Origin of the sequence: Mesorhizobium sp. B264B1B, from assembly GCF_020165765.1 — a bacterium.
Taxonomy (GTDB): Bacteria; Pseudomonadota; Alphaproteobacteria; order Rhizobiales; family Rhizobiaceae; genus Mesorhizobium.
Genome location: NZ_JAIUIS010000001.1, coordinates 620,711 through 734,827 on the forward strand (window position 1 = coordinate 620,711; position 114,117 = coordinate 734,827).

Annotated in this window: 106 protein-coding genes and 1 pseudogene (2 of these 107 only partly in view); 64 read left to right on the top strand and 43 right to left on the bottom strand. The window is 63.3% G+C overall.

All coding sequences use genetic code 11. The features are described 5' to 3' along the window. The 3 genes from LB547_RS03020 to LB547_RS03030 all read left to right on the top strand — a co-directional run. Positions 1-305: the 3' portion of a carbohydrate ABC transporter permease gene (locus tag LB547_RS03020; RefSeq protein WP_140501552.1), read on the top strand. The gene continues 544 nt to the left of window position 1, outside the view; 305 of the gene's 849 nt are visible here — the last part of the coding sequence; its start codon lies off the left edge, out of view; the stop codon is at positions 303-305. A gap of 3 nt (positions 306-308) precedes the next feature. After that, positions 309-1,376 carry an ABC transporter ATP-binding protein gene (locus tag LB547_RS03025; protein ID WP_140761859.1) on the top strand — a complete coding sequence of 356 codons (1,068 nt, stop codon included), beginning with the start codon at positions 309-311 and terminating at the stop codon, positions 1,374-1,376. A gap of 572 nt (positions 1,377-1,948) precedes the next feature. Further along, positions 1,949-3,088: a hypothetical protein gene (locus LB547_RS03030; protein ID WP_140761854.1), complete on the top strand. Its 1,140-nt coding sequence runs from the start codon at positions 1,949-1,951 to the stop codon at positions 3,086-3,088. Between the two features lie 289 nt (positions 3,089-3,377). Here the strand turns inward: LB547_RS03030 and rpmG are convergent, their stop codons facing one another. The 8 genes from rpmG to LB547_RS03070 form a co-directional block, all read right to left on the bottom strand. Continuing rightward, the gene (gene rpmG, locus LB547_RS03035; protein WP_006201775.1) at positions 3,378-3,545 is read right to left on the bottom strand and encodes a 50S ribosomal protein L33; all 168 of its coding nucleotides are present in this window, start codon (positions 3,543-3,545) and stop codon (positions 3,378-3,380) included. 152 nt (positions 3,546-3,697) lie between these two features. Then, positions 3,698-4,156 (bottom strand): hypothetical protein, encoded by a 459-nt coding sequence (locus LB547_RS03040; RefSeq protein ID WP_140501560.1) that lies wholly within the window; start codon positions 4,154-4,156, stop codon positions 3,698-3,700. Positions 4,157-4,305: 149 nt separating this feature from the next. Continuing rightward, the gene (locus LB547_RS03045) at positions 4,306-5,481 is read right to left on the bottom strand and encodes an MFS transporter (protein WP_140501562.1); all 1,176 of its coding nucleotides are present in this window, start codon (positions 5,479-5,481) and stop codon (positions 4,306-4,308) included. Positions 5,482-5,504: 23 nt separating this feature from the next. After that, entirely contained in the window at positions 5,505-6,245 is a 741-nt protein-coding gene (locus LB547_RS03050) for an NUDIX hydrolase (protein ID WP_140761849.1), read from the bottom strand. 73 nt (positions 6,246-6,318) lie between these two features. Then, positions 6,319-6,765 (bottom strand): DUF983 domain-containing protein, encoded by a 447-nt coding sequence (locus LB547_RS03055; protein ID WP_140501566.1) that lies wholly within the window; start codon positions 6,763-6,765, stop codon positions 6,319-6,321. After that, positions 6,765-9,083: a ribonuclease R gene (gene rnr / locus LB547_RS03060; RefSeq protein WP_140761846.1), complete on the bottom strand. Its 2,319-nt coding sequence runs from the start codon at positions 9,081-9,083 to the stop codon at positions 6,765-6,767. The genes LB547_RS03055 and rnr overlap by 1 nt, the downstream gene beginning before the upstream one ends. A 6-nt stretch (positions 9,084-9,089) precedes the next feature. Beyond that, positions 9,090-11,711, bottom strand: coding sequence for a type I DNA topoisomerase (gene topA, locus LB547_RS03065; protein ID WP_140518283.1), 2,622 nt, complete (start codon positions 11,709-11,711; stop codon positions 9,090-9,092). Positions 11,712-12,057: 346 nt separating this feature from the next. After that, positions 12,058-12,435 (bottom strand): hypothetical protein, encoded by a 378-nt coding sequence (locus LB547_RS03070; RefSeq protein ID WP_140525400.1) that lies wholly within the window; start codon positions 12,433-12,435, stop codon positions 12,058-12,060. Positions 12,436-12,592: 157 nt separating this feature from the next. On the opposite strand from LB547_RS03070, the gene LB547_RS03075 reads away from it, so the two are divergent. The 4 genes from LB547_RS03075 to LB547_RS03090 all read left to right on the top strand — a co-directional run bounded on the left by LB547_RS03075 (position 12,593) and on the right by LB547_RS03090 (position 17,699). Beyond that, positions 12,593-13,339, top strand: coding sequence for a cytochrome c biogenesis CcdA family protein (locus LB547_RS03075; protein ID WP_140498969.1), 747 nt, complete (start codon positions 12,593-12,595; stop codon positions 13,337-13,339). Positions 13,340-13,496: 157 nt separating this feature from the next. Beyond that, positions 13,497-14,855, top strand: coding sequence for a bifunctional UDP-N-acetylglucosamine diphosphorylase/glucosamine-1-phosphate N-acetyltransferase GlmU (gene glmU / locus LB547_RS03080; protein ID WP_140557818.1), 1,359 nt, complete (start codon positions 13,497-13,499; stop codon positions 14,853-14,855). A gap of 174 nt (positions 14,856-15,029) precedes the next feature. Further along, on the top strand, positions 15,030-16,853 hold the full coding sequence (glmS, locus tag LB547_RS03085; RefSeq protein WP_140761843.1) for a glutamine--fructose-6-phosphate transaminase (isomerizing): 1,824 nt from the start codon (positions 15,030-15,032) through the stop codon (positions 16,851-16,853). A gap of 93 nt (positions 16,854-16,946) precedes the next feature. Next, on the top strand, positions 16,947-17,699 hold the full coding sequence (locus LB547_RS03090; protein WP_140557815.1) for a DUF502 domain-containing protein: 753 nt from the start codon (positions 16,947-16,949) through the stop codon (positions 17,697-17,699). Here the strand turns inward: LB547_RS03090 and recG are convergent. After that, positions 17,651-19,759: an ATP-dependent DNA helicase RecG gene (recG, locus tag LB547_RS03095; RefSeq protein ID WP_140633912.1), complete on the bottom strand. Its 2,109-nt coding sequence runs from the start codon at positions 19,757-19,759 to the stop codon at positions 17,651-17,653. The two genes, LB547_RS03090 and recG, sit on opposite strands and share 49 nt — an antisense overlap. A 92-nt stretch (positions 19,760-19,851) precedes the next feature. Between recG and LB547_RS03100 the strand changes: the two genes are divergently transcribed. The 3 genes from LB547_RS03100 to LB547_RS03110 all read left to right on the top strand — a co-directional run bounded on the left by LB547_RS03100 (position 19,852) and on the right by LB547_RS03110 (position 25,158). Beyond that, on the top strand, positions 19,852-20,139 hold the full coding sequence (locus LB547_RS03100) for a succinate dehydrogenase assembly factor 2 (protein WP_140498959.1): 288 nt from the start codon (positions 19,852-19,854) through the stop codon (positions 20,137-20,139). 11 nt (positions 20,140-20,150) lie between these two features. Further along, the gene (gene mfd / locus LB547_RS03105) at positions 20,151-23,648 is read left to right on the top strand and encodes a transcription-repair coupling factor (protein WP_140525395.1); all 3,498 of its coding nucleotides are present in this window, start codon (positions 20,151-20,153) and stop codon (positions 23,646-23,648) included. A 136-nt stretch (positions 23,649-23,784) separates the two neighbouring features. Beyond that, positions 23,785-25,158: a class II 3-deoxy-7-phosphoheptulonate synthase gene (locus LB547_RS03110; RefSeq protein WP_140515265.1), complete on the top strand. Its 1,374-nt coding sequence runs from the start codon at positions 23,785-23,787 to the stop codon at positions 25,156-25,158. Positions 25,159-25,202: 44 nt separating this feature from the next. Here LB547_RS03110 and LB547_RS03115 read toward each other — a convergent pair whose 3' ends face one another. Further along, positions 25,203-26,273, bottom strand: coding sequence for a GGDEF domain-containing protein (locus tag LB547_RS03115; protein WP_140761840.1), 1,071 nt, complete (start codon positions 26,271-26,273; stop codon positions 25,203-25,205). Between the two features lie 326 nt (positions 26,274-26,599). Here LB547_RS03115 and LB547_RS03120 point away from each other — a divergent pair, with 326 nt between their 5' ends. Both LB547_RS03120 and LB547_RS03125 read left to right on the top strand, forming a co-directional pair. Further along, entirely contained in the window at positions 26,600-27,019 is a 420-nt protein-coding gene (locus LB547_RS03120; RefSeq protein ID WP_140560904.1) for a GFA family protein, read from the top strand. A gap of 77 nt (positions 27,020-27,096) precedes the next feature. Beyond that, on the top strand, positions 27,097-27,456 hold the full coding sequence (locus LB547_RS03125) for a diacylglycerol kinase (protein ID WP_140557810.1): 360 nt from the start codon (positions 27,097-27,099) through the stop codon (positions 27,454-27,456). 22 nt (positions 27,457-27,478) lie between these two features. Here LB547_RS03125 and LB547_RS03130 read toward each other — a convergent pair whose 3' ends face one another. Together LB547_RS03130 and LB547_RS03135 are read right to left on the bottom strand one after the other, a co-directional pair. Continuing rightward, positions 27,479-28,066, bottom strand: coding sequence for a DedA family protein (locus LB547_RS03130; protein WP_140498949.1), 588 nt, complete (start codon positions 28,064-28,066; stop codon positions 27,479-27,481). Next, positions 28,063-28,623 carry a DUF1003 domain-containing protein gene (locus LB547_RS03135; RefSeq protein WP_140498947.1) on the bottom strand — a complete coding sequence of 187 codons (561 nt, stop codon included), beginning with the start codon at positions 28,621-28,623 and terminating at the stop codon, positions 28,063-28,065. Before LB547_RS03135 ends, LB547_RS03130 begins: the two co-directional genes overlap by 4 nt. A gap of 87 nt (positions 28,624-28,710) precedes the next feature. Here LB547_RS03135 and LB547_RS03140 point away from each other — a divergent pair, with 87 nt between their 5' ends. The 3 genes from LB547_RS03140 to LB547_RS03150 all read left to right on the top strand — a co-directional run bounded on the left by LB547_RS03140 (position 28,711) and on the right by LB547_RS03150 (position 31,629). Beyond that, entirely contained in the window at positions 28,711-29,427 is a 717-nt protein-coding gene (locus LB547_RS03140) for a DNA-3-methyladenine glycosylase I (RefSeq protein ID WP_140761837.1), read from the top strand. Positions 29,428-29,489: 62 nt separating this feature from the next. Continuing rightward, positions 29,490-31,166 carry an NAD+ synthase gene (locus LB547_RS03145; protein ID WP_140761834.1) on the top strand — a complete coding sequence of 559 codons (1,677 nt, stop codon included), beginning with the start codon at positions 29,490-29,492 and terminating at the stop codon, positions 31,164-31,166. A 49-nt stretch (positions 31,167-31,215) separates the two neighbouring features. Further along, complete coding sequence (locus LB547_RS03150; RefSeq protein WP_140557807.1) at positions 31,216-31,629, top strand: GNAT family N-acetyltransferase; 414 nt, start codon at positions 31,216-31,218, stop codon at positions 31,627-31,629. Positions 31,630-31,832: 203 nt separating this feature from the next. Here LB547_RS03150 and LB547_RS03155 read toward each other — a convergent pair whose 3' ends face one another. Then, complete coding sequence (locus LB547_RS03155) at positions 31,833-32,108, bottom strand: hypothetical protein (protein WP_181170939.1); 276 nt, start codon at positions 32,106-32,108, stop codon at positions 31,833-31,835. Here LB547_RS03155 and LB547_RS03160 point away from each other — a divergent pair. Together LB547_RS03160 and gltX are read left to right on the top strand one after the other, a co-directional pair. Then, positions 32,005-33,810, top strand: coding sequence for an ABC transporter ATP-binding protein (locus LB547_RS03160; protein WP_140557805.1), 1,806 nt, complete (start codon positions 32,005-32,007; stop codon positions 33,808-33,810). The genes LB547_RS03155 and LB547_RS03160 overlap by 104 nt on opposite strands. A gap of 199 nt (positions 33,811-34,009) precedes the next feature. Next, the gene (gene gltX, locus LB547_RS03165) at positions 34,010-35,383 is read left to right on the top strand and encodes a glutamate--tRNA ligase (protein WP_140761831.1); all 1,374 of its coding nucleotides are present in this window, start codon (positions 34,010-34,012) and stop codon (positions 35,381-35,383) included. Here the strand turns inward: gltX and LB547_RS03170 are convergent. The 3 genes from LB547_RS03170 to LB547_RS03180 all read right to left on the bottom strand — a co-directional run bounded on the left by LB547_RS03170 (position 35,301) and on the right by LB547_RS03180 (position 39,841). Continuing rightward, complete coding sequence (locus tag LB547_RS03170) at positions 35,301-36,497, bottom strand: DUF2865 domain-containing protein (protein WP_140761923.1); 1,197 nt, start codon at positions 36,495-36,497, stop codon at positions 35,301-35,303. The two genes, gltX and LB547_RS03170, sit on opposite strands and share 83 nt — an antisense overlap. Before the next feature lie 78 nt (positions 36,498-36,575). Next, positions 36,576-38,900 carry an NADP-dependent malic enzyme gene (locus tag LB547_RS03175; RefSeq protein WP_140498933.1) on the bottom strand — a complete coding sequence of 775 codons (2,325 nt, stop codon included), beginning with the start codon at positions 38,898-38,900 and terminating at the stop codon, positions 36,576-36,578. Positions 38,901-39,061: 161 nt separating this feature from the next. Further along, positions 39,062-39,841 (bottom strand): SDR family oxidoreductase, encoded by a 780-nt coding sequence (locus LB547_RS03180; protein ID WP_140557802.1) that lies wholly within the window; start codon positions 39,839-39,841, stop codon positions 39,062-39,064. Positions 39,842-39,991: 150 nt separating this feature from the next. On the opposite strand from LB547_RS03180, the gene LB547_RS03185 reads away from it, so the two are divergent. Next, positions 39,992-40,774 (top strand): UDP-2,3-diacylglucosamine diphosphatase, encoded by a 783-nt coding sequence (locus LB547_RS03185; protein ID WP_181167324.1) that lies wholly within the window; start codon positions 39,992-39,994, stop codon positions 40,772-40,774. 129 nt (positions 40,775-40,903) lie between these two features. Beyond that, positions 40,904-42,118 carry an MFS transporter gene (locus tag LB547_RS03190; protein ID WP_140515275.1) on the top strand — a complete coding sequence of 405 codons (1,215 nt, stop codon included), beginning with the start codon at positions 40,904-40,906 and terminating at the stop codon, positions 42,116-42,118. On the opposite strand, the gene dgcA is transcribed toward LB547_RS03190, so the two are convergent. Continuing rightward, the gene (gene dgcA, locus LB547_RS03195) at positions 42,089-43,072 is read right to left on the bottom strand and encodes an N-acetyl-D-Glu racemase DgcA (RefSeq protein ID WP_140515276.1); all 984 of its coding nucleotides are present in this window, start codon (positions 43,070-43,072) and stop codon (positions 42,089-42,091) included. The genes LB547_RS03190 and dgcA overlap by 30 nt on opposite strands. 77 nt (positions 43,073-43,149) lie before the next feature. Here dgcA and LB547_RS03200 point away from each other — a divergent pair, with 77 nt between their 5' ends. From LB547_RS03200 to LB547_RS03215, 4 genes are all read left to right on the top strand, one after another. Beyond that, on the top strand, positions 43,150-44,337 hold the full coding sequence (locus tag LB547_RS03200; RefSeq protein WP_140498924.1) for an ABC transporter permease: 1,188 nt from the start codon (positions 43,150-43,152) through the stop codon (positions 44,335-44,337). Position 44,338: 1 nt separating this feature from the next. Next, the gene (locus LB547_RS03205) at positions 44,339-45,157 is read left to right on the top strand and encodes an ABC transporter ATP-binding protein (protein ID WP_140498922.1); all 819 of its coding nucleotides are present in this window, start codon (positions 44,339-44,341) and stop codon (positions 45,155-45,157) included. Between the two features lie 14 nt (positions 45,158-45,171). Continuing rightward, positions 45,172-46,545, top strand: a complete 1,374-nt coding sequence (locus tag LB547_RS03210) for an MCE family protein (protein ID WP_140564477.1) — start codon at positions 45,172-45,174, stop codon at positions 46,543-46,545. A gap of 94 nt (positions 46,546-46,639) precedes the next feature. Further along, positions 46,640-47,239 carry an ABC-type transport auxiliary lipoprotein family protein gene (locus tag LB547_RS03215; protein WP_224618578.1) on the top strand — a complete coding sequence of 200 codons (600 nt, stop codon included), beginning with the start codon at positions 46,640-46,642 and terminating at the stop codon, positions 47,237-47,239. A gap of 32 nt (positions 47,240-47,271) precedes the next feature. Here LB547_RS03215 and LB547_RS03220 read toward each other — a convergent pair whose 3' ends face one another. Both LB547_RS03220 and LB547_RS03225 read right to left on the bottom strand, forming a co-directional pair. Next, entirely contained in the window at positions 47,272-47,886 is a 615-nt protein-coding gene (locus LB547_RS03220; RefSeq protein ID WP_140761828.1) for an exonuclease domain-containing protein, read from the bottom strand. Positions 47,887-47,983: 97 nt separating this feature from the next. Continuing rightward, a complete protein-coding gene (locus tag LB547_RS03225) occupies positions 47,984-54,136 on the bottom strand; it encodes a kinesin (RefSeq protein WP_140761825.1) in 6,153 nt (2,050 codons plus the stop codon). 272 nt (positions 54,137-54,408) lie between these two features. On the opposite strand from LB547_RS03225, the gene LB547_RS03230 reads away from it, so the two are divergent. From LB547_RS03230 to LB547_RS03240, 3 genes are all read left to right on the top strand, one after another. After that, on the top strand, positions 54,409-54,777 hold the full coding sequence (locus LB547_RS03230; protein WP_140498914.1) for an Hpt domain-containing protein: 369 nt from the start codon (positions 54,409-54,411) through the stop codon (positions 54,775-54,777). A gap of 98 nt (positions 54,778-54,875) precedes the next feature. Then, a complete protein-coding gene (locus LB547_RS03235; RefSeq protein WP_137931040.1) occupies positions 54,876-55,196 on the top strand; it encodes a 2Fe-2S iron-sulfur cluster-binding protein in 321 nt (106 codons plus the stop codon). A gap of 333 nt (positions 55,197-55,529) precedes the next feature. Beyond that, entirely contained in the window at positions 55,530-56,564 is a 1,035-nt protein-coding gene (locus LB547_RS03240; RefSeq protein WP_140498912.1) for an NAD(P)/FAD-dependent oxidoreductase, read from the top strand. Positions 56,565-56,575: 11 nt separating this feature from the next. Here the strand turns inward: LB547_RS03240 and LB547_RS03245 are convergent, their stop codons facing one another. Together LB547_RS03245 and LB547_RS03250 are read right to left on the bottom strand one after the other, a co-directional pair. After that, positions 56,576-58,051, bottom strand: a complete 1,476-nt coding sequence (locus LB547_RS03245; RefSeq protein ID WP_140557794.1) for an MDR family MFS transporter — start codon at positions 58,049-58,051, stop codon at positions 56,576-56,578. A gap of 240 nt (positions 58,052-58,291) precedes the next feature. Continuing rightward, positions 58,292-58,909 (bottom strand): DUF922 domain-containing Zn-dependent protease, encoded by a 618-nt coding sequence (locus LB547_RS03250; RefSeq protein WP_181165355.1) that lies wholly within the window; start codon positions 58,907-58,909, stop codon positions 58,292-58,294. A 135-nt stretch (positions 58,910-59,044) separates the two neighbouring features. Between LB547_RS03250 and folP the strand changes: the two genes are divergently transcribed. From folP to folK, 3 genes are read left to right on the top strand one after another with little or no spacing between them, the layout of a single operon-like run. Next, a complete protein-coding gene (gene folP, locus LB547_RS03255; protein ID WP_140557791.1) occupies positions 59,045-59,899 on the top strand; it encodes a dihydropteroate synthase in 855 nt (284 codons plus the stop codon). A 3-nt stretch (positions 59,900-59,902) separates the two neighbouring features. Continuing rightward, positions 59,903-60,262 carry a dihydroneopterin aldolase gene (gene folB / locus LB547_RS03260; protein ID WP_140498905.1) on the top strand — a complete coding sequence of 120 codons (360 nt, stop codon included), beginning with the start codon at positions 59,903-59,905 and terminating at the stop codon, positions 60,260-60,262. Continuing rightward, entirely contained in the window at positions 60,246-60,773 is a 528-nt protein-coding gene (gene folK / locus LB547_RS03265; RefSeq protein ID WP_140656374.1) for a 2-amino-4-hydroxy-6-hydroxymethyldihydropteridine diphosphokinase, read from the top strand. Before folB ends, folK begins: the two co-directional genes overlap by 17 nt. Here folK and LB547_RS03270 read toward each other — a convergent pair. Together LB547_RS03270 and LB547_RS03275 are read right to left on the bottom strand one after the other, a co-directional pair. Next, a complete protein-coding gene (locus LB547_RS03270) occupies positions 60,765-61,310 on the bottom strand; it encodes a DUF924 family protein (protein WP_140584347.1) in 546 nt (181 codons plus the stop codon). The two genes, folK and LB547_RS03270, sit on opposite strands and share 9 nt — an antisense overlap. A gap of 12 nt (positions 61,311-61,322) precedes the next feature. Continuing rightward, positions 61,323-63,158 carry a monovalent cation:proton antiporter-2 (CPA2) family protein gene (locus LB547_RS03275; protein WP_140515288.1) on the bottom strand — a complete coding sequence of 612 codons (1,836 nt, stop codon included), beginning with the start codon at positions 63,156-63,158 and terminating at the stop codon, positions 61,323-61,325. A 263-nt stretch (positions 63,159-63,421) separates the two neighbouring features. Here LB547_RS03275 and LB547_RS03280 point away from each other — a divergent pair, with 263 nt between their 5' ends. Continuing rightward, positions 63,422-63,688 carry a hypothetical protein gene (locus LB547_RS03280; RefSeq protein ID WP_140547541.1) on the top strand — a complete coding sequence of 89 codons (267 nt, stop codon included), beginning with the start codon at positions 63,422-63,424 and terminating at the stop codon, positions 63,686-63,688. Positions 63,689-63,774: 86 nt separating this feature from the next. Here the strand turns inward: LB547_RS03280 and LB547_RS03285 are convergent, their stop codons facing one another. From LB547_RS03285 to LB547_RS03300, 4 genes are all read right to left on the bottom strand, one after another. Continuing rightward, positions 63,775-64,326: a hypothetical protein gene (locus LB547_RS03285; RefSeq protein ID WP_140761822.1), complete on the bottom strand. Its 552-nt coding sequence runs from the start codon at positions 64,324-64,326 to the stop codon at positions 63,775-63,777. A 90-nt stretch (positions 64,327-64,416) separates the two neighbouring features. Further along, complete coding sequence (locus LB547_RS03290; protein ID WP_140498894.1) at positions 64,417-65,538, bottom strand: YcjF family protein; 1,122 nt, start codon at positions 65,536-65,538, stop codon at positions 64,417-64,419. Continuing rightward, positions 65,535-67,013 (bottom strand): YcjX family protein, encoded by a 1,479-nt coding sequence (locus LB547_RS03295; protein ID WP_140564480.1) that lies wholly within the window; start codon positions 67,011-67,013, stop codon positions 65,535-65,537. Before LB547_RS03295 ends, LB547_RS03290 begins: the two co-directional genes overlap by 4 nt. 62 nt (positions 67,014-67,075) lie before the next feature. Continuing rightward, positions 67,076-67,579, bottom strand: a complete 504-nt coding sequence (locus tag LB547_RS03300; protein ID WP_140498890.1) for a SixA phosphatase family protein — start codon at positions 67,577-67,579, stop codon at positions 67,076-67,078. Positions 67,580-67,850: 271 nt separating this feature from the next. Between LB547_RS03300 and dksA the strand changes: the two genes are divergently transcribed. Next, on the top strand, positions 67,851-68,267 hold the full coding sequence (dksA, locus tag LB547_RS03305) for an RNA polymerase-binding protein DksA (RefSeq protein ID WP_140498888.1): 417 nt from the start codon (positions 67,851-67,853) through the stop codon (positions 68,265-68,267). A gap of 133 nt (positions 68,268-68,400) precedes the next feature. On the opposite strand, the gene LB547_RS03310 is transcribed toward dksA, so the two are convergent. Next, on the bottom strand, positions 68,401-69,135 hold the full coding sequence (locus tag LB547_RS03310) for a flagellar biosynthetic protein FliO (protein WP_181175268.1): 735 nt from the start codon (positions 69,133-69,135) through the stop codon (positions 68,401-68,403). A gap of 244 nt (positions 69,136-69,379) precedes the next feature. On the opposite strand from LB547_RS03310, the gene cckA reads away from it, so the two are divergent. Beyond that, positions 69,380-71,956, top strand: a complete 2,577-nt coding sequence (gene cckA, locus LB547_RS03315; RefSeq protein ID WP_140515292.1) for a cell cycle histidine kinase CckA — start codon at positions 69,380-69,382, stop codon at positions 71,954-71,956. Positions 71,957-72,011: 55 nt separating this feature from the next. Here cckA and LB547_RS03320 read toward each other — a convergent pair whose 3' ends face one another. Continuing rightward, positions 72,012-72,638 (bottom strand): TetR/AcrR family transcriptional regulator, encoded by a 627-nt coding sequence (locus LB547_RS03320; RefSeq protein WP_140761819.1) that lies wholly within the window; start codon positions 72,636-72,638, stop codon positions 72,012-72,014. 50 nt (positions 72,639-72,688) lie between these two features. Between LB547_RS03320 and LB547_RS03325 the strand changes: the two genes are divergently transcribed. The 3 genes and pseudogenes from LB547_RS03325 to LB547_RS03335 all read left to right on the top strand — a co-directional run bounded on the left by LB547_RS03325 (position 72,689) and on the right by LB547_RS03335 (position 74,707). Next, complete coding sequence (locus LB547_RS03325; RefSeq protein ID WP_140560916.1) at positions 72,689-73,531, top strand: oxidoreductase; 843 nt, start codon at positions 72,689-72,691, stop codon at positions 73,529-73,531. Between the two features lie 84 nt (positions 73,532-73,615). After that, positions 73,616-73,825 (top strand): annotated as a pseudogene (locus tag LB547_RS03330) (transposase); the annotation flags it as partial. Between the two features lie 159 nt (positions 73,826-73,984). Beyond that, a complete protein-coding gene (locus LB547_RS03335; RefSeq protein ID WP_140761816.1) occupies positions 73,985-74,707 on the top strand; it encodes a DeoD-type purine-nucleoside phosphorylase in 723 nt (240 codons plus the stop codon). A gap of 71 nt (positions 74,708-74,778) precedes the next feature. Here LB547_RS03335 and LB547_RS03340 read toward each other — a convergent pair whose 3' ends face one another. Next, positions 74,779-75,084, bottom strand: a complete 306-nt coding sequence (locus tag LB547_RS03340; RefSeq protein ID WP_140498878.1) for a ribbon-helix-helix domain-containing protein — start codon at positions 75,082-75,084, stop codon at positions 74,779-74,781. Positions 75,085-75,330: 246 nt separating this feature from the next. Here LB547_RS03340 and LB547_RS03345 point away from each other — a divergent pair, with 246 nt between their 5' ends. The 3 genes from LB547_RS03345 to LB547_RS03355 all read left to right on the top strand — a co-directional run bounded on the left by LB547_RS03345 (position 75,331) and on the right by LB547_RS03355 (position 77,949). After that, positions 75,331-75,726 carry a VOC family protein gene (locus LB547_RS03345; RefSeq protein WP_140761813.1) on the top strand — a complete coding sequence of 132 codons (396 nt, stop codon included), beginning with the start codon at positions 75,331-75,333 and terminating at the stop codon, positions 75,724-75,726. A gap of 72 nt (positions 75,727-75,798) precedes the next feature. Beyond that, entirely contained in the window at positions 75,799-76,329 is a 531-nt protein-coding gene (locus tag LB547_RS03350) for a gluconate 2-dehydrogenase subunit 3 family protein (RefSeq protein ID WP_140515296.1), read from the top strand. Between the two features lie 48 nt (positions 76,330-76,377). Continuing rightward, complete coding sequence (locus LB547_RS03355; RefSeq protein WP_140515297.1) at positions 76,378-77,949, top strand: GMC family oxidoreductase; 1,572 nt, start codon at positions 76,378-76,380, stop codon at positions 77,947-77,949. A 66-nt stretch (positions 77,950-78,015) separates the two neighbouring features. Here LB547_RS03355 and LB547_RS03360 read toward each other — a convergent pair whose 3' ends face one another. Continuing rightward, entirely contained in the window at positions 78,016-78,414 is a 399-nt protein-coding gene (locus LB547_RS03360) for a hypothetical protein (protein WP_140761810.1), read from the bottom strand. A 313-nt stretch (positions 78,415-78,727) separates the two neighbouring features. Between LB547_RS03360 and urtA the strand changes: the two genes are divergently transcribed. The 6 genes from urtA (at position 78,728) to LB547_RS03390 (ending at position 84,912) form a co-directional block, all read left to right on the top strand. Beyond that, complete coding sequence (gene urtA / locus LB547_RS03365) at positions 78,728-80,038, top strand: urea ABC transporter substrate-binding protein (RefSeq protein WP_140761807.1); 1,311 nt, start codon at positions 78,728-78,730, stop codon at positions 80,036-80,038. A gap of 106 nt (positions 80,039-80,144) precedes the next feature. Continuing rightward, entirely contained in the window at positions 80,145-81,761 is a 1,617-nt protein-coding gene (urtB, locus tag LB547_RS03370; protein ID WP_140761804.1) for an urea ABC transporter permease subunit UrtB, read from the top strand. Then, positions 81,758-82,987 (top strand): urea ABC transporter permease subunit UrtC, encoded by a 1,230-nt coding sequence (gene urtC, locus LB547_RS03375; protein WP_140761801.1) that lies wholly within the window; start codon positions 81,758-81,760, stop codon positions 82,985-82,987. Before urtB ends, urtC begins: the two co-directional genes overlap by 4 nt. A gap of 6 nt (positions 82,988-82,993) precedes the next feature. Then, entirely contained in the window at positions 82,994-83,740 is a 747-nt protein-coding gene (gene urtD, locus LB547_RS03380) for an urea ABC transporter ATP-binding protein UrtD (RefSeq protein WP_140498864.1), read from the top strand. Between the two features lie 69 nt (positions 83,741-83,809). Further along, positions 83,810-84,505: an urea ABC transporter ATP-binding subunit UrtE gene (gene urtE, locus LB547_RS03385; RefSeq protein ID WP_140557767.1), complete on the top strand. Its 696-nt coding sequence runs from the start codon at positions 83,810-83,812 to the stop codon at positions 84,503-84,505. A 230-nt stretch (positions 84,506-84,735) separates the two neighbouring features. Continuing rightward, a complete protein-coding gene (locus LB547_RS03390) occupies positions 84,736-84,912 on the top strand; it encodes a hypothetical protein (protein WP_140498860.1) in 177 nt (58 codons plus the stop codon). A gap of 51 nt (positions 84,913-84,963) precedes the next feature. Here the strand turns inward: LB547_RS03390 and LB547_RS03395 are convergent, their stop codons facing one another. The 8 genes from LB547_RS03395 to LB547_RS03435 all read right to left on the bottom strand — a co-directional run bounded on the left by LB547_RS03395 (position 84,964) and on the right by LB547_RS03435 (position 93,439). Beyond that, positions 84,964-86,115, bottom strand: coding sequence for a GGDEF domain-containing protein (locus tag LB547_RS03395; protein ID WP_140557766.1), 1,152 nt, complete (start codon positions 86,113-86,115; stop codon positions 84,964-84,966). Between the two features lie 508 nt (positions 86,116-86,623). After that, positions 86,624-87,436, bottom strand: a complete 813-nt coding sequence (locus tag LB547_RS03405) for a DUF72 domain-containing protein (protein ID WP_140515303.1) — start codon at positions 87,434-87,436, stop codon at positions 86,624-86,626. 42 nt (positions 87,437-87,478) lie between these two features. After that, complete coding sequence (locus LB547_RS03410; protein ID WP_140515304.1) at positions 87,479-87,949, bottom strand: GNAT family N-acetyltransferase; 471 nt, start codon at positions 87,947-87,949, stop codon at positions 87,479-87,481. A 28-nt stretch (positions 87,950-87,977) separates the two neighbouring features. Beyond that, complete coding sequence (gene uvrA, locus LB547_RS03415; protein WP_140515305.1) at positions 87,978-90,899, bottom strand: excinuclease ABC subunit UvrA; 2,922 nt, start codon at positions 90,897-90,899, stop codon at positions 87,978-87,980. A 709-nt stretch (positions 90,900-91,608) separates the two neighbouring features. Further along, entirely contained in the window at positions 91,609-91,890 is a 282-nt protein-coding gene (locus tag LB547_RS03420; RefSeq protein WP_140564719.1) for a hypothetical protein, read from the bottom strand. A gap of 97 nt (positions 91,891-91,987) precedes the next feature. Further along, positions 91,988-92,593 (bottom strand): ATP-dependent Clp protease proteolytic subunit, encoded by a 606-nt coding sequence (locus LB547_RS03425; protein WP_224656155.1) that lies wholly within the window; start codon positions 92,591-92,593, stop codon positions 91,988-91,990. Between the two features lie 31 nt (positions 92,594-92,624). Beyond that, positions 92,625-93,128, bottom strand: a complete 504-nt coding sequence (locus LB547_RS03430) for an SRPBCC family protein (RefSeq protein WP_140761798.1) — start codon at positions 93,126-93,128, stop codon at positions 92,625-92,627. After that, entirely contained in the window at positions 93,125-93,439 is a 315-nt protein-coding gene (locus LB547_RS03435; protein WP_140656346.1) for an ArsR/SmtB family transcription factor, read from the bottom strand. The genes LB547_RS03430 and LB547_RS03435 overlap by 4 nt, the downstream gene beginning before the upstream one ends. A gap of 236 nt (positions 93,440-93,675) precedes the next feature. Here LB547_RS03435 and LB547_RS03440 point away from each other — a divergent pair, with 236 nt between their 5' ends. Genes LB547_RS03440 through LB547_RS03450 form a run of 3 tightly spaced genes read left to right on the top strand, consistent with a single transcriptional unit; the run spans position 93,676 to position 95,090 of the window. Then, the gene (locus LB547_RS03440; RefSeq protein WP_140498840.1) at positions 93,676-94,188 is read left to right on the top strand and encodes a single-stranded DNA-binding protein; all 513 of its coding nucleotides are present in this window, start codon (positions 93,676-93,678) and stop codon (positions 94,186-94,188) included. 40 nt (positions 94,189-94,228) lie between these two features. Beyond that, on the top strand, positions 94,229-94,642 hold the full coding sequence (locus tag LB547_RS03445) for a DUF2306 domain-containing protein (RefSeq protein ID WP_140633176.1): 414 nt from the start codon (positions 94,229-94,231) through the stop codon (positions 94,640-94,642). A 22-nt stretch (positions 94,643-94,664) separates the two neighbouring features. Continuing rightward, positions 94,665-95,090 (top strand): OsmC family protein, encoded by a 426-nt coding sequence (locus LB547_RS03450; protein ID WP_140633179.1) that lies wholly within the window; start codon positions 94,665-94,667, stop codon positions 95,088-95,090. Between the two features lie 5 nt (positions 95,091-95,095). Here LB547_RS03450 and LB547_RS03455 read toward each other — a convergent pair whose 3' ends face one another. Together LB547_RS03455 and LB547_RS03460 are read right to left on the bottom strand one after the other, a co-directional pair. Further along, complete coding sequence (locus LB547_RS03455) at positions 95,096-95,725, bottom strand: MarC family protein (RefSeq protein WP_140498833.1); 630 nt, start codon at positions 95,723-95,725, stop codon at positions 95,096-95,098. A gap of 170 nt (positions 95,726-95,895) precedes the next feature. After that, complete coding sequence (locus LB547_RS03460) at positions 95,896-96,432, bottom strand: hypothetical protein (protein ID WP_140761794.1); 537 nt, start codon at positions 96,430-96,432, stop codon at positions 95,896-95,898. An 87-nt stretch (positions 96,433-96,519) separates the two neighbouring features. Between LB547_RS03460 and LB547_RS03465 the strand changes: the two genes are divergently transcribed. Both LB547_RS03465 and gyrA read left to right on the top strand, forming a co-directional pair. Continuing rightward, a complete protein-coding gene (locus LB547_RS03465; RefSeq protein ID WP_140761920.1) occupies positions 96,520-97,350 on the top strand; it encodes a helix-turn-helix transcriptional regulator in 831 nt (276 codons plus the stop codon). A 182-nt stretch (positions 97,351-97,532) separates the two neighbouring features. Further along, complete coding sequence (gene gyrA, locus LB547_RS03470; protein ID WP_140557758.1) at positions 97,533-100,331, top strand: DNA gyrase subunit A; 2,799 nt, start codon at positions 97,533-97,535, stop codon at positions 100,329-100,331. 67 nt (positions 100,332-100,398) lie between these two features. On the opposite strand, the gene LB547_RS03475 is transcribed toward gyrA, so the two are convergent. After that, positions 100,399-100,551, bottom strand: a complete 153-nt coding sequence (locus LB547_RS03475; RefSeq protein WP_140498827.1) for a hypothetical protein — start codon at positions 100,549-100,551, stop codon at positions 100,399-100,401. A gap of 194 nt (positions 100,552-100,745) precedes the next feature. Between LB547_RS03475 and coaD the strand changes: the two genes are divergently transcribed. From coaD to tgt, 7 genes are all read left to right on the top strand, one after another. After that, positions 100,746-101,246, top strand: a complete 501-nt coding sequence (gene coaD / locus LB547_RS03480; RefSeq protein ID WP_140498825.1) for a pantetheine-phosphate adenylyltransferase — start codon at positions 100,746-100,748, stop codon at positions 101,244-101,246. Between the two features lie 110 nt (positions 101,247-101,356). After that, positions 101,357-101,851, top strand: coding sequence for a peptidylprolyl isomerase (locus tag LB547_RS03485; RefSeq protein ID WP_224518951.1), 495 nt, complete (start codon positions 101,357-101,359; stop codon positions 101,849-101,851). A 27-nt stretch (positions 101,852-101,878) separates the two neighbouring features. Continuing rightward, positions 101,879-102,391 carry a peptidylprolyl isomerase gene (locus LB547_RS03490; protein ID WP_140498821.1) on the top strand — a complete coding sequence of 171 codons (513 nt, stop codon included), beginning with the start codon at positions 101,879-101,881 and terminating at the stop codon, positions 102,389-102,391. Between the two features lie 12 nt (positions 102,392-102,403). After that, positions 102,404-102,853 carry a DMT family transporter gene (locus LB547_RS03495; RefSeq protein WP_140761790.1) on the top strand — a complete coding sequence of 150 codons (450 nt, stop codon included), beginning with the start codon at positions 102,404-102,406 and terminating at the stop codon, positions 102,851-102,853. Further along, entirely contained in the window at positions 102,853-103,941 is a 1,089-nt protein-coding gene (queA, locus tag LB547_RS03500; protein ID WP_140557756.1) for a tRNA preQ1(34) S-adenosylmethionine ribosyltransferase-isomerase QueA, read from the top strand. Before LB547_RS03495 ends, queA begins: the two co-directional genes overlap by 1 nt. Further along, complete coding sequence (locus LB547_RS03505; protein WP_140525349.1) at positions 103,931-104,200, top strand: hypothetical protein; 270 nt, start codon at positions 103,931-103,933, stop codon at positions 104,198-104,200. Before queA ends, LB547_RS03505 begins: the two co-directional genes overlap by 11 nt. Then, positions 104,193-105,323, top strand: coding sequence for a tRNA guanosine(34) transglycosylase Tgt (tgt, locus tag LB547_RS03510; RefSeq protein WP_140525348.1), 1,131 nt, complete (start codon positions 104,193-104,195; stop codon positions 105,321-105,323). The genes LB547_RS03505 and tgt overlap by 8 nt, the downstream gene beginning before the upstream one ends. Before the next feature lie 4 nt (positions 105,324-105,327). On the opposite strand, the gene LB547_RS03515 is transcribed toward tgt, so the two are convergent. Further along, a complete protein-coding gene (locus LB547_RS03515; RefSeq protein ID WP_140498811.1) occupies positions 105,328-105,747 on the bottom strand; it encodes a DUF4864 domain-containing protein in 420 nt (139 codons plus the stop codon). A gap of 264 nt (positions 105,748-106,011) precedes the next feature. Here LB547_RS03515 and LB547_RS03520 point away from each other — a divergent pair, with 264 nt between their 5' ends. The 8 genes from LB547_RS03520 to glpD all read left to right on the top strand — a co-directional run. Beyond that, the gene (locus LB547_RS03520; protein ID WP_010909609.1) at positions 106,012-106,248 is read left to right on the top strand and encodes an Lrp/AsnC family transcriptional regulator; all 237 of its coding nucleotides are present in this window, start codon (positions 106,012-106,014) and stop codon (positions 106,246-106,248) included. Positions 106,249-106,418: 170 nt separating this feature from the next. Continuing rightward, the gene (locus tag LB547_RS03525; protein ID WP_181165357.1) at positions 106,419-107,831 is read left to right on the top strand and encodes a circularly permuted type 2 ATP-grasp protein; all 1,413 of its coding nucleotides are present in this window, start codon (positions 106,419-106,421) and stop codon (positions 107,829-107,831) included. A gap of 132 nt (positions 107,832-107,963) precedes the next feature. Further along, on the top strand, positions 107,964-108,905 hold the full coding sequence (locus LB547_RS03530) for an alpha-E domain-containing protein (protein WP_140525347.1): 942 nt from the start codon (positions 107,964-107,966) through the stop codon (positions 108,903-108,905). Between the two features lie 7 nt (positions 108,906-108,912). Continuing rightward, a complete protein-coding gene (locus LB547_RS03535) occupies positions 108,913-109,707 on the top strand; it encodes a transglutaminase family protein (protein ID WP_140560927.1) in 795 nt (264 codons plus the stop codon). A 135-nt stretch (positions 109,708-109,842) separates the two neighbouring features. Beyond that, the gene (locus LB547_RS03540) at positions 109,843-110,574 is read left to right on the top strand and encodes a peptidase (RefSeq protein ID WP_140761787.1); all 732 of its coding nucleotides are present in this window, start codon (positions 109,843-109,845) and stop codon (positions 110,572-110,574) included. A gap of 98 nt (positions 110,575-110,672) precedes the next feature. After that, positions 110,673-112,082: a pyridoxal phosphate-dependent decarboxylase family protein gene (locus LB547_RS03545; protein ID WP_140761784.1), complete on the top strand. Its 1,410-nt coding sequence runs from the start codon at positions 110,673-110,675 to the stop codon at positions 112,080-112,082. 128 nt (positions 112,083-112,210) lie between these two features. Next, complete coding sequence (locus LB547_RS03550; RefSeq protein WP_140498800.1) at positions 112,211-112,978, top strand: DeoR/GlpR family DNA-binding transcription regulator; 768 nt, start codon at positions 112,211-112,213, stop codon at positions 112,976-112,978. Between the two features lie 124 nt (positions 112,979-113,102). Next, positions 113,103-114,117 carry the 5' portion of a glycerol-3-phosphate dehydrogenase gene (glpD, locus tag LB547_RS03555; protein ID WP_140557749.1) on the top strand. It continues 512 nt past the right edge of the window, so the window shows 1,015 of its 1,527 coding nt (coding positions 1-1,015); it begins with the start codon at positions 113,103-113,105; the stop codon falls past the right edge of the window.

The window sequence follows — 114,117 nt, forward strand, 5'->3', positions numbered from 1 at the left end:
GCTGCACACGCGCGCAGGCGATGCGCCGGGTGATCGTGCCGCTGACGCTACCCGGCATGGGCGCCACGCTCGGCTTTGTCTTCACCGCTGCCTGGAGCGAACTCCTGTTCGCGCTGATGCTGATCTCCAGCGATGACAAGAAGACCTTCGCCGTCGGCCTGCTCACCTTCATCGGCAAGTTCGCCGTCGACTGGGGGCAGATGATGGCGGCGTCGATCCTGGCGCTGATCCCGGTCTGCATCTTCTTCGGCTTCCTGCAACGCTATCTCGTCACCGGCCTCACCGCCGGCGCCGTGAAGGGATAATCGATGGCTTCCGTTACGCTGGAAAAAGTCCGCAAAGACTATGGCGCCGTGCGTGTGCTGCACGCGGTCGACCTCGACATCGCCGACGGCGAGTTCGTCGTCCTCGTCGGTCCGTCCGGCTGCGGGAAATCGACGCTTCTGCGCATGATCGCCGGTCTGGAGGAGGTTTCCGATGGCGAGATCCGTATCGGCGAGCGGCTGGTCAACGACGTCGCGCCGAAGGACCGCGACATCGCCATGGTATTCCAGTCCTACGCGCTCTATCCGCATATGGACGTGTCGAAGAACATGGGCTTCAGCCTGATGCTGAGGAAGGCAGAAAAGCAGGCGATCGACGCGCGGGTCGACGGTGCCGCCAGGCGGCTTGGGCTGGACAATTTTCTGCAACGCCTGCCGCGGCAGCTTTCCGGCGGCCAGCGCCAGCGCGTCGCCATGGGCCGGGCCATCGTGCGCGATCCCAAGGTCTTTCTTTTCGACGAGCCGCTTTCGAACCTCGACGCCAAGCTGCGCGTGCACATGCGCGCCGAGATCAAGGCGCTTCACCAGCAACTGAAGACCACATCGGTCTATGTCACGCATGACCAGATCGAAGCCATGACCATGGCCGATCGCATCGTCGTGATGCATGACGGCGTCGTCCAGCAGGTCGGCGCGCCGCTCGACCTCTATGACCGGCCGGCCAACATGTTCGTCGCCGGATTCATTGGCTCGCCCGGCATGAATTTCCTGCCGGCGAGTGTTGAGAAGGGCGGCAAGGCGGATGCCGTGCTGTCCGATGGCCAGAAACTGCGATTGCCGGATGGCCTGCCGCTCAGGGAAGGCGATGCTTTTACCGTCGGCTTGCGGCCGGAGCATATAAGGCTGGCGGATGACGGCCCGCTGCAAGGCGAAGTGGTGGTGGTCGAGCCGCTCGGCCTCTCGACGCAGTTCTACGTCAAGCTGGCCGGCCAGCAGCTTTGCGTGTTCGCCATGGGCCGCGCCGGCGTGAAGCCTAGCGAGACGGTGCGGCTATCGGCCGATCCGGCGGCGCTGCATGTTTTCGACCCGAAAAGCGGCGACCGGGTAGGGTAGGGGCGCCGCCGCCGAGCGGCCACTCTGTTGCCCGCTGGGCATATTCTAACCATACGGCCTTTTGGCGAGTCGAAACTTGCCTGACCCGGGCCAACCGCTTTGCGGAGCCACATTAATAGAAACCTCCTCCTGCCGCCATCATGTGGCGTCCTTTCATCAATCAGTTTGGTTCTTGAATCGCCGCAACGCGGCGGGGGGAGATTTATAATGCCTGCGAATAACAACTCCGCCGACGCTCGTATCACTGAACCATGCCGCGAGAATGACCAGCCTAGGCCGGTGAACCGGTATGTCAGAAGACGGCTTCCGTCTGCCATCACGCTCGGAGACCGGAGAATTGCTTTCATACGCAGCGAAATCACGGAACAGATTCAGTCGCGAATTGACGCCTAGCGGACAGCGAGGGCAGCAGTATCAAGCCACGCTCTATCCCAGGGCGGCCGGCAAAGCAGCCTAAATCTCTTTGAACTCCACCGTCCGCGGCGGGATATGAGCTAGGCTCAGCCGTTTGGTATTCTTGATTTCTGGCCAACTGCCGCCCTACTTTGGGCCATCATCAGGGACCTAGACGAATGATCTCGGTTTGCGGATACATCGGGGCGGTGATCGGTTGGAAGGCGCTCGAAAATGCCGGCGACATCCTAGATAAGATCGGCGAGACGCTGTTTGGCGGACGTTATAAAGCGATCTACGAGGACGTCGCATCCAAGCTGCGCGCTCATACAGGCGCGGTTCCAGCAAACCACGATTTGGAGCACGCCATTCGACTCAGTGAACTCACCTCTTCACTCGTGATGGTGCGCATGTATGTCGATACGCAAGAGGCCGACCAGTTGCGGCTTGGCGGACGGCCGCCGGAGCGTCGCGCGAGGATTCAGTTCGCTAGTGCCGCGCGCCGCTATCTGCATAAGCAGATCGGATTGGGCGGGCCATTCAAGCTAGAATCCAACAAGGACGTTGTCGATGAAATAGAGACAAACTTGGACGGCGCGCTATCGGCTCGCGACTTTGCAGCGGTCCAGGCGAGTCTGGATGCAGCGTGCAAGCGCGTTCTGCGCGATCTCATCGCTGGAACGGAGCAGGGAAAGGACCAACTGGCCGTTCCTGCCGATTTCGCGTCATTTTTTCGTGGAAAGGCGACGGATGATGAGCCGGGCTGGGCTCTTATTTTCCTTGCCTTCATGCGGGAGGCATTGAAGCAAAATCACAAAGCGGAGGTCGCCTTCATCGCGTCTCGCCTTGGGTATTTGCGCAATTCGCTACCGAAACTCGAAGCCAAATTTGACCAATTTTTGCAGATAGCGAATTCGATAAAGAACGACACATCTGATATTAAAGATGATATATCTAAAATCCTAGCGATAGTTCAGAGACGTGAGTCTTATGTAATCGGAGGAATTAATTTTGAATTCCCCATTAAAATTGAAATAGCGATAAATGATCGTGGAGAGCTTATCATTTTCCACAATCGGCCATTTAACAATGATTTATCTAAACTAGAATTAAATATGGAAGAAAGTCGACTCTCTCTAATAATGATTAAAGGATTCTCTTGTAATATACCAATACGATCTGAGTTATCTGTGTTTATGAGAAAGTCTACTCAGGCTCTAATGGTGCTTGTTAACGAGGAAGGTGGAAATCTAGTCGAGGGTGACTATGTGCCATTGCATGTCATGAAAAGGTACTTGGAACCATTTTCTTCTGGCTAGGGCAAAGCTGCATAGAGACAAATTCTCTGGATCCTTGCTGAGGCGCCGTGGCTTTTGTCGTAGAGATTTATGCGGTGACGACGCGCACGCCTTTCGCGGTTTATGGGAGCCGCTCGACAAGGCCCCTGCCTCGCGCGGGCTTTGTGACTATAGCAGCCCTATCGGTAGCGCGATCCATTACGTTGGCCGTTATGCTGGGTTTGACTACCATCCAATGAAATCAATGCTTTAGGAACAAAAAAACGCCGCCCGATGGGCGGCGTTTCGGCATTCTCTTGGAAAAACCAGATTACTTGATCTTGGTTTCCTTGAACTCGACGTGCTTCTTGGCGACCGGGTCGTATTTGCGGAACGACAGCTTGTCCGTCTTGGTGCGGCTGTTTTTGCTGGTCACGTAGAAGAAACCGGTGTCGGCGGTCGACAGAAGCTTGATCTTGATGTTTGCGGCTTTGGCCATGGTATCAGTCCGTTTGTTCGTGGGGTTTTGGCCGCTGGAGCACGGGCAAACACCCGGACGCGGGAAACTTGCCGCGACACATAAAGAACGCGCCCGGAAAGTCAAGCCCGACACGCCTTGCGGCCGTCACGGACGCCAATGCCTGTCGGCATTCATACGTGTTCCGCCTCCAGAACGATGGTTTTCTTCCAATCTCCCGTGGTGTTCCACCAGCGATTCGGATTGGCGCGGTCGTCCAACCCCTTGGAACGGCTGGCAAGGACCGGCTGAATGCGGATCACCGGCTCCTGGTAGCTGTGCGCTTGGAAGATCGCTTCGACGACGCGCGCCGCCAATTCCTGGTCATCGGGCAATTCGAACGAAACCTCGACCGTGCCGGGGCGCCGCCGCAATTCGGTCTCGGCGCCGGCGGCTGCGCCGTCAAGTGGCCGGTAGCGCTCGATGCCATGCGCCGACTGGTAGGCGTTGCGGTCATATTTACCCATGGCCAGCGGCGCCAGCGCCACCACGGCGTCCATGATGCGGTCGACATCCGCGGCCGGCGCCTGGAAAGTGACAAGCAGGAGCAGCGTCATCCGCAATGATGTGGTTTCAAAGCCGCTGTCGATCATCGGAGTCTCCTCAACTTCAGGTGTTTTGAGGTCTCCGTATAAACCGTGGCTGCTGACACGGTTCTGTCAGCAGCCAGTCATCCGGGGGTAGCCAGTTATGGGCCAGCCGGTAGTGGGCGATCGTGAATCCGGTTTGCGCCGGTGGCGGCTTACAAGATCTTGCGGACCAACCTGACGCTGGCAAGAACCATGTAGGCGGCGAAGAACAGGCCGAGCGACCAGCCGAAGCCAGAGGGACCGAACGCATCCATGCCGATGCCTATCGCCTGCGGGCCGAGCACCATGCCGACGCCGTAGCACAGCACGAAGGCGGCATTGGCGGAAGCCAGTTCATGGCCGGAAAGCTGCGAGCCGAGATGGGCGAGGCCGATCGTGTACATGGCCGCGACCACGCCGCCCCAGACGAACAGAAGGCCCGCCATCAGGTGCCAGTTGCCGGCCAGATGCGGCATGAAGATCGTACCGGCGAGTCCGACAGTGGCGCAGGCCAGAAGCAGATAGCGGCGGTCCGAGACGCGATCGCTGATCATGCCGATCGGGATCTGCAAAAGCACGTTGCCGAGGCCGATCATGGTGAGCAGCAAGGCGGCGTCGGCTTCGGAATAGCCGATGCGGTTGCCATAGACCGGAAACAGGGCGAAACCGCCCGTTTCGACGGCTCCAAACACCAGTACGGCGGCGGTGGCGGTCGGCACCAGCCAGATATAACGCAGGAAATTGCTGGTCTCGCCGTCGGATACGATCGTCGGGCTCTCGTTACGCGCCGCCAGCACCGGGATCGCGGCCAGCGCCACCAATGCGATGATGACTCCGAAAGGCCTGAAGCCGGAACTGCCGAGATGGGCGAACAGCCACGGCCCCGCGGCAAAGCCGAGCGACAGCACGGTGGCGTAGATGCCGAGCACAAGACCTCGCCGATGCGGCGGCGCCGAGGTGCTGATCCAGAATTCCGACAGGATGAACAGCACCGTCAGCGCGATGTGCAGCACGACGCGCAGCGGAAACCACATCCAGAAATCGGGTGCGAAGTGGAAGCCGACGAAGGCCAGCGCACCGGCGGCAATCATGGCGATCATCGTCCAGGCGACGCCGAAGCGCATGGCGAGCGGCGTGGCCAACGGGGCGCCGGCGATCGAGGCCAGGCCGGCGACGGCTGTGTTGAGGCCGATCATCGAGGCCGAATGCCCACGCGTTTCCAGGATGACGCTGAGCAGCGGCATGCCCAGGCCGATGGCAATGCCGACGACGCTGATCGACGAGATCGCCGCCACCATCGGCAGCCAGTGTACGCGCTCGTCGCCCTTTGGTTGGGTATCGACCGTCATGTTATGTCTGAATACTCGATGTTCTACAGAATTTCGCGGGTGAAGCGGTTGCGGACAAGCCGGTAGAAGGGCACGGGACCGCCCGGATGCAACAGCGGATCATGGGCGAGGCGGCTTTCCAGCTCGTCCAGGATCATCCGGGTGATGTCGGGAATGTCGGCTTCCCTGGCCTTGGCAAGCGGCAGCCAGACCAGTTCCTCGAGTTCGTTGGTCGGACCGCCGCCCGGCAGTTCGACGGCGACGTCGCCTCGCCATGCGCAGAAGAAGCGGGTGTCGAAGCGGCGCACCCGGTTGGGCGGCGTGATGGCGCGCGCAATGAAGCGCAGCATGTCCAGGGCAGGTTGCACCCCATGTTCGGCAAAGCCTTGCCAATCAGACCTTGTCGTGGCGAAGGCGCCTTCGCGACCAATCAGCAGCCCGGCTTCCTCATAGGTCTCGCGGATGGCCGACAAGGCGATGGCGCGGGCACGCGCCTCGCTCGTGCGGCCGGGACCGGCGATGAGCTTTGCTTCCTGCTCGGGATGCAGCGCGGTGGCGGTGGGGATGCGGCTGTCCGCCGGGTCGGTACGGCCGCCGGGAAAAACGAACTTGCCTGGCATGAAGGCGTGACCGGCATGACGGCGACCCATCAGGACCCGCAAGTCGTTGGCCTTGCCGTCGAGCAGGATCAGGGTCGCGGCATCACGTGGACGAATCGCCCGGCCGCCATGCGTGGCCAGACCCTTGTCGATCCTGTCGACGTCCGCCTTGGTCATTCCTTCCATGCGCAGGACCTAGCGGAAACGTCTTGCATGCGAAAGTAGCCTTGACGGTTGGCATGTTGCGCCAGCCAGCACCTCAGGCACCGGGATGGGGTTCAGCCACGTCGTGTTCGCCAGCAAAACCGTGCATATAGAATGCCCATTGCAATCCGATGACGGCACCTTTCACCGGCTGCAGCAGTGCAACCGACAGCAGGATCGTCAAGGGTACCCAGATGGCGATGTGCTGCCAGGTGGAAAGGGTCGACGTCGCCTCCACGCCCATGAAGGCGCCGAGCACGATGTGGCCGACGATGACGATGACCAGATAGGCGGGCAGGTCGTCGGCGCGGTGATGGTGTATCTCCTCGCCGCAGACGCTGCATGTCTCGACGGTCTTGGTGAAGCCGCGAAACAGCTTGCCTTCGCCGCAATGCGGGCAGCGGCCGAGCATGCCGCGCTTCATCGCCGTCCACAGCGGACGCGCGACCCGGCCCGAGTGATGTTCACCGCCGAAAACCTGTTCTTCCGTGACTCTTGCCATCATCGTCTCCTGCCACGCGAGCCTGGGCGCGATTGTGACGCACGGGCGCGGCCTTTTGCCTTGTGAAACGACCTGACGGAGCCAGGCAGGGGCTTCGGGTCGGTCAACATCTCAAAGCGCATCGCGCCGGCCATCGGCGCCACTTCGACGAGACGGACCTCGACACGGTCCGCCAGCTGATAACCCTTGCCCGAGCGTTCTCCGTAGAGCGAGCGGGCCGTTTCGTCATATATATAGTAATCGCCGCCCAGAGTTGACACGGGGATGAAACCATCCGCGCCATACTGCGGCAATTGGACAAATAGTCCCGATTTGGTGACGCCGGAAATGCGGGCGTCGAAACGGTCGTCGATGCGCTCGGCGAGATAAGCGGCGATCAGCCGGTCGACCGTGTCGCGTTCGGCCGCCATTGCACGGCGTTCTGTGCCGGAAATCAGCACCGAAACATCCTCGAGCCGCGCTTCCTCCTCCTGCGTCAGGCCCCCTGGGCCGAGGCCGAGTGCGGCGATAAGCCCGCGGTGCACGATGAGGTCGGCGTAACGGCGGATCGGCGAGGTGAAATGCGCGTAACGGTTCAGGTTGAGGCCGAAATGGCCGATGTTCTTGGGTGAATATTCGGCCTGGCTCTGCGAGCGCAGCACCACCTCGTTGACCAGACCTTCATTGTCGGCGCCGCGCACGCGCTCGAGAATGCCGTTGAACTGGGCGGGCCGCATCTGCGCACCGCGCGCCAGCGACAGGCCCAGGGTTTGCAGAAATTCGCGCAGCGATTCCTGCTTGGCCAGCGAGGGCGCGTCGTGGGTGCGGTACACCAGCGCCTGCTTCTTCGCCTCGAGTGTCTCGGCGGCGGCGACATTGGCCTGGATCATGAATTCTTCGATGAGCTTGTGGGCATCGAGCCGTTCCGGCACGACGACGCGATCGACCGTGCCGTCGGGCTTCAGCAGGATCTTGCGCTCGGGCAGGTCGAGTTCGAGCGGCTGGCGGCCATCGCGTCCGCGCTTGAGGATCGCATAGGCATCCCATAGCGGCTTCAGCACCGCGTCGAGGATCGGCCCGGTCTTGTCGTCCGGCACGCCGTCGATCGCCGCCTGCGCCTGCGGGTAGGCGAGCTTGGCCGTCGACTTCATCATGACGCGATGGAAGGAATGCCTGACCTTGCGCCCGTCCGCCGAGAAGGTCATGCGCACGGCCAGTGCCGGGCGATCCTGGCCTTCGCGCAGCGAGCAGAGATCGTTGGAGATGCGCTCGGGCAGCATCGGCACGACGCGATCCGGGAAATAGACCGAGTTGCCGCGCTTCAGCGCTTCACGGTCGAGTGGAGTGCCGTAGCGGACGTAAGCAGCCACGTCGGCGATGGCGACCGTGATGACCACGCCGCCGGGGTTCTTCTCATCGAGATCGGGCGTAGCGAACACCGCGTCGTCGTGGTCCTTGGCGTCGGCCGGGTCGATGGTGACCAGCGGCAGTTCGCGCCAGTCCTCGCGGTTGGCCATCGTCGCAGGCTTGACGGCTTCGGCTTCGGCGATGACGTCGGCCGGGAAGACATGCGGAATGTCATGTGCGTGGATGGCGATCATCGAGACCGCCTTTTCGCTGGTCAGCGAGCCCAGCACGTTGAGCACTTTTGCTCTCGGCAAGCCATAGCGCGAGGCCCGGGCGGGCTCGACCTCGACGAGATCGCCGTTCTTGGCTCCGTTCTGGAATTCCTTGTCGACGATCAGTTCGGGTTGCCGGCGCTCCACCGGCTCGATGCGGAAGCTGCCGTCCTGAAGCACCCGAAAGACGCCGAGAACGGCATCCGTGCGCTTCTCGAATATCTTCATCACCCGCCCTGTGTAGGCCGGGCCGCCCAAGGCGACATTCGTGTCGTCGGCGGGAAAGGTCTTGGCCAGCACGCGATCGCCAATGCCAGGCGCCGGTCCGCCGCCACTGCGCGACAGGCGGATGGAAACGATGGGGGGCGGTCCATTGGCGGTGTGTTCGGTGGGACGCGCCAGCAGCACGCCGTCGGCGTCGCGGTCGAAAATGTCGAGCACTGTGACATGGGGCAGGGCGCCAACGCGGGCCAGGCGCTTACGCTCCTTGGTCAGGACGCCTTCGTCCTGCAGGTCGCGCAGGAGATCCTTCAGCCAAATGCGGTCCGGGCCGCGCAGCGCGAACGCCTTGGCGATGTCGCGTTTTCCAGCGCGATCCGGATTTTCGGCGATGTAGCGCAGGATTTCGTCACGCGAGGGCCTGTAATCGCCCTTGACCTTGGCCGTTGTGTCGGCGGTGCGCGGGTCGCCGTGGGTTGTTGCGGAGATCCTGCGCGCCACGCCGTTCTATCCCTTTTTCCTGGCGGCAGGCTTCTTGGCCGCCGTCTTCTTGGTAGCGGGCGCCTTGGCCGCCGCCGCTTTGCGGAAAGGCTTCTTGCCGCCGCCGCCTTTGGCTTCCTTCTCGGCGATCAGCGCCAGCGCATCCTCCATCGTCACCGATTGCGGATCCTTGCCCTTGGGCAGCGTGGCATTGACCTTGCCGAAATTGACGTAAGGCCCGTACTTGCCGTCGCGCACGACGATCTTGCCGCCGCCGTCGGGATGATCGCCAAGCTCCTTGAGGGCTGCCGCAGTGCCGCCATTGCGGCCGCCCTTGCCCTTCAACTGCTTCTCGGCGATCACCGAAACGGCGCGGTTGAGGCCGATCGAGAACACATCCTCGATGCTGTCGAGATTGGCGTAGGTGCCGTCATGCAGCACGAAAGGCCCGTAGCGGCCAAGCCCGGCCGAGATCATCTTGCCGGTTTCCGGATGCTTGCCGACATCGCGCGGCAGGGAAAGCAGGGCAAGCGCCTTCTCATGGTCGATCGAATCGGGCGTCCAGCCCTTGGGCAAGCTGGAACGCTTGGCTTCCTTGCCGTCGCCACGCTGGATGTAGGGGCCAAAGCGGCCGCTGCGCAGCGTGATCTCCTCAGCCGTGTAGGGATCCTTGCCGAGCACCTTGGTGCCGTCCTCGCCGCCGCCATTCTCGCCATTGGGATTGGCCGCGTCGCCGAGCTGGCGGGTGAAGGAGCATTCGGGATAGTTCGAGCAGCCGACGAAGGCGCCGAACTTGCCGAGCTTGAGCGACAAATTGCCGGTGCCGCATTTGGGGCAGATGCGCGGATTGGAGCCGTCCTCCCGGGCAGGGAAAACCAGCGGCGCCAGTTCCTCGTTCAGCGCATCGAGCACATCGGTGACGCGTAGTTCCTTGATGTCGGCCACGGCGCCGGAAAAATCCTTCCAGAAATCGCGCAGAACGTCCTTCCAGGCGAGCTTGCCGTCGGAGATCTCGTCGAGCTTTTCCTCGAGCGATGCGGTAAAGTCATATTCGACATAACGCTCGAAGAAGCTTTCCAGGAAGGCCGACAGCAGCCGGCCCTTTGCCTGCGGCACAAGCCGGCGCTTGTCGATGGTGACGTAGTCGCGGTCCTCGAGCGTCTTCAGGATCGCCGTGTAGGTCGACGGCCGGCCGATGCCGAGCTCCTCCAGCTTCTTGATCAGCGAAGCTTCGGAATAACGCGGCGGCGGTTCGGTCGTGTGCTGGGTGGCGTTGATCGCCTGGCGGGCAAGCTGCTCGCCGGCGCGGATTTCGGGCAGGCGGCGGTTTTCCTCGTCCTCGGAATCATCGTCCTTCTGATCGGTATAGGCGGCGATGAAACCGTCGAAGCGCACGACCGAACCGACGGCGCGCAACTCGGCCGTGCGAGCACCGTTGACCGCCTCGATCTCGACCGTGGTGCGTTCGATCTCCGCCGGCTGCATCTGGCTGGCGATGGCGCGCTTCCAGATCAATTCATAGAGCCGCATCTGGTCGGCATCGAGATATTGCCTGACCGATGCCGGCGTGCGCATGAAGTCGGTCGGGCGGATCGCTTCGTGCGCTTCCTGGGCGTTCTTGGCCTTGGTCGTGTACAGGCGCGGCTTTTCCGGCAGGTATTTCGGGCCGAATTCCTTGGCGATGGCATCGCGTGCGGCCGAGATCGCCTCGGGCGCCATCTGCACGCCGTCGGTTCGCATATAGGTGATCAGGCCGGTGGTTTCGCCGCCGATCTCCATTCCTTCATAGAGGCGCTGCGCCACCTGCATCGTGCGGTTGGCCGAAAAGCCGAGGCCCGACGAGGCGGCCTGCTGCAATGTCGAGGTGGTGAAGGGCGGGCCCGGATTGCGCTTGGTGGGTTTTGCTTCGACGGACAGCGCCTTGAAGGCCGCGCCCTCGAGCATGGCCTTGATGTCGTCGGCCTGCGCCTTGTTGGCGATGTCGAGCTTCTGCAACTTCTTGCGCTCGAAAGCGGTCAGGCGCGCCTCGAAGTTCTCGTTGCGCGGCGTGCCGAGGATGGCAGCGATCTGCCAGTATTCCTCGCGGATGAAGCGTTCGATCTCGGATTCGCGATCGCAGACCAGCCGCAAGGCGACCGACTGCACGCGGCCGGCGGAACGGGCTCCGGGGAGCTTGCGCCACAGTACCGGCGAAAGAGTGAAGCCGACGAGATAGTCGAGCGCCCGGCGGGCGAGATAGGCGTCGACCAGCGGCGCATCGATCTGGCGCGGATTGGCCATCGCCTCGAGCACCGAGCTCTTGGTGATGGCGTTGAAGACGACGCGGCTGACCGGCTTGTCCTTCAGCGCGCGCTTCTGCCGCAAGACTTCCAGAACGTGCCAGGAAATGGCCTCGCCCTCGCGGTCCGGGTCGGTGGCGAGGATCAGGCCGTCGGCGTCCTTGACCGCCTTGGCGATGTCGGCGAGGCGCTTGCCGGATGCCGTGTCGACCGCCCAGGACATGGCGAAATCCTCGTCCGGTCGCACCGAGCCATCCTTGGCCGGCAAATCACGGACATGGCCGAACGAGGCCAGAACCTTGTAGTTCTTGCCGAGGTATTTGTTAATTGTCTTCGCCTTGGCCGGCGATTCGACGACGACGACGTCCATGAGGGCTCATATCAGCTGTGATGCGGCAGAAGAATTCCGCTGCGCGCGACGAAATCTCGGTTCTGTTCGTCGCTCACATGGCCGCGCTTTTGCATCCGGTCAAGGGGAAGCGGCCAAATTGCAAGAGTGCCGGCAGCAATACACTCTAAGAGTGTAAGGAGAAGATCACATTGTTGAGGGGTAACTAAGACAAATGGCTGGAGCGGTGAGGAGCGGCTCAAATTGGCGCCGATGAGGTCGCCGGCGACCCTGTGGACCGAGTCAAATGCCGCGCCAGCGCGTCTGATGCGGACTGCCAGGCGTTGAAGGCACGCCCGGCAGCAACGTCGAAGTTAAGGTGGCAGCCTTAGTCGGCCTTTACGATATGCCAGACGCCGCCGACGCCATCACCCGACACATCGCCGGCCTTCTTGTCCTTGATGAATGTGTAGACGGGCTTGCCGTCATAGGCCCACATCTTGGTGCCGTCGGTGCGGTCGACGACGGTCCATTCATCGTCCGCCTTGGCGCCGGCCTCGGCCTTCAGCGGCGGCCAGTTTGTGGCGCATTTGTCATAGCAGTTGGTCTTGCCCTTCTCGTCCTTGTCATAGGTATAGAGCGTCATGCCGTTGGCATCGGTGTAGATCTTGGTGCCGCCGACCTCGGCCTCCTTCCAGGCCTCTGCTGCGAAAGACGCGGCGGTGCTGAGCAAAAGCGCGGCCAACCCTAGTGTCACGGTTTTCATCGAAATCTCCCTGCTGATCCGAGGATGCGCGGCAATCGCGGCCTCGCTCGATCAACGCGCAGGTACCGACGTTTATTCCCGGGCATGCCAACACAATGGTGATTGGCAGAGGGGCCCGGGCGTCGCTATATCGGCGCCGTAAAGTCGGAGTTCTGGAATGGCACTCGATATAGGCTATGTCAGCGCGGTCGGGGCAGGGGCGATCTCGTTCCTGTCGCCTTGCGTGCTACCGCTGGTGCCGCCCTATCTCTGCTACATGGCCGGCGTGTCGGTCGACGATTTTCGCGGCAATGCCGGGGCAGCCGCCAAAGCCGGCGCCCGTACCGCGCTGCTTTATTCCTCGATTGCCTTCGTGCTCGGCTTCTCGACCGTGTTCGTCGCGCTGGGCGCCGGCGCCTCGAGCATCGGCCGCCTCCTGCGCGTCTGGCAGGAGCCGCTGGCAATGGGCGCCGGCGTGCTGATCATCCTGATGGGGCTGAATTTCCTCGGCATCCTGCGCATTCCGCTTTTGTCGCGCGAGGCGCGTTTCCAGTCGCAGGGCAAACCGGCAAGCGCGGTCGCGGCCTATGTCATGGGACTGGCCTTCGCCTTCGGCTGGACGCCGTGCATCGGCCCGGTGCTGGGGCCGATCCTGACGCTGGCCGGCGGCCGCGAGACAGTGGGCGAAGGCGCATTGCTGCTCGCCGCCTATTCGCTCGGCCTCGGTATCCCATTCCTGATCGCGGCACTGTTTTCCGGCGCCTTCATGCGTTTCCTCGGCAAATTCCGCGTCCATCTCGGCCGCGTCGAGAAGGCGATCGGCGCATTGCTGGTCGTCGCCGGCGTGTTTTTCCTCACCGGCGGGGTGCAGGCCGTGTCGTATTGGCTGCTGGAGAATTTTCCGCTGCTGGGCCGGCTGGGATAAGGCTGTCGGTATCGGGTGCGCACAAGATTGAACCTGTGACCCGCTGATTAAGAGTCGGCTGCTCACCATCTCACCGGAATTTAACCGCATTGGTGCAGCATGGCGCCCACTGCTAGCATGATTTGATTCCCAACGCTTTTCCTATGGTTGTCCTTCCATGAACCAGAGAACATGCCTATCCGTCATCCTCGCCGCCGGCGAAGGCACGCGCATGAAGAGCGCGCTGCCCAAGGTGCTGCACCAGATCGCCGGGCTGCCGATGGTCGCGCATGTGGTCAAGGCGGCCGAGGCAGCGGGCGCCGGCGACCTTGCGCTGGTGATCGGCCACGGCGCCGAGGAGATGCGCAAGGCGGCGCAGAAATTCGCGCCGGAGGTAGAGGCTTTCGTGCAGGAAAAGCGCCTCGGCACTGCGCATGCGGTGCTTGCCGCGCGCGCTGCTATATCAAAAGGTTACGACGATATCCTCGTCATGTTCGGCGATACGCCGCTGATCGATCCGGACGCCCTCACGGCCGCGCGCCTGAAGCTGGCGCAAGGTGCTGCCGTCGTGGTCATCGGCTTCCGCACGGCGAACCCCACCGGCTATGGCCGCCTGATCGAAAAAGGTGGCAAGCTCGTCGCCATCCGCGAGGAAAAGGACTGCTCCGACGAGGAGAAGAAGATCACCTTCTGCAATGGCGGGCTGATGGCGATTGCCGGCAGCCAGGCGATGAAACTGCTCGACGCCGTCGGCAACAGGAACGCCAAGGGCGAATACTATCTCACCGATATCGTCGAGCTTGCCAGCAACCAGGGCCTCGATGTCGTCGCCACCGAAGCCAGCTTCGAGAATGCGCTCGGCATCAACAACCGCGCCGAGCTGGCGCAGGCCGAAGGCATCTGGCAGGCACGCCGCCGGCAGGAAGCGATGCTTTCGGGCGTGACGCTGATCGCACCAGAAACGGTGTATTTCTCGCACGACACCGAGATCGGCGCCGATACTATTGTCGAGCCGAACGTCTGGTTCGGGCCCGGTGTGAAGATTGCAGGCGGCGCCAGGATTCACGCCTTCAGCCATATCGAAGGCGCCATCGTCGCCGCTCATTGCGATGTCGGCCCCTTCGCGCGGCTGCGGCCGGGCGCCGATCTCAAACAGAAAGCCAAGGTCGGCAATTTCTGCGAGGTCAAGCAGGCCGTCATCGAGGAGGGCGCCAAGGTCAACCATTTGACCTATATCGGCGACGCGCGGGTGGGCGCCGGGGCCAACATCGGCGCCGGCACGATCACCTGCAATTATGACGGCTATCTGAAGCACTTCACCGATATCGGCGAGGGCGCCTTTGTCGGATCGAATTCCTCGCTTGTCGCGCCGGTCACCATTGGCAAGGGCGGCTATATCGCCTCGGGCAGCGTCATCACCGAAAGCGTGCCCGACGATGCGCTGGCCTTCGGGCGTGCCCGCCAGAAGACGATCCCCGGCAAAGGCAAGGAATTGCGCGAGCGCTTCGCGTCGGCCGCGGTTGCCAAAAAGAGGTAAAACCGGTCTTCAAAAACTGAACGATTGCAGTAACTGGATTGCAAGTGCGCTGTGTCATGATGCATGCGTACGAGACTGTTCCCATTACACGGAACGAAACGCAAAGTAACTTTCGCGAGAGCCCGGCAATCCGTAGATAGCGCCGGGTTCTGCCGGGGATTGGGGACTGTCTGCATGTGCGGTATCGTTGGAATTGTCGGCCATTCGCAGGTTGCGCCGCTCATCGTCGATGCGCTGAAGCGGCTTGAATATCGAGGCTACGATTCGGCCGGCGTCGCCACCATAGAGAAGGGGGCGCTTGGCCGCCGCCGCGCCGAAGGCAAGCTGGTCAATCTCGAACGCCGGCTGAAGGACGAGCCGCTCGACGGCACGATCGGCATCGGTCACACCCGCTGGGCCACGCATGGCGTGCCGAACGAGACCAACGCGCACCCGCATTTCTCCAATGGCGTCGCCATCGTCCACAACGGCATCATCGAGAATTTCGCCGAGCTGCGCGACGAACTGATCCGCGACGGCTATTCCTTCTCGTCGCAGACCGACACCGAGGTCGTCGCGCATCTGGTGGCGCGGGAAGTCGCGAAAGGCTTGAAGCCGGTCGATGCCGCGCATGAGGCGCTCAAGCGGCTGGAAGGCGCCTTTGCGCTGGCGATCATGTTCACGGGCGACGAGGACCTCATCGTTGGCGCTCGCAACGGCCCACCGCTGGCGGTCGGCCATGGCGACGGCGAGATGTTCCTGGGCTCCGACGCCATCGCGCTTGCCCCGTTCACCAATTCGATCACCTATCTGGAAGACGGCGACTGGGCGGTGGTGCGCCGCAGCGGTGTCGCCATCTTCGACATTGACGGCGAAAAGGTCGACCGCAAGCGCCAGCAGTCGCTCTCGACCAGCTTCATGGTCGACAAGGGCAATCGCCGCCACTTCATGGAGAAGGAAATCCATGAGCAGCCGGAGGTGATCTCGCACACGCTGGCGCATTATGTCGATTTTGTTTCCGGCGTCTCCAAGCCGCTCGACCTGCCGTTCGACTTTGCTACGATCAACCGGCTGGCGATTTCGGCCTGCGGTACCGCCTATCTCGCCGGACTGATCAGCAAATACTGGTTCGAGCGCTACGCTCGGCTCCCGGTCGACATCGATGTCGCCTCCGAATTTCGCTACCGCGAAATGCCGCTGTCGAAGAACGACGCCGCCTTCTTCATCTCGCAATCGGGCGAGACCGCCGACACGCTGGCCTCGCTGCGCTATTGCCGCAAGGCCGGCATGAAGATCGGCGCCGTCGTCAACGTGCGGGAATCGACCATGGCGCGCGAATCCGACGTCATCTTGCCGACGCTGGCCGGGCCGGAGATCGGTGTCGCCTCGACCAAGGCCTTCACCTGCCAGTTGTCGGTGCTGGCCTCGCTCGCCGTCCGGGCGGGCGTGGCGCGCGGCACGATTTCGCGGGACGAGGAAAAGTCGCTGGTGCGGGCGCTTTCCGAGGCGCCGCGCTATGCCAACCAGGTGCTCAAACTCGAAGAGCAGATCGAACGGATCGCGCGGGACCTGTCGCGCTACAAGGACGTGCTCTATCTCGGACGCGACACCAATTTCCCGCTCGCCATGGAAGGCGCGCTGAAGCTCAAGGAGATCTCCTACATCCACGCCGAGGGCTATGCCGCGGGCGAGTTGAAGCACGGGCCGATCGCGCTTATCGACGAGAACATGCCGGTCATCGTCATCGCGCCGCATGACCGCATCTTCGAGAAGACTGTGTCCAACATGCAGGAGGTGGCGGCGCGCGGCGGCAAGATCATCCTGATCACCGACGCCAAGGGCGCCGCGCAGGCGAGCGTGAAGACGATGGAGACGATCATCCTTCCGGACGTGCCGGAAATCATCTCGCCGATCATCTACGCGCTGCCGATCCAGATGCTGGCCTATTTCGCCGCCGTTTTCATGGGCACCGACGTCGACCAGCCGCGCAATCTGGCGAAATCGGTGACGGTGGAGTAGGCGTTTTTTAAACAGGTGCTTTAAAAACTTCGCAGTTCCAAAGCGCCTTCCGGTTCACTAATGTTTGCGCTGCAACTCGCGCCCCGGTGAACCATGTCAGATGCTCTCAAGACCTCCGGCATGACCCGGCTGAGGAACTATTTCCTCACAGGCTTCGTCGTCTGCGCGCCGCTGGCGATCACCGCCTATATCGCGTGGTCCTTCATCGGTTGGGTGGATTCCTGGGTCAAACCCTATATTCCGGCACGCTACAGTCCCGATACCTATCTGCCGTTCCCGGTTCCGGGGTTCGGGCTGATCGTGGCGCTTGTCCTGATCACGCTGATCGGGTTCATGACCGCCAATATCGTCGGCCGCGCCATCGTCAATTTCGGCGAGCGCCTGCTTGGCCGCATGCCGCTGGTGCGGGGCATCTATCGCTCGCTGAAGCAGATTTTCGAAACCGTGCTGTCGAACAAAGGTGACATGTTCCGCCAGGTCGGCTTGGTCGAATATCCGCGCAAGGGGGTGTGGTCGCTGGTGTTCGTGGCCAGCGAGAAGGAAACCGAGATCAACCAGAAGCTTGACCAGGAAGGCGATCCGCTGACCGCTGTCTTCATGCCTTGTACGCCCAATCCGACGACGGGCTTCCTGATGTATGTGCCGAAGTCGGACATCGTGCTGCTCGACATGACGATCGAGGATGGCGCCAAGCTGATCGTCTCGGCCGGGCTGGTGGCGCCGGAGGTGAAAACGAAGCTGGTGATGCTGAATGGCGAGCCGATCACGGGCACCCTGGCCAATCCGCCGCTCGGGCCTTATCCCGCCCGCAGGAGCCGCACCGCCTCGTCGCGGCCGAACAAGTAGAGCAGCAGGCGCAGCGCTTCGCCGCGCTCGGTCTGCAGGTCCGGATCACGCGACAGGATCAGTCTTGCGTCATCGCGGGCCGCTTCGAGCAGGTCCGCATGCGCCTCGATGCGCGCGACCTGGAAGCCCGGCGTGCCGGACTGACGGGTGCCAAGCAATTCGCCTTCGCCGCGCAGCTTCAGGTCCTCCTCGGCGATCACGAAGCCATCCTCGGTCTCGCGCATCACCGACAGGCGCCGCTTGGCCGTTTCGCCGAGCGGATCCTTGTAGAGCAATACACAGGACGAAGGCTTGTCGCCGCGCCCGACGCGGCCGCGCAACTGGTGCAGCTGGGCGAGGCCGAAACGTTCGGCGTGTTCGACGACCATGATGGTCGCGTCCGGCACGTCGACGCCGACCTCGATGACGGTTGTGGCAATCAGGATACGTGTCTCGCCCTGCTTGAAGGCGCGCATCGCTTCGTCCTTCTCGGCGCCCTTCATGCGGCCGTGGACGAGGCCGATCCGGTCGCCGAACAGCGGCTTCAGGGAAGCAAAGCGGTCCTCGGCCGACATCAGCTTTATCTCTTCGGATTCTTCCACAAGCGGGCATATCCAGTAGATTTTCTGGCCGCCGGCCACCGCTTCCACCATGCGATCGACGAGTTCGTCCAGCCGCTCAAGCGGCAGCGTGACGGTGCGGATCGGCTGCCGGCCGGCCGGCTTTTCCGTCAGCTTGGAGACGTCCATGTCGCCGAAGGCGGTCAGCACCAGCGTGCGCGGAATGGGGGTTGCTGTCATCACCAGCATGTCTGGCGCGTCGCCCTTGGCGGTGATGGCAAGCCGCTGGTGAACGCCGAAGCGATGCTGCTCGTCCACGACGGCAAGGACGAGGTCGTGGAACGCCACCGTTTCCTGGAACAGCGCGTGGGTGCCGATGACGATGTCGATCTCGCCGCCGGCCAGTCCCGCCAGCGTTTCGGTGCGTTCGCGGCCCTTTTCGCGACCGGTGAGGATGGCCGTGCGCATGCCTGCCCGTTCCGCCAAAGGGGCGATCGTCGCCACGTGCTGGCGCGCCAGGATCTCTGTCGGCGCCATTAGGGCAGCCTGGCCGCCAGCCTCGACGGCACGCGCCATGGCCAGGAGCGCAACGACCGTCTTGCCGGAGCCGACGTCGCCTTGCAGGAGGCGCAGCATGCGCTCGGGGTCGGCGAGGTCTGCATTGATTTCGGCGAGCGCGAATTCCTGGGACGCGGTCAATGTGTAGGGCAGGGCCGCGCGCAGCTTGTCGACGATCCGGCTGTCGCCGGTGAGCGGCCGGCCGGACAGCCTGCGGACCCTCGACCGGACCAGGGCGAGCGACACCTGGCCCGCCAGCAACTCGTCATAGGCGAGGCGCCGCCATGCGGCGCCTTCGATGGCGACATCGATCGGGTCCGCGGGATGATGGATGCGGGCCAGCGCGTCACCGAAAGACGGGAAACTCTGGCGGCGCATGAAAGCGCCATCCTGCCACTCAGGCAGTTCCGGCAGACGGCCGAGCGCCTGGCCGATGGCGCGGCGCAGCACCTTGGCGGACAGCCCCGCCGTGAGCGGATAGACCGGCTCGACCAGCGGCAGGTTTTCGGCGTCGCCGGCCAAGGCGATATGATCCGGGTGGACCATGGTCGGGCGCCCGTTGAACCATTCCATGCGTCCGGAGACCACGACATGCTCGCCCACAGGCATCGATTTTTCCAGATAGGCAGCATGGGCGTGGAAGAAGGTCAGCGCCACTTCGCCGGTATCGTCATGGGCGTAGACCCGGTAAGGCACCGACCTGTTGCCGCGCGGCGGCGGCTGGTGGCGGTCGATGCGCAGGTCGAGCGTGACGATGGCGCCTTCGGCCGAGCCGGCAATGCCCGGCCGGTTGCGGCGGTCGATGACGGTATGCGGCAGCACGAACAGAAGATCGCCGGCGCGCGCCGCTCGGTCGCCGAGATCGGCCGCGACGACTTTTTCGATCAGCGCGCCGACCTTCGGCCCGACACCGGCGAGCGACGTGATCGGGACGAAAAGCGGGTCAAGGATGGAAGGACGCATGATGTCAGCTTATGTCGCGACGGCTGCAGCGCAAGGCTGACAGCCCCTTCTATCCACGCTATATGCGCCGCAGCAAGCGAGGATGCGGCACAATGACGGGAACGAAACGATCAAGCGAGGGGCTCGACGCCCGCCGCCGCAAGCTCTTGTTTCGCTCCTGGCACCGCGGCATGCGCGAGATGGACCTTATCCTCGGCACCTTCGCCGATGCTGAGATCGGCGCCTTGACCGGCGATGAAATCGACCAATATGAAAAGCTCCTCGATATTCCCGACACCGAGTTCCTGCCCTTGATCACCGGCGAACGTCCTGTTCCCGCCGAAATTGATTGTGCGGTCCTGCAAAAAATCATGGCTTCACGCCGGACAATGACCTTTTGAAGAACGCTTCCATGAGCCTCATTCCCACCATCGGCTTGCCGAAAGGCCGTGCCGGCCAGTTCATCGTCGACGGCGTCGCCGACGGCTATGAAGCCTTCGCGCTGGTGCAGGCGGCGCGCGAGATCGCGCCCGACAAGCCGGTGCTGTTCGTGGCGCGCGACGGGCAGCGCCTGCCGGCAATCACAGAGGCGCTGGCCTTTGCCGCTCCCGGCCTGCCCGTGCTGGAACTGCCCGCCTGGGACTGCCTGCCCTATGACCGCGTCTCGCCCGGCTCGGATGCGGCCGCCCGGCGGCTCGACGCGCTCGCCGCCATGATCGCGCTGGCGAGGAAGCCGCATCGCGCCGTCATTCTCACCACCGCCAATGCGCTGCTCCAGCGCATTCCGCCCGCGGATCTCATCGAGGCGCAGACCTTCCACGCCAAACCTGGCAACCAGGTCGATATGAACGCGCTGGTGTCGCGGCTGGAGACATCGGGCTTCGACCGGGTGCCGACGGTGCGCGGCATCGGCGAGTTCGCCGTGCGCGGCGGCATCCTCGACCTTTTCGCACCCGGCTGGGCCGAGGCGCTGAGGCTGGATTTCTTCGGCGATACGCTGGAATCGATCCGCGTCTTCGACGTGGCCACGCAGCGCACCACCGGGCAGCGCAAGTCCATGGCGCTCCAGGCGATGAGCGAGGTGGCGCTGACGCCGGAGACGATCAGCCGCTTCCGCCGCGCCTATATCGAAGCGTTCGGCGCGCCGTCGCGGGACGATGGGCTTTACGCCGCGGTCAGCGAAGGCCGGCGCTTCGCGGGCATGGAACATTGGCTGCCGTTCTTCTACGAGCGGTTGGAGACCGTGTTCGACTATCTGCCGGACACGCCTGTCGTTTTCGACCATCTGGCGCATGAAGCGCTTGCCGAACGCCACACGCTGATCCTCGATCACTACGAGGCGCGCAAAAAGCAGGCCGAAGGTGCGCTGAAGGACGCGGTGCCCTACAAGCCGGTGGCGCCGGACCTGCTTTACCTCTCGCCGGAAAATCTCGTCGCTTCTCTCGGACCGCGCGAAGCGATCGACTTCACCGCCTTCGACGCACCGGATGCGGGAGCGAGAAAGGTCTTCCACGCCGGCTCGCGCCATGGCCGCAGCTTCGCGGAAGAGCGCGCCGACCCCAACGTCAATGTCTTCGACGTGGCGGTAAAGCACATCGCCGACGAACGCGCGGCACGCCGCCGCGTCATTGTCGCCGGCTGGACCGAGGGCTCGCTCGACCGGCTCGGCCAAATTCTCGCCGAACATCGTCTGGGCAATCTTGCGCCGGTGGCGACCTTGGCGGAGGCGGAGAAACTCGAGCCGGGGCAGGCGGCGTTGGCCGTGCTGCCGCTGGAATCCGGTTTCGAGACCGAAAGACTGGTCGTCGTCGCCGAACAGGACATTTTGGGCGACCGGCTGATCCGGCGCTCCAAGCGCAAGAAGCGCGCGTCCGACTTCATTGCCGAAGCCTCGGCCCTGTCGGCTGGCGACATCGTCGTCCATGCCGACCACGGCATTGGCCGCTTCATCGGCCTGCGCACAATCGAAGCCGTCGGGGCGCCGCATGATTGCCTGGAAATCCACTATGCCGGCGACGACCGGCTGTTCCTGCCGGTGGAAAACATCGAGCTCCTGTCGCGCTACGGCTCCGATACAGCCGAGGCGACACTCGACAAACTCGGCGGCGGCGCCTGGCAATCGCGCAAGGCGCGGCTGAAGAAACGCCTGCTCGACATGGCCGGGCAGTTGATCCGCATCGCCGCCGAACGGCAGATGCGCGCTGCACCCCCGCTGGTGCCGGCGGAAGGCCTCTATGGCGAGTTCGCCGCGCGCTTCCCCTATGAGGAGACCGATGACCAGCAGACGGCGATCGATTCCGTCAGGGACGATCTGGCGGCCGGCAAGCCGATGGACCGGCTGATCTGCGGCGATGTAGGTTTCGGCAAGACCGAAGTGGCGCTGCGCGCCGCCTTCATCGCGGCGATGGAAGGATTTCAGGTGGCGGTCGTCGTGCCGACAACCCTGTTGTCCCGCCAGCATTTCAAGACCTTCTCGCAGCGCTTTTCCGGCCTGCCGATCCGCGTCGCCCAGGCATCGCGGCTGGTCGGCGCAAAGGATCTGGCAGAGACCAAGAAGGGCATTGCCGAAGGGACGGTGGATATCGTGGTCGGCACCCACGCGCTGCTCGGCAGCGCGATCTCGTTCAAGAATCTCGGCCTACTGATCATCGATGAAGAGCAGCATTTTGGCGTCAAGCACAAGGAACGGCTGAAGGACCTGAAGACCGACGTCCACGTGCTGACGCTGTCGGCGACGCCTATCCCGCGCACGCTGCAACTGGCATTGACCGGCGTGCGCGAACTGTCGCTGATCGCCACGCCGCCGGTCGACCGCATGGCGGTGCGCACCTTCATCTCGCCCTTCGATCCGCTGGTCATTCGCGAGACGTTGTTGCGCGAGCGTTATCGCGGCGGCCATTCCTTCTATGTCGTGCCGCGCATCAGCGATCTGGCGGAAATCCATGATTTCCTGAACCAATCCGTGCCGGAACTGAAGGTGGCGGTGGCCCATGGCCAGATGCCGCCGGGCGAACTCGACGACATCATGAACGCCTTCTACGACGGCCAGTACGACGTTCTCTTGTCGACCACCATCGTCGAATCCGGCCTCGACATCCCGACCGCCAACACGCTGATCGTCCATCGCGCCGACATGTTCGGCCTGTCGCAGCTCTATCAGTTGCGCGGCCGTGTCGGGCGCTCGAAGGTGCGCGCCTACGCACTGTTCACACTGCCGGCCAACCGCAAGCTGACCGACACCGCCGAACGTCGGCTGAAAGTGCTGCAGTCGCTCGACACGCTGGGCGCCGGCTTCCAGCTCGCCAGCCACGACCTCGACATCAGAGGCGCAGGCAATCTGCTCGGCGAAGAGCAGTCCGGCCACATCAAGGAAGTCGGCTTCGAGCTCTACCAGCAGATGCTGGAGGAGGCGGTCGCGGAGGTGAAGGATTCCGGCGAGGTGCTGGATGGCGGCTGGTCGCCGCAGATCGCCGTCGGCACGGCGGTGATGATCCCGGAGAGCTATGTGCCGGACCTGCAGCTCAGGCTGGCGCTCTATCGGCGCCTCGGCGACCTCGAGAGCACCGAGGAAATCGATGCTTTCGGCGCCGAGCTGATCGACCGTTTCGGCCCGCTGCCGGAGGAGGTGAAGCATCTGCTCAAGATCGTCTTCATCAAAGCCCTCTGCCGCAAGGCCAATGTCGAGAAGCTCGATGCCGGGCCGAAGGGCGTGGTCATCCATTTCCGCAAGCGCGAGTTTTCCAACCCGGTCGGACTGGTCAAATTTATCGGCGAGCAAGGCTCGCTGGCAAAGATCCGGCCGGACCAAAGTGTCGTCTTCACCCGCGACTGGCCAACGGCGGAAAAGCGTTTGGCGGGCTCGGCTGTCGTCATGACGCAACTGGCGCGGCTGGTAGAGAAGGCGGCGTAGCCAGCCCGGCCCATTCGCCAGCGCTGAAATTCCGGTCTAGAATAGGAAATCGGCTTCGTGTATGGAGCCGCCACCCCACATGGGGGCTGGAAATGGCGGGCGAGGGTGCTTGCCGGAAAGAGCGTTGGGTGCAGCGATGACGAAATGGTCGCCGAATTCGTGGAGGGCAAAGCCGATCAAGCAGGTCCCTGCTTATCCGGACCTTGCCGCGCTGAAGAACACGGAGGCCCAGCTCGCCACCTTTCCGCCGCTGGTTTTTGCTGGTGAAGCGCGCAAGCTGAAGAAGCAACTGGCCAGCGTCGCTGCCGGCGAGGCATTTCTGCTCCAGGGCGGCGATTGCGCCGAAAGCTTTGCCGAACATGGCGCGGACAACATCCGTGACTTCTTCCGCGTCTTCCTGCAAATGTCGGTGGTGCTGACCTTCGCCGGTGCGCAGCCGGTGGTGAAGATCGGCCGCGTTGCGGGCCAGTTCGCCAAGCCACGCTCGTCCGACAACGAGACCAAGGGCGAGGTGACGCTGCCGAGCTATCGCGGCGACATCATCAATGGCATCGAATTCGACCTCAAGTCGCGCATTCCCGATCCTGCCCGCCAGGAAATGGCGTACCGTCAGTCGGCGGCAACGCTCAATCTTTTGCGCGCCTTCGCGCAGGGCGGCTACGCCAGCCTCGAGAATGTGCATCGCTGGATGCTCGGCTTCGTCTCCGACAGCCCTCAGGCCGAAAAATACGAGTCGCTCGCCAACCGCATCACCGAGACGATGGATTTCATGCGCGCGGTCGGCATCACCTCCGAAACCAATTTCGCGCTGCGCGAGACTGATTTCTATACCAGCCACGAGGCGCTGCTGCTCGGCTATGAGGAAGCGCTGACGCGTGTCGATTCGACCTCCGGCGACTGGTACGCGACGTCTGGCCACATGATCTGGATCGGCGACCGTACCCGCCAGCCCGACCATGCGCATGTCGAATATTGCCGCGGCATCAAGAACCCGCTCGGCCTGAAATGCGGCCCGTCGCTGACGCCGGACGGCTTGCTGGAACTGATCGACCTGCTCAACCCCGAGAACGAGCCAGGCAGGCTGACGCTGATCGCGCGCTTCGGTTCCGACAAGGTCGCCGAGCATCTGCCGAAGCTGGTGCGGGCGGTGCAGAAGGAAGGCCGTAGCGTCGTCTGGTCGTCAGACCCGATGCATGGCAATACGATCGAAGCGGCCGGCTACAAGACGCGGCCGTTCGACCGCATCCTGAAGGAGGTGCAGACGTTCTTCGAGGTGCACCGCGCCGAAGGCACGCATCCGGGCGGCATCCATGTCGAGATGACCGGCAAGAACGTGACTGAATGCACCGGCGGCGCCCGCGCCATCACCGCCGAGGAATTGCAGGACCGCTATCACACCCATTGCGACCCGCGCCTCAATGCCGACCAGGCCATCGAACTGGCGTTCCTGGTGTCGGACCTGCTCAAGAAAAGCCACCCGGTGCAACACAAGCAGGTCGCCAACGGCTGACCCGTCCAAAGCAGTTCACAGGAAAAGCGCTTCCTGCCGAAAAATCAGTCTTGCTTGTAGAGCAGCCAGCTCTTGCCGGCGCGGCCCGCCATTGCCGAATGCCTGGTCACGCGGTTACGGCCGCTGACCTTTGAGCGGTAAAGCGCCCGGTCTGCCTTGCTGTAGAGGTCTTCAGGGCCCTCGGCTTCGGATGCCATGCAGATTCCCATCGAGACGGTGACGGTGCCGTAATTTATGCCGGTCTGGCTGCTGGTGAAAGGCGACTGCTCGATCAGCGCGCGAATGCGTTCGGCGATTTCGTAGGTGGCGTCCTCGCTTGCGCCCTCGACGATCAGCGCGAATTCCTCGCCGCCGGTGCGGGCGACGAACATGTCGGCGCGAATGCTGGTCTGGAATATATCGGCGATGATCTGGAGGATCTTGTCGCCGACGGGATGGCCGTACCTGTCGTTGATGTCCTTGAACCGATCGATGTCGGCGAGGATCAATGCATTGAACAGGATGCCTTTGTTGCTGTTGTAGATCCTGGTGATTTCCTTGTCGAAGGCGCGACGGTTCCAGATTTGCGTCAGGGGGTCGGTGTCGGCCAGGCGCTTGTATTCCTCGAGCTTCGACTTGACGCTTTCCAGTTCCGCGGTCTTGTCGCTGAGCGTCGAGGCAACTTGCCGGCCATGATCGATCGTCGAATGGGTGGCGACCGCCATGGCGTTGACGATCTTCTGCAGAACATCCGGCGACAGCAGGCTGTTTCTGCCGAGTCCGCTCGACGTTTCGTTGAGGATCCTGCCGTATTTCTCGATGTGGCTGCGCTCGCTCCTCAGCAGCGAAGCGATGTCCTCGAGTTCGTTGGCGATGACTTCCCTGGCATGCTCGACGATGCCGGAGCCATGGTTCTGGGCAAAGAAGGCGCGTCCGATCTGGTCGATGTCGTCCTGTGTCGGTCGGCCGCTCAGCGACACGACGGCAAGGCTGAGCTCGCGATTGGATCCGCTCAAGGCCTCGTAGAAGATCTCGTAGTTGCGTGGCAGGCCGAGCACGCCGAGCTGGCGCATTGTGGCCAGGACAGTGCTCGCAATATCGGTGCTTCGTTCGCTCTGGGCGGCTGCCGGCTGCATGTTCTGTTCACTCTTCCCCGGGAACACGCTGCGGCATTCGCAGGCATCCAATGTCGCCGACCTGGGGAACGCTGGCCATTCCAGTCCATCTTGCGAAGAAGGCGCGTCCCCACTCACGACTTTCGCTTGCGAGGATCATAGATGCAGCAGCGCTAAAGTTTCCTTAATCCGCTGAATCCGGCCTGTTTTTCGCTGATTCCGGCTTTACACGCCTTCATCCGTGAACAAACAATTCCCGAGCGCGCCAAATGCATGTCGCATTTTCTTGCGCGCAGCCACCGAAAAGCTGGGATCCTGTCAGCAGCGATTTCTTTTGGGATGGTGCGATGAGTGAAAATCATACGGGATCGTGTCTCTGCGGAGCGGTTCGCTTCAGGACACGAGGGCCGTTGCGCGGCGTCATCTATTGCCATTGCTCGCAATGTCGCAAGCAGAGTGGACATTTCTATGCCGCAACCAATGTCCCGGACGCCAATATCGATATCGACGGCGCCGACAACATCACCTGGTATGAGGCGTCCGCCTTCGCCGGGCGCGGTTTTTGCAAGACATGCGGATCGCTGCTTTTCTGGAAACCGCGGGACGACGCCTATGTTTCGGTTCTGGCGGGATCGTTCGATGAACCGACAGGCCTCAAGGGCCAATGCCACATATTCGTGGGTGACAAGGGCGATTATTATTCGATCGACGACGCGCTGCCTCAATTCGAGAAGTCGACCCCATCGGTGAAGGTCGCCGACGAATGAATTTTGGGCGAGCCAGCTTATTCCATTGATCGGGCCATTGCTTTATCCCGTGCCGGTGATTCGCAAAGGGGTTTGGCATGCAGCGGCTGATCGACGCTTATTTCAACTCGCTGCGGGCGTTCCGCAAGCTGGCTGCAACTGAAAAAGCTTTCCAGCAGGAGCTGGCGCTGCTCGCCCTTGCCCTTCCGATCGGCTGGTTCGTTTCGGTGTCGTGGCGCGGCTACGCGCTGCTGATCGGCGCGGTGCTGCTCCTGATCATGGTCGAGGTGCTGAACACCGGCATCGAAGCGGCCTGCGATGCCTTTAGCCGCGAATTCAATGTCGACATCCAGCTGGCCAAGGACTGCGGTTCGCTGGCGGTACTGATCTCCGTGGCGATCGTCGCCGGCGTCTGGGGCATCGCGATCATCGAGCGTATCGTCGGGCTGCCGATCTGAGCTTTCGACCGCCGGCCGGCGGTCAGTTTTCCCTGGCGCGTTCCTTTCGGGCGAAATGGCGGGCGATGAGCCAGGCGAGTACGGCCACGGCCAGGCCGATAGCCAGGCCCACCAATATCCGCTCATGGCGAAGCAGCGCCTGGCCGATGAAATGCTCGGCGCCCAACCCGAAGACATAGCCGATGGTGCTGAACAGCACCGCCCAGACCGCCGAGGAAATGGCGTTCAAGACGATGAAGCGGGGTGCTGCGATGTTCGACAGGCCGGCCGCGATGCCACCGACCAGGCGCATGCCATAGACGTAGCGGTTCGACAGCACGAAGATGTTGGGATGGGTGTTGAGCAGACGATAGGCGCGGCGGAAGCCGGGCCGCTTGCGCAACCCGACGACATAGCGATGGTCCGCGAAACTTCTCCCCAGGATGAAGAAGCAGGTGTCGCCGGCGAAGGCCCCAAGCGCTGCCACGACGACAGTCTGCCAGAGGACGAAGATATGCTGATGGGCGAAGAAGCCGCCGAGTATGGCGGCACTCTCGCCCTCGGCGACACAGCCCAGAAAAACGGCGATCAGCCCGTATTGTTCGATGAAATGATGGATCGCGTCGCTCATGACGGCGATTGCTGCGACAGCCTCTCGTCGATCCGCTTGACCAGTTCGGTCAGCCGCACGATCTCGTCGCGCATGCCGATGATCTGGCCGTGGCGCATTTCGTCCAGCTTTTCATGCAGCGCCATGATCTCGATCTCGGCCTTCAGATTGACCTCGTAGTCGTGGGCGGCATCGATGCGGTCGCGCTCGGTCTGGCGGTTCTGCGCCATCATGATCACCGGCGCCTGCAGCGCCGCGACCATGGACAGGACGAGATTGAGGAAGATGAACGGGTAGGGATCGAAGGCGTCGCGCGCCAGAAGCCAGGCATTGGCTGATGTCCAGACGATCAGGAAGGCAATGAAGCCAAGGATGAACGACCAGGAACCGCCGATGCGGGCGATGCTATCGGCAAGGCGGTCGCCAAAGGTCTGGTGGAAGGCGACGGCCTTGTTGGTGTCCCTCGAGATCGTGGTGCGCTCGAGCGTCGACTGCAGCACCCGGTTCTCCAGGGCACTGAGACCGTCCGGCTTTCGTCTCAGCCAGCGGTTCGCCAGATCGTCGATCGTCTTGTTCATGGCCGTCTCCAAGGGCTTGGCTGGCGATAGAGGTAGAGGCTGCCGGCCCGCGCGGGAAGTGCTAGATTGAGGGAACCGGAGGGACTTATGGTCGACTTCAAGAAAATTCGCGCTCGCGCCGCAAAGCGCAAGGGTGGCGAGGAGGAACTGGTCTCGCTGCTCGGGCCGATTCCCGACAACGCCGCCGTGGCCGACATCGGCGATGACCGTATCCTGTCGACGATGGCCGAGCGCGTCTTCGCCGCCGGTTTCGTCTGGCGCGTCATCGAGCAGAAATGGCCCGGATTCGAAGAGGCGTTCCTGCGCTTCGAGCCGAAGCGGTTGCTGTTCCAGCCTGACGATTTCTGGCATGAACTGGCATCCGACCAGCGCATCGTGCGCAATCCGCAGAAGATCAAATCCGTTCTCGACAACGCTGCCTTCGTCGAGCGCGTGTCAAAAGAGCATGGCGGCTTCGGCACATTTCTCGCCGAGTGGCCCGCCGACGACCAGGTCGGGCTGATGGCCTATCTCGGCAAGCATGGGAGCCGGCTCGGCGGCAATACCGGCCAGTATTTCCTGCGCTGGCTGGGCTGGGACGCCTTCGTCATTTCGGCCGACATGGCGGCCGCCCTTCGCGATGCCGGGCTCGATATCGCCGAAAGCCCGACGTCGAAGAAGGATCTCGACAAGATTCAGGCCCAGGTCAACCGTTGGGTTGCGGATACCGGCCTGCCGCGCCGGCACATTTCGCGCATCCTGGCGATGTCGATCGGGGAGAACCATTCGCCGCAGGCGCTGCGCGACTATATGGGCAACGACTGATGTCGAAATTGGCCCAAGCAAACGCCATTGCGGGGCGAATTTTGCCGCGCTAAGTCAGCAGCATGACCAAGAAGCCCGACATACTGCGCATCGCCGTTGCCCAGCTCAATCCGACAGTCGGCGACGTCGCCGGCAATCTCGCCAAGGCCCGCGAGGCGAGGGCGGATGCCGCGCGTCAAGGCGCCGATCTCGTGCTCTACACCGAGCTTTTCCTCGCCGGCTATCCGCCTGAGGATCTGGTGCTGAAGCCCGCCTTCCTGAAGGCCTGCGAGCGGGCCGCGCAGGAGATTGCCGCCGACACCGCCGATGGCGGTCCCGGCGTCATCATCGGCACGCCGCTGAAGCGCAAAACCGGCACCCACAACTCGATCGTCTTCGCCGATGGCGGCAAGATCATCGCCGAGCGCTATAAGCTCGATCTGCCGAATTATGGCGAGTTCGACGAGAAGCGCGTCTTCCAGGCCGGACCGGAGATCCAGGGGCCCGTCAATTTCCGCGGCGTGCGTCTGGGAATCCCGATCTGCGAGGACATCTGGGGCGACATCGGCGTCTGCGAGACGCTGGCCGAGAGCGGCGCGGAAATCCTGCTGGTGCCGAACGGCTCGCCCTATTACCGCGCCAAGATCGATGTGCGCCACCAGGTCGTCATCCGCCAGGTTATCGAATGCGGGCTGCCGATGATCTATGCAAACCAGCTCGGCGGCCAGGACGAGCTGATCTTCGACGGCGCGTCGTTTGCCATAGGTGCCGACAAGCGGCTTGCTTTCCAGATGAGCCAGTTCGAGGAGGCTGTCGACATCACCACCTGGAGGAGACAGGGCGAAAACTGGGTCTGTTCGGAAGGACCGATGTCGAAGATCCCCGAACGGGAGGAGGCCGACTACCGCGCCTGCATGCTGGGCTTGCGCGACTACGTCAACAAGAACGGTTTCAAGAACGTCGTGCTCGGCCTGTCGGGCGGCATCGATTCGGCCATCTGCGCGGCCCTTGCCGTCGATGCGCTGGGCGAGGAGCGGCTGCGCGCGGTAATGATGCCTTACCGCTATACGTCGAAGGATTCGCTCAAGGATGCTGAAGACTGTGCCCGCGCACTCGGCTGCCGCTATGACATCGTGCCGATCTTCGAGCCGGTCGAAGGTTTCCTTCATGCGCTGACGCAGCTTTTCGAAGGCACCAAGGAAGGCATCACCGAGGAGAACTTGCAGAGCCGCGCGCGCGGCACCATCCTGATGGCGATTTCCAACAAATTCGGCTCGATGGTGGTTACGACAGGCAACAAGAGCGAGATGTCGGTCGGCTATGCAACGCTCTATGGCGACATGAATGGGGGCTTCAATCCGATCAAGGACCTGTACAAGATGCAGGTCTATGCACTGTCGCGCTGGCGCAACAGCCACGTGCCGCCGGGCGCGCTCGGACCGTCGGGCGAGGTGATCCCGAAGAACATCATCGACAAGGCGCCGTCGGCGGAACTGCGCGAGAACCAGATCGATCAGGATTCGCTGCCGCCCTATCCGGTGCTGGACGACATCCTCGAATGCCTGGTCGAGAACGAGATGGGCGTCGACGACATCGTCGCGCGCGGCCATGACCGGGCGACGGTGACGCGCATCGAGCACCTGCTCTACGTCGCCGAATACAAACGCCGGCAGGCGGCGCCCGGCGTGAAGATCACCAGGAAGAATTTCGGCCGCGACCGCCGTTATCCCATCACCAACCGGTTTAGGGACCGCGGCTAGACACCGTTTCCGGCCGAAATTCGCGTCATGCCGCAGGCGAGGGGTAGCGATGCCTGACTGTGAGATCAGCTTCGATCTGTCACGGATCGACTTCAGGGCGACATCCGACCTGTTGATGGCAAGCTATTGGGGCGGCGGGCGCAGCGACGAAACGCACCGCTGCGCCTTTGCCAATTCGCTCTGCGCCGCGGCTTATATCGACGGCAGCCAGGTGGGATTCGGCAGGGCGATCACCGACCGCACGGTGTTTGCCTATCTGGCCGATATCATCGTCTGGCCGCAGCATCGCGGGCAGGGCATCGGCTCGCGGCTGGTACGGGCGCTGATCGATCATCCCGAGCTCGGTAGCGTTTCGCACTGGAGCCTGTCGACCAACGACGCGCATGGGGTTTATGAAAGACTGGGATTCAAGGCATCGACGGATGGCCGGTACATGCGCCTCGATCGTAAGCCGATCCCCTGAAAAAGCGCCATTGCCGTTGTTGCAAATTTATCCCAGTGCTTGGGCCAGATGCCGTTTTTGGTGACCGCCAGCCTTGGCGATGCGATGCGGCATCTCTATAAGGGCCTCTCCGCGATTCCCTTTAGGGAGGACCGAATGCCAGGATTTGACATCGTTATGCGAGGCCGCGAAGCCTAGGTCCCGACCGGCGCGCCGCAGGGTTTTCACCCTCGGAACGAAGCCGGATCGAGAACAGGCCTTTGCCGATGCCGGTCGCCGCCTTCGGGCAAGCGGCCATTCATAACCGAACCTCCGCATTCCTGGGCATTGAGCCCCTTGCGCGGTTTTTTCATTTTCGACCTTACCGGGATCGGGCTTTTGCGCCCGAATGACATCATGGCTCGTTTTCGAATCGATTTGCGCGCGAGCGCCTTTCGCAGCGTTCTTGGCTTTACTTTCACCCACTGGCGGCGCCAGCCCTGGCGGCTTTCGCTGATCATGGCTGGTTTCCTGCTGTCGACGCTGGCCGATGTGCTGACGCCGCTCTATTCCGGCCGGCTGGTCGATGCCGTCGCCAGCAGCGCCGGCGCCGACGAGATCGCCTGGAATGCCGCGATGACCGCGTTTTCCATGCTGATGGCGTTGGCGCTGGCAGGTGTCGTCCTGCGCAATCTGGCCTTCATGGGTATCGTCGAACTGACGCTGAAGATGATGGCCGACATCGCCGCCGACGCCTTCCATCGTGTCCAGCGCTTTTCCACCGACTGGCACGCCAACAGCTTCGCCGGATCGACCGTGCGCAAGGTGACGCGCGGCATGTGGGCGTTGGACCTGCTCAACGACACGATCCTGATCGCGCTGCTGCCGTCGGTCGTCATGCTGGTCGGCTCGACGCTGCTGCTGGGCTGGTTCTGGCCGCTGATGGGAGCGGTTGTCGCCGCCGGCTCGGTGCTGTTCATCGCCGTCACGGCGATGCTGTCGCTTGGTTATGTCGCGCCGGCGGCCAGGCTCGCCAACACCTGGGACACGCGCCTTGGCGGCTCGCTGGCCGACGCGGTGAGCTGCAACGCCGTGGTCAAGGGGTTTGGCGCCGAGGAGCGCGAGGAGAACCGGCTTGCGAAGGTCGTCGCCAAATGGCGTGCCCGCACGCGGCGGACCTGGGTGCGCGGCACCATCAACGGCACCACGCAAGGGGTGCTGCTGCTGGTGATGAGAGCGGCGGTCATCGGCCTGGCGCTGATGCTGTGGTCGTGGGGGCAGGCAACGGCCGGCGACGTCGCCTTCGTGCTGACTTCTTTCTTCGTCCTGCAAGGCTATCTCAGGGATATCGGCACGCATATCCGCAACCTGCAGCGCTCGATCAACGACATGGAGGAACTGGTCGATTTCCAGTCCGAACCGCTCGGCATCGAGGATCGGCCCGGCGCCGGACCGATCCGCATCACGCAAGGGGGCATCGCCTTCGACGACGTCACCTTCCATTATGGCAGTCACCGTTCGCCGCTCTATCGCGATTTCTCGGTCGATATCGCGCCGGGCGAGCGGGTCGGGCTGGTCGGCCATTCCGGGTCGGGCAAGACGACTTTCGTCAAGCTGATCCAGAGGCTCTATGACGTGAACGCCGGCCGGATCCTGATCGACGACCAGGACATTTCGGAGGTGGCGCAGGCGTCGCTGCGCGCGCAGATCGCCATCGTGCAGCAGGAGCCGATCCTGTTCCACCGCTCTCTGGCCGAAAACATCGCCTATGCCCGACCCGGCGCCACGCAGGCCGAGATCGAGCACGCGGCAAAGCTGGCGAGCGCGCACGACTTCATCGTCAACCTGCCGAAGGGCTACGGCACGCTCGTCGGCGAGCGCGGCGTGAAGCTGTCGGGCGGCGAGCGCCAGCGCGTGGCGATCGCACGCGCGTTCCTCGCCGATGCGCGCATCCTGATCCTGGACGAGGCGACGTCGAGCCTCGATTCAGAATCGGAGGTGCTGATCCAGCAGGCGATGGAGCGGCTGATGGTCGGCCGCACCACGCTGGTCATCGCGCACCGGCTTTCGACGGTGCGGGCGCTCGACAGGCTGTTGGTCTTCGATCGCGGCAAGATCGCCGAGGAAGGCTCGCATGACGCGCTGATCCGGCTGCCGGGCGGCATCTACCGCCGCCTGTTCGAGCGCCAGGCGCTCGAATTGACCAAGGGACTTGTCACCTGATCGGGGATGGCCTCCGGCTCTGGCCCGGAGGCCATCCCATCAGGCGCCGGCGGCCTGACGGGCGGGCGGCGCGGGACATGCGATTGCTGGCGGAGCCGCGTCCGCCAAGTCTTTTCATTGCTTGCGCCATGTTCTATGTCTGCGGCACGGCACGGGGGCGCGTCTTGTCAATCACAAAAGCATCCGGTACGCCCCGCTCATGACAGTTACCGTTCGTTTCGCCCCTTCGCCGACAGGCCGCATCCATATCGGCAATGCGCGCACCGCCCTGTTCAACTGGCTGTTCGCCATGAACCATAAGGGGCGCTTCATCCAGCGCTTCGACGACACCGATGTCGCGCGCTCGAAGCAGGAATTTTCCGACGCCATCCTTTACGACCTGCATTGGCTTGGCATCTTTCCCGACACCACCGAATACCAGTCGCGTCGCTTCGAGATCTATGACGCGGCGGTCGAGCGGCTGAAGGCGTCGGGCGTTCTCTATGCCTGCTATGAAACGCCGGAGGAGCTCGACCTCAGGCGCAAGGTGCGCCGTACGCGCGGCCTGCCGCCGGTCTATGGCCGCGAGGCGCTGACGCTGACGTCGGAACAGATCGCCGAATATCAGGCCGATGGCCGCCGACCACACTGGCGCTTCCTGCTGCCCAATTTCACCGGCGATCCGCAGCAGCCGGAGCGCGCCGAAATCCATTGGAATGACCTGGTGCGCGGGCAGGAAACCGTCGATCTAGCCTCGCTGTCGGACCCGGTGCTGGTGCGCGAGGACGGCACCTATCTCTATACGCTGCCATCCGTCGTCGACGATATCGAGATGGGCGTCAGCCATGTCATTCGCGGCGACGACCACGTCACCAACACCGGCGTGCAGATCGCGCTGTTCCGGGCGCTGGGCGCCGAGCCGCCGGAATTCGGCCACCACAATCTGCTAACCACGGTGTCGGGCGAGGGGCTGTCGAAGCGCACCGGCGCACTCTCCATCGAAAGCCTGCGCGAGGACGGCATCGAGCCGATGGCGGTCGCATCGCTGGCCGTGCTCGTCGGCACGTCGGAGAATGTCGCCGCCGCGCACGACCTGGCCGAACTCGCCAGCCGTTTCGACCCGGCTGCGACCTCGAAGTCGGCGGCAAAGTTCGATCCGGACGAGCTTTTCGTGCTCAACCGGACGCTGCTGCACCAAATGCCCTTCTCCGAAGCGCAGAATCGGCTGGTGGTGCTCGGCATATCGGGCGAGCAGGCGGAACCGTTCTGGCTGGCTGTGCGCGGCAATCTCGACAGGCTGGCCGATGCTGTCGGCTGGTGGCGCATCCTGCGCGAAGGGCCGCAGGAGAAGCCGGAATTTTCCGACGCCGATCGAGATTTTCTTCACCAGGCCATCGATCTGCTGCCCGAGGAGCCTTGGAACGGGACCGTCTGGAAGGACTGGACAGCCAGGATCAGGGAAGCGACCGGCCGCAAGGGCAAGGCGCTGTTCATGCCGCTGAGGCTCGCCCTTACCGGACTGACTTCGGGACCGGAGCTTGCAGATCTATTGCCGCTGATGGGTCGGGAAGGAACGTTGGCCCGACGACCCTGACCTTCCGCTGTTCCGGCGGCAACACCGAGACCGGCGATGTGACCGGTTTGACCGCAAGCCGCTTGATGGTGTCGCGGTCCAGCCCGCCGGCGGCGTTTGCCAGCGTCTCGGGATCGGCACCTGGATCGGGTTTGGAGGCAGGCACCGGAATGAACGGGGCGCCCTCCGTTCGCGGCCGCGACTGTTGCTGGCTTGGCGGATTGCCGCCGATGATCTGGAAGTTCTGCGCGGCGTTGCAGCCGCAGGCCGGCGGCCGCGACACATTGGGTTGCTTGTAAAGATAGGCCGTCGGCAGCTCGCTGTAGGGCCGGCCGGTGACAGACGATGTCATGTCGGCCGAATCGTCGCCCATGCCGCGCGAATAGAAGACCTGGATCTCGGTGCCGGGACAGCTCGATTCGCAGTTCTTCTGGTCGCGCTCGAAATCGCCGACCGAGGCGGCATTGGACATCGGGAAGAAGTAGCCGTCGCAGGTGCGCACGCAGGTGGTACGGAACTCGCCGCCGACGCCCGGAAAGTCCGGTATGCCGGACCGGCCTGGCACGCGGCGGACATTGCGCTCTTCACCGGGATCGTCAGACTGGTCGAGCGTATCGAGCCGGCGTGTGTTGCCGCCGAACAGCTGGTCGAACAGATTGCTGTTGCCTTGTTCCCGTTTCGCTTCGCGCGGAGGTTCGCGGCGCGGCGCCACCGCGTCCCCGCGGCAGCCATTGGTGTCGAGCGCGGCCAGGATGCGTGCGCGATCACGCCGTGAACCGCCGCCGGCGAGGCGGGCGCGCTTGGCCTGCAAGCTATCGAGATTGGCGTTCATGCGCTCGATGGTGGCGTTGAACCCGGCGCATTGGCTGACATTGCGGCTGAACAGGGAGAAGCCGCAGCCGGCGCTGCTGGACTGGCCGCGCGCCTTTGAAATCTGCTCGCGTTGCCGGTCGATCGCGGCATCATATTTCCGGATCAGGGCCGGACCGCCACTGCCGCGCGAAGTCGCGGCAAGATCGGCCTCGAGCTGGCGGCAGATACGCGAGGCAGCCTGCGGCTCGGAAACGGCGGCGCCCGAAAGCAGCAGGCCAAGCAGCACGGCAAGATGCGCCTGCTTCCACCCTTCGCCCATCATCCGCCCGAAACCCGCCTGATTGTTCCGCCGCACGCTACGTGCTCGTGGTTAAACCGCAGTTTACCCCCGAATCGGCGTTCAGCCCAGATCGACGACAGCCTGCGCCTTGTGGGCGGCCTCGACCACCGCAAGCGCTGTCATGTTGACGACGCCGCGCGAGGTCACCGAGGGCGTCAGGATATGCGCCGGCTTGTCAGTGCCGAGCAGGATCGGGCCGACATGCAGGGCATCCATCATGGTCCTGAGCGCTGTCAGCGTGATGTTGGCGGAATCGAGGTTGGGGAACACCAGGAGATTGGCTTCGCCCTTCAGACGCGAATGCGGATAGACGCGCTGGCGCAGATGTTCCGACAGCGCGGAATCGGCATGCATCTCGCCGTCGCATTGCAGCTCGGGCGCGATGCGCGCCAGGATCGCCGCCGCCTGCCGCATCTTGAGCGCACTCGGCGAATCGCGCGAGCCGAAATCCGAATGCGACAGCAGCGCCGCCTTGGGCTCGATGCCGAAGCGCTGGATTTCCTCGGCCGCCAGCACGGTCATTTCGGCGATCTCGTCGGCGGTGGGGTCGACGGAAACGTGGGTGTCGGTCAGGAAGATGATGCCGCGTTGCGAGATCAGCATGGACAGCGTCGACAGATCCCGGTCCTTGATGCCGGTTCGTGGCCCGATGATCAGCGTGACGTTGCGCAGGTGCCGCTCGAAACGCCCTTCGAGGCCGCAGACCATGGCGTCGGCGTCGCCGCGCTTCAATGCGAGGGCCGCGATCACCGTGTTGTCGGTGCGCACCATGGTGCGCGCGGCCTCCGTCGTCACGCCGCGCCGGCCGGCCAGCTCGATCAGGAGGTCGACGTAATGGCGGTAGCGCGGATCGTCCTCCGGGTTGATCAGGCCGAAGTCGACGCCGGGCTTGATGCGCAGTCCGTAGCGCTTCAATCGCACCTCGATGACGTGCGGACGGCCGATCAGGATCGGCTCGGCGATGCCTTCCTCCAAAACCACCTGCGCGGCGCGCAGCACGCGCTCGTCCTCGCCGTCGGCATAGATGACGCGCTTGGCGCTCGACGCCTTGGCCGACGAGAACACCGGCTTCATCACCAGGCCGGAGCGGAAGACGAAGCGGTTGAGCTTGTCGATATAGGCGGAGAAGTCGCTGATCGGCCTTGTCGCGACACCGGTGTCGCAGGCCGCCTTGGCGACGGCCGGGGCGATGCGCAGGATGAGGCGCGGATCGAAGGGCGAGGGGATCAGGAATTCGGGTCCGAACACCGGCGTCTCGCCGGAATAGGCGCGCGCGGCGACATCCGAAGGTTCTTCGCGGGCAAGGGCGGCGATGGCCCGCACCGCGGCCATCTTCATCTCCTCATTGATGGCGCTGGCGCCACAGTCCAGCGCGCCGCGGAAGATGTAAGGAAAACACAGTACGTTGTTGACCTGATTTGGAAAATCGGACCGGCCCGTGCAGATCATCGCGTCGGGGCGCGCCGCCCGCGCCACTTCCGGCATGATTTCCGGATTGGGATTGGCCAGCGCCAGGATCAATGGCTTCGGCGCCATGTGCTGGAGCAATTCCGGCTTCAGCACGCCGGCGGCCGAAAGCCCGAGGAACACGTCTGCGCCCGATATGACGTCGGCCAGCGTGCGCGCCTCCGTGTCCTTCACATAAGGGTCTTTCCAGCGGTCCATCTCATCCGTGCGCCCCTTATAGGCGACGCCGAAACGGTCGGTGACCCAGATGTTCTCGACCTTGGCGCCGAGCGAGACCAGCAGGTTGAGGCAAGCCAATGCCGCCGCACCCGCGCCCGAAGTGACGATCTTGATGTCGGCAATGGTTTTGCCGGCGAATTCCAGGCCGTTGAGCACTGCGGCGGCGACGATGATGGCGGTGCCGTGCTGGTCGTCATGGAAAACCGGTATGCCCATCCGGGCCTTCAGTCGCTCTTCGACCTCGAAGCATTCCGGCGCCTTGATGTCCTCGAGGTTGATGCCGCCGAATGTCGGTTCCAGCGCCGCCACCGTTTCGACCATGCGCTCGATCTCGGGCGCGTCGATCTCGATGTCGAAGACGTCGATGCCGGCGAATTTCTTGAACAGGACCGCCTTGCCTTCCATGACCGGCTTGGAAGCGAGCGGGCCGATATTGCCCAGGCCGAGCACGGCCGAGCCGTTGGAAACGACGCCGACCAGATTGGCGCGCGCCGTGTAGTCGGCCGCGGTCGCCGGATCGTCGCGGATTTCGAGGCAAGGGGCCGCCACGCCGGGCGAATAGGCGAGCGCCAGGTCGCGCTGGTTGCCAAGCGGCTTGGTGGCCTGGATTTCGAGCTTGCCCGGCGTCGGGTGCTTGTGGAAGTAGAGCGCGGCTTCGTCGAGGTCCGAACGTGCCGTTTTCTTGCTCTCGCCGTTCATTCCGGGCCTCCCTGCGATCCTGCGTGCCGCCTTCTTAGCATGCGGCCGAGATTTTTCGCGACGCCAAATGACGCAATCGCCATTCACATCGACGAAGCCGGGATAAGCGATCTATTTCAAGGGTTTGAGCGGAATTTCTTCGGCGCCGGCGCTACCGGGTCTCAGAAGGCGCTGACATAGAGGCCGCCGTCCACCGGTATGTTCTGGCCGGTCAGGTAGCCGGCATGGACCGAGCACAGGAAGGCACAGATCTGGCCGAACTCCTCCGGCGTGCCGAGCCGCTTGGCCGGCACGTCGGCACTGATGCGCGCCTTGCGGGCGGCTGCCGCGGTCGGGTCTTCAACGCTGCCGGCCTCGTGCGGACCGCGCAGCCGGTCGGTATCCAGCTTGCCGGGCAGCAGGCTGTTGATGGTCACGTTGCGGTCGATCACCGTGCGCGCCACGCCGGCAAGAAAGGAGGTCAGGCCGGCGCGCGCGCCGGACGACAGATCAAGGCCGGGGATGGGGACATAGACCGATAGCGAAGTGATGTTGACGATGCGGCCAAAACCGCGCACGGCCATGCCGTCGATCACCGCCTGCACCAGCTCGATCGGCGTCACCATGTTCTGGGTCACGCCTTCGAGCATCTTGGCACGATCGAGCTCGCGGAAATCGCGCAGCGGCGGGCCGCCATTATTGTTGACCAGTATGTCGGGTTCGGGGCAAGCGGCGAGAAGCGCCTTCTGCACCTCGGGCTTCGATACATCGCCGACGACTTCCGTGACGGTCACGCCGTAACGCTCGCGCAGCTCCGCAGCGGTTTTGGCCACCAGCTCGGCGTTGCGCCCGTTGACGACGACGTCGCAACCAGCCTCGGCCAGCGCCATGGCGCAGCCTTTTCCGAGCCCCTTGCTCGAAGCGCAGACGATGGCCTTCTTTCCGCGGATGCCGAGATCCATGACGATTTCTCCTGTGATTCGCCGGCAGGCTAGCTCTTGGGCTGGACCAATCGCAACCGTCATACGGTTGTTGCATGAATCGGGGCATAGGCTCGCGAAAGCAACGGTGAATTCGCGATGTCCGGCCAAGAGCCCCGCACGTTCCGCAGCATGTTCATCTCCGACGTCCATCTCGGGTCGAAGGCGGCAAAGGCCGATTTCCTGATCGATTTCCTTAGACATCACGATGCCGACATCATTTATCTCGTCGGCGATATCGTCGATGGCTGGCGCCTGAGGCGCAGTTGGCACTGGCCGCAGAGCCACAATGACGTCGTGCAGAAATTGCTGCGCAAGGCGCGAAAGGGCGCCACCATCACCTACATCGCCGGCAACCACGACGAATTCGCCCGCCAGTTCCAGGGCGTGCATTTCGGCGGCATCGTCGTCGCCGACCGCGCCATTCACGAAACCGCCGACGGCAGGCGGCTGCTCGTTATTCATGGCGACCAGTTCGACACGGTCGTGCACAATCAGCGCTGGCTCGCCTATCTCGGCGACCACGCCTACGACGCCGCCATGCAGGTCAACCGTGTGATCACCCGGCTGCGCCAGCTGCTCGGCCTGCCTTACTGGTCGTTTTCGTCCTGGGCCAAGGTCAAGGTCAAGAAGGCGGTGAACTTCATCGGCTCGTTCCAGATGGTGCTCAGCGACGAGGCGCGGCGCTCGCATGTCGACGGCGTCATATGCGGCCATATCCATCATGCCGCGATCGAAAGCTATGGCGACGTCCAGTACATCAACACCGGCGACTGGGTGGAAAGCTGCACGGCGGTGGTCGAACATTTCGACGGCCGGATGGAAATCCTGACCTGGGCGCATGTCTTGCCCGACGCGCCGGACGAACCCTTCATCCCGATGCTGATCGAGGACCGGGTGGTGCAGGCCGCCTGACTGCGGGTGCCAGGCACAGATTCCGGTGTTAATCGATTAGGCCAATCGGTTTCGTCCGGTTTTTCCTCATGTTAAGGGTCAATCCACACTGCTCGCCGTTCGTGGACGGCAGCGTTATTGGATCGATTCATGCCGCTGCCGCCGCTTTCACCCGAACAGCTCGTCAAGCCTCGCCATTTCGAACTGCGCATGAGCCTGATCTTCGCGACATTGTTCGTGTCGCAGGGCACGCATCTGCCTTACTTCCCGCTGTGGCTGCAGGCGAAAGGTTTTCACGCCGAGCAGATCGCCGTCATCCTGGCGGCTCCGATGTTCCTGCGCGTCGTGACGACGCCGCTGCTCACCGCGCTCGCGGACCGGGCGAGGGACCGCGCCGACGTCTATATCGCGCTCGTCGCGGCATCGATGATCATTTCCGCCGGCTATTTTCTGCCGGCCTCCTACGCCGTCGTGCTTGCGGTGTCGCTGGCGCTGACGATCGTATGGACACCGCATTCGCCGATGGCCGATTCGCTCGCGCTTTCGGGCGTGCGCCGCTTCGGCTCCAACTACACCAGCATGCGCAAGTGGGGTTCGATCTCCTATCTCTGCGCCAACGTGGCCGGTGGTTTCATCCTGACCGCGGCAGGGGCGCAAGCCGTCCCGGCGATCATTTTCGCGGCACTGGGTGCCGCGCTCGTTGCCGCGCTGCTTGCGCCGCGCCTTGGGCGGCCGCGCCTTGCCTCACCGCTTTCGGCCGCGGAGATCCAGCATTCGGCGCCGAGCCTCTTCAATGCCTATTTCGTCTATTTCACCCTCGGGGTCGGCATCCTCACCGCCAGCCACGCCTTCCTTTACGGCTTCGTGTCGATCTACTGGAAGTCGATCGGCATCGGCGACACCGTCGTCGGGCTTCTGTGGGCGTGGGGCGTGGTGGCCGAAGTCTGCATGTTCGTGTTTTTCAACCGCATATTCGCCTCCGTGTCGGTCGTCAGGGTGATGGTGATTGCCGGCATCGGCGCGGTCGTGCGCTGGATCGCCTTTCCGCTGATCTGGCCGCTTGGCCTCGGCGTCGCCGGGTTTTTCGGCGTCCAGACCCTGCATTCGGTGTCGGTGGCCATGGTGCTGATCGGCCTGCAGAAAATGATCGGCGAAACGGTCTCGGAAGAGCGCACCGGTGCCGCACAGGGCATCGCCTATTTCTTCAACGGCTTCTTCATGGCCGCCGTGACGCTCGCCTCCGGCCCGCTCTACGACCGTTTCGGGGTCGACGGCTTCCTGGCCATGATCCCGATCGCGATCATCGGCCTGGTGCTGGTCGGACTCGCGGCGCGCTCAGCCCCAAAGCGCCGGATCGGGCGGTGAAACCAAGGATCCCTCATAGGCGAGGCCGGGCACACGATCCCGCGCAAGCAGCAGCGGTCCGTCGAGGTCTACGAAATCGGCGTCCTGGGCGAGCAGCACCGCCGGCGCCATCGCCAGCGACGTGCCGACCATGCAGCCGACCATGACGCCGAAACCCAGTTCGCGGGCGCGGTCGCGCAGCACGAGCGCCGCCGTCAGCCCGCCCGACTTGTCGAGCTTGATGTTGACGGCATCGTAGAGACCGGCGAGCGCGGCCAGATCCCCCGCCTCATGCACGCTCTCGTCCGCGCAGATCGGCACCGGATGCGCGATGTGGCGCAGGATGCCGTCATGGCCCGCCGGCAGCGGCTGTTCGATAAGCGCGATGCCTTGCTCGGCGGCAAAGGCGAGGTTCGCGGCGATGGTGTCATCGTTCCAGCCCTCGTTGGCGTCGAGGATGATGCGGCTGTCGGGCGCGGCCTGCCGGACGGCGCGGATGCGCGCGATGTCGTTGTCGCCGCCGATCTTGACCTTGAGCAGCGGCCGCGCCGCATTGGCACGGGCCTGCGCCGCCATCGCCTCGGGTTCGCCCAGCGACAGCGTGTAGGCCGTCTCGAGCTGATGCAAAGGAGCCGGCCAGACTACGTCCGCCACCGCCTTGCCGCTGATCTTGGCTTCCAGGTCCCACAAGGCGCAATCGATGGCGTTGCGCGCCGCGCCTGCCGGCATGGCGCCGAGCAGGGCTGTCCGGTCCATGCCAGCAGAGATTTGCCCGCGCATGGCCTCTATCGCGGCGCGAACCCCGTCCATGGTCTCGCCATAGCGTTTGTACGGCACGCATTCGCCACGGCCCGTGTAATCGCCTTCGCTGATCGTGCAGGTGATCACTTCGGCTTCGGTCTTCGAACCACGCGAAATGGTGAAGGTGCCGGCGATTGGAAAACGCTCGGCCTCGACCGAAATGACACGCGCCATAATTTTCTGCTCCGGCTGTGCGAGAAGGGTCGTCGGCAAATCGACAAGGCCGGACCCGTCAGGCTAAACAGGACGCCATGTTGACCATCGGCAAGCGCGACGCAAGCGGCAAGACCGCCTCGGAGGCTGACCACGAACCGCGCGTGTCGGTCGGTGAGGAAGCAGGCGTTCTCGGCTGCGCCTTCTCGGGAATCTGGACGACGCGCACCGTGGCCGCGATCGACGCAGAGATGCGCAAAATCGAGAAACGGAGCGGTTTCAATACCTTGGCGCTCGATCTTTCGCATATCGAGAAGATCGATACCGCCGGCGCCTGGCTGATCGACCGCCTGGTCAGCGCTTTCGAGAAGAAGGGCGTCGAGGTCAGGTTGCAGGGCCAGAGCGACGTTGCCTCGATCCTGCTCGGCGCGGTCGGCGATGCGGTGCGGCGCGAGCCCGAATCGGGGCCGGTCGGGCCGCCCAACATCGTCATTCGCACGCTGGAGGCGGTCGGCCGCCGCGTCTACGAAATGCGCGACGATTTTCTCGCCTCGATGAACATACTGGGCGCCACGATCCGTGGCGCGCAGATGAAGCTCGGCCGCGGCCATGCCGTCAATCCGGCGGCGATCTTCAACCAGATCGACCGCATGGGCGTCGGAGCCATTCCGGTGGTGGTGCTGATGTCGGCGATCGTCGGCGCCATCGTTGCCCAGCAGGGCGCCTACCAGCTCAGCTATTTCGGCGCCGACATCTTCGTCGTCGACCTCGTCGGCGTGTTGATCCTGCGCGAACTCGGCGTGCTGATGACGGCAATCATGATCGCCGGCCGCTCGGGCAGCGCCATCACCGCCGAAATCGGCTCGATGAAGATGCGCGAGGAAGTGGATGCGCTGAAGGTCATCGGGCTTAACCCCATCGGCGTGCTGGTCTTTCCGCGCCTGGTGGCGCTGGTGATCGCCCTGCCTTGCCTGACCATCATCGCCAATTTTGCCGCACTCGGCGGCGGTATCCTCGCGGCTTGGCTCTATTCCGACATCGCACCCGCCGCCTTCATCGATCGGCTGCGCGTTGCCATCGACCTCAGCACCATTTTCGCCGGCCTGATCAAGGCGCCGTTCATGGCCATGATCATCGGCACCATCGCCTCGGTCGAGGGCATGAAGGTCGGCGGCAGCGCCGAATCGCTTGGTCAGCACGTGACCGCCTCGGTGGTGAAATCGATCTTCGTCGTCATCATCCTCGACGGGCTTTTCGCCATGTTCTATGCAGCGATCGAGTTCTGAAATGGCGATGGGAAACGGCATCGAGACCAGGGCCAAGGAGGGCGCGGATGACAGCGAGGTCGTGCTTTCGGCGCATGACATCACCGTTTCCTTCGGCGACAACCTGATCCTCGACAAACTGTCGCTCGATATCTGGCGCGGCGAGATCCTCGGTTTCGTCGGCGCTTCGGGCGCCGGCAAATCAGTTCTGCTGCGCACCATCCTTGGTTTGACGCGCAAGCAGTCCGGCACGATCAAGCTGTTCGGCGTGGATATCGAAAAGGCCGACGATGCCGAACGGCTGCGCATCGACATGCGCCTTGGGGTGCTGTTCCAGCACGGCGCGCTGTTCTCGGCGCTGACGGTGCTGGAAAACGTCCAGGTGCCGATGCGCGAATATCTCGACCTGCCGCGCAAGTTGATGGACGAACTGGCGATGCTCAAGGTCGAACTGGTCGGGCTGCCGCCGGACGCGGCGCAGAAATTCCCGTCCGAGCTGTCGGGCGGCATGATCAAGCGCGCGGCACTGGCTCGCGCGCTGGCGCTCGATCCCGACATCGTCTTCCTCGACGAGCCGACCTCGGGCCTCGATCCGATCAGCGCGGCGGAATTCGACGAGCTGGTGGTCAAGCTGCGCGATACGATGGACCTGACCGTCTACATGGTGACCCACGATCTCGACACGCTTTTCACCGCCTGCGACCGCGTCGCCGTGCTCGGCAAGAAGAAAGTGCTGGTCGAAGGCACCATAGACGACATGCTGAAGAGTGAAGAACCGTGGGTAAAATCGTATTTCCGCGGAAAACGAGCCCGGCAACTTGATCTTGCCGCGCGCGCATAGCCATAAGTGAAGCAATGGAAACCAGAGCCAACTACGTTATTGTCGGCATCTTCACGCTGGTGGCGATCCTGGCGGCGTTCGGCTTCGTCTATTGGACGGCGGCGATCGGCGACAAAGGCGAGACCACGTTGTTGCGCGTGCGCATCCCTGGCTCGGCTTCCGGACTTGGCCGCGGCAGCTTCGTGCTGTTCAACGGCGTCAAGGTCGGCGACGTCAGGCGCGTCTATATCGATGTCGACAATCCGACGGTCGCAATCGCCGACACCGAGATCGACCGCATGACGCCGATCACCAAATCGACGCAGGCCGATATCGGCCTGGCCGGCCTGACCGGACAGGCCAATATCGAACTCAAAGGGGCCGACCCCAAGGAAGTAAAACTTCTCGACCAGGCCGAAAAGGAAGGCAAGGTCGCCGAGATCGTGGCCAACCCGTCGGCGGTGACCAATCTTTTGCAGACGGCGCAGAACATCTTCACGCGCGCCGACACGGTGCTGACGCAGCTGGAGGGGTTCACCAAGGATGTGCGCGGGCCGCTGACGCAGACCGTGCAGAATGTGCAGACGTTCTCCGACGCGCTGGCCAGGAATTCCGATGGCGTCGACAAGTTCCTGTCCGCGGTCAGCGCGCTGTCCGATGAGCTGAAGGGCGTCTCGGGCAAGCTCGACGGCACGCTGAAGGCGGCCGAAGGGCTGCTCAATGCCGTCGACAAGGACAAGATCAAGAGCATCGTCGCCAATGTCGATACGGTGACCGGCAACCTCAAGGAAACGTCCAAACAGCTCGATGGCGTGATCAGGAATGTCGATACGGCCGTGGGATCGGTCAATGATTTCGCCAAGCAGACACAAGGTACGCTGGCCAAGGTCGACGGCGTGCTCGACGGCATCGATCCGGCGCAAGTGCGCACGGCGCTGGCGAACATCCAGAAGGCAAGCGAAAGCGCCGACAAGGCCGCCTCGGACATCGCCGAGGTGACCGGCAAATTCGCGAACCGGGCGGACGACATAGACGAGACGATCAAGGATGCAAGGCAGCTCGCGCAACGGCTCAACGACGCCTCGGTGCGCGTCGACGGCATCCTGGCCAAAGTCGACAAGCTGCTCGGTTCGGGGCAGGCGGACGGCGTGATGGCGGACGCCAGGGACACGCTGAGGTCGTTCAAGCAGGTTGCCGATACGCTGAATTCGCGGCTTGGCGTCATCACCGACAATATAGCCCGGTTCTCCGGCCAGGGCCTTTCGAATGTCGAGGCGCTGGTTCAGGACAGCCGCCGTTCAATCAGCCGCATCGAGGAGGCGGTTACCGACCTCAGCCGCAATCCGCAGCGCATCCTGTCGGGCGGCGAGGGCGAGGTTCGGCAGTACGATGGCAGGGCGCGGCGTTGACTTCGGTCTCGGCTCGCCGCAGAAACAGTGTCTGCATCCGCGGGTTGTTGTTACAATCCAGGGATAGTGAGGCCGGGGACAGCAGGGATCGCGCGTGAAGTCGACGATTGTGTTCAGATCGGGCGTGGCCTTGCTTGCCTTGACCCTTGCCGGTTGTGCCGCGCTGCCGGGCGGCGGGCCTGCGCCGCTTGACACGTTCGAACTGTCGGCGCCGTCGGTCGAGGCGCATGGCCACAGCCGCCGCCAGATCCTGATCGCCCAGCCATCCGCGCTCAAGGCGCTGGACAGCCAGAACATCGTCATAAAACCGTCCCCGCGCTCGATCCAGTACCTCAAGGGCGCGCAATGGGCGGACCGGCTGCCGCTGATCGTGCAGGCTCGGCTGGCCGAGACGTTCCAGCGCTCGGGCAGCTTCGCCGGCGTGGGCAAGCCGGGCGAGGGACTGGCGATCGACTACCAGGTCATCGTCGAGATTCGTTCGTTCGAAGTCCGTGTCGACGGCGGCGATCATGCCGAAGTCGACCTGTTCGTGCGCATCCTCAACGACCGCAACGGCGAGGTGCGTGCGTCCAAGAGCTTTACGGCGACCGCGCCCGTCTCGGGCAGCGGCAACCAAGGCTATGTCGGCGCGCTCGATGCTGCTTTCGGCGACGCGGCCAAACAGATCGTGCGCTGGACCGATTCGGCGGTCTGAGCGGCGATCCCGGGCGGGCGCCAGCCACCAGGCTACAAGCGGTCGAAGGCGTCCGGCCGCAGCTTTCCGGCCTTCATCAGGTGCTGCAGGGTGTAGGTTACGGACAGCGCGTCATCGAGCGCATCGTGTCCCTGCAATGGCGGGTGTTGAACGCCATAATAATCGGCAAGCTTGTTGCTCGGCGTCCTTGCCAGGTCCTCGATCGGCATCCCGGCCGAGATCAGCAGCTTTACGGTATGGTCAAAACGGGCGGCCGGGATGGAGGCGGGGATGCCTGCGATATAGCAGCTGATGGCTATCATGTTCAGTTCGTCCTTGCCCCAGGACCAAAATCGCGCCCCATTGGAGAAACGATCGACGTCAACAAGGGCTTCTCCTAGCGCGACCCCCTCGATCTCCAGCTTTTCTTCTGTGATGCCAGTCAGTTCGGTGAAGAAAGGGTCGAGCGCGTATCTCCTGCCAAACCGGTCGATCGGTCTGACATAGGCCTTGTGCGTGCCCAGGACGGGAAAGTCGTCTTCGAGCCCAAGCCTGACCGCGCCGATCTGCGCGATGACCGGGTCGGGATCGTGGGCCGCGCACCAGAATCTGCGTTGCGAGCCCTCAAGGCAAAGAAACTCGCAGTCGAATATGATCGCCGTCTTCACAAGTCAGAGATCCAGTCCCGGATGCGACGTCCACCCTTCCAAGCAAAAAGGCGGGAGACAAGTCTCCCGCCTTTTTTCATTGGCTGTCTGCCGCTGCCTAGTGCAGGCGGCCGCTGGCGTGGGCCAGCATGGTGTAGACCTTGCCTGTATCCGATGTCAGGTAGGTCTGTGCCATGATGTTGTCGCGGTCGTTGCGCGACACGTCCTTCAGCAGCTTCTCGAAATCATCGCAATAGCGGTCGACGGCAGCGCGGAACTCTGCCTCCGTCTGGTACTTGCGACGGATCTCGTCGAACGTCTGCTGGCCCTTCAGCGTATAGAGCCGCCGCGTGAACACGTCACGCTCGCCGCGCCGGTACCGGTTCCACAGTTCGATCGACGCATCGTGATCGATGGCCCGTGCGATGTCGACGGACAGCGAGTTCAGTGATTCCACGACATGAAGCGGCGAGCGCTGGGCAGGGGCGGCGCGCGGCGCGTCGGCGGGTGTTGCCGGCTTGGCTTCGTCCTCGCGTGACGCCCCGCTCAGGAGATCGCGCACCCAGCCGCCCTGTTGCGTGCGGGCGCCGGCGTCGGGACGCTGGCGCGGCGCCGTGTCGGCGGGGCGCTCCAGGTCAAGCGTGCCGCGTAGCGCCGTGCCGCCCGACGGCGCCTGCGGCGCGCGAAGTTCCGGCTGTGGCGCGGGAGCGCGGCGCGGCGGCTCTGCCGCGCGGGACGCTGCCGGGGCTTGCGGCGCCGGGCGCAGATTGCGCGATTCCAAGGGCTCTCCACCACTGCGGCCGGACTTCGCAACGATGTCCGAAAGCTCCTTCAGGGCGTTGATCTGCTCGGAAACCGCGCGGCGGATGGCCGATGTCGATTCCTTGGCCTCTTCCGGCATCTCGATGACGCCTTTCTTGAGCTCGGCGCGGGTGAGGTCGAGCTCGCTCTTGATGGCGCCGGCGGTGCGGCGCATCTCCTCGGTCGCGTCGGAGAAGCGCTTGGTTGCCGAATCGACGACGTCGGTGATGGCGTTGCGGATCTTGTCGGCCGATTCCAGCGTCCTGCCTTCCGCATTTTGCAGCGTCTGGCCGACCAGATTCTCGAACGAGCGCATGACCCTTTCGAGATCCTCCGACTTCTTGACCAGGCCGACAGCGAGATCCTCGAGTGAAGACTGCCTTTCTAGCGTGTGTTCGAGGTTGCTCTGGGCCGAGCTCAGGAGGTCCGAAGCACCGGCGAGCAGGCGGCTGTGTTCATCGAACTTGGTGGCGATCGACGCGACCTCGCGCAAGGTCGACGACGACAGTTCCGTCAGCCTTGTCGTGTTCGAATCGACCAGCCTTGCCGAGCTGGCGAAGGTCTGCGCCGCTTTCTCGGTGGTTGCCGCGAAGCTTTGCGTGCTGCCGGTCAGGCGTTCGTCGACCTGGCCGAGATTGGCCGCGGCCTGTTCGATCAGCTGACCGAGCTGCGCGCTCGACGTGGTCATTCGGCCGATCAGGTCGGCGACACTGTCGGATAGCGACGAGCGGGCACCTTCGACCGCCGAAAGGGTCTCGGCGGTGCGGCTGGCGAGCGCGTTGACGAGGGCTGCGTTTTCGCTGCGCAGCTTCTCGGCGGCACGTTCGGTGACCTCTTCCATGCTCTTTTGCAGTTCCGAGCCGCCCTGGGCGAAACGCTCGACCAGCGGCCGCGCGGTCTCGTCGAGGATCTTCGACATCTCCGCCGACCGTGCCGCGAGCATGGTGTTGAGCTCGCGGGTGTTGGCGCCGATCGTCTTGGCGGCGTCGTTGGTGCTCTGGCCGATATGCTGGCCGACCGCGGTGAAGGTCTCCGCGATGACATTGGCGCGCGACACGAGTTGCGCTTCGGCGCTCGACACCTGCTCGTTGAGCTTCTGGCCCATCGTCTCGGCGGTATGGGCTAGCCGGTTCTCGACGCTGGCTATCTGCTCTTCGACGCGGGCAGCAGCCGTTGCCGCGGTCGATGCGAGCCGCTCGTCGGCGCCGGCGAGCGCCTGCTCGATTTCACGGGCATGCGCGGCCAGTTCCTGGCCGGTCTGGCGCGCACGGTCGGCGACCCTCTGCTCCGTGCTGGTGAAGGCGCCAACGATGCTCTGCGCATGTTCGCCGATGGTCGAGGTGCTGGCGGCGATGCGGGAAACCAGTCGGTTGTCCGCATCATCGAAGATGCGGGCGATTTCGGAGGCGCGGCCTGACAGCGCTTCCGAACCTTCGGCGATGCGCGAGACCAGGTGCTGGTCGGCGGCGTCGAAGATGCGGCCGAGATCCGCTGCACGCGCGGCAAGAGCTTCGGCCGATTCGCCGATGCGCATGCCGAGCCGCTGATCGGCGCCTTCGAAATTGCGCAGGATATCGCCGGCGCGGGCGGCCAGCGACTGTGCCGTTTCGACGGCCCGGGCAACCAGCTTCTGGTCGGCCGCGTCGAAGGTGCCGGCAATCTCGCTCACCCGAGCCGCCAACTGGTCGGCGGTCTCCTGGGCGCGGGCGGCCAGCTTCTGGTCGGCCGCGTCGAACGTGCCGGCGATTTCGCTTGCACGGGCGGCAAGCTGATCGGCGGTTTCATGGGCTCGCGCCAGCAAGGAACTGGACGCATCGTCCGCGCGGGCAAGCAAGGCGCTCGACGTGTCTTCCGCACGGGCGTGGAGACGGCGATCCGCCTCCTCGAAGGTGCGGGCGATGTCTTCGGCTCGAGCCAGCAGGGCGGCCGAGGTCTGCTCGGCGCGCTCGGCGATCTTGCGATCCGCATCGGAGAAGGCCTGGCCCGCCTGCTCATGCAGGACGCTGGTGACTTCCAGGACCTTCTCGCGCAAGGCGCCGGCCACGAAGACGGCGCTCTTCTCGAGCACGTTGCGCACATTGTCGACGCCTGTCGACAGCGCACGCTCCATGGTGCCCGCACGCTCCTCGATGATGCCGGTCTGGCGACTGAACGCCTGCTCGATCTTGTCCACGTCGGCGGCGATCGCAGCGGAGATGTCGGTGCTCCTGGCCGCGATCTGGTCGATGTGACCCGACAGTGAACGATCGATATCCTTGCGGGTCTCGGCGAGCCTGCCGAGATCGTCTTCCAGCGCGCGGCTCAGCACGTCGCGGCCTTCGGCCAGCTTGCCGACATGTCCGGCGATGATGCCGTCGAGATCGCCACGGCTCTCCGACAGCCTCTGCAAATCGGCCTCCAGCGCGCGCTTGAGGATGTCGCGGCCTTCGGCCAGCTTCTCGACCTGGCCGGCGACAAGGCCGTCGATGCTCGAGCGGCTTTCGGCCAGCTTGGCGAGATCGTCCTCGAGTGCCTTCGACAGCACCGAACGCTCCTGGACAAGCCGCTCGGAGTGGCTATTGACCAGTCCGTTGACGTTTTCCAGATCGTCTTCGAGTGCCTTCGACAGCGCCGAACGATCCTGGACAAGCCTTTCGGAGTGGCTGTTGACGAGAGTGTTGACGTTTTCGAGGTCGGCTTCGAGCGCCCGGGCGAATTGTCCCCGATCTTCGACCAGTTTCTGGGACTGGTCGGCGACGGTGTTCTTGATCGTATTGAGATCGGCTTCCAGCGCACGGCGCAGGATGTCGCGGCCTTCGGCCAGCTTCTCGACCTGGCCGGCCACCAGCCCGTCGATGCTCGAGCGGCTCTCGGCCAGCTTGGCGAGGTCCTCCTCAAGCGCTTTCGACAAGGTCGAACGGTCCTGGACCAGCTTGTTCATGTGGTCGGCAATGACGCTGTTCACGTTCTGCAAGTCCGCCTCGAGAACCCGCGACAGCTGCCCGCGGTCCTCGGCCAGCCTCTCGGACTGGCTCGATATGACGCCCTTGATCGCGTTGAGGTCGGATTCCAGCGCCCGCCTGAGAATATCGCGGCCTTCGGCCAGTTTCTCGACCTGACCGGCGACCAGGCCGTCGATGCTCGAGCGGCTCTCGGCGAGCTTGGCAAGGTCGGCTTCAAGGGTCTGCGACAGCAGGCTGCGATCCTCGGCCAGGCGGCCCGAATGGTCCTCGATCAGCCCGCGTATGCTGGACAGATCGTCCTCCAGCGAACGGCCGAGCTGCGAGCGGTCTTCCGCCAGTTTCGCCGAATGCGCCTCGATGAGGTCCTTGATGCCGGCGATGTCGTTCTCCAGCGCCCTGGCGAGTACCGCGCGGCCCTCGGCGATCTTCTCGACCTGACCGGCGACAAGGCCATCAATATCGGCGCGCGTGTCCACGAGCTTGCCGAGGTCGGTTTCGAGCGCGCGCGAGAGAATGTTGCGGCCCTCGGCCAGCTTGCCAACATGTCCAGCAACCATTTCGTCAATGATTGTACGGGCTTGCACCAGCTTTCCGGAGTCTTCGTTGAGAGCCTGGGAGAGCCGGTTGCGGCCTTCTTCCAGCCTTTCGAGGTGGCTGCCGAGCGAAGCGTCGATGGCAGCGCGCGATTCGTTGACCTTGCGCAGATCTTCTTCGAGAGCGCGCGCGATCAGGCTGCGGCCTTCGGCCAGCTTCTGCACCTGGTCGGTTACCGCAGCATCGATGCCGGCACGGCTCTCGGCGAACTTGGCCAGATCGGCCTGCATCGCGGCCGCCATGCGCTCGCGGCTCTCGGAAAGGCTGCGGCTGTGATTTTCGACCGCTTCCTCTATGCCCACGCGGGCATCGGCAAGCCGCTGGATATCGGCATCGAACGAGCGCGAGACGACGTGGCGCGCCGCTTCCATGCGTCCGGCGAAATCGCTGGCGCGCGCTTCGAGCATGGACGAGGTCGACGTGACGATATCGGCCATGTCGGCGCCGATCTGGGTCTTGCCCTGGTCGATCATCGCCGTCAGCGTGTCCTTGCTCTCGGCGAAGGTGTGGGCGATTTCGCGCGCGCGTTCGACCAGCGTTTCGTTGATCTGCCGGGCACGGGCTTCGAGTGCTGCGTTGAGCTTCTGCGTGCCGGTGTCGAGAGCCTCGGCGCGGGTCTGGAACTCGCTGATCAGCGCCTGGCCGCGCTCGGCGAGCGTGCGCTCGATGCCGTTGAGGCTGGCCTCGAATTCCGAATTGAGTGTGCGCGCGGCGCCACCAAGCAGCGACACCATGCCGTTGGTGCGATCGTCGAGCAGGTCGGTCAACGACCGGGTCAGGCCGTCTGTCGTGTCCGTCAGCTTGGCGATGCGCGTGTCGAGCAGGCTGGCGAAAGCCTCGCCGGAAGTCGAAAGCTTGTCGGTTATGGTGTCGAGCCGTCCTTCCACCGAATCGAAGATCGACAGCGAACTTTCGTTGATGCGGTCGATAAGCGTGTCGCCGGAATTGGTGATGGTCATCGACAGTTTGGTCGATGCATTGAGAATGCTGTCGCGGATGAGGTCGCTGGCAGCGCCGATTTCGTCCTTGAGGGTGTCGTGCGCGCCGGCGATCGAAGCGCGAACCCGCTCCGCATGGCTGACGACCGCCTCGCGCTCGCTGCCGAGCCCGTCGACGAGCGAGCGGATGCGGGTTTCGTTTTCCGAATAGGAGCGCTCGATCTGGTTGACCTCGCTGTGGACCAGCGTTTCCAGTTCGACGGCGCGGGCCAGCGTGCGTTCGATGCCTTCGCCCATGGCGGCCACCTCGCGGCGGACGGCCTGGCCGATCATCATGACGCGATCCTGGGCCATGTTTTCCGGCTCGGTAAGGCGGAAGGCCACTTCCGTCATCGACTGGGCGGCGATGCGCATGTCCTGCGCGCGGCGAATCATGGCGGCGAAGGCCCAGAACAGGATGACCGGCACGATGGCCGCGACAGCAAGGCCGATCAGTTCGGGACGGGCGAAGAACTGGTCGAGCGTGCGGATCCTCCAGATGCTCGGCCCGAAGAGGAGGTTGGCCAATCCGCCCGCGCCGGCGATCCAGGCCAGCGAAACGAAGGCGATAACCCAGTAGATCGTGTTCGAGGCGCGCCGGTTGAGGCTGTGCAGAAGCGTCTTGTAATCCTTCTGACGATCGTCATTGGCCGGCGAGAAGCCGGCGGGCTGACCGCCATTGCGTGTTTCGACGGGGCGCAGTTCGGCGGGTCTGGTCTTTGGCGCGGGATTCGCGGCCTGGGCTTGGTTGACGACGGGTGCCTGCGTCTGATTGCGTCCCTCGCGCGCCAATTCGTCGGCGGCCTGGGATATCTGCGCTTCCAGATCTTCCATCGAGGCCGCTATATCGAGGTCGCCGCTGCCGGTGTCGCCGCTGAGGTCGAGATCGAGTGCCTTCTCGAGTTCCCTGGCCACATCGTTGTCCAGAGATCTGGTCGTCGTTGTTTTCTTCGCCATGCCTTCGCTACCCTGTACTAGCTGCCGCGGGCTTATGATTTTGGTTGTCGCACCCACGCGCAGGAGGCTGAAAATGGACCCCTCGTATCGTAATGACACAGGGGGGTAAAGAAAACATGCATTCCGCGGGATACGTAAAACTTTAAATATAAGGTTAACGGAAGCGTGATTCCGGCGCCGCTTTCGCAACATTTTTTCCGGCCATCCATTAACCCGTTGTCCATTGGATTCGCCTAGTTTTTCAGGCGGCCGAAGAAGCGGAGTTCGAGTTCATGCGTGGCGAAAGCGGCATTGCCTTCTCAATGCCCGGGGGCGATGTATCGGGAACGAGGCGGTCCCGACCGATCGATTTGGCACACCTTGCGCGGCAGACGATGGGCGACCGCGGCCTCGAACAGGAGGTGCTGGCGCTCTTTGTACAACAGGCGCTGTCGGTGCGCGACAGGATAGTCGATGCGGACATCAAGGACCGGCTGCTCCTGGCGCACGGCCTGAAGGGTTCGGCGCGTGGTGTCGGGGCCTTTGCCATTGCCGATTGCGCCACCGAGATAGAACGGCAGCCGGAAGACAGCCAGACGCTTACGCGGCTCGGCAAACTGATCGACGAAGTGCGCGATTTCATCGCCGCCATCAACCGCTAGACCCGTTTGCGGAAAAACGTCACCGAGCGGCGCTTTCTCGCCGCAGTTGACTTGTGTGCCCGAGTGATTATCTCGGCGGAAACTCCCTCAGGTGACAAATGACCAAACTGACCTTCATTGCCCATGACGGCACACATTTCGACGTGGATGCCGAGAACGGCTCGACGGTCATGGAAAACGCCATCCGCAATGCCGTGCCGGGTATCGAAGCGGAGTGCGGCGGCGCCTGCGCCTGTGCAACCTGCCACGTCTATGTCGACGAGGCCTGGACGGCGGAAGTCGGCGAGCCGGAAGCAATGGAAGAGGACATGCTGGACTTTGCCTACGACGTCCAGCCGAATTCGCGGCTATCGTGCCAGATCAAGGTGCGCGACGCGCTCGACGGACTGGTGGTGCGGGTGCCCGAGCGCCAAGGCTAAAAGCCGATTTTTGCCCGAGGCAATGAATCCGGGCAGGGGGTTCCTTGGGGGCCGGCTGTTGACGTCGCCTTGAATGGAAAACCCGCCTGTGCGGCGGGCCTCCGGCGCAACTCAGCACCATAACCAAATATCTACCATAGTTGCGGGCACCCCGTCAAGAAAAAATTCCTATCGTGAGAAGCTGCCCTGCCATGAAAAGGTGGCGGGGCAGCCGGACTGGCAGTCGTCCATCCCTTGCAACCCGAGTTCGCAGCTCTGATTTTTGCGGCTGCCGCTTGGCAGCAAGCCGGAGGTCATGCAGTCTCACGCCAATCCAGCAGCGAGGCGCGCACCATGACCGGCATCACCAGGACAGACGTACTCATTGTCGGGGCAGGGCCGGTCGGCCTGTTCGCCGTGTTCGAGCTCGGCCTGTTCGACATGAAGTGCCACCTGATCGACATCCTCGACCGGCCCGGCGGCCAATGCGCGGAACTCTATCCGGAAAAGCCGATCTATGACATTCCCGGCTGGCCGTCGATCTCGGCGCAAGGGCTGGTCGACAAGCTGCTCGAGCAGATCGCGCCGTTCAAGCCTGATTTCACCTACAATCGCATGGTCTCCAGCCTGGAGAGGTTGGAGGACGGCGGCTTTCGCGTCACCACCGACGAGAACGAGGTGTTCGAGGCCAAGGTGGTGGTGATCGCCGCCGGCGGCGGCTCGTTCCAGCCGAAACGCCCGCCCATCCCGGGCATCGAACCCTATGAGGGCAAGAGCGTCTTCTATTCGGTGCGCCGGATGGAAGACTTTCGCGGCCACGACCTCGTTATCGTTGGCGGCGGCGATTCGGCGCTGGACTGGACGCTCAATTTGCAGCCGGTGGCAAAAAGCGTGACCCTGGTCCACCGGCGCCCGGAGTTCCGCGCCGCCCCCGACAGCGTCAACAAGATGTACGCCATGCAGGAAATGAAGCAGCTGGATTTCCAGGTCGGGCAAGTGACCGGCTTGACCGGCGCCGACGGCCAACTGTCGTCCGCCCTGATCAGGGGGCCGGAGGGCGACATCGAAATTCCCTGCACGCGGATGCTGCCCTTCTTCGGCCTGACCATGAAGCTCGGACCGATCGCGGAATGGGGGATCAACCTTCACGAGAACCTGATTCCGGTCGACACCGAGAAGTTCCAGACGTCGGTCCCGGGCATCTTCGCGGTCGGCGACATCAATTGGTATCCCGGCAAGCTGAAGCTCATCCTGTCGGGCTTTCACGAGGTCGCGCTGATGGCCCAAGCCGCCAAGCGCATCGTCAGCCCGGGCGAACGCATCGTCTTCCAATACACGACCTCGTCGACCAGCCTGCAGAAGAAGCTCGGTGTGGCGGAGGCCTCCTGACGCGTATCGCTTCAGTCCGCCAGCACGGGGGCCTCGGGATGGCCGCGCAGCGGTTTTTCGGGCATCAGGCTTAGCGTCAGCAGCGCCATGATCAACATCACCACGGCGGCGACGAAGATCAGCCCGAAGGCGGCAGCTTCGGCACCGGCGCCGGTCGCCTGCGCGCCTTCGCCCGCCAGCGGCAGCCCGTTGCCCAGGGCGACCGCACCGAGGATAGCAACGCCGAGCGCACTGCCCAGCGAGCGCAGGAACGTCAGAACGCCGGTGGCGACGCCAAGGTGCCTGGGGTCGACTGCGTTCTGGACAGACACCGTGGCCACCGGAAAGGTGGTTCCGCTGCCGAGCCCGACGCATGTCGTCAGGATCTCGACAACCAGCAGCGAGGCGTGCCCCGCCACCAGGCTGAGGGCGCCGAGGCATAGAACGGCGAAGGCCAATCCGAAGATGGCGATCCGCTTGTAATGGACGAAACGCGGAATGGTGCGCCCGCTGAATGTCGCGCCGGCCACCGTGCCAAGCATCAGCCCCAGGAGGGCGGTGCCGGATTCGCTTGCCGACAGGCCGATGACCGACTGGAGATAGACCGGCAAGTAGACAGACAGGCCGATATTGGCCGCCTGCAGAAGGAACATGGAGAGCGTGCCGGCAAGGACGATCGGGTTGCTCAGCACCTCGAGCGAAATCAGCGGCTCGGTTGCGCGCAGCAGCCGCAGCGCAAAGGCGCCCCACAGGACCAAGGAACTGGCGACGAGCCCCAGGATCTCCGTCGATAGCCAGGGGTATTCGCTGCCACCCCAGTTCAGCGCCAGAAGCAGCAGGGCCGTGGCGGCGACGAGAAGCAGCGCGCCGAGCCCGTCGATGCGATGCCGTCTTGCCGCGACCGGCAGCTTGCGCAGCGGCTTGTTGATGATGGCCATGGCCAGGATGCCGAGCGGAATGTTGATCCAGAAGATCAGCGACCAATGGAGATGTTCGGCGAACGTGCCGCCGAGCAAGGGCCCGGCGATGCTGGCGACTGCCCAGGTGCCCGAGATCCAGGCCGCATAGCGTGCCCGCTCGCGTGGCGGCACGAGGTCGCCGATGACGGTCTGCGCCAGGGCGAAAAGCCCGCCGCCGCCGGCGCCCTGGATCGCGCGGCCGATCACCAGCACGAACATGTTGGGCGCCATCGCACTGACCAGCGAGCCGGCGAGGAAGATGAGGATCGCGCCATAGACGGTCGGCCGGCGGCCGTAGACGTCGGAGATCTTGCCGTAGAGCGGCGCCATGGCGGTTGCGGTCAGGAGATATCCGGTCACGATCCAGGGCAGGTACTCGGCGTGGCCGAGCGCTCGCGCGATGGTCGGCATGGCCGGTGCCACAATGGTCTGGTCAAGTGCTGCCAGCAGCATCGACAGGAGAACGCCGCCGATAATGGCGTTCTTTTCGCTTTCCGTCAGCGGCGCGCTCGCGGCCGCCACGGCCTGATTGTCGACAGCCTGGTCCATAATCTTTCGTCCATATGCTTGCGCGCGCCGTCCGGTGCGTCGGCTGGGCTAGCCGGGTTGCATCCGCGGCGCGATCGGTCGTGATGCTCGTGTTTGAAAGGTCGTGCCCTTGCCAACCCCTGATATGTCGTCCCGTATAGGCCGATTTCGACCGTTGCCCGGAAATTTTTCGAAGCTGGCACTACGCTTCGGCCCGGTTGGCTCGCACCGCCGCCCCTTAGGCGACATGCATCAGGACGTTCACGTCGGCGGCAACCGGCCGTTGCCGATGCGCTCGACGCGATAGCGCAGGAGCCGCAGGATGCGGCTTTCGAAATTGACGCTTTCGACGCGATCGAACTGCACCTGGGCACGGTCGTGTCTGGCGAGAATGGCGGCGGTGATCTGGGCGGCCTTGGCCTTCGCCGCATCGCAGTCCTTCTGCGGGTAAGCGGCTTTCAGCGCGTCTTCCAGTTCGCGGGCGTGATTCTTGGCGATCTCGACATGGCGTTCCTCATGGCGCTTGATGTCGGCCGACAGCGTGTCCCAGAACAGCCGCACATCCGCGTCGGCCTTGCGTGGGCGGCTCCATTCGGGAAGGATAACCTTGACCTTGACGGTCACGGCGGCGTCGGCGATCCGGCAGGAGCCGGACTGCCCGGCATAGCTGATGCGCGTGGTGAAGGCCATCTGTGTGGCGCCGGGATGCCGCGAGCCCGTGCTCTTCACCTGCGGACCACGTTTGGAAAGCTGTGCCTCGATGTCTTCTAGCGTCCTGCCGCCGACGGCGAAGTAGCTATATGTCTTGACGAGATTGGCCGCGCCCGCCGGAACGGCGGTGGCGGCAAGCAGCAATGCGCAAAGCAGGGTTCGTTTCATCAGGTTGCCTCTCGTCCTACCTTGCTTTACGGCCATTGCCGGCGCAACGGAATTGATCTGGTGCGGATCACACATGGTTGATGAGCCCCACGGTTGATGAGCCACACGGTTGATGAGCCCCATGGTTGATGAGCAATGACGGCGAGGCGATGGCAGTTGGCGCACGGGCGTCATCTCGACCTTGGCGACAAGGCCGTGGTGGTCGGCATTCTCAATGTCACGCCCGACAGTTTTTCCGACGGCGGTCTGTTCGATGCCGCCGAAACCGCGCTGGTCCAGGCGCGCCGCATGCTGGGCGAAGGGGCCCTGGTCGTCGATGTCGGCGGTGAATCGACCAGGCCGGGCGCGTCCGCGATCACGGCGGGCGAGGAGCAGGCGCGCATCCTGCCGGTGATCGAGGCGCTGGCGCGTTCCGGCGAGGTGCTGATTTCGGTCGACACCTATCGTGCGGAGACCGCGCGGCTGGCCGTCGCGGCCGGGGCGCATATCGTCAACGACGTCTGGGGCTTGCAGCGCGAGCCGGACATTGCGCGTGTCGCAGCCGAAACCGGCGCGGGGCTCATCATCATGCATACCGGGCGGGATCGCCGGAAACTGCCCGACGTCATCGCCGACCAGTTCGCGTTCCTCGAAAAATCGCTTGAAATCGCCCGCCGACACGGCATCGCCGACGATCATATCGTTCTCGATGCCGGCTTCGGCTTCGCCAAGGAGACGGCCGAGGATAACCTCGACCTGATGGCGCGGTTTTCCGAGCTCAACGCCCTCGGATTTCCGCTGATGGCCGGAACCTCGCGAAAACGCTTCATCGGCACCGTCACTGGCCGCGATGCCGCCGAAAGAGGGGCTGGGACTGCGGCGACAAGCGTCATACTTAGATTGAAGGGCGCCGACCTGTTTCGCGTCCACGATGTCGCAATCAACGTGGACGCGCTGGCCGTGGCGGATGCTATGCTGGCGCGCGAAACCGCCGCCGCTTCGGGACGCTGAACCATGTATGTCATCCGCCTGAAGAACTGCGCCTTCTTTGCCCGGCACGGCGTGCTGGACGAGGAGGAGGCGCTCGGCCAGCGCTTCTATGTCGACGCCTCGCTCACCGTGGAGCCCGGGCGCGCGCTGGTCGACGATGCCATCGGGGAAACCGTCAATTACGGTGTTGCCTTCACGGTGATCGAGGAGATCATCACCGGACACAGGCGCTTCCTGATCGAGGCGCTGGCCCTGGAAGTCGCAAAAGCCCTGACGGAACGCTTCCCGCAGATCAGGAAAGCCGAAATCACGGTCCGCAAGCCGAATGCGCCGGTGCCCGGCGTGCTCGATTACGTCGAGGTGACAGTTGTCTGGCCGCAGTAACACCGTCTATCTCAGCCTTGGCGGCAATCTTGGCGATCCGGCGAGTTCGATGGCGGCGGCGCTGCGCCTGCTCGACGCCGATCCCGCCGCTCGCGTGGCCGCGGTGTCCTCGCTCTACCGCACGCCGCCCTGGGGCAAGCTCGACCAGCCCGACTTCCTGAACGCCGCCGCCGAACTCTCGACACGGCTCTCGCCGCGGGCATTGCTCGACCTGTGCCTCGATGCAGAGCGCAAGCTGAAGCGCGTGCGTGAGGAGCGCTGGGGGCCGCGCCTCATCGATATCGACATCCTGGTTTTCGGCGACCGCGTCATCCACGAAACCGGCCTGGAAGTGCCGCATCCGCGCATGCTTGAACGTGCCTTCGTGCTGGCGCCGCTGGCCGAGATCGCGCCCGATCTTGCGGTAAGCGGGCGAAGCGTCTCGGAGCGGCTGGCCGCCGTCGATGCGGCCGGTATCGAACGCCTGCCGTCGGGCCGCGACTGGTGGCTGGATAGACCAGCGTCAGCCTGAGAACCCGCCATCGTCCAGAAAGGTTTTTTCCTCCGGCGTGGTTTCGCGGCCGAGCATCTTGTTGCGGTGCGGAAAACGGCCGAAGCGCCGGATGATGTCGAGGTGTTCTTCGGCGTATTTGAGGTAGTCCGGCGCATTGGCCGCGGTGAGCTCGACCGACCGTTCCTGGTCGGCGAGCAATTCCGAATGTTCGAACGGCAGATACAGGAACACCCGCAATTCCGGTTCGAGCACCAGGTCCTGGCCGGCCGTTACAGCTTTTTGGGCGAAATGCTTCGCCAGCGGGTCCGTGGCGTACATGTGGCCGGTGCCGCGAAAGCAGTTGCGCGGAAACTGATCGAGCAGGATCATCAACGCCAGCGAGCCTTCGGCATGCTCCGACCAGCCGTCGCATTCGCGCCGTGCGGCCGCGTAATGCAGCTCAAGAAAGCGGTTGCGGAAATCGCCGTCGAAAACATCGCTTTTCTCGAACCATGCGTCCGCTCCGGCATCACGCCAGAATCTGGTGACCGACAGGGCTCCGCTGTCCAAATCCATGCTTTTCTCCTATCAATCCGCCGGCTCGGACTTGTGCAGAACGCCGGCCGTTTCCTCGTTGAGCGCTTGGCCGGGGCGGCGCGGCGTGGAGAGCGGCGTCGGGATCGGCGTGCCGATATTGCCCTTCAGGAAGCGCTGTCCGGAGCGGATGCCTTCGGCGAGTTGCGTCTCGAAGCGGGCGGTGTCGCGGCGGCGGACGTCTTCGACCACCTCGGCGACGTCTTCCGGGTCGACGCCCAGGGCCTCCAGCGTCGAACCGCCAAAAACCAGCGCCGATTCGAATGTTTCACGCAGCTGATAGTCGACGCCTGTGCGGATGAGCTGTAGCGCGGTGCCTCGGTCGAAGGCGCGCGCCAGCACGGTGAGCAAGGGAAACTCGGCTTTGACGAGCTCGGCGATGCGTACGGCGGCATCGGGTTTGTCGACGCAGATGAGCACGGCGCGTGCGCGCCCGGCACCGGCAGCGTGCAGGATGTCCAGCCGCGTGCCGTCGCCGTAGTAGACCTTGAAGCCGAAATCGGCCGCCGCCTGGATCATCTCGACATCGTTGTCGATGATCGACACGTCGATGCCGCGCAGCAGCAATGGCTGGCTGGCGATCTGGCCGAAGCGGCCGAATCCGATGATCAGCACGCTGCCGGTCAGCCCTTCGGCGACGTCGACGCCATCCAGCGACAGCTCGTCGCGCGGCGTCAGATACCGCAACGCGACGATCGCCAGCGGCGTCAGCACCATGGAGATGATGACGATGGCCGTCAGCGTTGCGTTGGCCTGGCCGTCGATGATGCCGACGGAAGCGGCGGCCGAATAGAGGACGAAGGCGAATTCGCCGCCTTGCGCCATGAAGACGGCGCGTTCCAGCGCCTCGCGATGGCCCGACTTCAGGATGCGGGCGACGATGTAGATGCCGAGCGCCTTCATGACCATGTAGGCAACGACATAGACGGCGATCAGCCGCCAGTTCTGAACCACCACATGCAGGTCGAGCGACATGCCCACGGCGAGAAAGAACAGGCCGAGCAGGATGCCGCGAAACGGTTCGATATCGGCTTCGAGCTGGTGGCGGAAGGTCGATTCGGACAGCAGCACGCCGGCCAGGAACGCGCCCATCGCCATCGACAGGCCGCTGAGCTGCATGGCAAGGGCGGATCCGAGAACGACCAGAAGGGCGGCCGCCGTCATCACCTCGCGAGCGCGGGCATCCGCCAGGATACGGAAGAAAGGGTTGAGCAGAAAACGTCCGGCCAGCACCAGGCCGATGATCGCGGCAAGGCCGATACCGACCTCGGCCAGCCGCTCCGACAGGCTGGTGTCGGTGCCGCCTGGCGCCAGGAACGCGATCAGGGCCAGCAGCGGCACGATCGCCAGATCCTCCAGCAGCAGGATGGAGACGATGCGCTGGCCCTTGGGCGAGGCGATTTCGCCGCGCTCTTCCAGAAGCTGCATGACGATCGCCGTCGAGGTCAGCACGAAGCCGGCTCCGGCGACGAAGGATTGCGCGATGGAAAAGCCTCCGGCTATTCCCACACCGGTCAGCAAGACCGCGCAGACCCCGACCTGAAGCGCGCCCAGGCCGAAGATCTCGCGGCGCAAGCCCCAGAGCCGCGACGGCTGCATCTCCAGCCCGATAATGAACAGGAACATCACGACGCCGAGCTCGGCGACGTGGAGGATGGCTCCCGATTCGGAAAACACACCGATGCCGAACGGGCCGATCACCACGCCCGCGGCCAGATAGCCGAGAATCGAACCCAGGCCCATACGTTTGAAGATCGGAACGGCGACAACACCCGCGGCGAGCAGCGCCACCACCTGAACAAGCTCGCTGCCCGCTGCCTCTGCCGCCATTCCCGCCATTCCGCTCGTTTGAGGACCGCAGCCTGTGCGGTCGGGTCAAGACGCCTCGGATCAGGCGCCAGCGCCCCAAGGATAGGGGCTTCGGCGGGCATGTAACAGCCCGAATCCTGCGGCGGGCAATGTTGCAGGCACGTTACACAAGTTGAGCGCGAGGCCGCGTTGCGTCTGGCTGCAATCGGAGGTTAAGCACGCTCGGCTTCGGCCAGTGGAGGGTGTGGCGATCAAGCCGCGCCCTTTTTGAGGAGATGACTGACATGAAGAAGTTTTTGCTCGTTGCCGTCGGCCTGGCGGTGCTCGCCGGCTCGGCTTGCTCCAAGGCGCCTGAGTGCACGGCCGAGGTCGCCACCAAGAAGGCGCAGGACATGGCCGCCGCGCTGCAGGAGGCGGTTACCAAGGATCCGTCCAAGGCGGCCGATCTGACGGCCAAGGTGCAAGAGGTGACGACCAAATATCAGGGCACCACGACCCTGGCCGACGCCTGCAAGGCCTATGATGAGGTGACGGCGGCGATCAAGGGCTGATCGTTCCTATCGACGTCTTCAAAAGGAGGCGGTGGCGATGGGCCGCCGTCTCTTTTTGTGTTTGGTTACAGGCGGTTGATACGCGCTCAGTTCGGCACGATGGAGCCGACTTCGATCGCGTCGACCCGCTTCAGGCTCATGCCGATCACCGGCACCAGCTGGTCCGCGACGCGCACTGCAACCGTCACCGTCATCGAATTGTCGTCGGGGATGCGTGCCTGCATGACGCCGCGCAGCTGGTTGCGGTTGATGGTGAACACCACCTTGCGGGCATCGACCACATTGCCGCCGATGATATCGAGGCCGGCACCGGCCGCGCCGCCCATGAAGGAGCCCTTGTAATCGCGCCCCTTGCGCTCGATCTTGGCCGACATCGGCTGGGTGAACATGCCCACACGGCAGCCGCCGTCGAGCGTCATGCCCATCTTGCCGTCGGGCGTCGAGCCGGTGAAGCTGCAATTGAACTTCGTGCCCTTGTATTTGCCGGCGACGATCTCGCCCGGGCCCACCCACTTGCCTTCGGCGGACCGGAAGAACTGCTTGTCCGGCTCCGCCGCGGACGCCTGTGCGGCAATGCCGGCGACAGTGGTGATCGCAACCGCCAGGGGCAACAGGCTGGACAGAATTACGCTTTTCATCGACGACACCCGGCAACAAAGAGGCTGTTTTGGAACCAGTGCGACCATGAACAAGATTGGTTAATGCTTCGTCACTGCCAAGGTCGTCGTTCACTTGCCAGGCGGGGTGTTCTCGCTTTCCTTCCTGCTTGCGAACGATGTCAGCGCGGAGAGGAAATCACCCAGTCCCGGCCGTTTTGCCGCACTGAAGGGCAGGGGGCGCGCCGTCTCCATCGCGGCGATGCCGATGCGCGCCGTCATCATGCCGTTGACGACGCCTTCGCCGAGCTTGGCGGAGAGGCGCGCAGCCAGGCCGTGGCCGACGATCTGCTGGACGAAACTGTCGCCGACGGCGATCGAACCGGTGACCGCCAGATGCGCCAGCACGCTGCGCGCCAGGCGAAAGAAACCCAGTGTTCCCGGCCGCCCGCCATAGAGTTCCGAAAGGCGCCGGATGAGGCGCCCGGCCTCGAACACGACATAGGCTACGTCGACGAGCGCACGCGGACTGACGGCCGTCACCAGCGACACGCGTTTGGCGGCTTCCAGGATCATGATCTTGGCCCTGGCGTCGAGAGGGCCAAGGATCTCCGCCTCAGCGAGACGCACCAGATTGGCGCCATCGATGATCTCGTCGCGCAGATCGGCCAGCGCGCGCCTGCCCGCGGCCGTTTCGGGTTTGGCCGCGACGAAGGCCGACAGCTCGTCGACCACCAATCGCGCCGCCTTGGGATCGTCGCGTGCAATCGCATCGAGCGCACGTTTCTGCAGCTTTTCGACCTCGGCAAGCCGGGCGATCGCCAGGAACTCGCGAATCAGGATCACCACCAGCGCCAGCACGGCGACGGCAGCCATGCCGGCGGCCAGCCAACCCAGCCACTCGGCGCGCGCGAACAGATCGCGAATGAGCTGATCGGTCCACAGGCCGATGGCCAGCGAAACCAGCACCCCGAACGCGCCGAAGAAGATGGAGCCAAGCAATGAACGTTTCCTGCGAGCGACCGCCGGCGGCGGTTCGGCAGCGACGATGTCCGGCTCGTCGAACACGTCGATCTCCGACGGGATGACCAGCGCGACATCGCTCTTCACCGCGCGGGGCTTGCGCTGTGTGTCGGTCTGGACACGGCGCGCCTCCGGCGCCCCGGCCTGGGCACGGCGCGCCTGCGCCGCGTCCTGCTGCGATGTGGCCTCCGGTTCGATGCGGAATGCCGCCGGCTTGCGGGGCGCGGTCATGCCAGATGGTCTCCGATCAGGAACTGCAAGGCACGGTCGAGCCGGATATGCGGCAGTGACAGCATGACGCCCTCGGCCGTGCGCTCGAGTTTTGGCGGGCGAAAACGCACGAAGCGGATCGCCGGGTCGGTATTGTCCTGCCTGTGCGCTCCCCCGGGAGCTTCGAAGACAGCATCAATTTTCTCCGGTAAATCACCGGGAAATATGGCCGTTTCAGCTTTCCCGTCAAAGGTGTCGCCATTGATTGTCTCGCCCGCGAGCGGTGTGCCGATGATGACCGGCAATGTCTCGCGGCCCTGTTTGACGGTGCCTTCCCGTGTTGCGCGCACCGCCGCCATGGCGACGACGTCGACGCCGGCGCCGGTGAAATTCGCCCGCGCCACGGCGCGGTCTGCCAGCCGCCGCACGATCGCCTGCAAGCGGTCATGGCTGTCGTGATGCAGGTGGTCGGCCTTGGTGGCGGCGATCAGGATACGATCGATGCGCCGCGAGAAAAGATCGGTGAGGAAGCTGCCGCGTCCAGGACGGAAACAGGCGAGGATCTCGGTCACCGCGCGCTCCAGGTCGGCCATGGCTCCGGGGCCGGCGTTCAGCGCCTGCATGGCGTCGATCAGCACGATCTGGCGGTCGAGCCGGGTGATGTGTTCGCGGAAGAAGGGTTTGACGACATGGGTCTTGTAGGCCTCGTAGCGCCTTTCCATCATGGCGTGCAGCGAACCGTTGCGCGGGCGCTTGTCGCCCAGGCCGGCCAGAGGCGCGAAGGTCAATGCGGGCGAGCCTTCGAGATCGCCCGGCATCAGGAAACGGCCCGGCGGCAAGGTCGAAAGCGCCCGCTCGTCGAGCTTGCAGGCTTTGAGATAAGCGGCGAAATCCTCGGCCAGGCGGCGCGCCGTCATCTCCTCGGCATCGGCGTTCGGGTCGATCTCGGCCGATAGCGCCCGCCAGGCGCGCGACAGGTCCTCGCGCACCGGCAACGCAGCCATTTCAAAGGCTTCGAGCGAAAAATCGGCGAAGGACTTGCCGAGCAGCGGCAGGTCGAGCAGCCATTCGCCGGGATAGTCGACGATGTCGACCGACAGTTTTCCGGAGGAAAACATCCTGTTCCAGCCGGAGGCCGATTCATATTCGATGGTCAGCCGCAATTCGGAGATGGCGCGTGTCGAATCGGGCCAGACGCGGTCGTTCACCAAGGCGGCGATATGGTCCTCGTACTGGAATCGCGGCACCGCGTCGTCGGGCTGCTCTTCGAGGAAAGCGCGCGCGATGCGCCCGGATTTCTGCGCCTCGAACAGCGGCAGGCGCCCGCCATGAATAAGATTGTGGACCAGGGCCGAGATGAAAACCGTCTTGCCCGCCCTGGAAAGGCCCGTGACGCCCAGCCGCAGCGACGGCGAAAAAAGCCCGCTGGCGCGGCCCGAAAGCGTGTCGAGGGCAATTCTCGCCTCGTCGGTGAAAGTGGTCAGCGATGATGCCAAAATTGTCTCTCGAGGCTGCGACAGGTCCGATATAGGCGTTGCCGTTCTGGTTTGAAATGGCGTCAGAGGTCAGCCGGCGTCAGGAATGCCTCGAGATAGCCGGCACCCTGGGCGGCCCCGGCAAGATCGCCGCTGAAGCGCACGACCGCCAGGCCCGAGGTCGGGAAACCATGATTAAGCATGGCGCGGGCGCTTTCCTCGCCATCGCCGGACACCGCCATGGCGAGATCCTCCGTCATCGGATTGTGGCCGACGAGCAGCATCGAACCCACCCCACCATTGTCCCGGATGAGGCTGAGGTACGCGGCCGCGTCCTCGCTGTAGAGCGCGTCGACGAACAGAACCCGGCCGGTGTCGGCCCGACCGGCCACGCCTTCCAGCGTCTCCTTCGCGCGCCGGGCTGTGGAGCAAAGCGTCAGATCGGGCACATAGGAGCGCGACCGCATGGCGATGCCCATCGCCTCCGCATCAGCGCGGCCGGACGCATCGAGCGGGCGATCGAAATCACGCATGCCGGGCAGCGCCCATCCGGCTTTGGCGTGCCTCAACAGATAAAGCCTGCTCACCCAACCTCCACCGTGCCAACAGCCCGAACCTTGCTGTGATTAGCCATAAGAACGGCGTGGCGCACAATGGCAGTCGTTTTTCGGACATGACGAATCATCAGCCGGCGGCTGCCAGTTCGAAGGATCCGGTACCTAAGACCAGCCCGAATCACCTCAATCGCGCTCATCGAGGCGGATTAACAATTGCGTGAATCGGTAATCGATTGCGCTTGTGCAGGCGTTTGACCGCGAATATATAGGCGCCAAATTTGGGGCTGTTTGGGTGAGTCGAATGAACGATGCCGTTACCGCCGATTACGTACCCTCCGAAGACGAGCCGTTCATGAACGAGCGGCAGAAATCCTACTTCCGCTCAAAGCTCGTCACCTGGAAGAACGACATATTGCGCGAAGCGCGCGAAACCCTCGAAATCCTACAGCAGGAAAACGCCAATCATCCCGATCTAGCCGACCGCGCCTCTTCGGAAACCGACCGCGCCATCGAACTCAGGGCGCGCGACCGCCAGCGGAAACTCATCGCAAAGATCGATTCGGCCTTGCAGCGCATCGAGGAAGGCACTTACGGCTATTGCGAGGAGACCGGCGAACCGATCGCGCTGAAGCGGCTGGATGCCCGCCCGATCGCAACCTTGTCGATCGAAGCGCAAGAGCGCCACGAGCGCCGCGAGAAGGTCTATCGCGACGATTAGCCTGCGGTCTGCATTCAAGAAGATTTCAGCGATATCGCTCTCGAAATGGCCGGTTTTCCGGCCGTTTCTTTTTTCAGAACCCGGGCGATGCGCATAACCCCGATCGGTTTTTCGGACCGGGCGCAAGCGCTGCTCACCTTTTCTGGCTGGAGAGTTCGCCCAGAAGCCTGGTCATCTCATCGTCGAGCGACGGCGGTGTTTTTGCCACCGGCTTGGTCGCCGGACTGCTCGAGCGGGGCTGGTCGAGCGAAACCTCGAGTTCCTTCATCAGCGTTTCATCGATGCTTTCCTGCCCCGGCGGTGGTGAAGCCGGCGGCGGGGCATGCCGGACGGCATTGACGTTTGCGGAGCCGTAGGAAGGCAGCGGCGTGACATTGGTCGGCTGATAACCCTGCGCCGCCGGATTCGGCACCGGCTCCGGAGCGCGCTGGCGGGCGGGCGCTGCGCTCACCGGCTGCGGAGCAGGTGCCTGTCTCGCCGGCGCCGGGGTGGGCTGAGGCGGACGCGGCTTTGCCACCGCGACAGGCTGCTGCGAACCGCCATCTCCGGTCAGCGCGGGACGGCGTGGCGCAGAAAGGCGGATGTCACGCTCGACGACGACATCGGTCGGGCCGCCGATCAAAAGCAGATGCTCGATGTCGTCGCGGCGCACCAGCACCAGGCGGCGATGGCTGTCGACGGCGGTGGCGTCCATGACCGCAAGCCGCGTCTTGCGGTTCCGGCCGCCCGCGACAAAGGTGCCGAAGGTCAGGTTGCGAACGAGTTTGACGATGATGAGGACGATAACCAGCAGGACCAGCGCCGCGAAGGTCCACAGCAGTGCCGCTACATAGCCGGGGCCCGCTACGCTATCCAGCCATTGCAGCATTGGTTCCCCCTGATCGGTTTGGAAGTGACGCGACACTAGACCGTTGCGGCGGGCTACCGCAAGTTGCCTTTCACGCTTCATGAACAGCTTGAAACACTGGAGGGCCGGCCGACATCATTTTTATCTGACATTTGCCGCCCGGGCCTTTTCGGGACCAGGAGAATATGATTCAACCCGACAGGGGCGGGCGTCGGCACACATTGCGGCGAGTATCGGAACACCGGACTTCAAGAGCAGGGGGCACATGGCCAAGGAAACGCGCGGCGATTTCTATCCGGTACCGATCGTCGATCAGAACACGCGGCCGGGCGCCGTTACCCGGCTCGTCATCTTCATTGCCGTCCTGACGGGGGCCGCGATCGTTTTCGGCCTGTTTCGCGAGCGGCTCGGCGACCCTTTCCTGCTGGGCATGCTCGGCGTGCTGGCGATGATCGGCGTCGGCTTCCTGTTCGCCACGGCGATCGGCTTCGTGCAGATCACTCCACGCTCGACGGGCGACGAACTGTCGAAGGCATTCGTCGATTCGATGTCGCAGGGTCTTCTGGTCACGGACACCAAGGGCCGCGTGGTCTATGCCAACCGCGCCTATGCCGACATGACCGGAGCCTCTTCCGCGGCCGACCTGAAGACGGTCGAAGGGCTGCTTTCGGACGTTCCGGAAGCTTCGGTCACCATCTACCGACTGGCCTCCGGCCTGCGTGACGGCCAGCCGGGCGACGGCGAGTTCCGGCTCGCGCAGTCGATCAAGCCTGGCGCTGAGCCAGGCGCGCGCTGGTATCGCGCCCGCGCCCGCGCTTTCAGCGTGCCGGGCCAGCGGCCGCCGATGCTCGCCTGGCAACTTGCCGACATTTCGCAGGAACGCGCCGAGCAGGAGCGTTTCTTCCTGGACCTGCAGAAGGCGATCGATCATCTCGACCACGCGCCCGCCGGCTTCTTTTCCGCCGACCAGGAAGGCCGCGTCACCTATATCAACGCCACGCTCGCCGAATGGCTGGGCATCGACCTTGCCAGCTTCACGCCCGGCGCCGTCTCCCTGCCGGAGATCGTCGCCGGCGACGGCATGGCGCTGGTGCGCTCGGTCAAGGCCGACCCCGGTACGACGCGCAACGCGGTCATCGATCTCGACCTCACGACAATGACGGGCGAGGCGCTGCCGGTGCGCTTCATGCATCGCGTTTCAGCCAGCCGCGAAGGCCTCAACGGTCCGACGCGCACGATCGTGCTCAACCGCACGCAAGGCGAGGACGCCTCGGCGGACCTGCGCGCTTCGGAAGTGCGGTTCACCCGCTTCTTCAACTCGACGCCGATGGCGATCGCCGGCGTCGACGCCAGCGGGCGCATCCTGCGCACCAATGCGCCATTCCTTTCGCTGTTTTCATCGGTCGTCGACCGGGACGCCGTCGACCGCCGCATGCGGCTCGACACGGTCATCCACGAACGTGACCGCCCGGCCTTTGCCGCGGCCTTCGAAAAGGCACGGCAGCGGCAGGCCGATATCGAGCCGATCGACACGCTCCTGCCCGGCAATGAGGAGCGCCACATCCGTTTTTACGTCAATGCGGTCGCCGACGGCACAGGCGGCGAGGGGGCCGAGGAGTCGGCCATCGTCTACGCCGTCGAGACGACGGAGCAGAAGGCGCTCGAAGGGCAGATGGCGCAAAGCCAGAAGATGCAGGCCGTCGGCCAGCTTGCCGGCGGCATCGCACACGACTTCAACAATGTGCTGACCGCCATCATCATGGCGTCGGACCTGCTTCTAACCAATCATCGACCGTCGGACCCATCCTTCCCCGACATCATGAACATCAAGCAGAATGCCAACCGGGCAGCCTCGCTGGTGCGGCAGTTGCTGGCCTTTTCGCGCAAGCAGACGCTGCGGCCGGAAGTGCTGAACCTCACCGACGTGCTCGCCGATCTCAGGATGTTGCTCGCCCGTCTGGTCGGCAACGACATCAAGCTGAAGATCGATCACGGTCGCGATCTTTGGCCGGTCAAAGTCGATATCGGCCAGTTCGAGCAGGTGGTGGTCAACCTGGCGGTCAACGCGCGCGATGCAATGCCGGCGGGCGGCGACCTCACGGTGCGCACCCGCAATGTGACCGCCGAGGAGTGCAAGACCTTTCCCTACCGGGAACTCACTCCGGCGGACTATGTGGTGGCCGAGGTCGAGGACACCGGCAGCGGCATCGCGCCCGACGTGCTGAAGAAGATATTCGAACCGTTCTTCACCACCAAGGAGGTCGGCAAGGGCACCGGCCTTGGCCTGTCCATGGTCTACGGCATCATCAAACAGACCGGCGGCTTTATCTTCTGCGATTCCGAGGTCGGCAAGGGTTCGGTCTTCCGCATCTTCCTGCCGCGCCACATCGCCGAGGCAAAGAAGGCAGGCGAACCCGGGGAAGCACCGGCAGCGGTGCCTGCCAAGTCGGCCGAGACAGGCAAGGATTTGTCCGGGTCGGCCACGGTGCTGCTGGTCGAGGACGAGGATGCGGTGCGCATGGGCGGCATGCGGGCTCTGACCTCGCGCGGCTATACCGTGCACGAGGCGTCCTCCGGGGTCGAGGCGCTGGAAGTGTTCGAAGCACTCGGCGGCAAGGTCGACATTGTGGTTTCGGATGTGGTGATGCCGGAGATGGACGGGCCGACGCTGCTCGGCGAGTTGCGCAAGCGCCAGCCGGACATCAAGTTCGTCTTCGTGTCCGGCTATGCCGAGGATGCATTCGCCAGGAACCTGCCGGCGGACGCGCATTTCGGATTCCTGCCGAAACCGTTTTCGCTCAAGCAGTTGGCAACGATCGTCAAGGACATGCTGGAGTCTTAGGCCGTGAACCCATAAATCGGGAAATGGCCTAGATTGGCGGTTCCCGAAGGGCAGCCTAGGAGGCGGAATCGCCGAATAGCGGCCGTTCAGCAAATCCGAGCAGCAAGGTTTTTGCGATCTCTCGCGCCTTCGAGGCAAGCGCCTCATCCGGCAGTTCGCCGGCGGTCCAGAATGACAGGACCCCACGAAAGGCAAATGCGAGCTGCTCCGGCAAACTGCGCAGCGCCTCCTGCCTGCCGGCCGCGATCAAGCCTTCGCCCGCTCCAAGGGCCAGCGACCACAAGGTTGTGGAGTGCGCCAGGACCTTTCCGGGGGACGGGCCGGCCGTGCCGATCCATCCCATCACGGCCCGGTTTATCTCCGGCTCCTCCAACATCACCTCGACCGCGGTATCGATGGCCAACAGCACGCGGCCTGCGGCATCGGCAGGCGGTGACATCCCGGCAAAGCGCTGGGCCATCGTATCGATCCGCCGCCGCGAAAGGGCATGCATGATCGCGGCCTTGCTCCCGAACTGATTGAACGGCGTCGCGAAACTGACTCCGGCTTCGGTGGCGAGGTCGCGCATCGAGAAACCGGCCTTACCCTGTCGGAGCAGTCGCTCCGCCGCATCGATCACACGCCGGCGAAGCGGCTCACCCCGCGTGGCGGTCGGAGCAACCTTGGTCTTGTTTGGTGTCATGCTGTTATCTATATCATGATATAGTTTTCAATCATAGCCCGGAGTGAACCATGACTTCCACCCCTAAGACATTCCTCATCACCGGTGTCAGCTCCGGGCTGGGGCGAGCATTTGCAAGAGGCGCGCTTGAAGCGGGCCATCGGGTGATCGGCACCGTGCGGCGGGAAGCCGACGCCGAGATCTTCGCCGCGCTCGCGCCCGATCGCGCCCACCCGCTCTTGCTGGACGTGACCGATTTCGAGACGGTCCCGGCGGCTGTCACCGCGGCCGAACGGCAGGCGGGTCCAATCGACGTGCTGGTGAACAACGCCGGTTACGGCCATGAGGGCGTGCTGGAGGAGTCCTCCATGGACGATCTCCAGCGCCAGTTCGCCGCCAACGTCTTCGGGCCCGTCGCGATGATCAAGGCGGTGCTGCCGGGCATGCGCGAGCGGCGTCGCGGCCATATCATCAACGTCACGTCCATGGGCGGCTTCATCACCATGCCCGGGATCACCTTCTATTGCGGAAGCAAATTCGCGCTCGAAGGCATTTCCGAAGCGCTCGGCAAGGAAGTGGCAGGCTTTGGAATTCGGGTGACGGCGCTCGCTCCCGGCCAATTCCGCACGGATTGGGCCGGACGCTCGATGGATCGCACGCCGCGCAGCATTGCCGACTATGACGCGGTCATGGACCCGATCCGCGCCGCGCGACAGGCCAAGAGCGGCAACCAACCGGGCGATCCGGCCAAGGCCGCGCAGGCGTTGCTCGTGCTGGTCGATGCCGCGAACCCGCCGGTACGGCTGTTCCTGGGCGACGACGCGCTGGGGCTGGTCGACCAGAAGCTCGACGCGATGCGGGGCGAAATCAGCGCGTGGGAGGAGCTTTCGCGCTCAACCAGCTTCGCATCATGAGCGCTTGGAGCGCGTCGGCTGATGAAGACGCGCCGCGCGTCTTCATCAGCCTGCAATTGGGGCGGCTCGGCCTGTGACCGCCGGCCGAACATCCCGCCGAAGAGCAACCAAGTGAAGCCTTGCTTCAGCGAGCGGCTCTATCGCGAGCGCAACCTGATCGAGCGGTTCTTCTCCAAGCTGAAGCACTTCCGGCCTGTCGCCACCCGCTACGACAAGCTCGCCGCCAACTTCCTCGCCATGGTCCAACTCGCCTCAATGCGGCTGTGGCTCCGCGCTTGTGAGTCTACGTCCTAGAACAGTTCAGCTTTGATAGAGTCGCCGGCCGCTTTAACTCTTTGTTTTCGTGATATTGTCGTCCTGAAACGAAGTTTCCGTGTATTAGCGTTCCCGAATGCCTCTTGCGCAATACTGCGACAAGGCCATGATTGTGGATGAAACGGCAGGGACGAGCTGTTGACGCCACACATCGAAGCCAGCGAGGGTGACTACGCCGACATTGTGCTGTTGCCGGGCGACCCCCAGCGCGCCGAATGGATGGCCATGGCATTCCTGGAGGCCCCACGCTGCATCAACCGCCGGCGCGGTGCCCTTGGCTTCACTGGCCTGTTTCGTGGTCAGCCGGTCAGCATCCAGGCGACCGGCATCGGCGTATCCTCCTTTCTGATCTATGCGCATGAGCTGCTGGACGGCTACGGTGTGCGGACTTTGATCCGTACCGGCACCTGCGGCGGGCTGACCGCTGAGGTAAAACTACGCAGCCTCGTCATCTCGCAATCGGTGCGGCCCGAAAGCGCCCGAAGCGGTCAGGTTTTCGGCCTCTATGACGCTGGAGCCGGGCCGGACCCGGCGCTGTTTGCTCGCGCATTGGCGAAGGCGGCCGAACTCGGCATCGACCATCGTGCCGGGCTGACGGCATGCAGCGACGTCTTCCACCATCCGGAGGGACGCGCCCGTTTTGCCGATGCGCAGGCAGCCGGCGCACTAGCCGTGGACATGGAGACCAGTGCGCTCTATCGCATTTCCAGGCATTTCGGGGCCCGTGCGCTATCGATCTGCACGGTGGTCGACGATATCGACAGCGGCGAACAGACCCAATATGCAGAGCGCCAGGATCTTTTTACCGACATGACGCGGCTGGCGCTGGAAATCGCCGCCGCCGATCGGCCCGGTGCGTGATAGGCCCGCCGAGCCGCCCCAGTTCCTGATGCATTCCGAACACAAAGCCGGCGGGCACTTTTCTGGATTCTTCAGGCGGCTTCCCATTTCGGCGGCATCTGGTCTTCCATACCCGGCCGGTGGCTGCGCAGATAGAGCGCGCAGGTGGTGCGCAGCATGGAGGCGAAGTTGGGAATCTCGCCATTGATCTCGATGGCCTCGTCATAGAGTTTCGAGATGAATTTCGGCGTCGTCAGGTCCTGGCTTTCGGCGATTTCGTCGAGCAGTGCCCAAAACGTCGCCTCAAGCTGGATGCTGGTCGAATATCCGTCGATGCGGATCGACCGGTTGATCTGACGATAACCTTCGGGATCCTGGGCCGCAAATACCCTGCACATCCGACAACCTCCCACGTTCGTTGATTTTTGGCGTTGATTTTGGGTGGACAGATGCTTTTGCCGCCAGAGGCGACGCGGCCTTTGTCCCCAACAGCATTCTCCGGCAAAATCGGCTGAACAGCAATCGGACTTTCGTCCTTGCGATTGTCAGGCGAGTCGATCTTCGGAGCGTGGTAACCGGCTGCCACCATCTTTTGCCGTCGCCGCGCATAATCATCTTCGAAGCATCGAGTGGCGAGGACTGATTTGGCGAAGGCAATCCACACCATGATCCGGGTTCTCGACGAGACCCGCTCCGTCGATTTCTACAGAAATGCCTTCGGCCTCGATGTCGCCGAAAGGCTGGATTTCGACACGTTCACGCTCATCTACCTCAGCAATGCCGAGACGCAATTCGAAGTCGAACTGACCGTGAACAAGGGTCGGCAGGAGCCTTATGCGCTTGGCGATGGCTACGGCCATCTCGCGGTTTCGGTCGTCGATCTCGACGGCGAGCACGACCGGCTCGGCGCGCTCGGCCTCAACCCGATGAAGATCGTCGAATTCAACCGTGACGGTTCGCTGATCGCACGCTTCTTCTTCATCGAGGATCCGGACGGCTACAGGATCGAGGTTCTGCAACGAGGAGGCAGGTTCCAGTAGAGATCGCGGCCGCGTGTGCGCGGCGCCAGCCAAGGCATCCCATGGATGCAACCAGCAAGCAGGGAGGAAAATATGGTCACGATCTATGAAAGCAGGCCCGGGCTTTCGCGGCGCGAGCTTCTGAAGCGCGGCGGCGTCGGAGCCTTGCTCGTCATTTCCGGCAGCGCGGTCATCAGCCCGGAACATGCCTGGGGCCTCGAAACGTCGGCGCTGAAGCCGGAGACGATGGCGACGCTGATCCAAATGGGGCGGGACGTCTACCCGCACGATCAGCTTCCCGACAAATATTACGCCATCGCGGTCAAGAGCCATGACGATCAGGCCGGCAAGGATGCCGCACATAGGGATCTCATCGAGAACGGCATCGCCGATCTCGACAAGAGGTCCGGCAAGGGCGGCTACCGGAACCTTGGTTGGGAGGATCAGCGTGTCGCAGTGCTGAAGCAGGTCGAAGCCACGCCTTTCTTCCAGGCGGTGCGCGGCGGCCTCGTCGTCAGCCTCTACAACCAGAAGGAGGTCTGGCCGGTCTTTGGCTATGAGGGCGAATCCTATTCCAAGGGCGGCTATATCGCGCGCGGCTTCGACGACATCGAGTGGCTCTGAGCCGGCTCCTCTCGTCACCCAGCAAAATCGAAATCATGGGAGGAAACCATGGCAGCAGCATTTGATCTGAAAAACGACAATTTGGTCGTCATCATCGGCTCGGGGGCCGGCGGCGGCACACTCGGCAATGAACTCGCCCAGAAGGGCATCGACGTCGTCATCCTGGAGGCCGGCGCACGCCACGAATTCGACGACTTCATCAATGACGAGTGGGACTCCTTTGCCCAGCTCGCCTGGAAGGACAAGCGCACAACCTCCGGCGACTGGCGCGTGGCCAGGGATTTTCCGAACCTGCCGGCCTGGATCGTGAAATCGGTCGGCGGCTCGACCACGCACTGGGCCGGCGCTTCGCTGCGCTTCCAGGAGCATGAGTTCAAGACCGCCTCGACCTACGGCAAGGTGGAGGGCGCGAACCTGCTCGATTGGCCGGTGACACTGGCCGAGATGGAGCCCTATTACGCCAAGGCCGAAGCCAAGATGGGCGTCACCGGCACCAATGACTGGCCGAGGCTGCCGGGCAACAATAATTTCAAGCTGTTGAAGGCTGGCGCCGACAAGCTCGGCTACAAGGAATGCCACACCGGCAACATGGCGATCAATTCGGTCGAGCGTGACGACCGGATGTCCTGCCAGCAGACCGGCTTCTGCTTCCAGGGCTGCAAATGGGGCGCCAAATGGTCGACGCTCTACACCGAGATCCCGAAAGGCGAAGCGACAGGCCATCTCGAGGTGAGGCCGAACGCCATGGCCGTCAAGATCAACCATGACGCCTCGGGAAAGGTGACCGGCGTCGTCTATGCCGACAAGGACGGCAAGCTGCAGGAGCAGAAGGCCCGCATCGTCGCCGTCGCCGGCAATTCGATTGAAAGCCCGCGCCTGCTGCTCAATTCGGCTTCGAGCAAGTTCCCTGACGGCCTCGCCAATTCATCGGGGCAGGTGGGCAAGAACTACATGCGCCACACCACCGGCTCGGTTTATGCCATCTTCGACAAACCGGTGCACATGTATCGCGGCACCACGATGGCCGGCATCATCCGCGACGAGGCGCGGCATGATCCATCGCGCGGTTTCGTCGGCGGCTACGAATTCGAGACGCTTTCGCTCGGCCTGCCGTTTATGGCGGCCTTCCTCGATCCCGGCGCTTGGGGCCGCTCCTTCACCACCGCACTCGACCACTACGACCACATGGCAGGGCTGTGGATCGTCGGCGAGGACATGCCGCGCGAAGAAAACCGCATCACGCTGCATGCCGACGAAAAGGACGAGCACGGCATGCCGATCGCCGATGTGCATTTCGACGATCATCCCAACGATACGGCGATGCGCGATCATGCCTACAAACAGGCCACGGCGCTCTACGATGCGGTTGGAGCGACGCGTACTTTCCCGACGCCGCCTTATCCTTCCACCCATAATCTCGGCACAAACCGGATGAGCGAGAAGGCGGCCGAAGGCGTCGTCAACAAGCACGGCCAGACGCACGACATCAAGAACCTGTTCGTTTCCGACGGCAGCCAGTTCACGACAGGCGCGGCCGAGAACCCGACGCTGACGATCGTCTCGCTGGCGATCCGGCAGGCCGATTACATCGCCAGCCAAATGTCAGCGAGAAGCATCTAGTTCCACCTCCCGACTGCCTGCTGGCGCGGAGCCCCGACCGGGGTTCCGCGCCATTTTTCTCGACTTTCAGCCCTTGGTGCAGGTCGAGGCGGTGAAGGCGCCGTCGGGCTGTCTCATGATGATGTCGAACGAGGGCGGGCCCTGACCATCCAGAGTTGCCTGAGTGAGGGACAACGAGTTGCCGCCGGCGGTGTAGCCGCCGAGCGGTCCCAGCCAGGAGATCACCCCGTTTGCGTCCATCTGGTAATTGTAGCCCTGCTGGGCGGTCCCGAAGGTGACTGGGCCGGTATAGACGTTTCCCTTGATGGTGATGTCGCCGAGGTTGAGGAACATGCCGAGCAGGTAGACCTCGCAATGATAAATGCCGTCGGGCATCTTGCCGTCGCTGAAGTCGGCTCGCGCCGCCCCGGTCGACGCCGCCAGAAACAATAGGCCGGTAGAGATGCGTGAAATTCCGGATGCCATGACGTCGCTCGGTTGAGGGGCGAACTTGCCCCATTTGTGTGCCGTACCGCAATATTTGTCGCGTGCGGCCCGCGTCCGGAGATCAAAATCTAGGCACTTGGAGAAATTGGACGAAAATTAGGCAAAAACCGTGTGCGCTGCGCAAATTTCCCGCAACCAATTTTTAATCGGCCCTCACGCTTTCTCTAAGCACGATATGTCAATCCACTGATAATATTGAGCATTAACTCCTTCCACGAAACCGCCTCGGCGATTGGCATGGGGGTTGCTTCGTAGTGTTGCGTTGCAATTAATCAGCTTGGGAGTGTCAGGCATGAGGGGTAATTTCTCGACAATAACAAAAATATTTTCGGCGGGCGTGGTCGCTGCCGGCCTGTCGATGTCGGCGCCCGCGAAGGCGGCCGACGACACGATCAAGGTCGGCATCCTCCATTCGCTGTCCGGCACGATGGCGATTTCGGAGACGACGCTGAAGGATGCCATGCTGATGCTCATCGACGAGCAGAATGCCAAGGGCGGCCTGCTCGGCAGGAAGCTCGAAGCGGTCGTCGTCGATCCGGCGTCCAACTGGCCGCTCTTCGCCGAGAAAGCGCGCGAGCTGATCTCCAAAGACAAGGTCGCGGCGGTGTTCGGCTGCTGGACCTCGGTGTCGCGCAAATCGGTGCTGCCGGTGTTCTCGGAACTCGACAACATCCTGTTCTATCCAGTCCAGTATGAGGGCGAGGAGAGCGAGCGCAACGTGTTCTATACGGGCGCGGCGCCGAACCAGCAGGCCATTCCAGCCGTCGACTATCTGATGAGCGAGGATGGCGGCTCGGTGAAGCGATGGGTGCTGGAAGGCACCGACTATGTCTATCCCCGCACCACCAACAAGATCCTCGAGGCCTATCTGAAGGCCAAGGGCGTCGCGGCGGAAGACATCATGGTCAACTACACGCCGTTCGGTTTCTCGGACTGGCAGACCGAAGTCTCGGCAATCAAGAAGTTCGGTTCGGCCGGCAAGAAGACCGCCGTCGTCTCCACCGTCAACGGCGACGCCAACGTGCCGTTCTACAAGGAACTGGGCAACCAGGGCATCAAGGCCGAGGACATCCCGGTCATGGCCTTCTCGGTCGGCGAGGAGGAGCTTGCCGGTCTCGACACGGCGCCGCTGGTCGGCCATCTCGCCGCCTGGAACTACTTCGAGAGCGTCGACACGCCCGAGAACAAGAAGTTCATCGCCGACTGGCACAAGTTCATCAAGAACGACAAGCGCACCACCAACGACCCGATGGAGGCCCACTATATCGGCTTCAACATGTGGGTGAAGGCGGTCGAGAAGGCCGGCACCACCGATCCGGACAAGGTGATTGACGCCATGGTCGGCGTCTCGGTGCCGAACCTGACCGGCGGCTATTCGACGATGATGCCGAACCATCACATCACCAAGCCGGTGCTGATCGGTGAAATCCAGGCCGACGGCCAGTTCGAGACGGTCTCGCGCACGCCGGGGCTGGTGATGGGCGACGAGTGGTCGGATTACCTGCCCGACTCCAAGGACTTGATCTCCGATTGGCGGGCGCCTCTGTCCTGCGGCAACTTCAATGTCGCCACCGGCAAATGCGGCGGCAAGGGCACAAACTGATCCTCCCGGGCTGGACCTTCAGGTCCATGCCCATGACCGCGAGCGTCCGGACGGTTCCTTCGCCGTCCGGACGTCCAACTCAACCCTGAAGAGTCGCCTGACGCCGATGAACCTTTTCCGCGCACTTGGCCTGACACTGCTGTTCTTGCTGGCGACGCTGTCGTCATCGGGCGCCGGCGAAGCCGATCTGCGTGGCATCATCGCCAAGTTCGCCGCCGCCAAGGGTTTTTCGGAGACGGGAGCTGTCGTTCACGACCTGGCGGCGACCGGCGATCCGGCAGTGGAGCGGCCTCTTGCGGCACTCGCCGATGGCAATCTTTACATCCGCAAGATCGATTCCCTGGTCTTCGTCGGCAAGGAAGGCGGCGAACGGGTCCAGCTTTTCGACCCGCTGAGCGGTAAGCCATCCGGTGAAGCGGCCAAGGACGACATCACCAAGATCAAGGTCAACAACACGCTGCGTCGCACCATCCGCGATGCGCTGGGCACGCTGACGCTTGGCGCCAGGGATCCGGCCGTGCGGCTCGCCGCCGCCGACACCATGTTCAAGACGCCCGATGCCGCAAACATCGAGCCGCTCGATGCTGCGATCGCCAATGAGACGGTCGCCAGTGTCAAGACCTTGCTGGAACAGGCTCGTGCCGCGTCGATTCTGAGCTCGGATCTGCCTGATGCCGACAAGCTCGCGGCAATCGCCCTGATCGGCGCGCGCGGCGACCGCGATGCGGTATCGCTGCTCACCTCGGCAGAGGCCAATGCCTCGGGCGCAGTGAAGGAAGCGGCGACCGCGGCAATCGCCAACATCAATTCGACGCTGGCCCTGTGGGACGCCGGACAGAACATCTGGTATGGCATTTCGCTGGGCTCGGTGCTGCTGCTGGCAGCGATCGGGCTTGCCATCACCTTCGGCGTCATGGGCGTCATCAACATGGCGCATGGCGAGATGGTGATGCTCGGCGCCTACACGACCTTCGTCGTCCAGCAGGTGATCCGCACGTCGTTTCCCGGCCTGTTCGACTGGTCGCTGGTCATCGCGCTGCCACTTGCCTTCCTGGTCTCGGGGCTTGTCGGCCTCGCCATCGAGCGCGGCGTTATCCGCTTCCTCTACGGCCGGCCGCTGGAGACGCTGCTGGCGACATGGGGCGTTTCGCTGATCCTGCAGCAGGCAGTGCGCTCGATCTTCGGGCCAACCAACCAGGAGGTCGGCAATCCCTCCTGGATGTCGGGTTCGTTCGATGTCGGCCAGCTTGCCATCACCTGGAACCGGCTCTGGATCCTGGTCTTCGCGCTTAGCGTCTTTGCCGTGCTGCTCTATGTGATGAAGCGCACCCCCTGGGGCCTACAGATGCGCGCCGTCACCGCCAACCGCCGCATGGCCGCCTCCATGGGCATCAGGACGCCATGGGTCGACGCGCTGACCTTCGCGCTCGGCTCCGGCATTGCCGGCATTGCCGGCGTGGCGCTCAGCCAGATCGACAATGTCTCGCCCAATCTCGGCCGTGGCTACATCATCGACAGTTTCATGGTCGTCGTCTTCGGCGGCGTCGGCAATCTGTGGGGCACGCTGGTCGGCGCCTTTTCGCTGGGCATCGTCAACAAGTTCCTGGAACCCTATGCCGGCGCCGTGCTCGGCAAGATCGTCGTGCTGGTGCTGATCATCCTGTTCATCCAGAAGCGCCCGCGCGGCCTGTTCGCGCTCAAGGGCAGGGCGGTGGAAGCATGATGTCGGGACGCTTCTTCGCCGCGGGCGCGGACCGCCGCATCGCCATCACCATCCTCATTCTGCTGGCGGCGGCCATCATCGTGCCGCTGCTCAACCTTGCGGTATTACCGACGAGCGCCTTCTACATTCCGCCCTATATCGTGGCGCTGACCGGCAAATATCTCTGCTACGCGCTGCTGGCACTCGCGCTTGATCTTGTCTGGGGCTATTGCGGCATCCTTTCGCTCGGCCACGGCGCCTTCTTCGCGCTCGGCGGCTACGCGATGGGCATGTATCTGATGCGCCAGATCGGCTCGCGCGGCGTCTATGGCAACCCGGTCCTGCCTGATTTCATGGTGTTCCTGAACTACAAGGAACTGCCCTGGTTCTGGACCGGCTTCGACCATTTCTGGTTCGCCGGCCTCATGGTGCTTGCGGTATGCGGCCTGCTTGCCTTCGTCTTCGGCTGGTTCGCCTTCCGCAGCCGCGTCACAGGCGTCTATCTCTCCATCATCACACAGGCGATGACCTATGCGCTGCTGCTCGCCTTCTTCCGCAACGACATGGGCTTCGGCGGCAACAACGGCTTGACCGATTTCAAGGACATTCTGGGCTTCAACGTCCAGGCCGACGTGACCCGCTCGGCGCTGTTCGCGGCCAGCGCGGTGATGCTTGCGCTCGGCGTCTTCGTCACCTGGGCGATCGTCGGCTCCAAATACGGCAAGCTGCTGATGGCGGTGCGCGATGCCGAAAGCCGCACCCGCTTCCTCGGCTGGCGGGCTGAGAATGTGAAGTTGTTCGCCTTCACGGTTTCAGCTGTCATGGCCGGCGTCGCGGGCGCGCTTTACGTGCCGCAGGTCGGCATCATCAATCCGGGCGAATTCGAACCCTCCAATTCGATCGAGGTGGTGATCTGGGCCGCGGTCGGCGGGCGCGGCACCATCATCGGGCCGATCATCGGTGCGCTGCTGGTCAACGCCGGAAAATCCTGGTTCACCGGCGTGCTGCCTGAACTGTGGCTGTTCGCACTCGGCGGCCTGTTCGTCGCCGTGACGCTGCTCTTGCCGAAAGGCATCATCGGCATGTGGGATAGCTGGCGCGGCAACGCCAAGGCGCTGCGCGCGGCATCGTTGGCCGAGGAGGCCGGCGCCGATGGTGAAATCGCGCCATCCAAAGTCGTGCAGGCGGCGGCCAGAACACCCGGCGAATGGTCCTCGTCCAGCCTCGAACCACAGCCGGCGGAGTAACGAGCGATGTCGAAGTCGAACACCATTCTCTATCTCGACGGCGTCTCGGTTTCCTTCGACGGCTTTCGCGCCATCAACAATCTGTCGCTGGTGCTCGACAAGGGCGAGATGCGCGCCATCATCGGCCCCAACGGCGCCGGCAAGACCACGATGATGGACATCGTCACCGGCAAGACACGGCCCGACGAGGGCGAGGTGTTCTTCGACGGCCAGGTGGATCTCACCAGGCATGACGAGGCCGAGATCGCCATGATGGGCATTGGCCGCAAATTCCAGAAGCCGACGGTTTTCGAAAGCCACACCATCGAGGAAAATTTGATGCTGGCGCTGAAGGGGCCGCGCTCGATCTTCCCGGCGCTGTTCCATCGACGCTCGCCCGCCGAGACGCGGCGGATCGATGACATCCTCGGGACCATCCGGCTCGGCGACAAACGCGACGAGCTCGCCGCCAATCTCAGCCATGGGCAGAAGCAGTGGCTGGAGATCGGCATGCTCCTGGCGCAGGACCCGAAGCTGCTGCTGGTCGACGAGCCGGTCGCCGGCATGACCGACGCCGAAACCGAGGAAACCGCGCGCCTGCTCAAGGAGATCGCCCGCGACCATTCAGTGATCGTCGTCGAGCATGACATGCATTTCGTGCGCGAGCTCGGCGTCAAGGTCACCTGCCTGCATGAGGGCTCGGTGCTTTCAGAAGGCACGCTCGATTTCGTATCTGCCGATGAACGCGTCGTCGAAGTCTATCTGGGGAGATGAGCATGGTTTGGCGGGTGCAATTCCATCGCTTCGATCTTGCCTTCCTTCGGTTCTGGAGAAGGCGCTGACATGCTCGAAGTTTCCGATGCCACGCTCCACTACGGCGCCGCCCAGGCGCTGCGCGGCGTGTCGCTGAAGGCGGGCGCCGGCAAGATCACTTGCGTGCTCGGCCGCAATGGCGTCGGCAAGACCAGTTTGATGAGATCGATCGTCGGCCACCACAGGCTGACGAGCGGAAGCGTTGCCTTCGAGGGGAAGGCGCTCGACCGGAGCGCGGCGTATGACCGCGCCCGGTCGGGCATCGCATTCGTGCCGCAGGGCAGGGAGATCTTTCCGCTGCTCAGCGTGCGGGAAAACCTCGAATCGGGATTCTCGCCCCTGAAACGGGCCGACCGCAACGTGCCGGCGCATGTCTTCGAATTGTTTCCGGTGCTCAAGCAGATGCTTGGCCGCCGCGGCGGCGATCTCTCCGGCGGCCAGCAGCAGCAGCTCGCCATCGGCAGGGCGCTGGTGATGCGGCCCAAGCTTCTGGTGCTCGATGAGCCGACGGAAGGTATCCAGCCGTCCGTTATCAAGGACATCGGCCGCGCCATCCGCTATTTGCGCGACCAGGCCGGCATTGCGGTTCTTCTCGTGGAGCAATATCTCGACTTCTGCCGCGAACTCGCCGACGAGGTCAACATCATGGACCGCGGCCAGATCGTCCATACTGGTCCTGCCGAAGATCTCGACCGGGCGGATGTCAGGAAGTTCCTGACGGTGTAAATCCATCTCCTGATGAAAGATTGCTCAATCTTTCTTCAACACCCGCTGGCACGCTCAATACTACATGCTAGTCTTCTGATGGCTTTGTGAGTCGGCCGCTTCCGTATCAGTCTGGTTTGTCGCAGATCGAGGTGGGCGACGGGCAAGTTCCGCGCAAGCATGCGTTCCTAGCATCCTCCCTGCGATCTCTGTCGTTCAACGCGTTTGGGCATACAGGCCAAGGGGCAGCCATGGAACGTTACGTCGAGGACTACCAGAAGCGGCGGCTCACAGAGCGCGTCGACATCATCACAGCCATCAACATTCTGAAGTCCCAGGGCTATGACCACGACGAGCTGATCGAGGAGATCACCAAGGTCTTCTATGTCGACCTCGATGCCTTCAATGAAATTGTCATGGCGGCGTAAAAGCCGCATTCGGCCATTCAACAATGATGGGCACGGCATTGATGCGCTTGGTCAGCTAGCGCGCCGGAATGGAGAGGCGGTGACGCGGTTGCGGCCGCCGCGCTTGGCGGCATAGAGCGCCTTGTCGGCGGCGCTGAGCACCTTGTCGAAGCTCAGGCCCTCTTTGGTGCCGAAAGCAAAGCCGGCGCTGACGGTGCACGTCAGGGGACCGTTCTCGGTGTCGATGCGGCGCGCGGCGAACGAGGTTCGTATCGCCTCGGCCGTGTTTTCCACTGTTTCGGGCAAAGTCCGCTTCAGCACCACCGCGAACTCCTCGCCCCCCATGCGCGCGGCGACATCGGTCGGGCGAAGGTTGCCGGCAAGCTCCTTGGCGAACACTTTCAGCACCTCATCGCCCGTCGCGTGGCCGAACTGGTCGTTGATGGCCTTGAAGCTATCGAGGTCGAACACGACCACGGCGGTAAAGGCGCCGACGGGAGAATCGCCAAAGAGGTCGAACAGCGCGCGGCGGTTGAGCAGGCCGGTCAGCTGATCCGTCAGCGCGTTGCGGCGGTGATGCCCCGCCAGACGCCCCTGGTTGAGGGCCAGCGACAAGGCGCCGATGCCGGTCATGCTGGCGATGACGACGATGAGGCTGAGATCCTCGGCCCAGTTCCTTGGCGCATGGCTCAGGATCAGCTTGCCGTCCCATGCCAAAACCGTCGCGCAGAGCAGGAAGGACATGGCGGTCGCCGAATAGAGTGCGGCGGCGCCGATGGTAAGCGCTGGGGCCTCGGCGCGGCCCTTCCAGTATTCGGCGGCGGTTGCGAACAGGAGCAGGGCCGCGAACAGGTTCTCGAACATGAAGCCGAGCCCGTCATAGCCGAGAGCCATGGGCGGCAGCGCCACCGCCAGCGAAATGCCGCTGCCGATTAAAATCCTGGAGACCGGCGAGCCGCCGCTTCTGAATTGGTAGGCGGCGCCCAGCATCATGGAGAAGCCGACCAGCAGCAAGGTGAAGGTGGCGATGCCGAGGCCGCGCCTGGGCGCGTCGATATAGGCGTCATAGGTGAAGACCTCGCCCACCACCAGCAAGGCGCTGAGCGCCCAGGTGAGCAGGAACTTGTCGGTGCGGGCGGTGAGCCATGTGCCGAACAGCGTCAGGCTCAGGCAGGCAGCGGAGAAACCGACCGCCAGCAGAAGTGAGTTGTAGTCGAGCGACATGCCCCTCGTTCCTTGCCCGCGACGACCCTGCAGCCTGACGTTGCTGGAGTCATGACGCAAGGAAGTGTCGATAAGGTTACGATCGCGGGGAAAAAGCCAAGCTTGCACGGCGTTAGAGGACTACCGCCGACAGGAGCAGAACCGCACCGACCGCCATCATCAGCAGACCCGGCCAATTCTGTGACACGCCTAGGAAACCGAGGCCGCGCCGGCGTGGCTCAAGCGTCGGGGTCTGCGTTGCGAGATTTGGCATCCGTCGATCCGAAGCTGCAGGTGCCGGATCGCTGAGCCGTCCACGCCTGAGAGCTGCGCCCGCCATATACACAACGCCGGCGACGATGAGAAACGCACCGATAAGGATGACAGCCATCCTTCCTCGCTTTTCTGCTGGTTTTCCCGCGCGGGAACCCGCCACCAAGGCAAAACGACGATGACGCCTTGAGGTTCCGACAGAGGCTGTTGACGCCGGCAATTCATGCAAATGGAAATAGCCGCAGAGGCTTGCCGCTTAGCTGGTTTCTGTCACTCGCTTCATCAGCGCCATGGCGCCGAAGGGCGCGCGCACCTTGCCCTCGGTGATGAAGTAGACGAACACGTCGCGCGGTTGCACCGGCGCGTCGGTAGCAGGGTCGGCGCGCCGCAAATCGGCCGGCTGCTTGCCTTCCGCCCAGACCTTGGCCCGCGCCGCCCATTCATCGAGGCCTTTTGGCGTGTAGCAGTCGGGATTGTCATCCGAGCCGGTCTGCAGCCGCGCATAGATGAAATCGCCGGTGATATCGGCGATATCAGGATATTTTGCGTGATCGGCATAGACGATGGCCGCCTTGTATTTGCGCGCGAGCGCCGGGAATTCCGGCACGATGAAACTGTCGTTGCGAACTTCAAGCGCGTGGCGCAACGCGACACCGTCTTGGCTTTCCGGCAACAACTTCAGAAAAGCCTCGAAATCGTCGGGATCGAATTTCTTTGTCGGCGCGAACTGCCAAAGGATCGGCCCAAGCTTATCGCCGAGCGCGGCGACGCCGGAGCCAAGGAAACGCATCATCGATTCACCGGCTTCGCCCAGCACGCGGCGGTTGGTGACGAAGCGGTTGCCCTTCAGCGAGTAGACGAAACCGTCGGGGGCCTCATTGGCCCATTTGACGAAGGTCGGTTCCTTGAAGCTGGAATAGTAGGTGCCGTTGACCTCGATGCTCGGTACCTGCCGGCTGGCGTATTGCAACTGCTTGGCCTTGGGGAGTTTTTCCGGGTAGAAGGACGTGTCCCACGGCTCGAAGGTCCAGCCGCCCATGCCGGCGCGGATTGTTCCCGATTTGCTCATTGTCGTCCTCCCGTTTCAGAAATCTGGCCGCGTTCAGAAAAATCAGGCCGCCGTGACCTCGTCGACCGGCTTGGCCATGTCGACGAGCACCCATCCTGGCCGGTAGGGATTGGGCCGACGACTCGTTTCGCGATAGCCGTAGGCCAAATAGAGCGCGATGTTGCGCTCCATTTTCGCATTGGTGTAGAGACGCACCTCCGGCACGCCCCACAGACGCGCCTGCTGATCCGCATGTTTCAACAATGCGATGCCGAAGCCCTTGCCCTGAAATCCTGGCGCCACCGCGACGGAGAAGATCATCGCGTGGTCTTCGTGCCGCTCCTGGACGATCAGCCCGGCCAGGTCATCGCCGCTCTCCAGCAGCCAGACCTCGCCGCGCGCGATGCGCGGTGCATAGTCTTCCGTGACCGGGATCGGCGGCCCGCCCAACAGCGCGGTGTAGGACGCGTAGGCATCCGTGGTCAGAGTCATGACGGCGGTGACATCCGGGGCGAGGGCTTTCCTGATCTTCATTTCGAGGATTCCCAACGCCAGCCCGCTATCACTCCGCCGCTTCGCGCTTGCCTCCGGGGCGTCGCTCCAGCAATTCCTTGAGGAATTGGCCGGTGTAGCTGCGTTTTTCGCGCACGATCGCTTCCGGCGTGCCGGAGGCGACCAGCTCGCCGCCGCCATCGCCACCCTCGGGGCCGAGGTCGAGCACCCAGTCGGCGGTCTTGATCACTTCGAGATTGTGCTCGATGACCACCACCGTGTTTCCCTGGTCGACCAGTTCGTGCAGCACTTCCAGCAGCTTGGCGACATCGTGGAAGTGCAGGCCAGTGGTCGGCTCGTCCAGGATATAGAGCGTCTTGCCGGTCGCCTTGCGCGACAGCTCCTTGGCGAGTTTTATCCGCTGCGCCTCGCCGCCCGACAGCGTCGTCGCCTGCTGGCCGATATGGATGTAGCCGAGGCCGACCTGCTTCAGCGTGTCGAGCTTGTCGCGCACGCCGGGCACGGCGGCGAAAAAATCGACGCCTTCCTCGACCGTCATGTCGAGCACGTCGGCGATCGACTTGCCCTTGAACAGCACGTCGAGCGTCTCTCTGTTATAGCGCTTGCCGTGGCAGACGTCGCAGGTGACGTAGACGTCGGGCAGGAAGTGCATCTCGATCTTGATAACGCCGTCGCCCTGGCAGGCCTCGCAGCGGCCGCCCTTGACGTTGAAGGAGAAGCGGCCCGGCTGGTAGCCGCGCGCCTTGGCCTCGGGCAGGCCCGCGAACCAATCGCGGATCGGCGTGAAGGCGCCGGTATAGGTGGCGGGGTTGGAGCGCGGGGTCCGTCCGATCGGCGACTGATCGATGTCGATGACCTTGTCGAGGAACTCCAAGCCCTCGATGCGGTCGTGCTCGGCCGGATGCTCGCGCGAGCCCATGATGCGGCGCGAGGCCGCCTTGAAAAGCGTTTCGATCAGGAAGGTCGATTTGCCGCCGCCCGATACGCCGGTGACGGCGGTGAAGGTGCCGAGCGGAATTTCGGCGGTGACGTTCTTCAGATTGTTGCCGCGCGCGCCGACGACTTTCAGGCGGCGGTTCTTCTTCGCCTCGCGGCGAACCGCTGGTGTCGCCACTTCGAGCTCGCCCGAAAGGTATTTGCCGGTGATCGAATTCGGGTTGGCCATCACCTGCTGAGGCGTGCCCTGGGCAATGATTTCGCCGCCATGGATGCCGGCGGCCGGGCCGATGTCGACGACGTAGTCGGCATGCAGGATGGCGTCCTCGTCATGCTCGACCACGATGACCGTGTTGCCGATGTCGCGCAGGTGCTTCAGCGTGTCGAGCAGGCGCGCATTATCGCGCTGGTGCAGGCCGATCGACGGTTCGTCCAGCACGTAGAGCACGCCGGTGAGGCCGGAGCCGATCTGCGATGCCAGCCGGATGCGCTGGCTCTCGCCGCCCGACAGCGTGCCGGAATTGCGCGACAAAGTGAGATAATCGAGGCCGACGTCGTTGAGGAAGCGCAGCCGCTCGCGGATTTCCTTGAGCACGCGCACGGCGATCTCGTTCTGCTTGTCGTTGAGCTGCGCCGGCAGGTCGGTGAACCACTGGTCGGCCTTGCGGATCGACTGTTCGGTCACTTCGCCGATGTGCTTGCCGGCGATCTTCACTGCCAGCGCTTCCGGCTTCAGCCTGTAGCCACGACAGGCCGGGCAGGGGGTGGCCGACATGAAGCGCTCGATTTCCTCGCGCATCCAGGCGGATTCGGTCTCTTTCCAGCGCCGCTCGAGGTTGGGGATGACGCCCTCGAAGGTCTTGGTCGTTTTGTAGGAGCGCAGGCCGTCATCATACTGGAAGGTGATCTCGCGCTCGCCTGTGCCGCGCAGGATGGCTTCCTGGGCTTCCCCGGTCAAATCCTTGAACTTGTCGCCGAGCTTGAAGCCGTAAGCCTTGCCGAGAGCCTCCAGCGTCTGCACGTAGTAGGGTGAAGTCGATTTCGCCCATGGGCTGACGGCGCCGTCGCGCAGCGAGACGTTCTCGTCGGGGACGACCAGATTGGGATCGATGGCGCGCTGGCTGCCCAGCCCGTCGCAGGTCGGGCAGGCGCCGAACGGGTTGTTGAACGAGAACAGCCTGGGCTCGATCTCGGGAATGGTGAAGCCGGAGACCGGACAGGCGAATTTTTCCGAGAACAGGATGCGCTCATGCGTCTCGTTCTTCGATTTGTTGACCGAATCCTCGCCCGTCTGACTGGCATCGAGCGGCTTGTCGGCGAACTCCGCTACCGCCAGCCCCTCCGCGAGCTTCAGCGCGGTCTCCATGGAATCGGCAAGGCGCGTTGCGAGGTCGCCGCGCACGACGATGCGGTCCACGACCACGTCGATGTCGTGCTTGTATTTCTTGTCGAGTGGCGGCACATCAGCGATCTCATAGAAGACGCCGTCGACCTTGACGCGCTGAAATCCCTTTTTCTGCAGCTCGAGCAATTCCTTGCGGTACTCGCCTTTGCGGCCGCGCACGATCGGCGCCAGGATGAACAGGCGCGTGCCTTCCTCGACCGCCAGCACGCGATCGACCATCTGCGACACCGTCTGGCTCTCGATCGGCAGTCCGGTGGCGGGCGAATAGGGTACGCCGACACGCGCGAACAGAAGCCGCATGTAGTCGTATATCTCGGTGACGGTGCCGACCGTCGAGCGCGGGTTCTTCGAAGTGGTCTTCTGCTCGATGGAGATGGCCGGCGAAAGGCCGTCGATCTGGTCGACATCCGGCTTCTGCATCATTTCGAGGAATTGCCGCGCATAGGCCGACAGGCTCTCGACATAGCGGCGCTGGCCTTCGGCATAGATGGTGTCGAAGGCAAGCGACGATTTGCCGGAGCCCGACAGGCCCGTCATGACGATCAGGCTGTCACGCGGCAGGTCGAGATCGACATTCTTCAGATTGTGTTCGCGCGCCCCGCGAATGGAAAGATATTTATGGTCGGCCATTGCCGGTCGCCGCCTCAGATCTGGAATTTGTGGGATCGGCGGGTTTTCCCCGGCCGTCCCCTATGTAGGTATTTTTGCCGCCGCGTCGAGAGACGCCACAATTCTCGACCAAGTCGTTTAACCGTCTTTCGCACGAACGGGCAAGCGGAAAGAACAAAGACCGAACACGCTCCTGACAAAAGCGGTGGAGCAGGCGGCGTGGTTCCCATCAGGGGATATGTCGCTCGATCACATTTTTTCCGATCGGACATCGAGCGGTTGACGTCCCTGGCTGAGGGGAGCAGACTCCACACGTCAATGAAGCCGGCTGTCTTTCGATGGCCTCGCCGCCCAAAGGCGGTCTGCGAGACGCCGCGGGCTATTGCGATCAGTGCTTCTGACGACGATTGTCGCAATGGACACAGGAGTGGAGCATGACGCCACCGGACAGTCCCTTGAGGCTCCAGCAGTGACTGGAGCCGCGGCAGGCATGAATGCCAGGGAGACGCGAGCGCCTTCCGACGTGACCCTGCCGGATGCACCAAAATCAGAGACTACTGGTCGGATCGTCGGCTGAACGCCGCGAAGCATCCGAAATCTAAAGTCGGTAAAACATTCCCGGCGAAAGATTGGATTATAGATCCAGAAAAGCCCCGTCCGTTTGCTAAAAGCACGGCGGGGCTGCTCTTTTGAGGGAACGCGCAGGTACTGACGGCCCGCGACATGTCGGCTACCGCGGCGGTTTGATCCCGCCGGCGCCGACATCGACCGTGATGCTGCCGGAAATCCTGACATCGGTATCGCCGATCTTGAACTGGCCGTTTCCGTTGGCGGGGAAGGCGTCATCGGGTTCGGGCTGCGGGGCCGGCTTGGCGATGCGATAATCGCCAGCCACACCGGGCAGGCTGCCTTTCTGGCTGTCGTCGGCAAAGGCGCCGCCGGCCAGCATGAGCGCACCGGCGACGGCGGTGACGGCAAGGCGCCGAGGTCGGAATGAGCGGCTGTCGATCATCTGCCGGTTATAGCGTCGCCCCGTCGAGGTGGCCAGACCGGCGGTCATCAAATCGCCGGACGGCGGACCGTCGCTCAATTCATCGTGCTTGTGCCGGTCACGCCGCCTTTTTGCGGGTATCGTAGACATGATCGACGAGACCCCATGCCTTCGCTTCCTCGGCGGTCATGAAATAGTCCCGGGGGGGGGTGCGCTCGACCTCTTCATAAGTGCGGCCGCAATGGCGCGCATAGAGCTCGGTCATCTGCCGCTTGGTGCGCAGGATGCCTTCGGCGTGACGCTGGATGTCCGATGCCTGACCCTGGAAGCCGCCCAGCGGCTGGTGCAGGACGAGGCTGGCGTTGGGCAGCGCGATGCGCCGTCCCGGCGTGCCCGCCATCAGCAGGAACGAAGCCATCGAGGCGGCAAAGCCCATGCACACCGTCGACACCGGACAACTGACATATTGCATGGTGTCGTAGATGGCGAAGCCGCTGGTCACCACGCCGCCAGGCGAGTTGATGTAAAGCGAGATCTCCTTGTCGGGATTATCCGATTCCAGCGACAGAAGCTGGGCGCAGACCAGCGCCGACATGCCGTCGTTGATCTCGCCGTTGATAAAGACGATGCGCTCGCGCAGCAGCCGCGAGAAAATGTCGAAGGCGCGCTCGCCGCGGCTCGACTGCTCGATCACCATCGGCACCAGATTGGCAAAACCGGTCATCGTCTCTCTCCGTTTTTCATGTGTCGGCCACTCAAGCGGCGCGCTGCAGAAGGCAAAATGAATTGGCTGCGGGGCGGCGGCCGGAGGCACGCGCAGCGAATGAAAGCCGGCAGCCGGCGCCTGCCATGGTCACCATGGGCCTGGCGGCGGATGTCGCCGCACGGGCAAAGCCTTCATGTATAATATGCAGATGCGTGCCGCCCGAAACGGTGCGGGCGAGCGTGAAGGTGACGATGCTGTCGAGCGGGTTCCGTTCCTCGTCGGGCCGCGGCTGTTGCCGCCAGGAATAGCGAAGCCTTTTTCCGGGCTCGGCATCGAGGATCTCGCATTCGATCGGCGCATCCGGCCCGGCAAAGGCGAAATTGCTGCCGATCTCAGGATTGATGTCGTTGGGCATCATCCAGGCCGCAAGCAATTCGGGCACGGTCAGCGCCCGCCATACCTTTTCCGGCGGCTCGGGGAGATCGCACTCGAACTCGATCGCGTCGGGGGCGGTCCGCGCAGGGCTTTCGTCGGTCACTGGTGCGTGCGTCATTGGTCCATGTCCTTGAGAACCGTCCTTAGTTTTTCGATGCGCTCGGGCCAGAAGGTCCGGTAGCGTTCGATCCAGCCAAGCAACGGGTCGAGCCCTTGCGGATCGGCGCGGTAATAGGCGTTGCGGCCCGCCCGCCGCTCGACCACCAAGCCTGCGCTGCGCAGCACCGCCAGGTGCTGCGACACAGCCGGCTGCGACACCGTCATGCCGGTGCGCAGCTGCGACACCGTCATCTCGCTGGTGGCGAGGCGTTCATAGACGGCGCGTCGGGTGGGGTCGGCCAGCGCCCGGAAAATCTCCGCTTCGATCATGGCGAAAGCATAAGTCGATACTTATCGGTTTGGCAAGCGATGTTTTACGGCCCATATGAAGGGAAGCTGGCGGCTCCGGCATTACTGCCATTCCTTGACAATGAGCGGCGATGCATATAGGAACGAAAAGAGAACAAAAACCTTGTGGGAAAAGGCAGCCACAGCAGGCAACGGGTGTGCGCAACCTGTAAGGTGCTGCGACAAAAATTTGTTTCGGACGAGCGCGGAGAAGTATCATGGCGGGTAGCGTCAACAAGGTCATTCTGGTCGGCAATCTCGGAGCGGATCCGGAGATCCGCCGCCTGAATTCGGGCGAGCCGGTCGTCAACATCCGCATCGCAACATCGGAAAGCTGGCGCGACAAGAATTCCGGCGAGCGCAAGGAAAAGACCGAGTGGCACAATGTCGTCATCTTCAATGAGGGCATCGCCAAGGTTGCCGAGCAGTATCTGAAGAAGGGCATGAAGGTTTATGTCGAGGGCCAGTTGCAGACACGCAAATGGCAAGACCAGACCGGTGCCGACAAATACACGACGGAAGTCGTGCTGCAGAGATTCCGCGGCGAGCTGCAGATGCTGGACGCGCGCGGCCAGGGTGAGGGCGGCCAGGTCGGGGGTTATTCCGGCGGCGGCAGCCGTGGTTCCGATTTCGGCCAGTCCGGCCCGAACGAAGGCTTCAATCGTGGCGGCGGTGCTCCCAAGGGCGGCGGCGGCTCGTCGCGCGAGCTGGACGACGAAATTCCGTTCTGAGCATCGACACGGCGTGACGGGCATTTGAGGAGAGGGCGCGATGTCGCTCGGACCGCTCCTATCGGCACGTCCTCCGATCCCATGGCATGCGCTCGCGGCCTTTGCCGCGCTGGCGATAGGCGGCGTGCAGCTGGCGCTGCCGAAAGGCACGCTGCGCCACCGCGCGATGGGCTATCTCTGGGCGGCGCTGATGCTGGCCGTCGCCATCTCGAGTTTCTGGATCCAGCAGATACGGCTCATTGGCCCTTTCAGCCCGATCCATCTCTTGTCGATCCTGGTGCTGGTCACGGTGCCGCTGGCGGTCTGGCATGCACGCAATCACCGCGTCGCCAAGCACCGCAAGGCGATGATTGCGTTGTATATCTTTGCACTGGTGGGTGCCGGTGTCTTTACGCTGGTGCCCGGCAGAATCATGCACGACGTGGTCTTCGGCGTCGCGCAAGCCAGACCGTGATCCCGAGTGGAAGGAATATCAGTTGAAAGCACGCATCAAATGGGTCGAGGAACGCACCTTCGTCGGCGAGTCCGGCACAGGCCATAAGGTCGTACTGGGGACCGCGTTCGGCCCTGAAGGGAGAACGCCGGGGCCGAGCCCGATGGAACTGGTGCTGATCGGCACCGGCGGCTGCTCGGCCTATGATGTCGTCCATATCCTCGAAAAGGGGCGCGAAGCGGTCGAAGATTGTATTGTTGAACTCGACGCCGACCGGGCCGAGACGGACCCCCGGGTATTCACCCGCATCCATATGCACTTCGTGGTCAAGGGCAGGGCGCTGTCGTCCGACAAGGTGAAGCGGGCGATCGATCTCTCGATCGAAAAATACTGTTCGGCTTCGGCCATGATGGCCAAGACTGCCACCATTACCCACGATTTCGAAATTATCGACACGACGGCAAAATAAGCGGCCTATGAGGCCATCAGCGCCTTGATGCCGTCCGCCACGAACTGCACGGCAAGTGCCGCCAGGATGACGCCGAGCAGGCGAGTCAGGATCGAGCGGCCGGTCTGGCCGAGGATGCGGTCGATGCGCTCCGACAGCACGAACACCAGATAGGTGATGGCGAGGCAGACGAAGATGATGCCGACCAGTGCCGCCTGGGCGCCAAAACCCTGAAACGAGCCGGAGAGCAACACAGTCGCCGAAATCGCGCCGGGGCCGGCGATCAGCGGGATCGCCAGCGGGAAAGCGGCGATGTTGTGGATCATGTCCTTGGTGATGGCGACGTCGCCGATCTTCTCCTTGCGGTCTTGCCGGCGCTCGAACACCATTTCGAAAGCGATGAAGAACAGAAGGAACCCGCCGGCGACGCGGAATGCCGGCAGCGTGATGCCGAACACCGACAGGATCGACGCGCCGGCAACCGCGAACAGCGCCATCACAAGGAAGCCGATGACCGAAGCGCGGACCGAGACCTGCTGGCGCTCCTCGCGGTTCATGCCGCGCGTTATCGCCAGAAACAGCGGCGCCAGCCCCGGCGGGTCGATGGTCACCAGAATGGTGACGAAGGCGTTGAACAGGCTGTCGAAGCTCGGCATTTCTCACCCCTCCCGCCGGGCCGAGCCCGCATTCCGACATTGGTAGAGCAAAGCAGGGACGGAGGAAACCGGCCGGGAAGAGACGGTTCGCGAACTCTGCGAAGGCCTGGCAGAGGGGAGGCGAAGGAAGCCGCGGATATTTTTGAGCTTACGTCGCGGGGCTTGCCTGATCAGGTACGGTCAGAGCGCCGCGCCAGGAATTCCACTTCGAGCCGCCATGTCGCGCCATTGTCGTGCGAGCGCTCGCCGAGCCAGCGGAAGGAATTTTCCGTGATCCGTGAAAAGCTCCAACGTACGGAGGAACCGGTGCCGTCGGCGCCCACTTGGACAATCGTTTCGCCCTCGGCGCGGCCGAGTTGGCGGCTGTAGTATTGGTTTCGGGGATCGCTCCAAAAGATATGCCAGGCGTTTGCGCCGGGATCGTAGACGCGCAAGGTCGTGCCATAAAAGGTCCATTTGCCGAGAGAAGGCGAGGGGCCGACATCGCGCGCGGGCAGGATCCAGACGTCCTGGATCGCGCGGCCTTCCAGCACCCAGCCGAAATGCACCTCGCCGCGTCCGGTCAGCACGGTGCCGTCCTCGAGATGACGGCTGGCATCGAAAGTCCAGGCGCCGACGAAGCGGCCGTAGAGATCCAAATTCTCGGCAAAGCCGGGGGCTGGCCCGTCGCTGTGCAGGGCTTCGGTAAAAGTGGGCTGGTTGGTCATGGCTGGTGCCTTCATGCTGTCAGGAGACCGCAAGCGATAGGCCGGGGCAGGGTTCTGCGCTTGGGAAAAATTGCTATCTTTCAGGCTATGACGACGAGCGACAGGATCATTGCCTCGGGGCCAGGCTGGCAGGTGTCGGACGTGGTGTGCACGGCCGGCGCCGGCGACCGGCCGTTCGAGGAGGAGCACCGGACATTCTGCGTCGCCGCGGTGACCAGCGGCACCTTCCGCTATCGCGCCAGCCAGGGTACCGCGATGCTCGCGCCAGGCGCGGTGCTGCTTGGCAATCCCGGCACATGCTACGAATGCGGCCACGAGCACGGCGCCGGCGACCGCTGCCTCTCCTTTCATTTCAGTCCAGCCTATATGGAACGGATCGTGGAGGGCGTACCGGGCGCCAGGACGTTGGCTTTCGAGACGCCGCGCTTGCCGCCCCTGCCGGCGCTGATGCCGCTGCTGGCCGAAGCGGAGGCCGCGCGCGATGTGGGCGAAACCGCTGCTTTCGAGGAACTCGGCTTGCGCATTGCCGGGGCGGTGGTCGCCGCGAGTTCAGGGCCCACCAAGGTGGCGCGGACACCCAGCCGCCGCGACCAGAAACGGGTCGCAGAGGCGGTTCGGCGTATCGAGATCGATGCCGACCGGCCACTTTCGCTGGCCGTGCTGGCCCGGGAGACGGCGACCAGTCCGTATCATTTCCTGCGCACATTCCGGCAGGTTGCCGGCATGACGCCTTACCGGTTTCTGCTGAGGATCAGGCTGCACCGGGCGGCGCTGCGGCTTTGCGCTTCGGACGAGGCTATCTCGACCGTCGCCTTCGAGGCCGGCTTCGGGGACTTGTCGACCTTCAATCGCCGCTTCCGGCGCGAAATGGGGGAGACACCCGGTGGCTATCGCGCCCGCCGCGCGGGCCGCCGCTGACACGAGATGGCGGGCCTGTGCGTCGACGGCTCCGAAAAGATCTCGGCCATATCGTCGCAATCACCGGTATCCTTTTGAAATCACCGCCAAAATCGACACTGGAAAAGTGCCGTCGACATTGGAGTTTCGGCCGCTCTTCCTATATATACGGCAAGTGATTCCTGTTTAGATTGTGATCCGATTTGACCGACCAAAAAACACCGCGCGGCGCCGACGGCGGCCCCACCGGCATCGAGCCGATTTCGATCATCGAGGAGATGCAGCGCTCTTATCTCGATTACGCCATGAGCGTGATCGTCAGCCGCGCGCTGCCCGACGTGCGCGACGGCCTGAAGCCGGTGCATCGCCGCATTCTCTTCGCCGCGCATGAGAGCGGCTATCACTGGAACCGCAAATATGTGAAGTCGGCGCGCCCGGTCGCCGACGTGATGGGTAAATACCATCCGCATGGCGACGCCTCTATCTATGACGCCCTGGTGCGCATGGCGCAGGACTGGTCGCTGCGCGTGCCGCTCATCGACGGGCAAGGCAATTTCGGCTCGATCGACGGCGATCCGCCGGCGGCCATGCGCTACACCGAGTCGCGGCTGACCAAGGTCGCGCATGAACTGCTGGAGGATATCGACAAGGATACGGTCGATTTCCAGGACACTTACGATGCTTCCGGCAGCGAGCCGAAGGTCCTGCCGGCGCGCTTTCCCAATCTGCTGGTCAATGGCTCGGGCGGCATCGCCGTCGGTATGGCCACCAACATCCCGCCGCACAATCTGGGCGAAGTCTGCAACGCCGCGATCGCGATCATTGACAATCCGGCCATCGACCTGCCGGCGCTGATGGAAATCATTCCGGGGCCGGATTTCCCGACCGGCGGCATCGTGCTCGGCCGCTCCGGCATCTACAGCGCCTATTCGACCGGCCGCGGCTCCATCGTCATGCGCGGGAAGGTCAACATCGAGGCCCGCGGCAATGACCGCGAATCGATCATCATCACCGAGGTTCCCTACCAGGTGAACAAATCGTCGATGATCGAGAAGATGGCCGAACTGGTGCGCGACAAGCGCATCGAGGGCATTTCCGACATTCGCGACGAGAGCGACCGCCAGGGCTATCGGGTCGTCGTCGAGCTGAAGCGCGACGCCGTGGCCGACGTCATCCTCAACCAGCTCTATCGCTTCACGCCGCTGCAAACCTCTTTCGGCGCCAACATGGTGGCGCTGAATGGCGGCAAGCCCGAACTGCTGACGCTGACCGATATGCTGAGGGCATTCGTGTCCTTCCGCGAGGAGGTGGTTACCCGGCGCACGAAGTTCCTGCTGCGCAAGGCGCGCGACCGGGCCCACGTGCTGGTCGGCCTCGCAATCGCCGTCGCCAACATCGATGAAGTGATAAAGCTGATCCGCACCGCGCCGGACCCGCAGACGGCGCGCGAGCAGTTGATGGAGCGGCGCTGGCCGTCCGGCGACGTCGAATCTCTGATCCTCCTGATCGACGACCCGCGCCACCGCATCAACGAGGACGGCACCTACAATCTGTCCGAGGAACAGGCGCGCGCGATCCTGGAGTTGCGCCTGCAGCGCCTGACGGCTCTCGGCCGCGACGAAATCGCCGACGAGTTGAACACGATCGGCGCCGAGATCGTCGACTATCTCGATATCCTTTCGTCCCGCGCCCGCGTCCAGCAGATCGTCAAGGACGAGCTCGCGGCCGTGCGCGACGAATTCGGCACGCCGCGCCGCACCGAGCTGAGCGAAGGCGGCGCGGACATGGAAGACGAGGACCTGATCCAGCGCGAGGACATGGTCGTGACGGTGAGCCATTCCGGCTACATCAAGCGCGTGCCATTGTCGCTCTACCGGGCGCAACGCCGCGGCGGCAAGGGTCGCTCGGGCATGTCGACCAAGGAAGAGGATTTCGTCACCCGCCTGTTCGTGGCCAATACGCACACGCCGGTGCTGTTCTTCTCCTCGCGCGGCATCGTCTATAAGGAGAAGGTCTGGCGCCTGCCGATCGGGAATCCGCAGTCGCGCGGCAAGGCGTTGATCAACATGCTGCCGCTGGAGCAGGGCGAGCGCATCACCACCATCATGCCGCTGCCGGAGGATGAGACGAGCTGGGGCGAGCTCGACGTGATGTTCGCCACCACGCGCGGCACGGTGCGCCGCAACAAGCTTTCCGACTTCGTCCAGGTCAACCGCAACGGCAAGATCGCCATGAAGCTGGAGGAGGAGGGCGACGAGATCCTCGGCGTCGAGACCTGCACCGACAATGACGACGTGCTTCTGACCGCCAGCTCCGGCCAGTGCATCCGCTTTTCCGTCGGCGATGTGCGCGTCTTCCAGAGCCGCAACTCGGTCGGCGTGCGCGGCATCGCCATGGCCGAAACCGATCGCGTCATTTCGATGGCTGTCATCGAGCATGTCGATGCGCCGCCGGCCGAACGCGCCGCCTATCTGAAGCGCGTGGTGGCCGAACGGCGCCTGGCCGCTGGCATCCCGGCAGGTGAGGAGGAAGAGATCGCGTTGACCAACGAAGAGGTCGGCGAGGAGGCGGAGCTGTCGGACGAGCGCTATGAGTTCCTCAAGGCGCATGAGCAGTTCGTGCTGACGGTGACGGAATACGGCTACGGCAAGCGCTCATCGTCCTATGATTTCCGTCTGACCGGACGCGGCGGCAAGGGCATTCGGGCCACCGACGTGTCGAAGACGGCTGAGATCGGCAGGCTGGTGGCAACCTTCCCGGTCGGCAATGACGACCAGATCATGCTGGTGTCCGACGGCGGTACCGTTATCCGGGTGCCGGTCAATGGCATCCGCTTCGCCAGCCGCGCCACCAAGGGCGTGACCATTTTCAACACGGCGGAAGGCGAGAAGGTGGTTTCGGTCGAGCGGATTTCCGAGCCGCAATCGGACGAGGAAGAAATCGTCGAGGTTGGTGCCGAGATCGATCCGGCGGCCGATGCCGGCCTGGATGATGCGCAATAAGTCTGGCTTGGACAGACATGGCAACGCCGGCCAATCGGCCGGCGCGTCGCAACAAATTCAGGCTAACTCAATAGTGACGGTGAGGCTTGCGGGGCCCGAACCCTTCGAAGCGTTTGGCGTTGGTCTTGATGCGGACGCGCTGGGCCTCCTGATGCAGCCCGAATACAGTGGCGATCAGCATGGCGACGGTCATTGCAGTGGCGAGCATGTAGATCAGCATGTGCGTGTTCTCCTGCGCTCTACAACGCTTACATGGGACTTTGGTTTCATCTTCTTAAAGGGGCAAGGTAGTGAACGCTGCGTGAAGCGTTCGTGATCGGCGCATTCATCTGTCGTTCATCCCTGCAAAAAGGTTCAAGGGGATCGCATCAATGAGATTTGCCTTCCGTCCGCGCGCCCGTTAGAAGCACCGGCATGACCGAGCGCATCGCCCTTTATGCCGGCTCCTTCGACCCGTTGACCAACGGCCATCTCGACGTGCTGAAGGCGTCGCTGGCCGTGGCGGACATCGTCTATGCGGCGATCGGTATCCATCCCGGCAAGAAGCCGCTGTTTTCCTTCGAGGAGCGGGTCGAACTCATCGAGGCCGCGACCAAGGCCGAATTCGGCCGCGACGGCACACGCATCAAGGTGGTCGCCTTCGACGGGCTGGTCATCGATGCGGCCAGGAAACAGGGAGCCTCGATCATGATCCGCGGCCTGCGCGACGGCACCGATCTCGACTACGAGATGCAGATGGCCGGCATGAACGAAACGATGGCGCCTGAGCTGCAAACGGTTTTTCTGCCCGCCAGCCCCTCGGTTAGAACCATTACCGCCACACTTGTCCGCCAGATTGCCTCGATGGGCGGCGACATCCGCCCCTTCGTGCCGGCCGCGGTCGCCGGTGCGCTCACCGCTAAATTCGCAAAATAGGTTTCTCGGAGAAGACCATGCAGCTGAAAAAGCTCGCCTCGTTCCTCGTCGTGCTTGCCGGTCTCGTGACCGCATCGGTCTCAGCCTATGCCGCCGACCCGGAAAACACCATGATCATAACGTTGAAGGACGGCGACGTGACCATTGCACTGCGTCCCGATCTCGCGCCCAAGCATGTCGCGCAGATCAAGAAGCTGGTGCGCGAGCATGCCTATGACAACGTCGCCTTCCACCGCGTCATCGACGGCTTCATGGCGCAGACAGGCGACGTCAAATTCGGCAACATGAACAAGGGCTTCAACGCCCAGGCTGTCGGTACCGGCGGCTCCGACCTGCCGGACCTGCCGGCGGAATTCTCGCAGACCGAGCACTACAAGCGCGGCGTGGTCGGCATGGCACGCTCGCAGGATCCGAACTCGGCAAACTCGCAGTTCTTTATCATGTTCGCGCCGGCGCCGCCGCTCGACGGCCAGTACACCATCGTGGGCAATGTCGTCAGCGGCATGGAACTCGTGGACCACATCAAGAAGGGCGACGAGGCCGACAACGGCACGGTCACCGATCCCGACCGGATGATCAAGGTGCGCATCGCCGCCGACAAATAGTTCTGTTTTTTGAAAAGGATATCAGACATGGCCGACATCAAGGATCGCGAAAACGCGCTCATCATGGAAACGACCAAGGGCAAGGTCGTCATCGAAATGCTTCCCGACCTGGCGCCCGGCCATGTCGCCCGCATCAAGGAACTGGCCCGCGAAGGCGCCTATGACGGCGTGGTCTTCCACCGCGTCATCGAGGGCTTCATGGCGCAGACCGGCGACGTCAAGTTCGGCAATTCGAGCAAGCCCTCTTTCGCGCCTTCTCGCGCTGGCATGGGCGGTTCCGACAAGCCGGATCTCAAGGCCGAATTCTCCAATGCCAACCACAGCCGCGGCACCTGCTCGATGGCGCGCTCGCAGAATCCGAACTCGGCCAATTCGCAGTTCTTCATCTGCTTCGACGATGCAGCCTTCCTCAATCGCCAGTACACGGTCTGGGGCCAGGTCATCGAAGGCATGGACAATGTCGACAAGATCAAGCGCGGCGAGCCGGTGCAGGATCCCGACAAGATCGTGTCGCTGAAGGTCGCGGCCGACGTCAAGTAAGGCGGCAGGACAATGATGGGCGTCGTCTGGTCGCTTCTCGGCATCTTGTCCGGCGCCTTCATTGCCATTCAGGCGCCGATCAATTCGCAGTTGGCGCGCGGCCTGGGGCTCCCGGTCGCGGCTGCCGCGTTTTCGTTCCTGTCGGGCGCCATCGTGCTCGGCATCATTGCCGTCGCGATGGTGAGGCTGCAAGGCATCTCGCTCGACTGGAAGGCGCCCGCGCCGTGGCTGTTCATCGCCGGCGGCATGCTGGGCGGCTTCTACGTCACACTGTCCACCATCCTGACGCCACGCATCGGCGCCGCCGCGCTGATGGCGTTCCTGGTGGCGGGCCAGTTGCTGGCGGGCATGCTGATCGACCGCGTCGGATTCCTCGGCGTCGCGGTTCGCGAAATCTCGCTCGGCCGCGTGGCCGGCGCGGTGCTGCTTCTGGCCGGGGCGCTGCTTATCAGGCTCTTCTGATGCGTGTCGATCTGTTCGATTTCGACCTGCCGGAAGAGCGTATCGCGCTTCGCCCGGCAGAGCCGCGCGACAGCGCAAAGATGCTGGTGGTCAGGCCCGGCGAGGGGGTTTCGAACCGGGCGGTCAGCGACCTGCCTTCCCTGCTCCAGGCCGGCGACGTGCTGGTCTTCAACGACACCAAGGTTATCCCGGCGCAACTCAAAGGTATCAGGCGGCGCGGCGAGGCGGCGGCGCAGGTCGAAGCCACATTGCACATGCGGATGGCGCCGGACCGTTGGCTGGCCTTCATGCGGCCGGGCAAGCGCGTTGCCGTCGGCGACCGCATCCATTTCGGCCATGACGGCAACTCCTGCTTCCTCGGCCAGCTTGACGCCACGGTGATCGAAAAGGGCGAGGCGGGCGAGGCGCTGCTCGGCTTCGACCTGTCGGGCCCTTTCCTCGATGAGGCGCTGCATGCGGTCGGCCACATCCCACTGCCGCCCTACATCGCCTCGAAGCGGGATGACGACGAGCGCGATCGGGCCGATTATCAGACCATCTATGCCCGGGAGGAAGGTGCCGTAGCGGCGCCGACGGCCGGTCTGCATTTCACGCCGGAGCTGTTTGCCGCACTCGACGCAAAGGGGATCGAACGCCGCTTCGTCACGCTCCATGTCGGCGCCGGCACGTTCCTGCCAGTGAAGGTGGACGACACCGCCGACCACAAGATGCATGCGGAGATCGGCTCAGTCAGCGAGGCAACAGCCGACGCGTTGAATGCGGCAAAGGCGAGGGGCGGGCGCGTCATTGCCGTCGGTACGACCTCGCTGCGCCTGCTGGAAAGCGCCGCGCGAGAGGATGGCGTGCTGGCTGCATGGTCCGGCCCGACCGACATCTTTATCACGCCCGGCTACCGTTTTCGCACCGCCGACATGCTGACGACCAATTTCCATCTGCCGCGTTCGACGCTGTTCATGCTGGTTTCGGCTTTCAGCGGCCTCGATACGATGCGCGCCGCCTATGCGCATGCCATTGAGCACGATTACAGATTCTACTCCTACGGAGATGCAAGCCTGCTGTATCGAGCGGAGATGAGCGATGGACGATGACCTCGACAGGCTGGACCGCGACAGTTTGATCGCCGAAGTCAAAAAATTGCGCGCCGGCATTCGCCAGCATCGCGATGCATCGGGGCACGATCTTTGCTGGCATCATCCCGATTTGTGGGACCTGCTGCCCGAGAAGATCGATCCGGCAATCGCCGTGCCGCCCTGGCCAAAATTCATGCGCGGCTGCATCCACTATCGCCAGTCGCTGGACGAACAGGCTCCGGGCGCACCGGCACACGACAAGGAATTCAATGGCTGAGACGTTCACCTTCAAGGTGCTGGCGACCGAAGGCAGGGCGCGGCGCGGCTTGATCAGCATGCCGCGCGGCGAAATCCGCACGCCTGCCTTCATGCCGGTCGGCACCGGCGGCACGGTCAAGACGATGTACATGGATCAGGTGCGCGGCGTCGGCGCCGATATCATCCTGGGCAATACCTACCATCTGATGCTGCGGCCCGGCGCCGAACGCGTGGCGAAGCTTGGCGGCCTGCACGAATTCGCCCGCTGGCCGCATCCGATCCTGACCGACAGCGGTGGCTTCCAGGTCATGTCGCTGTCAAAGCTTCGGAAATTGACCGAGAAGGGCGTCACCTTCCGCTCCCATATCGATGGCGCATCCTATGAAATGTCGCCGGAGCGTTCGATCGAGATCCAGGGCCTGCTCGATTCAGACATCCAGATGCAACTCGACGAATGCACGGCGCTGCCGGCCGCGCTCAAGGAAATCGAGCGCGCCATGGAATTGTCGCTGCGCTGGGCCGAGCGCTGCAAGACGGCGTTCGGCGACCAGCCCGGGAAGGCGATGTTCGGCATCGTGCAAGGCGGCGACAATGCGGATTTGCGCGTGCGTTCTGCGCAAGCGCTGAGCGCGATGGATCTGAAAGGCTATGCGGTTGGCGGCCTTGCCGTCGGTGAACCGCAGGCGGTCATGCTCGACATGCTCGACATCACCTGCCCGGAACTGCCCGATGACAAACCACGCTATCTCATGGGCGTCGGAACGCCGGACGACATCTTGAAATCGGTGGCGCGCGGCATCGACATGTTCGACTGCGTGATGCCGACGCGGGCCGGCCGGCATGGGCTTGCCTATACAAGGCGCGGCAAGGTCAATCTGCGCAACGCCCGCCATGCCGACGATCCGCGCCCCCTCGATGAGGAAAGCGACTGCCCGGCGGCACGCGATTATTCCCGCGCCTATCTGCACCATCTCGTGCGCTCGCAAGAGGCACTCGGTGCGATGCTTCTGACCTGGAACAATCTGTCCTATTATCAGAAGCTGATGCAGGACATACGCGCCGCGATAGAGACCGGCACTTTCGAGGCACGCGCTGCCGAAATTACCGAGGGCTGGGCGAGGGGCGATATCCCGGCGCTGTGACGGTTCAGGTGCTCAGCGAATTCGACGCGCGCAGGCTGCAGCCGGTGATTTGGAACGTGCCGTCGGGCTGTCGCTCCAACGTGTAGACAGCTTCATAGTCCTTGCCGTCAGGGCCGACGATCAGCACCTGCTGGATGATCGAGGTCGGACCCGTCTCCTCGACCTTGCCGAACGAGTAGCTCCGTGGGTTGCGCACCGGCGCGTAGCCGTTGGTCACCATGTTCATGAAGGTGTCGACGGTCGGGAAGATCCGCTTCACGTTCGGTGCGGCGAAGCTGTAGGCCGTGACGCCGTCATCGGCCAGGAACGCTCTCAGCTGGCCGTCAATGGCCGCTTGCGCCGCCTTGATCTCGGCCTCGCCGGCAAACGCCGACAAGGGCAGGAGGAGAGGAAGGAATGCGAATGCGAAAAGCGTGCGGCGCATAGCCTGTTTCCCTTGTCTTTCGAGAACTTGCCTTTCGAAAAATCCTGCCCGTGCAGGCATCCTAACATACGTTTGGTGGCGCTTCAGGGTTTCACCGGCGGCGAATATTCAGTGTTGTCGCGCGACGAAGTCCAGGCAGCCTTGGCGGAATTGCGGGAGGCGTGGCCAACGCTCGAACCGGCTAAGTACCGTTCCAGCGCTTGAAAGCCCGCCTCCAGTCTGCCAGAAGGGCCGCTTGGATTGGACGTTTAGCAGGGCGGAGCCATGAAGGCGTTTTTCGTGCAGATCAAATGCGAACTGGGCAAGTCGTATGAGGTTGCCAGCGCGCTCGCCGACGCCGAGATCGCCTCGGAAATCTACTCCACTGCCGGCAATTACGATCTGCTCGCCAAGTTCTATGTCGACGACGAGGAGGATGTCGGCCACTTCGTCAACGAGAAGGTGCAGATTCTTCCCGGCATCAAGGACACGTTCACCGTCGTCACTTTTCGCGCCTTCTAGCGTCGGAACCCATTGCCCGGGCATGAGGCAAAGCCTGACCAAGCTCATATTTCAGCTGCCTCAATTTTAGGCAGGGGCGACATACTGATCGTCCGCATCCCTCAAATCACCGATTACGCTTGATTTTCTCCAGCGGCGCCAGTGAAATGGCGTCACAGGGGAGTATGCGATTGGCAGCGTTCGATGAAATGCTTCCGGAGGTCTCCGGACTTAGAAGACCGTATTCGGCTTACGATCGCTGGCTGAAAGAGCAGGACCCGGCCAGGCTTACCGAGAAAATGCAGGACGCCGAACGCGTCTTCCGCAAAACCGGCATCACCTTCGCCGTCTATGGCGAGCAGGAAGCCTCCGAGCGGCTTATCCCCTTCGACATCGTTCCGCGCATCATTTCTGGCAATGAGTGGCGCCGCCTCACGCAAGGCATCGAGCAGCGCGTGCAGGCACTGAACGCCTTTCTCGACGACATCTATCACCGCCAGGAAATCCTGCGGGCCGGACGCGTTCCCCGCGACCTGATCGCCAGGAACGAAGCCTTCCTGCCCGAGATGATCGGGGTCAGGCCACCAGCCGGCGTCTACACCCACATCATCGGCGTCGACATCGTGCGCATCAGCGAAAACGAGTTCTACGTGCTGGAGGACAATGCGCGCACCCCATCGGGCGTTTCCTACATGCTGGAAAACCGCGAGACGATGATGCAGCTCTTCCCCGAGTTGTTCCAACAAATCAAGGTGCGGCCGGTGGAGAACTATCCGCAGCTTTTGCGCCAGTCGCTGGCGGCGGTGCGGCCGCAGAACGCCAAGGGCACGCCGACCATCGCCGTGCTGACGCCCGGCAGCTACAACTCCGCCTATTTCGAACATGCCTTCCTGGCCGATCAGATGGGGGTGCAACTGGTCGAGGGGCAGGATTTGCGCGTGGTGGACGGTCATGTCGCGATGCGCACGACCGAAGGCTACAAGCAGATCGACGTGCTCTATCGCCGGGTGGACGATGCCTTCCTCGATCCGCTGACTTTCCGGCCGGACTCCGCGCTCGGCGTGCCTGGCATCATGGATGTCTACCGGGCCGGCAACATTACGATCGCCAATGCGCCGGGAACCGGTATCGCCGACGACAAGGCGATCTATTCCTACATGCCCGAGATCGTCGAATTCTACACCGGCCGCAAGGCGATCCTCGGCAATATTCCGACCTGGCGCTGTTCGGAGCCGGACAGCCTGAAATATGTACTCGAACACATCGATGAGCTGGTGATCAAGGAAGTGCACGGTTCAGGCGGCTATGGCATGCTGGTCGGACCGGCGGCGACCAAGAACGAATGCCAGGATTTCGCCAAGAAGCTGCAGGCCAAGCCGTCCAATTACATCGCCCAGCCGACGTTGGCGCTCTCGACCTGTCCGATCCTGACCGAAAAGGGCCTGTCGCCGCGCCATGTCGATCTGAGACCCTATGTGCTGGTCTCCGACCGCATCCAGATCGTGCCGGGCGGGCTCACGCGCGTCGCGCTCAAGGAGGGCTCTCTGGTGGTCAATTCCTCGCAAGGCGGCGGCACGAAGGATACCTGGGTGCTGGATGATTGAGATGAGTAGTCAGTAGGCAGTAGGCAGTAGTTGGTATCAGAGGGGACAGAACAATGCCGTATCCAATCGAAACTCGAACATTCCCTGCTCGCTACTCACTATTCCCTGCTCACTAGCCCGAAGGGCCACTCCATGCTTCTCGGCCGTACCGCCAACGGGCTCTACTGGATGAACCGCTATATCGAGCGTGCGGAAAACATGGCGCGCCTGGTCGATGCGGGCCTGCGCATGGCGCTGACGCGCACGCAGAGCGCGTCGGAAGAGTGGAATTCGGTGCTGCTCAGCGCCGGCTCCGACGTCGCCTACACGCAGAAGTATCAGGACTATACGGCGGCCGATGTAGCCGACTTCCTGTTGCGCGACACGTCGAACCCGTCGAGCACGATGTCGTCGATCGAGACGGCACGCCACAATGCCCGCATGGTGCGCACCGCGCTGACGCGGGAGACCTGGGAAAGCATTAACGAGGCCTGGATGGCGCTGAAGCGCATGCTGGCAAGGCCGATCGACGAGCGTGACCTGCCAAACGTGCTCGATGCGATTAAGCGCGAAACGGCGCTGATCCGCGGCTCGTTCTACGGCACCATGCTGCGCAATGAGATCTTCGATTTCTCGCAGCTCGGCACCTATGTCGAGCGCGCCGACAATACGGCGCGCATCCTCGACGTGAAGTACTACGTGCTCTTGCCGTCGATCTCCTGGGTCGGCTCGACGCTCGACAATTACCAGTGGGAATCGATCCTGCGCTCGGTATCGGCGCACCGCTCCTACCGCTGGGTCTACGACGCCGACTACAAGCCGACCAACATCGCCGACTATCTGATCCTCAATGTGCGCATGCCGCGATCGCTGACCTTCTGCTATCGCTTCCTGGCCGAGCACCTGAAGTTCCTCGGCGACGACTATGGCGGGCGCCATCCCTGCCATGCGACGGCGGAAAAGACCCAGGCCATGCTGCAGGCAGGCTCGATCAAGGATATTTTCGACGCCGGCCTGCATGAATTCCTTGCCGGCTTCATTCGCGACAACACCAGGCTCGGCGACGAGATCGCGCAGGATTACAGGTTCTATTGAGGAGGCCATGCGGCTCAAGATCACCCATCGGACCGAATACCGTTACGACGCACCGGTGCAGTACCTGCTGCAGCGGCTGCGGCTGCTTCCGGTGAGCGGGCGCACGCAGACCGTGCTGTCCTGGGCCCTGAAGGTAGAAGGCGCGCGCGAGGAAGTGCGATTTGCCGACCACTACGGCAATGACACCCGATTGTTGAGCGTCGAGGGTGACCATGATTTCATTACGGTCGAGGCGTCAGGCGAGGTGGTGACGCGCGATACATCGGGGGTTTGTGGGCCGCATCAGGGATTCGCGCCGCTCTGGCTGTTCGCACAGGAGACGCCTTTGACCATGATCGGCGATGGCATTCGCGCACTCGCCGAGACAGCCGGCAAGGGCACCGATATCGAAAGACTGCACCGTCTGATGACTATCATCTCCGAGCGGGTCGCCTATGCGCCGGGCACCACCAATGCGACGACCCCGGCTGAAGAGGCTCTCGCGCTGAAAACCGGGGTCTGCCAGGATCATAGCCATATCTTTGCCGCCACCGCCCGCGCCATGGGTTTCCCGGCACGCTATGTCAGCGGCTATCTGATGATGGACGCGGCCATCGAGCAGGCGGCAAGCCATGCTTGGGCCGAAGCACATGTTCAGGGCCTCGGCTGGGTTGCCTTCGACCCCTCCAACGGTATCTCTCCTGATGAGCGCTATGTGAGAGTGGCGACGGGGCGCGACTATCGCGATGCGTCGCCGGTTTCGGGGATTTTGCTGGGACAGGCGCAAGAGCGGCTTGCCGTCACCGTCACGGTGGAGCAGTAATCACCCGATGCATGTCGTCCAAAACGCCACCTTGGTTTGGGGTGACGATATGCATGAAAACAAAGACTAAGCGCGTCAAATGGATCCGTTCCGACGCGACGCGGTTTTTACGGTTCGCTGCCGGAAGAGTAAACCATGACCTATTGCGTCGGCCTCAAGATCGATCGCGGGCTCGTGTTCATGTCGGACACGCGCACCAATGCCGGCATGGACTCGATCTCCATCTTCAAGAAGATGCATGTCTGGGAAGACCCCGGTGAGCGCGTCATCGTGCTGATGTCGGCCGGCAATCTGGCGACGACGCAAGCCGTGATCAGCGTGCTTGACGAGCGCACCAAGGCGGTTGGCGACCGGCACGCGGCAGTGCTCGAAACGCCGTCGATGTACCAGACGGTGCGGCTGGTCGGCGAAACCGTCAAGGACGTCATCGCCCATTCCTCGCCCGCCGGCGACAAGGCCGATTCCTACTTCAACGCCTCCTTCATCCTGGGCGGCCAGATAAAGGGCAGCGCCCCGCGCCTGTTCATGATCTATCCCGAGGGCAATTTCATCGAATCGACGGATGACACGCCCTTTTTCCAGATCGGCGAGACCAAATACGGCAAGCCGATCATCATCCGCGCCTATGAGCGGGCTATGAGTCTCGCGGAGACCGTGAAGCTGCTTCTGGTGTCGTTCGATTCCACGCTGAAGTCGAACCTGTCGGTCGGGCTGCCGCTGGATCTGCTTTTCCTGGAAAAGGATGCCTTCCAGGTCGGGTTGGAGAAACGGATCGGTCATGACGACCCGTACTACCGCACGATCTCCGAGGGATGGTCGAGCGCCTTGAAGACGGCGTTTGCCAGTCTGCCGGATTTTCCGGGATAAGGACGCGCCGGATTTCTCCGCTGGTTGCAAATGTTTAACAGTCGTTTTTGAAAACCGGGCGAAGGGCGCCGGTGAAGCGATCATGTCGGGAGGACAGGATGAACAGTGACGATTTCCGGCAATGGTCGCGGCGGGCCGCCGACTGGGGCGCCGACTACCGTGAAACGCTGCGCCAGCGCCCGGTGCGGCCGCTGGTCGAGCCCGGCGACATATTCAGGAGCATAGAAGCGTCGCCGCCCGAAGACGCGGAGCCGATGGACAGGATCTTCGCCGATTTCGAGGAGAAGATCGTGCCGGGCATGACGCATTGGCAGCATCCCCGCTTCTTCGCCTATTTTCCGGCCAACGCGGCACCAGTTTCTGTGGTGGCTGAGTATCTGGTCTCTGCGATGGCCGCGCAGTGCATGCTGTGGCAGACGTCGCCGGCGGCGACGGAGCTCGAAACGAGGACTGTCGATTGGATGCGCCAGGCACTCGGCCTGCCGGAAGGTTTTTCTGGCGTCATCCAGGATTCTGCCTCCTCGGCGACGCTGGCGGCGGTGCTGACGATGCGCGAACGCGCGCTCGACTGGCAAGGCAACAAAAGGGGCCTGACGGGGCAGGCGCGGTTGCGCATCTATTCGTCGGATCAGGTGCATACTTCGATCGACCGGGCGATCTGGGTGGCCGGCATCGGTGAGGACAATCTCGTGCGCATTCCGGTCGCCGGCCGCTTTCGCGCCATGGACATAGCGGCCCTCGAGGCGGCGATCGTCGCCGACAAGAAGGCAGGCTTGCTGCCCGCGGGTATCATCGCCTGCGTCGGTGGCACCAGCACCGGTGGCACCGACGACATCGCCGGCGTCGCCGCGATCGCCAAACGCCACGGAGTCTATCTTCACGTGGATGCCGCCTGGGCGGGATCGGCGATGATCTGCCCGGAATACCGGCATTTCTGGGCCGGTGTGGAGCAGGCGGATTCTATCGTCTTCAACCCGCATAAATGGCTGGGCGCACAGTTCGACTGCTCGATCCAGTTCCTGCGCGACCCCGAAAGCCATGTCAGGACGCTTGCCATCAAGCCGGATTATCTGAAGACGCACGGCCATGATGGCATCATCAACTATTCCGAATGGTCGGTGCCGCTCGGCCGCCGCTTCCGCGCGCTGAAACTGTGGTTCCTGCTGCGTGCCTATGGACTGGAAGGCCTGCGCACGATGATCCGCAACCACGTCGCCTGGAGCGAAGGCCTGGCAGCGCGCCTGGCCGACGAGCCGGACTTCGAGATCGTCACCGAGCCGATGCTGTCGCTGTTTTCGTTCCGGCACAAGGCGGAGGGAGCCGATGCCGACGAGCACAATCTCCGGCTTGTCAATGCGATCAATGATGACGGACGCATCTACCTGACACAGACCAGGGTGAACGGGCGCGTCGCCATCCGCTTCCAGGTCGGCCAGTTCGAGGCGACCGCGGCGGATGTCGATTCGTCTTTTGCCGCCATCACCGAAATCGCGCGCGGACTAACCTGAACCGGCTGAGTCGGAACTGCGACCAAGTTTGCCTTTGCTATCATGCGGTTTCCATTAGCCGGCTTACGCCTTTTCATTGCTTTCGTTTTCGTCTATGGTCAAGAAAAACGAAAGCAGAAGGTCTTCAGATGTATCTGTCGCCGCGCCATGCCGAAATCGTCCAAATGGCCAAGGATCATGGCCGCGTTCTGGTCGACGATCTGGCCACCCACTTCAACGTCACGCCGCAGACCATCCGCAAGGACCTCAACGATCTTTGCGACCAGCGGTTGCTGTCGCGCATCCATGGCGGCGCCTTGTTTCCTTCCGGCATCGAGAACATGGAATACGAAGCCAGGCGCAAGATCGCCGCCGAGGAGAAGGAGGCGATCGGCAGCGCGGCCGCCAGGCTGATCCCGGACAACGCCTCGTTGTTCATTAATATCGGCACCACGACGGAGTCGGTCAGCAAGGCGCTGCTGGATCACAGCGGCCTCATGGTCATCACCAATAACATCAATGTTGCCAACAGGATGCGCATCTATCCTTCGATCGAGGTGGTGATCGCGGGCGGGGTGGTTCGCGGCTCGGACGGCGGCGTCGTCGGCGAGGCGGCGGTGGATTTCATCAGGCAGTTCAAAGTCGACTACGCCGTCATCGGCGCCTCGGCAATCGACCATGACGGCGCCTTGCTCGATTTCGATTTCCGCGAGGTCAAGGTCGCGCAAGCCATTATCGCCAATGCCAGGCACGTCATCCTGGTGTCCGACCGGACCAAATTCGAGCGCACGGCACCGGTTCGCATCGGCCATCTGTCGCAGGTCAACACCTTCATCACCGACCGCTGCGATATCCCCTCGGTGCGCAATATCTGCCAGGAGGCCGAGGTTCAACTGATCGAAACCTCGCTCGATTGAGGACGTTGCAGCGCTTTCACGAGCTTGTGATATTTCGTTTGACATTCGTTATGAGTTCGAAATAATTCCGCCACGGTTTCGCAAAAGAGCCAAATGGTGCAATGCGAAATCGCTGGAGGAATTGGTGGACGCATCTTCGATCCGTGACATTTTCGTCATAGGCGGTGGCATCAATGGCTGCGGCATTGCCCGTGATGCCGCCGGCCGCGGGTTTTCGGTATTTCTGGCCGAGATGGACGATCTCGCCAGCGGAACCTCCTCAGGCTCGACCAAGCTGATCCATGGCGGCCTGCGTTATCTCGAATTCTACGAATTCCGCCTGGTGCGCGAAGCGCTGATGGAACGCGAAGTGCTGTGGAAGAACGCGCCGCACATCATCTGGCCGATGCGCTTCGTGCTGCCCTATGCCAAGGGCCTGCGTCCGGCCTGGCTGATCAGGCTCGGCCTTTTCCTTTACGATCATATTGGCGGGCGCAAATTGCTGCCGGCGACCAGAACCCTGGACATGGCCACCGACCCTGCCGGCAAGCCATTGAAACCATTGTTCAAGAAGGCCTTCGAATATTCCGACGGCTGGGTCAACGATGCGCGGCTGGTGACGCTGAACGCGCGTGACGCCGCCGACCGGGGCGCGACCATCCGCACCCGCACCAAGGTGGTCGGGGCGCGCCGCGAAGGCGGGCTGTGGACGATCAGGATCGAAAATCTGCGGACCGGCGAGACCGAAGAGGTCAAGGCGCGGCTGCTGGTCAATGCCGCCGGCCCCTGGGTCGATCATGTGCTTTCCGGCGTCGTCGGCCTCAACGATGTGCACAATGTCCGCCTCGTGCAGGGCAGTCACATCGTCATCGCGAAGAAATTCGACGATCCACGCGCCTATTTCTTCCAGAACAAGGATGGCCGCATCATCTTCGCCATTCCTTACGAGGACGAGTTCACGCTGATCGGCACCACCGACCAGGACTATCCCGGCGATCCGCACGACGTGAAGATCAGCGACACCGAGATCGACTATCTCTGCGCGGCGGCAAGCGAGTACTTCGCCCAACCCGTCAGGCGCTCGGATATCGTCTGGACCTATTCGGCCGTGCGTCCGCTTTATGATGATGGCGCTTCGAAGGCGCAGGAGGCGACACGCG

Coding starts and splice junctions, on each gene's coding strand:
- LB547_RS03120 (WP_140560904.1), top strand. CDS start 26,600: ATGAGTGAAAATCATACGGGATCGTGTCTCTGCGGAGCGGTTCGCTTC.
- gltX (WP_140761831.1), top strand. CDS start 34,010: ATGACAGTTACCGTTCGTTTCGCCCCTTCGCCGACAGGCCGCATCCAT.
- LB547_RS03545 (WP_140761784.1), top strand. CDS start 110,673: ATGAACAGTGACGATTTCCGGCAATGGTCGCGGCGGGCCGCCGACTGG.
- LB547_RS03535 (WP_140560927.1), top strand. CDS start 108,913: ATGCGGCTCAAGATCACCCATCGGACCGAATACCGTTACGACGCACCG.
- glmU (WP_140557818.1), top strand. CDS start 13,497: ATGAACCAGAGAACATGCCTATCCGTCATCCTCGCCGCCGGCGAAGGC.
- LB547_RS03200 (WP_140498924.1), top strand. CDS start 43,150: ATGTTGACCATCGGCAAGCGCGACGCAAGCGGCAAGACCGCCTCGGAG.
- LB547_RS03140 (WP_140761837.1), top strand. CDS start 28,711: ATGGTCGACTTCAAGAAAATTCGCGCTCGCGCCGCAAAGCGCAAGGGT.
- tgt (WP_140525348.1), top strand. CDS start 104,193: ATGGCTGAGACGTTCACCTTCAAGGTGCTGGCGACCGAAGGCAGGGCG.
- LB547_RS03135 (WP_140498947.1), bottom strand. CDS start 28,623: ATGAACAAGACGATCGACGATCTGGCGAACCGCTGGCTGAGACGAAAG.
- LB547_RS03050 (WP_140761849.1), bottom strand. CDS start 6,245: ATGGAAGGAATGACCAAGGCGGACGTCGACAGGATCGACAAGGGTCTG.
- LB547_RS03460 (WP_140761794.1), bottom strand. CDS start 96,432: ATGACCAACCAGCCCACTTTTACCGAAGCCCTGCACAGCGACGGGCCA.
- LB547_RS03045 (WP_140501562.1), bottom strand. CDS start 5,481: ATGACGGTCGATACCCAACCAAAGGGCGACGAGCGCGTACACTGGCTG.
- LB547_RS03435 (WP_140656346.1), bottom strand. CDS start 93,439: ATGATCGAAGCGGAGATTTTCCGGGCGCTGGCCGACCCCACCCGACGC.
- LB547_RS03125 (WP_140557810.1), top strand. CDS start 27,097: ATGCAGCGGCTGATCGACGCTTATTTCAACTCGCTGCGGGCGTTCCGC.
- glmS (WP_140761843.1), top strand. CDS start 15,030: ATGTGCGGTATCGTTGGAATTGTCGGCCATTCGCAGGTTGCGCCGCTC.
- LB547_RS03490 (WP_140498821.1), top strand. CDS start 101,879: ATGGCCGACATCAAGGATCGCGAAAACGCGCTCATCATGGAAACGACC.
- LB547_RS03530 (WP_140525347.1), top strand. CDS start 107,964: ATGCTTCTCGGCCGTACCGCCAACGGGCTCTACTGGATGAACCGCTAT.
- urtE (WP_140557767.1), top strand. CDS start 83,810: ATGCTCGAAGTTTCCGATGCCACGCTCCACTACGGCGCCGCCCAGGCG.
- LB547_RS03250 (WP_181165355.1), bottom strand. CDS start 58,909: ATGAAACGAACCCTGCTTTGCGCATTGCTGCTTGCCGCCACCGCCGTT.
- LB547_RS03350 (WP_140515296.1), top strand. CDS start 75,799: ATGGTCACGATCTATGAAAGCAGGCCCGGGCTTTCGCGGCGCGAGCTT.
- LB547_RS03320 (WP_140761819.1), bottom strand. CDS start 72,638: ATGACACCAAACAAGACCAAGGTTGCTCCGACCGCCACGCGGGGTGAG.
- LB547_RS03025 (WP_140761859.1), top strand. CDS start 309: ATGGCTTCCGTTACGCTGGAAAAAGTCCGCAAAGACTATGGCGCCGTG.
- topA (WP_140518283.1), bottom strand. CDS start 11,711: ATGGACGTCGTCGTCGTCGAATCGCCGGCCAAGGCGAAGACAATTAAC.
- uvrA (WP_140515305.1), bottom strand. CDS start 90,899: ATGGCCGACCATAAATATCTTTCCATTCGCGGGGCGCGCGAACACAAT.
- urtD (WP_140498864.1), top strand. CDS start 82,994: ATGTCGAAGTCGAACACCATTCTCTATCTCGACGGCGTCTCGGTTTCC.
- LB547_RS03070 (WP_140525400.1), bottom strand. CDS start 12,435: ATGAAAACCGTGACACTAGGGTTGGCCGCGCTTTTGCTCAGCACCGCC.
- LB547_RS03495 (WP_140761790.1), top strand. CDS start 102,404: ATGATGGGCGTCGTCTGGTCGCTTCTCGGCATCTTGTCCGGCGCCTTC.
- LB547_RS03405 (WP_140515303.1), bottom strand. CDS start 87,436: ATGAGCAAATCGGGAACAATCCGCGCCGGCATGGGCGGCTGGACCTTC.
- LB547_RS03410 (WP_140515304.1), bottom strand. CDS start 87,949: ATGAAGATCAGGAAAGCCCTCGCCCCGGATGTCACCGCCGTCATGACT.
- LB547_RS03075 (WP_140498969.1), top strand. CDS start 12,593: ATGGCACTCGATATAGGCTATGTCAGCGCGGTCGGGGCAGGGGCGATC.
- LB547_RS03155 (WP_181170939.1), bottom strand. CDS start 32,108: ATGATCAGCGAAAGCCGCCAGGGCTGGCGCCGCCAGTGGGTGAAAGTA.
- LB547_RS03130 (WP_140498949.1), bottom strand. CDS start 28,066: ATGAGCGACGCGATCCATCATTTCATCGAACAATACGGGCTGATCGCC.
- LB547_RS03210 (WP_140564477.1), top strand. CDS start 45,172: ATGGAAACCAGAGCCAACTACGTTATTGTCGGCATCTTCACGCTGGTG.
- LB547_RS03540 (WP_140761787.1), top strand. CDS start 109,843: ATGACCTATTGCGTCGGCCTCAAGATCGATCGCGGGCTCGTGTTCATG.
- LB547_RS03325 (WP_140560916.1), top strand. CDS start 72,689: ATGACTTCCACCCCTAAGACATTCCTCATCACCGGTGTCAGCTCCGGG.
- LB547_RS03360 (WP_140761810.1), bottom strand. CDS start 78,414: ATGGCATCCGGAATTTCACGCATCTCTACCGGCCTATTGTTTCTGGCG.
- LB547_RS03170 (WP_140761923.1), bottom strand. CDS start 36,497: ATGATGGGCGAAGGGTGGAAGCAGGCGCATCTTGCCGTGCTGCTTGGC.
- LB547_RS03280 (WP_140547541.1), top strand. CDS start 63,422: ATGAAGAAGTTTTTGCTCGTTGCCGTCGGCCTGGCGGTGCTCGCCGGC.
- LB547_RS03225 (WP_140761825.1), bottom strand. CDS start 54,136: ATGGCGAAGAAAACAACGACGACCAGATCTCTGGACAACGATGTGGCC.
- dgcA (WP_140515276.1), bottom strand. CDS start 43,072: ATGGCGCGTGTCATTTCGGTCGAGGCCGAGCGTTTTCCAATCGCCGGC.
- urtB (WP_140761804.1), top strand. CDS start 80,145: ATGAACCTTTTCCGCGCACTTGGCCTGACACTGCTGTTCTTGCTGGCG.
- LB547_RS03090 (WP_140557815.1), top strand. CDS start 16,947: ATGTCAGATGCTCTCAAGACCTCCGGCATGACCCGGCTGAGGAACTAT.
- LB547_RS03115 (WP_140761840.1), bottom strand. CDS start 26,273: ATGCAGCCGGCAGCCGCCCAGAGCGAACGAAGCACCGATATTGCGAGC.
- folP (WP_140557791.1), top strand. CDS start 59,045: ATGACGGCGAGGCGATGGCAGTTGGCGCACGGGCGTCATCTCGACCTT.
- LB547_RS03030 (WP_140761854.1), top strand. CDS start 1,949: ATGATCTCGGTTTGCGGATACATCGGGGCGGTGATCGGTTGGAAGGCG.
- LB547_RS03110 (WP_140515265.1), top strand. CDS start 23,785: ATGACGAAATGGTCGCCGAATTCGTGGAGGGCAAAGCCGATCAAGCAG.
- LB547_RS03240 (WP_140498912.1), top strand. CDS start 55,530: ATGACCGGCATCACCAGGACAGACGTACTCATTGTCGGGGCAGGGCCG.
- folB (WP_140498905.1), top strand. CDS start 59,903: ATGTATGTCATCCGCCTGAAGAACTGCGCCTTCTTTGCCCGGCACGGC.
- LB547_RS03520 (WP_010909609.1), top strand. CDS start 106,012: ATGAAGGCGTTTTTCGTGCAGATCAAATGCGAACTGGGCAAGTCGTAT.
- recG (WP_140633912.1), bottom strand. CDS start 19,759: ATGCGTCCTTCCATCCTTGACCCGCTTTTCGTCCCGATCACGTCGCTC.
- LB547_RS03150 (WP_140557807.1), top strand. CDS start 31,216: ATGCCTGACTGTGAGATCAGCTTCGATCTGTCACGGATCGACTTCAGG.
- LB547_RS03285 (WP_140761822.1), bottom strand. CDS start 64,326: ATGAAAAGCGTAATTCTGTCCAGCCTGTTGCCCCTGGCGGTTGCGATC.
- urtA (WP_140761807.1), top strand. CDS start 78,728: ATGAGGGGTAATTTCTCGACAATAACAAAAATATTTTCGGCGGGCGTG.
- LB547_RS03145 (WP_140761834.1), top strand. CDS start 29,490: ATGACCAAGAAGCCCGACATACTGCGCATCGCCGTTGCCCAGCTCAAT.
- cckA (WP_140515292.1), top strand. CDS start 69,380: ATGGCCAAGGAAACGCGCGGCGATTTCTATCCGGTACCGATCGTCGAT.
- LB547_RS03290 (WP_140498894.1), bottom strand. CDS start 65,538: ATGACCGCGCCCCGCAAGCCGGCGGCATTCCGCATCGAACCGGAGGCC.
- LB547_RS03185 (WP_181167324.1), top strand. CDS start 39,992: ATGTTCATCTCCGACGTCCATCTCGGGTCGAAGGCGGCAAAGGCCGAT.
- LB547_RS03100 (WP_140498959.1), top strand. CDS start 19,852: ATGACGGGAACGAAACGATCAAGCGAGGGGCTCGACGCCCGCCGCCGC.
- LB547_RS03175 (WP_140498933.1), bottom strand. CDS start 38,900: ATGAACGGCGAGAGCAAGAAAACGGCACGTTCGGACCTCGACGAAGCC.
- LB547_RS03160 (WP_140557805.1), top strand. CDS start 32,005: ATGGCTCGTTTTCGAATCGATTTGCGCGCGAGCGCCTTTCGCAGCGTT.
- LB547_RS03270 (WP_140584347.1), bottom strand. CDS start 61,310: ATGGATTTGGACAGCGGAGCCCTGTCGGTCACCAGATTCTGGCGTGAT.
- LB547_RS03205 (WP_140498922.1), top strand. CDS start 44,339: ATGGCGATGGGAAACGGCATCGAGACCAGGGCCAAGGAGGGCGCGGAT.
- LB547_RS03455 (WP_140498833.1), bottom strand. CDS start 95,725: ATGCCGAGCTTCGACAGCCTGTTCAACGCCTTCGTCACCATTCTGGTG.
- LB547_RS03245 (WP_140557794.1), bottom strand. CDS start 58,051: ATGGACCAGGCTGTCGACAATCAGGCCGTGGCGGCCGCGAGCGCGCCG.
- LB547_RS03515 (WP_140498811.1), bottom strand. CDS start 105,747: ATGCGCCGCACGCTTTTCGCATTCGCATTCCTTCCTCTCCTCCTGCCC.
- LB547_RS03390 (WP_140498860.1), top strand. CDS start 84,736: ATGGAACGTTACGTCGAGGACTACCAGAAGCGGCGGCTCACAGAGCGC.
- mfd (WP_140525395.1), top strand. CDS start 20,151: ATGAGCCTCATTCCCACCATCGGCTTGCCGAAAGGCCGTGCCGGCCAG.
- LB547_RS03275 (WP_140515288.1), bottom strand. CDS start 63,158: ATGGCGGCAGAGGCAGCGGGCAGCGAGCTTGTTCAGGTGGTGGCGCTG.
- LB547_RS03465 (WP_140761920.1), top strand. CDS start 96,520: ATGACGACGAGCGACAGGATCATTGCCTCGGGGCCAGGCTGGCAGGTG.
- LB547_RS03440 (WP_140498840.1), top strand. CDS start 93,676: ATGGCGGGTAGCGTCAACAAGGTCATTCTGGTCGGCAATCTCGGAGCG.
- LB547_RS03445 (WP_140633176.1), top strand. CDS start 94,229: ATGTCGCTCGGACCGCTCCTATCGGCACGTCCTCCGATCCCATGGCAT.
- LB547_RS03485 (WP_224518951.1), top strand. CDS start 101,357: ATGATCATAACGTTGAAGGACGGCGACGTGACCATTGCACTGCGTCCC.
- LB547_RS03420 (WP_140564719.1), bottom strand. CDS start 91,890: ATGATCGACAGCCGCTCATTCCGACCTCGGCGCCTTGCCGTCACCGCC.
- coaD (WP_140498825.1), top strand. CDS start 100,746: ATGACCGAGCGCATCGCCCTTTATGCCGGCTCCTTCGACCCGTTGACC.
- LB547_RS03040 (WP_140501560.1), bottom strand. CDS start 4,156: ATGATCGACAGCGGCTTTGAAACCACATCATTGCGGATGACGCTGCTC.
- queA (WP_140557756.1), top strand. CDS start 102,853: ATGCGTGTCGATCTGTTCGATTTCGACCTGCCGGAAGAGCGTATCGCG.
- LB547_RS03340 (WP_140498878.1), bottom strand. CDS start 75,084: ATGTGCAGGGTATTTGCGGCCCAGGATCCCGAAGGTTATCGTCAGATC.
- rpmG (WP_006201775.1), bottom strand. CDS start 3,545: ATGGCCAAAGCCGCAAACATCAAGATCAAGCTTCTGTCGACCGCCGAC.
- LB547_RS03230 (WP_140498914.1), top strand. CDS start 54,409: ATGCGTGGCGAAAGCGGCATTGCCTTCTCAATGCCCGGGGGCGATGTA.
- LB547_RS03310 (WP_181175268.1), bottom strand. CDS start 69,135: ATGCTGCAATGGCTGGATAGCGTAGCGGGCCCCGGCTATGTAGCGGCA.
- LB547_RS03235 (WP_137931040.1), top strand. CDS start 54,876: ATGACCAAACTGACCTTCATTGCCCATGACGGCACACATTTCGACGTG.
- LB547_RS03395 (WP_140557766.1), bottom strand. CDS start 86,115: ATGTCGCTCGACTACAACTCACTTCTGCTGGCGGTCGGTTTCTCCGCT.
- LB547_RS03190 (WP_140515275.1), top strand. CDS start 40,904: ATGCCGCTGCCGCCGCTTTCACCCGAACAGCTCGTCAAGCCTCGCCAT.
- LB547_RS03430 (WP_140761798.1), bottom strand. CDS start 93,128: ATGACGCACGCACCAGTGACCGACGAAAGCCCTGCGCGGACCGCCCCC.
- LB547_RS03055 (WP_140501566.1), bottom strand. CDS start 6,765: ATGGCAAGAGTCACGGAAGAACAGGTTTTCGGCGGTGAACATCACTCG.
- LB547_RS03180 (WP_140557802.1), bottom strand. CDS start 39,841: ATGGATCTCGGCATCCGCGGAAAGAAGGCCATCGTCTGCGCTTCGAGC.
- LB547_RS03550 (WP_140498800.1), top strand. CDS start 112,211: ATGTATCTGTCGCCGCGCCATGCCGAAATCGTCCAAATGGCCAAGGAT.
- LB547_RS03355 (WP_140515297.1), top strand. CDS start 76,378: ATGGCAGCAGCATTTGATCTGAAAAACGACAATTTGGTCGTCATCATC.
- LB547_RS03505 (WP_140525349.1), top strand. CDS start 103,931: ATGGACGATGACCTCGACAGGCTGGACCGCGACAGTTTGATCGCCGAA.
- urtC (WP_140761801.1), top strand. CDS start 81,758: ATGATGTCGGGACGCTTCTTCGCCGCGGGCGCGGACCGCCGCATCGCC.
- dksA (WP_140498888.1), top strand. CDS start 67,851: ATGAACGATGCCGTTACCGCCGATTACGTACCCTCCGAAGACGAGCCG.
- LB547_RS03475 (WP_140498827.1), bottom strand. CDS start 100,551: ATGCTGATCTACATGCTCGCCACTGCAATGACCGTCGCCATGCTGATC.
- LB547_RS03425 (WP_224656155.1), bottom strand. CDS start 92,593: ATGACCGGTTTTGCCAATCTGGTGCCGATGGTGATCGAGCAGTCGAGC.